Source organism: Halanaerobium sp. MA284_MarDTE_T2 (assembly GCF_003337245.1).
Taxonomy (GTDB): Bacteria; Bacillota; Halanaerobiia; order Halanaerobiales; family Halanaerobiaceae; genus QPJE01.
Map to the genome: position 1 here is coordinate 1 of NZ_QPJE01000004.1, position 115343 is coordinate 115343.

99 protein-coding genes, 1 pseudogene, 1 CRISPR repeat array and 2 riboswitches (1 of these 103 running past the window's edge) are annotated in these 115343 nt (G+C 34.0%); of the genes and pseudogenes, 76 read left to right on the forward strand and 24 right to left on the reverse strand.

The features are described from left to right. Positions 1-210: 210 nt before the first annotated feature. The 6 genes from DFR78_RS02855 (at position 211) to DFR78_RS02880 (ending at position 5813) form a co-directional block, all read left to right on the forward strand. Positions 211-528, forward strand: coding sequence for a cupin domain-containing protein (locus tag DFR78_RS02855; RefSeq protein ID WP_114457338.1), 318 nt, complete (start codon positions 211-213; stop codon positions 526-528). Between the two features lie 294 nt (positions 529-822). Continuing rightward, positions 823-2721: an SEC-C metal-binding domain-containing protein gene (locus DFR78_RS02860; protein WP_114457339.1), complete on the forward strand. Its 1899-nt coding sequence runs from the start codon at positions 823-825 to the stop codon at positions 2719-2721. Positions 2722-2892: 171 nt separating this feature from the next. Beyond that, entirely contained in the window at positions 2893-3405 is a 513-nt protein-coding gene (locus tag DFR78_RS02865; RefSeq protein WP_369834900.1) for an ECF transporter S component, read from the forward strand. Between the two features lie 128 nt (positions 3406-3533). Beyond that, on the forward strand, positions 3534-4271 hold the full coding sequence (locus DFR78_RS02870) for a hypothetical protein (protein WP_114457341.1): 738 nt from the start codon (positions 3534-3536) through the stop codon (positions 4269-4271). A gap of 6 nt (positions 4272-4277) precedes the next feature. Beyond that, the gene (locus DFR78_RS02875; protein ID WP_114457342.1) at positions 4278-4859 is read left to right on the forward strand and encodes a hypothetical protein; all 582 of its coding nucleotides are present in this window, start codon (positions 4278-4280) and stop codon (positions 4857-4859) included. Positions 4860-5090: 231 nt separating this feature from the next. Then, positions 5091-5195: riboswitch (THF riboswitch) on the forward strand. A 66-nt stretch (positions 5196-5261) separates the two neighbouring features. After that, positions 5262-5813 (forward strand): folate family ECF transporter S component, encoded by a 552-nt coding sequence (locus DFR78_RS02880; protein WP_114457343.1) that lies wholly within the window; start codon positions 5262-5264, stop codon positions 5811-5813. Between the two features lie 279 nt (positions 5814-6092). Here DFR78_RS02880 and DFR78_RS02885 read toward each other — a convergent pair whose 3' ends face one another. The 12 genes from DFR78_RS02885 to pgsB all read right to left on the reverse strand — a co-directional run bounded on the left by DFR78_RS02885 (position 6093) and on the right by pgsB (position 18760). Then, on the reverse strand, positions 6093-7730 hold the full coding sequence (locus DFR78_RS02885) for a dipeptidase (RefSeq protein ID WP_114457344.1): 1638 nt from the start codon (positions 7728-7730) through the stop codon (positions 6093-6095). A gap of 13 nt (positions 7731-7743) precedes the next feature. Further along, on the reverse strand, positions 7744-9333 hold the full coding sequence (locus tag DFR78_RS02890) for a dipeptidase (protein ID WP_114457345.1): 1590 nt from the start codon (positions 9331-9333) through the stop codon (positions 7744-7746). Positions 9334-9358: 25 nt separating this feature from the next. Then, positions 9359-10531 (reverse strand): succinylglutamate desuccinylase, encoded by a 1173-nt coding sequence (locus tag DFR78_RS02895; protein WP_114457346.1) that lies wholly within the window; start codon positions 10529-10531, stop codon positions 9359-9361. Between the two features lie 11 nt (positions 10532-10542). Further along, positions 10543-10707, reverse strand: a complete 165-nt coding sequence (locus DFR78_RS11980; protein WP_199505540.1) for a hypothetical protein — start codon at positions 10705-10707, stop codon at positions 10543-10545. A 19-nt stretch (positions 10708-10726) separates the two neighbouring features. Beyond that, positions 10727-12016, reverse strand: a complete 1290-nt coding sequence (locus DFR78_RS02900; protein WP_114457347.1) for a C4-dicarboxylate ABC transporter — start codon at positions 12014-12016, stop codon at positions 10727-10729. Positions 12017-12049: 33 nt separating this feature from the next. Then, positions 12050-12613 carry a DUF6305 family protein gene (locus tag DFR78_RS02905; protein WP_114457348.1) on the reverse strand — a complete coding sequence of 188 codons (564 nt, stop codon included), beginning with the start codon at positions 12611-12613 and terminating at the stop codon, positions 12050-12052. A 227-nt stretch (positions 12614-12840) separates the two neighbouring features. Continuing rightward, on the reverse strand, positions 12841-13461 hold the full coding sequence (locus tag DFR78_RS02910; protein WP_114457349.1) for a response regulator transcription factor: 621 nt from the start codon (positions 13459-13461) through the stop codon (positions 12841-12843). Between the two features lies 1 nt (position 13462). Further along, positions 13463-14821 carry a HAMP domain-containing sensor histidine kinase gene (locus DFR78_RS02915; RefSeq protein WP_114457350.1) on the reverse strand — a complete coding sequence of 453 codons (1359 nt, stop codon included), beginning with the start codon at positions 14819-14821 and terminating at the stop codon, positions 13463-13465. Then, positions 14812-16020 carry a DUF6305 family protein gene (locus tag DFR78_RS02920; protein WP_114457351.1) on the reverse strand — a complete coding sequence of 403 codons (1209 nt, stop codon included), beginning with the start codon at positions 16018-16020 and terminating at the stop codon, positions 14812-14814. Before DFR78_RS02920 ends, DFR78_RS02915 begins: the two co-directional genes overlap by 10 nt. After that, complete coding sequence (gene pgsW / locus DFR78_RS02925) at positions 16020-17123, reverse strand: poly-gamma-glutamate system protein (RefSeq protein ID WP_114457352.1); 1104 nt, start codon at positions 17121-17123, stop codon at positions 16020-16022. The genes DFR78_RS02920 and pgsW overlap by 1 nt, the downstream gene beginning before the upstream one ends. A gap of 12 nt (positions 17124-17135) precedes the next feature. Beyond that, positions 17136-17564 (reverse strand): poly-gamma-glutamate biosynthesis protein PgsC, encoded by a 429-nt coding sequence (pgsC, locus tag DFR78_RS02930; protein ID WP_114457353.1) that lies wholly within the window; start codon positions 17562-17564, stop codon positions 17136-17138. Continuing rightward, positions 17561-18760 carry a poly-gamma-glutamate synthase PgsB gene (gene pgsB / locus DFR78_RS02935; protein WP_114457354.1) on the reverse strand — a complete coding sequence of 400 codons (1200 nt, stop codon included), beginning with the start codon at positions 18758-18760 and terminating at the stop codon, positions 17561-17563. Before pgsB ends, pgsC begins: the two co-directional genes overlap by 4 nt. Positions 18761-19053: 293 nt before the next feature. On the opposite strand from pgsB, the gene DFR78_RS02940 reads away from it, so the two are divergent. The 3 genes from DFR78_RS02940 (at position 19054) to DFR78_RS02950 (ending at position 22006) form a co-directional block, all read left to right on the forward strand. Continuing rightward, positions 19054-19962, forward strand: a complete 909-nt coding sequence (locus tag DFR78_RS02940; RefSeq protein WP_114457355.1) for a GDP-mannose 4,6-dehydratase — start codon at positions 19054-19056, stop codon at positions 19960-19962. A 143-nt stretch (positions 19963-20105) separates the two neighbouring features. After that, positions 20106-21464, forward strand: a complete 1359-nt coding sequence (locus tag DFR78_RS02945; RefSeq protein WP_114457356.1) for a mechanosensitive ion channel family protein — start codon at positions 20106-20108, stop codon at positions 21462-21464. Next, complete coding sequence (locus DFR78_RS02950) at positions 21461-22006, forward strand: DJ-1 family glyoxalase III (protein ID WP_114457357.1); 546 nt, start codon at positions 21461-21463, stop codon at positions 22004-22006. The genes DFR78_RS02945 and DFR78_RS02950 overlap by 4 nt, the downstream gene beginning before the upstream one ends. Positions 22007-22115: 109 nt before the next feature. On the opposite strand, the gene glgP is transcribed toward DFR78_RS02950, so the two are convergent. Both glgP and DFR78_RS02960 read right to left on the reverse strand, forming a co-directional pair. Next, entirely contained in the window at positions 22116-23723 is a 1608-nt protein-coding gene (glgP, locus tag DFR78_RS02955) for an alpha-glucan family phosphorylase (RefSeq protein WP_114457358.1), read from the reverse strand. 369 nt (positions 23724-24092) lie between these two features. After that, on the reverse strand, positions 24093-24959 hold the full coding sequence (locus tag DFR78_RS02960) for a glycosyltransferase (protein WP_114457359.1): 867 nt from the start codon (positions 24957-24959) through the stop codon (positions 24093-24095). Positions 24960-25404: 445 nt separating this feature from the next. Between DFR78_RS02960 and pulA the strand changes: the two genes are divergently transcribed. Beyond that, the gene (gene pulA, locus DFR78_RS02965; RefSeq protein ID WP_233486954.1) at positions 25405-27324 is read left to right on the forward strand and encodes a type I pullulanase; all 1920 of its coding nucleotides are present in this window, start codon (positions 25405-25407) and stop codon (positions 27322-27324) included. Between the two features lies 1 nt (position 27325). Here the strand turns inward: pulA and glgD are convergent, their stop codons facing one another. From glgD to glgB, 3 genes are read right to left on the reverse strand one after another with little or no spacing between them, the layout of a single operon-like run. Further along, on the reverse strand, positions 27326-28480 hold the full coding sequence (gene glgD, locus DFR78_RS02970; RefSeq protein WP_199505541.1) for a glucose-1-phosphate adenylyltransferase subunit GlgD: 1155 nt from the start codon (positions 28478-28480) through the stop codon (positions 27326-27328). Further along, positions 28477-29658, reverse strand: a complete 1182-nt coding sequence (locus tag DFR78_RS02975) for a glucose-1-phosphate adenylyltransferase (protein ID WP_114457360.1) — start codon at positions 29656-29658, stop codon at positions 28477-28479. The genes glgD and DFR78_RS02975 overlap by 4 nt, the downstream gene beginning before the upstream one ends. 60 nt (positions 29659-29718) lie before the next feature. Beyond that, a complete protein-coding gene (glgB, locus tag DFR78_RS02980) occupies positions 29719-31614 on the reverse strand; it encodes a 1,4-alpha-glucan branching protein GlgB (RefSeq protein WP_114457361.1) in 1896 nt (631 codons plus the stop codon). A 317-nt stretch (positions 31615-31931) separates the two neighbouring features. Here glgB and glgA point away from each other — a divergent pair, with 317 nt between their 5' ends. The 17 genes from glgA to DFR78_RS03065 all read left to right on the forward strand — a co-directional run bounded on the left by glgA (position 31932) and on the right by DFR78_RS03065 (position 51424). Beyond that, positions 31932-33956, forward strand: coding sequence for a glycogen synthase GlgA (gene glgA, locus DFR78_RS02985; protein ID WP_114457362.1), 2025 nt, complete (start codon positions 31932-31934; stop codon positions 33954-33956). A gap of 218 nt (positions 33957-34174) precedes the next feature. Next, a complete protein-coding gene (locus tag DFR78_RS02990) occupies positions 34175-35398 on the forward strand; it encodes a fucose isomerase (protein ID WP_114457363.1) in 1224 nt (407 codons plus the stop codon). Between the two features lie 35 nt (positions 35399-35433). After that, positions 35434-36183 (forward strand): ABC transporter ATP-binding protein, encoded by a 750-nt coding sequence (locus DFR78_RS02995; protein WP_114457364.1) that lies wholly within the window; start codon positions 35434-35436, stop codon positions 36181-36183. Beyond that, positions 36183-37121, forward strand: coding sequence for a SufD family Fe-S cluster assembly protein (locus DFR78_RS03000; protein ID WP_114457365.1), 939 nt, complete (start codon positions 36183-36185; stop codon positions 37119-37121). The genes DFR78_RS02995 and DFR78_RS03000 overlap by 1 nt, the downstream gene beginning before the upstream one ends. Before the next feature lie 24 nt (positions 37122-37145). After that, positions 37146-38108, forward strand: coding sequence for an ABC transporter substrate-binding protein (locus DFR78_RS03005; RefSeq protein WP_233486956.1), 963 nt, complete (start codon positions 37146-37148; stop codon positions 38106-38108). Next, entirely contained in the window at positions 38089-38844 is a 756-nt protein-coding gene (locus DFR78_RS03010) for an ABC transporter permease (protein WP_114457366.1), read from the forward strand. Before DFR78_RS03005 ends, DFR78_RS03010 begins: the two co-directional genes overlap by 20 nt. After that, positions 38834-39607: an ABC transporter ATP-binding protein gene (locus DFR78_RS03015; RefSeq protein WP_114457367.1), complete on the forward strand. Its 774-nt coding sequence runs from the start codon at positions 38834-38836 to the stop codon at positions 39605-39607. Before DFR78_RS03010 ends, DFR78_RS03015 begins: the two co-directional genes overlap by 11 nt. Before the next feature lie 11 nt (positions 39608-39618). Then, positions 39619-41025 (forward strand): dihydrolipoyl dehydrogenase, encoded by a 1407-nt coding sequence (gene lpdA / locus DFR78_RS03020; RefSeq protein ID WP_114457368.1) that lies wholly within the window; start codon positions 39619-39621, stop codon positions 41023-41025. A 162-nt stretch (positions 41026-41187) separates the two neighbouring features. Beyond that, positions 41188-41553, forward strand: a complete 366-nt coding sequence (locus tag DFR78_RS03025; protein WP_114457369.1) for a ferritin-like domain-containing protein — start codon at positions 41188-41190, stop codon at positions 41551-41553. Between the two features lie 2 nt (positions 41554-41555). After that, positions 41556-42356 (forward strand): family 1 encapsulin nanocompartment shell protein, encoded by an 801-nt coding sequence (locus DFR78_RS03030; protein ID WP_114457370.1) that lies wholly within the window; start codon positions 41556-41558, stop codon positions 42354-42356. A gap of 374 nt (positions 42357-42730) precedes the next feature. Continuing rightward, positions 42731-43885: a non-hydrolyzing UDP-N-acetylglucosamine 2-epimerase gene (gene wecB / locus DFR78_RS03035; RefSeq protein WP_114457371.1), complete on the forward strand. Its 1155-nt coding sequence runs from the start codon at positions 42731-42733 to the stop codon at positions 43883-43885. 165 nt (positions 43886-44050) lie between these two features. Next, positions 44051-45724 carry a 2-oxoacid:acceptor oxidoreductase subunit alpha gene (locus DFR78_RS03040; protein WP_114457372.1) on the forward strand — a complete coding sequence of 558 codons (1674 nt, stop codon included), beginning with the start codon at positions 44051-44053 and terminating at the stop codon, positions 45722-45724. A gap of 2 nt (positions 45725-45726) precedes the next feature. Further along, positions 45727-46578: a thiamine pyrophosphate-dependent enzyme gene (locus DFR78_RS03045; RefSeq protein ID WP_114457373.1), complete on the forward strand. Its 852-nt coding sequence runs from the start codon at positions 45727-45729 to the stop codon at positions 46576-46578. Positions 46579-46684: 106 nt separating this feature from the next. Further along, on the forward strand, positions 46685-47170 hold the full coding sequence (locus DFR78_RS03050; RefSeq protein ID WP_114457374.1) for a ferritin family protein: 486 nt from the start codon (positions 46685-46687) through the stop codon (positions 47168-47170). A gap of 725 nt (positions 47171-47895) precedes the next feature. Next, on the forward strand, positions 47896-48420 hold the full coding sequence (locus DFR78_RS03055; RefSeq protein WP_114457375.1) for a DUF2179 domain-containing protein: 525 nt from the start codon (positions 47896-47898) through the stop codon (positions 48418-48420). Positions 48421-48584: 164 nt separating this feature from the next. Then, positions 48585-50249, forward strand: a complete 1665-nt coding sequence (hcp, locus tag DFR78_RS03060) for a hydroxylamine reductase (RefSeq protein WP_369834901.1) — start codon at positions 48585-48587, stop codon at positions 50247-50249. Positions 50250-50581: 332 nt separating this feature from the next. Continuing rightward, entirely contained in the window at positions 50582-51424 is an 843-nt protein-coding gene (locus tag DFR78_RS03065; RefSeq protein WP_158531699.1) for a methyl-accepting chemotaxis protein, read from the forward strand. Positions 51425-51686: 262 nt separating this feature from the next. On the opposite strand, the gene DFR78_RS03070 is transcribed toward DFR78_RS03065, so the two are convergent. Continuing rightward, positions 51687-52355, reverse strand: a complete 669-nt coding sequence (locus DFR78_RS03070; protein WP_114457378.1) for a Crp/Fnr family transcriptional regulator — start codon at positions 52353-52355, stop codon at positions 51687-51689. A 243-nt stretch (positions 52356-52598) separates the two neighbouring features. Between DFR78_RS03070 and DFR78_RS03075 the strand changes: the two genes are divergently transcribed. From DFR78_RS03075 to DFR78_RS03095, 5 genes are all read left to right on the forward strand, one after another. Continuing rightward, positions 52599-53825, forward strand: coding sequence for an ABC transporter substrate-binding protein (locus DFR78_RS03075; protein ID WP_114457379.1), 1227 nt, complete (start codon positions 52599-52601; stop codon positions 53823-53825). Beyond that, the gene (locus tag DFR78_RS03080) at positions 53822-54523 is read left to right on the forward strand and encodes a GTP-binding protein (protein WP_114457380.1); all 702 of its coding nucleotides are present in this window, start codon (positions 53822-53824) and stop codon (positions 54521-54523) included. The genes DFR78_RS03075 and DFR78_RS03080 overlap by 4 nt, the downstream gene beginning before the upstream one ends. Then, entirely contained in the window at positions 54516-55547 is a 1032-nt protein-coding gene (locus tag DFR78_RS03085) for an ATP-binding cassette domain-containing protein (RefSeq protein WP_199505542.1), read from the forward strand. Before DFR78_RS03080 ends, DFR78_RS03085 begins: the two co-directional genes overlap by 8 nt. 215 nt (positions 55548-55762) lie before the next feature. Further along, positions 55763-56980: an AraC family transcriptional regulator gene (locus DFR78_RS03090; RefSeq protein WP_114457381.1), complete on the forward strand. Its 1218-nt coding sequence runs from the start codon at positions 55763-55765 to the stop codon at positions 56978-56980. Between the two features lie 176 nt (positions 56981-57156). Then, positions 57157-58407, forward strand: a complete 1251-nt coding sequence (locus DFR78_RS03095; protein WP_114457382.1) for a Glu/Leu/Phe/Val dehydrogenase — start codon at positions 57157-57159, stop codon at positions 58405-58407. 168 nt (positions 58408-58575) lie between these two features. Here the strand turns inward: DFR78_RS03095 and DFR78_RS03100 are convergent, their stop codons facing one another. From DFR78_RS03100 to DFR78_RS03115, 4 genes are read right to left on the reverse strand one after another with little or no spacing between them, the layout of a single operon-like run. Continuing rightward, positions 58576-60318, reverse strand: coding sequence for a cyclic nucleotide-binding domain-containing protein (locus tag DFR78_RS03100; RefSeq protein ID WP_114457383.1), 1743 nt, complete (start codon positions 60316-60318; stop codon positions 58576-58578). 16 nt (positions 60319-60334) lie between these two features. After that, entirely contained in the window at positions 60335-61495 is a 1161-nt protein-coding gene (locus DFR78_RS03105) for a glycosyltransferase family 4 protein (protein WP_114457384.1), read from the reverse strand. After that, positions 61492-62682, reverse strand: coding sequence for a hypothetical protein (locus DFR78_RS03110; RefSeq protein ID WP_114457385.1), 1191 nt, complete (start codon positions 62680-62682; stop codon positions 61492-61494). The genes DFR78_RS03105 and DFR78_RS03110 overlap by 4 nt, the downstream gene beginning before the upstream one ends. 37 nt (positions 62683-62719) lie before the next feature. Further along, entirely contained in the window at positions 62720-63082 is a 363-nt protein-coding gene (locus tag DFR78_RS03115) for a CBS domain-containing protein (protein ID WP_114457386.1), read from the reverse strand. Positions 63083-63338: 256 nt separating this feature from the next. Here DFR78_RS03115 and DFR78_RS03120 point away from each other — a divergent pair, with 256 nt between their 5' ends. The 10 genes from DFR78_RS03120 (at position 63339) to cas4a (ending at position 74236) form a co-directional block, all read left to right on the forward strand. After that, a complete protein-coding gene (locus DFR78_RS03120; protein ID WP_114457387.1) occupies positions 63339-64313 on the forward strand; it encodes a YafY family protein in 975 nt (324 codons plus the stop codon). A 278-nt stretch (positions 64314-64591) separates the two neighbouring features. After that, positions 64592-66970, forward strand: coding sequence for a CRISPR-associated helicase Cas3' (gene cas3, locus DFR78_RS03125; protein ID WP_158531700.1), 2379 nt, complete (start codon positions 64592-64594; stop codon positions 66968-66970). 15 nt (positions 66971-66985) lie between these two features. Further along, complete coding sequence (locus DFR78_RS03130) at positions 66986-68857, forward strand: hypothetical protein (RefSeq protein ID WP_114457389.1); 1872 nt, start codon at positions 66986-66988, stop codon at positions 68855-68857. Then, a complete protein-coding gene (locus tag DFR78_RS03135; RefSeq protein WP_114457390.1) occupies positions 68850-69806 on the forward strand; it encodes a DevR family CRISPR-associated autoregulator in 957 nt (318 codons plus the stop codon). Before DFR78_RS03130 ends, DFR78_RS03135 begins: the two co-directional genes overlap by 8 nt. 12 nt (positions 69807-69818) lie before the next feature. After that, complete coding sequence (locus DFR78_RS03140) at positions 69819-70496, forward strand: hypothetical protein (RefSeq protein ID WP_114457391.1); 678 nt, start codon at positions 69819-69821, stop codon at positions 70494-70496. Positions 70497-70508: 12 nt separating this feature from the next. Beyond that, the gene (cas6, locus tag DFR78_RS03145; RefSeq protein ID WP_158531701.1) at positions 70509-71462 is read left to right on the forward strand and encodes a CRISPR system precrRNA processing endoribonuclease RAMP protein Cas6; all 954 of its coding nucleotides are present in this window, start codon (positions 70509-70511) and stop codon (positions 71460-71462) included. A 19-nt stretch (positions 71463-71481) separates the two neighbouring features. Continuing rightward, the gene (cas1, locus tag DFR78_RS03150) at positions 71482-72492 is read left to right on the forward strand and encodes a CRISPR-associated endonuclease Cas1 (protein ID WP_114457393.1); all 1011 of its coding nucleotides are present in this window, start codon (positions 71482-71484) and stop codon (positions 72490-72492) included. A gap of 2 nt (positions 72493-72494) precedes the next feature. Further along, positions 72495-72740, forward strand: a complete 246-nt coding sequence (gene cas2 / locus DFR78_RS03155; RefSeq protein ID WP_114457394.1) for a CRISPR-associated endonuclease Cas2 — start codon at positions 72495-72497, stop codon at positions 72738-72740. Beyond that, the gene (gene cas4, locus DFR78_RS03160) at positions 72733-73314 is read left to right on the forward strand and encodes a CRISPR-associated protein Cas4 (RefSeq protein WP_233486957.1); all 582 of its coding nucleotides are present in this window, start codon (positions 72733-72735) and stop codon (positions 73312-73314) included. The genes cas2 and cas4 overlap by 8 nt, the downstream gene beginning before the upstream one ends. Before the next feature lie 4 nt (positions 73315-73318). Further along, positions 73319-74236 (forward strand): type I-A CRISPR-associated protein Cas4/Csa1, encoded by a 918-nt coding sequence (gene cas4a / locus DFR78_RS03165; protein WP_114457395.1) that lies wholly within the window; start codon positions 73319-73321, stop codon positions 74234-74236. A 182-nt stretch (positions 74237-74418) separates the two neighbouring features. Further along, a CRISPR array of direct repeats spans positions 74419-81021; the repeat unit is 37 nt; unit sequence CTAACATTTACCTCTCCGCTTACTAGGAGACTGAAAG. 162 nt (positions 81022-81183) lie between these two features. On the opposite strand, the gene DFR78_RS03170 is transcribed toward cas4a, so the two are convergent. After that, positions 81184-81498: a hypothetical protein gene (locus tag DFR78_RS03170; protein ID WP_114457396.1), complete on the reverse strand. Its 315-nt coding sequence runs from the start codon at positions 81496-81498 to the stop codon at positions 81184-81186. A 13-nt stretch (positions 81499-81511) separates the two neighbouring features. After that, positions 81512-82663, reverse strand: a complete 1152-nt coding sequence (locus DFR78_RS03175) for a Mu transposase C-terminal domain-containing protein (protein ID WP_114457397.1) — start codon at positions 82661-82663, stop codon at positions 81512-81514. A gap of 527 nt (positions 82664-83190) precedes the next feature. Here DFR78_RS03175 and phnD point away from each other — a divergent pair. The 34 genes and pseudogenes from phnD to DFR78_RS03340 all read left to right on the forward strand — a co-directional run. Beyond that, on the forward strand, positions 83191-84147 hold the full coding sequence (gene phnD / locus DFR78_RS03180) for a phosphate/phosphite/phosphonate ABC transporter substrate-binding protein (protein WP_114457398.1): 957 nt from the start codon (positions 83191-83193) through the stop codon (positions 84145-84147). Between the two features lie 152 nt (positions 84148-84299). Then, positions 84300-85148: a phosphonate ABC transporter ATP-binding protein gene (gene phnC / locus DFR78_RS03185; RefSeq protein WP_114457464.1), complete on the forward strand. Its 849-nt coding sequence runs from the start codon at positions 84300-84302 to the stop codon at positions 85146-85148. Further along, positions 85099-85902 (forward strand): phosphonate ABC transporter, permease protein PhnE, encoded by an 804-nt coding sequence (phnE, locus tag DFR78_RS03190; protein ID WP_369834902.1) that lies wholly within the window; start codon positions 85099-85101, stop codon positions 85900-85902. The genes phnC and phnE (DFR78_RS03190) overlap by 50 nt, the downstream gene beginning before the upstream one ends. A gap of 28 nt (positions 85903-85930) precedes the next feature. After that, positions 85931-86731, forward strand: a complete 801-nt coding sequence (gene phnE, locus DFR78_RS03195; protein ID WP_114457400.1) for a phosphonate ABC transporter, permease protein PhnE — start codon at positions 85931-85933, stop codon at positions 86729-86731. 210 nt (positions 86732-86941) lie between these two features. Continuing rightward, positions 86942-87094: a hypothetical protein gene (locus DFR78_RS11900; RefSeq protein ID WP_158531702.1), complete on the forward strand. Its 153-nt coding sequence runs from the start codon at positions 86942-86944 to the stop codon at positions 87092-87094. 141 nt (positions 87095-87235) lie between these two features. Continuing rightward, on the forward strand, positions 87236-89134 hold the full coding sequence (locus DFR78_RS03200) for an LTA synthase family protein (protein ID WP_114457401.1): 1899 nt from the start codon (positions 87236-87238) through the stop codon (positions 89132-89134). After that, positions 89127-90119, forward strand: coding sequence for a glycerophosphodiester phosphodiesterase family protein (locus tag DFR78_RS03205; protein WP_233486960.1), 993 nt, complete (start codon positions 89127-89129; stop codon positions 90117-90119). Before DFR78_RS03200 ends, DFR78_RS03205 begins: the two co-directional genes overlap by 8 nt. Before the next feature lie 153 nt (positions 90120-90272). Beyond that, on the forward strand, positions 90273-91439 hold the full coding sequence (locus DFR78_RS03210) for an iron-containing alcohol dehydrogenase (RefSeq protein WP_114457402.1): 1167 nt from the start codon (positions 90273-90275) through the stop codon (positions 91437-91439). An 81-nt stretch (positions 91440-91520) separates the two neighbouring features. Then, positions 91521-92027, forward strand: coding sequence for a Na+/H+ antiporter subunit E (locus DFR78_RS03215; RefSeq protein WP_114457403.1), 507 nt, complete (start codon positions 91521-91523; stop codon positions 92025-92027). After that, positions 92024-92281 (forward strand): monovalent cation/H+ antiporter complex subunit F, encoded by a 258-nt coding sequence (locus DFR78_RS03220; RefSeq protein ID WP_114457404.1) that lies wholly within the window; start codon positions 92024-92026, stop codon positions 92279-92281. Before DFR78_RS03215 ends, DFR78_RS03220 begins: the two co-directional genes overlap by 4 nt. Then, complete coding sequence (gene mnhG, locus DFR78_RS03225) at positions 92281-92619, forward strand: monovalent cation/H(+) antiporter subunit G (RefSeq protein WP_114457405.1); 339 nt, start codon at positions 92281-92283, stop codon at positions 92617-92619. The genes DFR78_RS03220 and mnhG overlap by 1 nt, the downstream gene beginning before the upstream one ends. Positions 92620-92621: 2 nt before the next feature. Beyond that, the gene (locus DFR78_RS03230; RefSeq protein WP_114457406.1) at positions 92622-92861 is read left to right on the forward strand and encodes a hydrogenase subunit MbhD domain-containing protein; all 240 of its coding nucleotides are present in this window, start codon (positions 92622-92624) and stop codon (positions 92859-92861) included. Between the two features lie 33 nt (positions 92862-92894). Beyond that, on the forward strand, positions 92895-93614 hold the full coding sequence (gene mbhE / locus DFR78_RS03235) for a hydrogen gas-evolving membrane-bound hydrogenase subunit E (protein ID WP_114457407.1): 720 nt from the start codon (positions 92895-92897) through the stop codon (positions 93612-93614). A gap of 1 nt (position 93615) precedes the next feature. Further along, on the forward strand, positions 93616-93951 hold the full coding sequence (locus DFR78_RS03240; protein ID WP_114457408.1) for a sodium:proton antiporter: 336 nt from the start codon (positions 93616-93618) through the stop codon (positions 93949-93951). Further along, complete coding sequence (locus DFR78_RS03245; RefSeq protein WP_114457409.1) at positions 93952-95487, forward strand: complex I subunit 5 family protein; 1536 nt, start codon at positions 93952-93954, stop codon at positions 95485-95487. It abuts the gene before it with no gap. Positions 95488-95489: 2 nt separating this feature from the next. Then, on the forward strand, positions 95490-97034 hold the full coding sequence (locus tag DFR78_RS03250; RefSeq protein WP_114457410.1) for a complex I subunit 5 family protein: 1545 nt from the start codon (positions 95490-95492) through the stop codon (positions 97032-97034). 117 nt (positions 97035-97151) lie between these two features. Beyond that, positions 97152-98419 (forward strand): annotated as a pseudogene (locus DFR78_RS03255) (MFS transporter). Between the two features lie 182 nt (positions 98420-98601). Further along, a complete protein-coding gene (locus DFR78_RS03260; protein ID WP_114457411.1) occupies positions 98602-99480 on the forward strand; it encodes a zinc dependent phospholipase C family protein in 879 nt (292 codons plus the stop codon). A gap of 181 nt (positions 99481-99661) precedes the next feature. After that, complete coding sequence (locus DFR78_RS03265; RefSeq protein ID WP_199505543.1) at positions 99662-101200, forward strand: AbgT family transporter; 1539 nt, start codon at positions 99662-99664, stop codon at positions 101198-101200. Positions 101201-101299: 99 nt separating this feature from the next. Beyond that, a complete protein-coding gene (locus tag DFR78_RS03270; RefSeq protein ID WP_114457412.1) occupies positions 101300-102496 on the forward strand; it encodes a M20 family metallopeptidase in 1197 nt (398 codons plus the stop codon). Positions 102497-102502: 6 nt separating this feature from the next. Further along, complete coding sequence (locus tag DFR78_RS03275) at positions 102503-103798, forward strand: amidohydrolase (RefSeq protein WP_114457413.1); 1296 nt, start codon at positions 102503-102505, stop codon at positions 103796-103798. A 216-nt stretch (positions 103799-104014) separates the two neighbouring features. Then, positions 104015-104917, forward strand: a complete 903-nt coding sequence (locus DFR78_RS03280; RefSeq protein WP_114457414.1) for a nucleoside hydrolase — start codon at positions 104015-104017, stop codon at positions 104915-104917. A 192-nt stretch (positions 104918-105109) separates the two neighbouring features. Further along, a complete protein-coding gene (locus DFR78_RS03285) occupies positions 105110-106612 on the forward strand; it encodes an ABC transporter substrate-binding protein (protein ID WP_114457415.1) in 1503 nt (500 codons plus the stop codon). A 148-nt stretch (positions 106613-106760) separates the two neighbouring features. Next, entirely contained in the window at positions 106761-107714 is a 954-nt protein-coding gene (locus DFR78_RS03290) for an ABC transporter permease (RefSeq protein WP_114457416.1), read from the forward strand. After that, positions 107714-108532 carry an ABC transporter permease gene (locus tag DFR78_RS03295; protein WP_114457417.1) on the forward strand — a complete coding sequence of 273 codons (819 nt, stop codon included), beginning with the start codon at positions 107714-107716 and terminating at the stop codon, positions 108530-108532. Before DFR78_RS03290 ends, DFR78_RS03295 begins: the two co-directional genes overlap by 1 nt. A gap of 54 nt (positions 108533-108586) precedes the next feature. Continuing rightward, positions 108587-108865, forward strand: a complete 279-nt coding sequence (locus DFR78_RS03300; RefSeq protein ID WP_114457418.1) for a metal-sensitive transcriptional regulator — start codon at positions 108587-108589, stop codon at positions 108863-108865. A gap of 56 nt (positions 108866-108921) precedes the next feature. Further along, positions 108922-109680, forward strand: coding sequence for a YdcF family protein (locus DFR78_RS03305; protein WP_114457419.1), 759 nt, complete (start codon positions 108922-108924; stop codon positions 109678-109680). Positions 109681-109810: 130 nt separating this feature from the next. Then, positions 109811-110647: a PHP domain-containing protein gene (locus tag DFR78_RS03310; protein WP_114457420.1), complete on the forward strand. Its 837-nt coding sequence runs from the start codon at positions 109811-109813 to the stop codon at positions 110645-110647. 222 nt (positions 110648-110869) lie between these two features. Beyond that, positions 110870-110980: riboswitch (SAM riboswitch) on the forward strand. Between the two features lie 87 nt (positions 110981-111067). Beyond that, positions 111068-112090 carry a methionine ABC transporter ATP-binding protein gene (locus DFR78_RS03315; RefSeq protein WP_114457467.1) on the forward strand — a complete coding sequence of 341 codons (1023 nt, stop codon included), beginning with the start codon at positions 111068-111070 and terminating at the stop codon, positions 112088-112090. Further along, complete coding sequence (locus tag DFR78_RS03320; protein WP_114457421.1) at positions 112083-112754, forward strand: methionine ABC transporter permease; 672 nt, start codon at positions 112083-112085, stop codon at positions 112752-112754. Before DFR78_RS03315 ends, DFR78_RS03320 begins: the two co-directional genes overlap by 8 nt. Before the next feature lie 93 nt (positions 112755-112847). Continuing rightward, the gene (locus tag DFR78_RS03325; protein ID WP_114457422.1) at positions 112848-113642 is read left to right on the forward strand and encodes a MetQ/NlpA family ABC transporter substrate-binding protein; all 795 of its coding nucleotides are present in this window, start codon (positions 112848-112850) and stop codon (positions 113640-113642) included. 107 nt (positions 113643-113749) lie between these two features. Further along, complete coding sequence (locus DFR78_RS03330; RefSeq protein ID WP_114457423.1) at positions 113750-114052, forward strand: YkvA family protein; 303 nt, start codon at positions 113750-113752, stop codon at positions 114050-114052. A gap of 201 nt (positions 114053-114253) precedes the next feature. Continuing rightward, positions 114254-114838 carry a TetR/AcrR family transcriptional regulator gene (locus DFR78_RS03335; protein WP_114457424.1) on the forward strand — a complete coding sequence of 195 codons (585 nt, stop codon included), beginning with the start codon at positions 114254-114256 and terminating at the stop codon, positions 114836-114838. Position 114839: 1 nt separating this feature from the next. After that, positions 114840-115343, forward strand: the 5' end (the start) of a protein-coding gene (locus DFR78_RS03340; RefSeq protein WP_233486961.1) for a TolC family protein. Its footprint extends 825 nt past the window's final position; 504 of the gene's 1329 nt are visible here — the first part of the coding sequence; its start codon is at positions 114840-114842; the stop codon falls past the right edge of the window.

Sequence of the window (115343 nt, forward strand, 5' to 3'; positions counted from 1 at the left end):
AATACAAAAGGCAAGTTAGAGGATATACTGTTGGGCTAACAGGATTTTAAGCCTGTGGAGATGGTGGGTTACCACTTCTAAGAAGCAGGAATCCTCGTGGGCTTGCCCCGAGGAGGGTCAAATATATCATAGAAGCTAATAAACTATAGTAATATACTAAGGATAGGAAAGATCATATACAAATTATTAGCAATGAAAGGGATGGTAAATATGGAAATTATCAAATTAAGTGAATTAGAAGGAAATAAAAATAAAAGAGGTGTAATTGCTAAAGCAGTTTTAAAACATGATAATGCACAGGTTATGAATCTAATTCTTTCTGAAGGTGATATTGTTCCCACTCATCAGGTACCGGTAGATGTGTTTTTCTATGTGGTAGATGGTAAAGGAACTTTAAGAATTGGTGATGAATCAAGTGTTGTGGAAGCTGGAACTATAATTACATGTCCTCCAAATACAAAAATGGAATTAAAGGCAGATCAGGGAGATAAATTTGAAGTACTAAATGTAAAAACTCCATCTCTTTAATATATTTTAGAATTTGAAATAAGATATAAGTCCAGCTGTATTTTAGACAGCTGGTTTTTATATTCGCCAGGAATGAATGTTCATTCATTTTGAAGGGGATGTTGATCTATGAAAATAAATAAATTAACCAATATAATAATTATGGTGATTTTGACAGCTGTGATTGCTGTACCTGTAATATACAGTTTATTTGAAGACTTAAAACAAAAGGTGCAGACAGTAAATTGAAATATTGAAGTATATAAGTTATAATTGTCAGTGTAATTTAATATTAAAAAGAAAGGCAGGAAAAATATGAATACACTGACATCAGTCAAAAATATGATAAAAAATAGAAGAGAAGATAATACTGTTAAAAATTATGATATTGGGCGCAATGAGAGCTGCCCCTGTGGAAGTGGAAAAAAATATAAAAAATGCTGTTTAAATAATACTCCAGAGCTTTCCAAAGATGAATATTATCAGGCAGTAAAAGAGACAGACGATGAAAAAGATATGATTGTTCTTCTGCAGAATGCAGTTAAGGATTATCCAGAAGAGCCTGCTTTTTTACTGCCGTTAATAGTTTATAATTTGCAGAAAGGTATTTACAGAGATGCAGCTAAATATTTAAAACACGGCTGGCAGCTTATGAAAACTGATCTTGATGAAGCTTTTATTCCACCATTTGTAAGTATACTTTTGGATGAGGATAAGATTGATAAAGCAGAAGATATTGTCAGACATTTACTTGAGAAAAAAGGTGAGTCTGTTTCTCTTTTAATATCATATGCAGAAGTATATAAATATAAAGATGATTATATAAGAGTTTCGGAAATAATTGACCGGGCTGTGAAACTTGAACCAGAAAATATTCAGCTGTTAATTTTCAGATTAGAAACCCTAATGGATCTGGATGATATTTTAAGCGCTCTTTCTCTCTGGGAAAAACATTATGAAAAGCTGCAGAGCTTAAATAATATGAGGGTTGTTTCTTTTTTAAATGATTTTTTGGAAGATAAATTTAATTTAAAAGAAAATGCTAATCTCACTAAGAAAGAAGCACTCAACAAAGCAGTGGCTGTATTTTCCGGTTTCGGAAAAATAGATAATCTCAGGCTTGAGAAAGATAAGAAAAAAGCAGGAGATATACTTTTAAAACTGAAAAATATTATTCCAGATGATTCTCCAATTGTAATTGATATACTGGCCCGTATGCTGGCGGCAGAATTATATGTTGAATTTGAAAAATATATAAATGAAATTGAAAATGCAAATAAAGAAAACCCCAATTTTTATAGAATGCTCTACCTCTATAATTATAAGCAGGGTAAAATTAATGATGCCGGAAATAATATTAGGAAAGCATTTGAACTGGCTGCTGATCAAGAAAGCGGACATTTTCATTTGTGGCAGATAGCATCAGATTACCTTAAATATCTGATAGATTATGAAAATTCTAATGCACTGTTTGAATTTTTGAGGAAATTTAATAATTATATAGGGGAAAACGAAAGTTTTCTTGTAGCTGTTTTGATGCTTTTGGAAGACGGGGGCAAAGGTGAATATCAGGAGAAATTCTTAATAAAACTGCTTAAAAGTCAAAAAATTGAAGGAGTTGATTCTCTAAATACAAAAGATATTTATAGCAGTCTGCTTTTTTTAAAACTGTCTGTACTGGAAAGAGAAGAAATTTCTCTTGGTAAGGCTGAAAATAAAACTATAACAGAAATCAAAAATATTATCTCAAAACTAGAGAAAGATAAAATGGATACTCCCGCAAAAAATTATGCAAGATTGCGGCTGCTCAAGTATCAGGATAAACTTGAAGAAGAGGAAGAAGAGAGATTAATTAATAATCTTAAAGAAGCAGAAGTGAAGAGTTACTTTGATACAATAGCATATTATGAAGCTGTTCTGCGTTTTGGAGATCCGGGTAGTATATTAACTGATATACCTTATGGTGAATATCTTAATGATGATTATCTTAATTTTTATCGTCTTGTTGCTGCTTTTAAACTTTCTTATTACGAGATGGGGGCTTCATTATTTTATAAACAGATTTCTGCAGAAATAAAAAACCAGCAGTTAGGTAATTATCTTGCCCGTTTTTTGAGATATTTTTCTTCAGAAGAACTTTTAAAACATTTAAAAAATATTGAAGCAGACCAGAAAATAATAAACTTTTTGAAGCAGATGACAGGAAAAATGTAGTGGTGACATCTTTTGCTAAAAAAACTTGTTTTAGTTTTAAAAAAATATTATAATAATTTTACATACAGTAATGGGTGGTAACTTTAAATGAGGCCGCACCAGTATAAGCTGTAAATATCAATATGGTCCACCTGGATCAGAGGACCGGGATGGGAGGAAAATAAAATAAGAATTGAAACGAGAAAAATAGTTATTGCTGGTATGTTGGGGGCTATTTCTATTATATTGGGTGGTACAGGGCTGGGGCTGATTCCAGTTCCTACACCGGCAGGACATGTAACTATTCTGCACCTTCCTGTTATTTTAGGAGGTATTCTGGAAGGACCAGTTGTTGGGATAATGATCGGATTAATTTTTGGTATTTTTAGTTTTATTAGGGCTACAAATCCTATTTTTGCTGATCCGATTATCGCTGTTTTACCAAGACTTTTAATTGGTGTAGCTGCATATTACAGCTACAGAAGCTTTTTTAGATTCAACCAGAATTTGGCTTTAATTATTGCTGGGGTTGTTGGAACTGCAGTAAATACAGTAGGAGTTTTAGGACTTGCTGTATTTCAGGGTTATATTCCATTTTCAGCTGCAGTCACAGTGGCAGTTGTGCATGGAATACCAGAAGCGATTGTGGCTGCTGTATTTGTTGGTATTCTCGGAAGAATATTAATGAATTATCAAAACAAATAGAATATTTTAGAAAAGAAGTCCAGTTGGATTTTGTTTTTGACTTGATTTACTAGTTTAATATATAATATACTGTAATTAGAGAGGTGAATTAATCTCTCCGGTTAAGCCAGAGAGGAGGAGTAAATATTATGAGGGATAGAGAAAGAATTAAATATGTTCTGGATAATACAGAAATTCTTGCTGAACCAGAAGATTTAATTTCCACATCTAAGAAAACGACACTCCACTACTTTGTACTTGCTGAACCATATTATTTGGAAGAGTTTCCAGAAGAGGGCCCAGAAACAAAAGTGCGTGAAGGCAAGATAACATGGGAAAAGCCAAAATTATTGACTCCGGATTATATGATAAATATGGATGGATTTAGTAGTGAAGCTAAAAAAGCAATGCAGATGATTTCTAGAAATAATCCTGATCTTGCCGCTCTTATGTATAAGATGAATTACCGAAAAGAATCAATAAGAACTTTTACAGTTTCCAAAAATATTGAAAACTGCAGTAGAGCGATAGAAGAAAATATGAATAGTGGTGAAGACAGTATTTATGTAATTATACAGGGAGTTGATGAATTGTGGGATGTGTCCCTGATGAAATTTATTCAGGGTTTGATGATCAAAAGTGCCTATAAATCTCAGATGCCGTATTATGAAGAAAAAGGCTATTTAAGCACAGATGAAAAAGGCTATTCGGTAGTAACCCGCAATCTGGAAGGACTACCTATTGCTGCAAGTGAAGAAATTGAAAAAATGTTTCAGAAAGTTAAAAAAGGAGATGAAGATCCTTCTAGATTAAAACAGGAACTTGACAGATGGGGTGTTTTTAAATCTTATCAGGATAGATTTTTTGCTCTATTTAAGGAGGAGTGATAGGCAGTGAAAAGTGCATATGAAATTGCTTTAGAAAGAGCAGAAAAAATGTCTGATTCTGCGGAAGGGGTTAATTCTCTTGAAGTAAGAGAGGAAATAAAACCTATTTTAGCTGAATTTTTTAGAGGAGATATTGATGCGGATGATCTTTGGGAAAAACTAAAGACTAAAAATAAAGAAGAATTAATCGAAGCCCAGCTGATGTTAATCGAATCAATTGGACTTCGCAATACACCTGAACAGATTGAAAGAAGAAAAAAAGGTATAATTGCAGTGGAGAATTTAATCTCAGGAGAAAAAACTTCATTTTTAGAGCAGACATTTACACAGGCAGCAAATCTGCAGCAGCAGTATGAACAGCAGAAAAAACAGATAGAAAAACAGATTAAAGATCATATGGAAAATAGTCAGGGCCAGATGAAAGCTGTTCAGACTGCAGATGGAAGAACAGTCATGAAAGAAGAGCCAGGTATGGATAGTAAAACTAAAAATCAATTTGCACAGCAGATAGCTAATTTTCAGAAGATGTTCACACAGCGTTTTGATGAAATTATTGAAGATCTGAAATCTGAAGTGAAAAACAGATAAAAGTAATAATTCCTAAACCCTGATGATCTAGGGTTTAGGTTATTTTATATATTAAAAGCTGTTATAAGGCTAGGTTCTATGAATAAGGAATCCTCGTGGGCTTGCCCCGAGGAGCGTCAATTTCAAAATAGAAAAATTATATGCAGATTACAAAAACTTGCATAATTGTTTTGAATTTAACAGAGGATTGAAAGGAATAACTGTATAATTTTAAATATAAATATTTTTAGTGATAGAGTAGGCAAGAGGCGTAAATGTGTTCAGAGATGGGACGTTGCTCTGAAACGAAAGTTTTAGTAAGTTAAAAACTGCGTTCTCTTTGTCGCGTCCGCTGTCATCAAAGTATCCTCTTTCTTTGGTGCAGTCCTATCATGACCCAAAGAGGGGGAGGTGTGTGTAAAAATGAAAATTACAACAAAAAGAATTGCTTATTTATCTTTTTTGACAGCATTGAGTATCATATTAACCCGAATATTGAGTATTAGGATACCGATTGCTGGTGTTGAAGGAGTAAGGATTGGTTTTGGATCACTACCAATTATTTTTGCAGGTGTTGCTTTAGGTCCTCTTGCTGGAGGAATAGTAGGAGCATTAGCAGATTTTTTGGGATATTTTATTAATCCTATGGGAGCATATATGCCTCATTTTACACTTACATCATTTTTAACCGGTTTTATACCGGGAGTAATGGTTTTTTATGTATTAAAGAGGTGTAGAACATTACCAATACTGCTTATTTCTATAGCGGTTGGACAGATAATAACATCACTGTTTTTAGTTCCATATTTTATCAATATGCTTTTTGCAGTACCATTTAAAGTGATAATGCCGCCGCGGGTATTAAGTCAGCTGATAAATATTCCTCTTTACGCTTACTTTGTTAAAGTTCTATTTAATTATAATATAATTAAGGTCAGAAAGATCAGAGATATAGCCGCAGGAAATTCGTGTTAAAATAAATTTAGTAATTAAGTATTTAAACAAATTATTTTTAACTGAGCAGGAATATTTGTTTGAGAATATTATTTAAAATAATAAAAATCCGACTTACCTATTTCAGCTTTTAAGATTCTGAAAACAGGTGGTCGGATTTTATTTTTGTTGAAAAACTATATATCAATTTTAAATATTTTATTTGAAACTCCCACTATTACTATATGCTATCTTTTGAGTAAAATAAAGAGGTGAGTAAAAAACCCACCTCATACAATCATATATTTAATTTTTTAGAAATTACTCTGCTGCAGTTCCTTCTCCAAAACCTACTTCTTCCAGCCATTCTGTAGGATATCCAACAGATTCTATTTTATCTGGATGATTTATATAACCATCATTATATTTATAAATCATCTCATCAGCGAATTCCCACCATGCATCTACAACTTTTTTAGCATTATTGTAGCTGTATTCTGTTAGAAAATCTTCAGTGGTTTCTTTACCATGAATATTATAAATTTCTACAGCAGCTTTGTCAATTGCAGGCTGCATTTTAAAGAATTTACCTTCATATTTTTCCTGCATTGCTTTAATATTTTCAATCATATATGAGTATTTAAGATCTGCCCAGTTGGATACAAAATCAAATGCCCACCAGGCTGAAGATCTATCAAATTTGTCTCTTCTGCCAGAAGTAAATGATTCAGGCAGTTCTTTAGTACCACTATATACAGGCACATAACAGGTAGAATGAGGAGCATCTTCGCCGAACCAGAGTACTGATCTTACTGGAGATGGCATCCATCCTCTGGCCTGTCCAACAAAACTATAGGCACAGCGGAACATTGAGATAGCTCTTTCCCAGTCCATATCCTTTTTGCCTTCAGGTTTTACAAAAGAAGGTGTGGCATATCTGTTAGGTGTGCCAAATGGGCCAGCTGCGAGGCCTTCTGTAAGATCAAATCTTGTACCTTCATAATGGTCGCGCTTAAGTGCCATTAAGTCCTGTGCTGAAACCTTCTTGTCAGGTTTTACAGAGAAAGGATAGCGGTCTGCTTTAGGATCAAAGTTTTGGGATGGAGCAAGTTTAGAAAGGACTCTCCACTCGCGGCGCTTCTGATAATATTCTGCTCCATATGGATTTGGATTATATGCTTCACAGAACAGGAACTCTTCAGAAGGATCCCACCAGCCCATTTCTTCTGCAAATGATTTTACATTATCAGATGCCATTGCTTTATCAGGATCATCAAGGTCAAGAGTATCGATTCTACTTCTGTTAGCTACAACACTAATATGTCCGTCTGGAACTCTTTTAGCAGCCCATACAGCACCAGGTTTGCCGCTGCCGGGAGACCAGAGTGGTCCAGGACCTACAATTTCGAACATCCATGCTTCTTTACCATCGATTACAGTAAGTGATTCTCCTCCATCACCATAACCATACTTTTCTGCCAGCTTACCCATAACTTGTACTGCTTCTCTGGCAGTTTTAGCTCTCTGCAGAGCAAGTCTTTCTAATTCTTCAATCATTAAAATTGCATCTGTATTGCCGAGTTCACTTCTACCACTGAAAGTAGCTTCACCAATCATAACTCCATGTTCATTCATAAATGGATAAGCAATGTGGAAGTAAGTATATGTTTCTTCTACCTGAGGAATTTTACCTAATTCTGTTACATTATAACCAGGGATTCCATCATGACAGCGTGTTTTGTACACTGTTGTCATAGCTCCATCTTCAAATTTTTGGCCTTCAATAATTTGAATACGTGCATCATAGTTTCCATCACAGGTGTGTGTTGTCATAACTGATCCATCAGTAGAAGCATCCTTACCGACCATAATTGAAGTACAGGCATTAACAGCTGAAACACCTAAAAAGACTATAAGTAATACCGAAAGTGTAACTGAAAGTAATTTTTTATTAAACATTTAATTTGCCCCCTTAATTATTATTATTATTAATTTCGTAGTAAAGCTCATCTGCCAGTTTCCAGTAGCGATTTTCTGTCCAGTGCATTAGGGAATTAGTATGATTTGTTAAAAGTTCTTTTACAGCATCTTGATCTTCGGTAATATTTAGGATCATTGCTTTTTCTTCAATCTGATCCTGAAGTTCAAAGATATGATTCTGCATTGGATTGAGGACAGAGTCAACTTTTTCTCTTAACTCTCCATACCTTAAGTTAACAAAATCATCAACCTGAGCAAAAGCCCACCAGGCTGAATCTCTGTCAAATTTATCTCTGTTAAGAGTTTTCCAGGAAGTTGGAACATCTTCAATTCCTACATACATTGGAATAAATGGACTATTTTCTGGATTATCAAGTCCAAACCAGACTACACCACCAATTTCATCTGGCAGCCAGCTTCTTGCCTGAGAAACAAAGAAGTAGGAGCAGTAGTAGCGCGCAATAGGTCGATAATTATTTAAATCAAGTAATTCTATCATGTCACCTGCTACCTGAGGGGTTGCCAGATTGCTTTTAACTTTTTCTCCTTTACTATTCTCATAGAACCAGCCATCCTGTTCTGTAACATCATGTTTGGTATTTTTATTTGTATCTCTGAAGAGTGCGATAACATCATGTATAGAAACTTTTTTATCTGGCTTAACTGAGAAAGGATAGTTATGAGCATTTTCGAATTTCCAGTTTCCAGAAGGTGCTAATTCATTATAAACACGCCACAATCTGTTGCTGCACCCAGGTTCCCATGGGTGATTATCCATATCACCATAGACTTTGTTCCAGAAAAATTTACTTTCTGTTTCATCATATATGCCCAGTTCTACAGCAGTTTCTTTATAGTTATCAGAAACTAAAATATCTTCCATGTCTGCATGGTTTTCTGGTATTTCACCAATTCTACTTATATTTGGGACAACAGTTATATGACCATCTGGTACTTTTTTAGCTGCCCATACAGCACCAGGTTTGCCGCTATCTTTTGTCCACATTGGTCCTACACCAAAAACCTCAAAAACCCATGCTTCATTTGGATCAGTAACTGTCAGACATTCACCACGGTAACATGATTCCCTGAATCCATATTCTTCAGCAAGTTTTCCCATAAGTTTTACAGCTTCACGGGCAGTCTTACATCTCTGCAGGGCAAATACTTCCAGCTGTTCTATTGTCATAATTGCCTCATCACTATTGGCAGTTTCAGGTGCTCCAACGATAGTTGTTTCCCCTATTATTAGCTGATGTTCATTTGCATAAGGATAAGCGCCATGGAAGTATTTGTATGTATGTTCTACTTCTGGTATTTCACCAAGTTTTACTAGATCTTTGTGGTCAGCATAAACAATATTTTCATAGACAGGTGCCATAGTTCCGGCTTTATGGTCCTGAGCAGGAATAATTTGTATGCGCGAGTCATATCGTCCATCAACTGTGTGAGAAGTTATTACCGAACCATCGGTTGAAGCATTCTTGCCAACAACAATATCAGTACAGGCAAAAGTAGATCCACTAAGAACTAAAGTGATAATTAACAACAGAACTGTAGAAGTAGTAATTTTTCTTTTCATTCAGAGATCTCCCCTTTCAAATTGTTTATTCATAATAAATACGATCTGAATCCATATTAGCCGGATTTTTAAAGTAATGGCCAACCCCATTTTTTATAATTTCTGCATATTTAGGTACATTTTTAATTTTTATCTCCTTTCCGGGGTTCATTTGGTTCCAGATCTGAGCAACCATTAGTGCAGTAGAACAGTGTCTTCCAACTCGGACTTCAATTGGCCAGCCATCTTCATCAATAGTTTCATACAGCAGACCAAATTCTCCAGCTCGCTGAACAAAAGGATCTTTTCCTTCTAAAAGTAAATGTTCATCTGTTATTCCTCTAACTCGGTCTAAAAATGGTTCCGGAGTTTCAAAAAGAAGTGAGATGGCATCTGAATAATCTCCTACCTCTCGATGAGAGAGTCCATGTAAGGATTTAGGGGAAAATTCCATACTGATTGGTTTTTCAAATTCCATATCTGTCAGCATCATAGAAGCCATTGCTGCTATATTTCGGCCCGATTCGTGAGCAACGATAGTACTTATTACCGGATATTCCAATTCTGCCTCATGAAAGTCAATAAATAAATCCACTTTTTCCTGTTTGATAATCTGCATAAAAGCGTAATTTACCTGTTCTGTAAAAGAGCCGTCTTTTTTGCCGGGCCAGGTTCTATTGAAATTTCTAATATCCATATAAGCTAACATCTGTTTACTGGGATAGTGAACATATACTTCTGGATCAGGCCAGGAATCTAAAGGATTTGTCCATCTGTCACCCATTCGATATTTTTTTTCTCCCCAGTCAGTTTTTATAGTATAAAACTGTGGGTAGGCATCACCAGGCCTAGTTACTGTCGAAGCACTTCTGTTGGCTCTAATGGCAACAATCAGTTTTCCTTTTTCTAATGTAGCATTCTCAGCGAGAATTTCGGCACTGAGATTAGCAGCTGGTTCTTCGGGATGAGTTCCCCCAATCACAAAGAAGATAGCACCTGGTTTTCCGCTGTCTAATATATAGATGTTACAATCTGCGACAGTATTTTTAATAGGTTCAAAATAATCACCCAAAGTTTTAACTTCAGTTACAGATGGACCTGCAACTACTGTTTCTTTGTAATTTCTGTGAGCAAGAAAAGATCGAGCAGATATAACCAGAGCAGTAATTATCAGAACAGCAGTTAATAGTTTAATAATAATTAATTTTTTACTAGACATCTTAATTCACCTCATTTAATCCTCAATATTCTAAGAATAAAGGGGATTATTATTACTGAATAGAGTACAGCTTCCTGAGCATCTTTGGTCTTAACAATTTCTCTCAGGAGTATAAAGGCAATAAAAGCACTAATTAAATAGTAACTGAACTCTATAATTGAATTTATAATACCCATATGATAACCTCCTGATTTATTATCCTCCAACTAAAAATGACAGCTGATTGCTGAAAACGAGAAAAATGGTACATAAAGCTAAAATAAATGCCATTGGTATTAAACAGGTTTTGAGAAAATCTTTATAATATCTGCCGCTGTAATCAAGTTCTATTACAGTTGCGCGTCCTACAACTGCTGTAGGTGGCAATATATCTCCTATAGGCCACATAACTGCCATGGCTGAAAGTATTATAACTGGATTAAATCCTTTCATATTAAAGAGAAATATTAGAGGAACTCCAAGCAGTGGAGCTACAGCATACTGCAGCAGACCTTCTGAGACAGGCAGAATTATAAAGAGTGAAGCAAATAAAAACCAGACAGGAAGGGTTACCACAGCCAGTGAGATCAAACCTCTGGCACCACTTAAGGCCATAATTTGAATTAAAATTCCAACAACAATCATAATTCCAACAAGAGGAATAAGTGATCTAATTGTTTTTCCGGCAATATTTAGAATATTAAGTTTTTTAGGACTGAGAATAAACATTGCTAATGCTGAGATTAAAAACATAAGCGGCAGACCTAAAATCGGCATTTTAAATGGAAATAATCTTCCCGCAACAATTAAGACTATAAGTATAAGGAAAGGTGTGCCTACCCTAGTCCAGTTCATTTTTTCTGGAGGTACTGGAAGTTCTTTCAAAATTTTATCAAGCTCTGGATTTTCTCCTTTTGCTCCTAAAAAAAACATTGTAAATAAGGCTCCGATAACTGTTATTACCAGCAGGGGCTGCATAAATCCTACATAGGGCATATTTGCTCCAGCAGCAGCCATCATGGCCCAGAGATTAATAGGAGGGGCAGCAGCACTCATAGAAGCACAGAGAAAGATTATTGCTGCAGTTCTTGTTTCAGATATTCCCATATATATCAGTACTGTACCTACAAGTGTACCTACAGTTAATACTGTGGCAGCTCCGGCACCTGTAAGAGCTCCCGGTATCATAAGTACAAATGTTAGAAATAAAAGAGTTAAATAGCGGTGTTCATGAAATCGAATTATTATTTTTCTTACCATGAATGCAATACCACCGGACTCTTTAACCAGATTGATAAAAAGAGTTGCTGTAATAAATATCAGTGATACATCGTAATATGTAAATGCACCTTCTACAAGATGCCTTACCGGAACACCACCGGTATGATAAATAGCAGCAGCCAGAGCTGACAGAAGCATTGCCAGCTCAATTCCTAATTTGAAATATGTTCCGACAGCAAAAGTTACTGCTATTATGATGAGTACAATTCCAGCATGTAAAAACATTAAATACACCTCATTTCAGTAACAGTTAAACTTTTATTGAACATCGAACAGTTCTTTGACTGCTTCTCCCATTTCCATATTCTTATCAAAATATATGGCAGGAATATCTAATTCTTCGCTCTTTTCTGTAAAAAATCCATCTTCATTACTTGATTCTTTTATAATTAGAGCATCACTTTGCGGCATAACAATTTCTATTGATTTTGCATCATTTTCGTCAACACGCCTTGACATACCCTCAATATGAGCACCCAAAACCTTCAGGCCGTTTTCTTTAGCAGTTTTTATTAAAGCATTAATTCTTTCTGCTTCCTGATTCATATTTGTACCGGCAGCACCCATACCTTTACCACTGGTACCCATTGTGACAATCAGAGTTTTATAATTGCTTCCCTCAAGATCAGCTGCTGTAAGCAGATCTTTCTGCTCACATTCAACTCCAGCCTGCTGGCAGATCATTTTTACCATCAGTGCACCTGGACTTTGTCCACAGGTTGTAACTACAGCTGGCTGCTCAAATACAGGCAGGGCAGCAGAAGTAATAAAACTCAGAGTAAATATTGTAACTACTGTTAAAAGTAAAATCTTTTTAAACATTATCTTTCCTCCTTTTTAAATTATTTTATTCACATATATAGATTTCAACTATTATTTTATTTATCCTATTTTTTCTCTTATTTCTCTCAAAAAATTCAAAAAATTAAAAAACCATCAACTGTGAACCTGTTGTTAGTTCAGAATTGATGGTTTGGTTTTACAAAATCATGAGAAAAAACCTTTTTGTGGGAGAACCTATATATAATTTTTAATAAAAATTATTGCTGTTACTTCAGTTTGTATTTATGGATTGGTCTGCCAACTTTACCATAATCAAGTTTTACTATGGCGATGTTTTTTTCATTAAGAAAGTTTAAGTAGCGGTGGACAGTCTGGTATGCTAAATTTGTTTCATTAGAGATTTCCTGGATGGTTTTGGGACTTTGAATTTTATTTAGATAATTATATATAATCTTTAAAGTTTTTAGGCTCATTCCTTTAGGAATATCAAGGCTGTTTATATTATAAGGAAAATGATATTTGCTGTCATTATAATTTAAATGAAGATTGATTCTGGAAATTAGATCAGCAGTTCTTATCGGCTTGTTTGCAAAATCATCCGCACCTGCATTCAGAAATTTTTCAGCAAGATCAAGAGATTCATCGACAGTTAAAACAAGTATAGGTATTGAGTTATTAATTTTTCTTATTTCTTTAACTAATTTTAAACCATTTATATCAGGCATATGGTAATCAATCATTAATAAATCAAATTCTTCATTTTTTGCGTATTTTAAAGCTTCAGTTCCAAGTAAGGTTGTGGTAATATTAAATCCTGCTGCTTCAGCAACAGCTTCTAATGTAAAAAGAATATCTTTTTCGTCATCAACTGCCAGTATTTTTTTCACATTAATGCACCTCCGGTAATATTATCTCTGCTTCAGTTCCCTGGTGAAATTTGCTGTCAATATTGATTGTTCCACCATGACTTTCTATAACTTTTTTAACAAAATGCAGCCCCAGACCTGTATTTTCCATACCGGTTGTATAACCAATTTTCCAGATGTTATCTATTTTATCTTCAGGTATACCTTTTCCATTATCTCTAATAGAAATATGTATTTTGTTATTTTGTTTTCTGGCATTTATATCAATTTTTCCATTTTCGGGATCAATAGCTTTAAGAGAGTTATCTATCAAATTTATTAAAGCACGCGACAGTCTGACTTTATTTGCTTCAATATCTATATTTTTATCATAATTAAAAGATACATGATCACTAATTTCTTCCAGTGCAAGCTGAATTTTGAGAAAATCAAACAGCTCTTCTATAGAAATTTTTCTTTTTTTATCTTCATAAAGAATTTCAGATATCATTTGAGACATTTTTTCTGCTGAGCTGTTTATTTTTTCTGTATATTCGTGTATTTTTTGATCTTTTATTTTCATATCAATTACACCACTTAGACCCTGTATGGTTACCAGGGGTGTTTTTAAATCGTGAACCAAATGTTTTATCTCACTAAAATATCTGGATTTTACAGCTTCCAGCTCCAGTTCCCTTATTTTTTCTTCTTTTTTTCTACTTTCTTCAATAAGATATAAATTATTATAATAATCAACTACAACTCTGGTTAATATTAATGCATTGATCATAATTATTATTGAAAAAGTAAAACCAAAAAAGTTTATAATATATTCTGCATCGATAAATTCTGTTACTTCTCTAATAGATATAATAATTTCGCCTCTGCCAAATCCATAATTAGACAAAAAGGGTATAATGTCCAGCCAGTCAATACTGAAAAGAAATAGGGAAATAATTATTGTTTTGATAAAAATATGATGTATCTTCTTTGTTATGTAGTGTAGTATGAATATAATTATAATAGTTAAATAAGATGGCCCTGCAAAAACAAATGCTATATCGTAAATCCAGCTAATAAGCTGATATATTACAGGAATTATTATAAGGGTAATAAGAAAAGTGAAATTCCTAAATGGACCATAGTTTTCAAGACTTTCTGCAAGAATAAAAGCTCCTAAATATATAGGAAGATGTCTGAGTGTGTTGAGCATAACCAATTTTGCAGAAACAAGCAGCAGAAGTCCGCTGTCCTGGGCAGAAATACTTTTATATAGCTGTTTAATTAAATTATATTGAAGTTCTTTTGTAAATGATGGCAGTATGAGAGCTAAAATAATTATAATTATTGATGTAAAAAATTTGCTTTTATCCAATTTTTTTAGACTGAGGCTTATGGCCATTTCAGCTCAACTCCATTGATTTTTAGTAAAGTGGTTATTAAATTAAGCTGATATTCAAAGCGCTTTTTTTCTGGAAGTTTTACACAGGTTTCTAGTGTAAAAGAAGGAATTTTTAAATTTTGTCCAACAGCCCAGGTTAAACTTCCTTCAATAGGAGGGCTAATTAAAACAAACTTTTCTATTTTTTCCTTTATATCAGAATTAATAGATTCAACAGCTTCCGCTCCCTGCCAGATAGAATTTTCATCGGCATATGCTATCAGTGACTGTCCTAAATAGTTTTTATTTATAAAATTAAATTCCTGTGATTCATGTAAATCTATCAGCAGGTCAGGAGAAAACCCTTTAATTAGATTATATATTTCTGAAGCTCTTTTTTCTGCATATGTGCCATTGGGATTTCCAGGAAAAGATCGGTTTAATAATTCTCCTTTTGGGTAGTTTCTTACTCCGGCAGATATAGCTTTAGGATTTGCCCTTGGAATAATTATTATTCTTCCCCCATCAACGAAGGGTTCCAGCATTTTTACTGCAGCCAGCCGTGGAACAGTTTCATTGCCGTGAGTTCCAGCGTTTATAACTACAGTAGTTTCTGTTTGATTTCCATTGATATAATATTCTACAGTCTGAGACTGACTCTGAAAAAGATTGGCCAGGATGGGTTTTATTTGAGATAGATTTTCTGTTATTTCAAGTGGGATATTATATTTTTTTGATGCTTTAGAAAAATAATTATCAAAATTGCTGTCTTTAGAGATAATCATATAATCAGCATGTGGAGTGACAACATCTAAAAGTTTATCTGATCTATTTTCTCGGCGGCCTGTTCCACCAAGATGAGTAAGAAGAATAAATGTGCCGGTTTTTTCTGCTTTTTTAATCAGGTTTTTTGTTCTTAGAAGTTCATATTCATAATCTATTCCGGCAGCTCCAACACCCTTACAGCTGTGTCCCACTGCAATTATTAGTGTAGAATATCCCTCCATATCTTCAGCCTGAAGCAGAGGACGGTATTTGAAATTAACATTTTGATTTTCGAGCACAACTTTTATCATGATACCATCGGGATTTTGACCCGGACAGGTTATTACCACCGGCTGGGCTGGATGAATTTTTAAATCTTCTGCCTGTAAGAATGGCTTAAAAGCAAATAATAATATAATACAGAGTAAAAAAGATATAAAAAACTTGTGGTTCATTATTTAACCTCCTTTTTTAGCTTTCCAGATATTATTGAAAAAATTAGAGGTAAAGCAATCAGTAGAAGAAAAAATTTAATTAGTGTTTTATTATATTTAACAATATAATATACATCTGATTTACCAGGTTTTGGTAGAGGAACAGGGTCTACCTGTATTCCGCTTTTATGCGCCAGATTTTCAATATTGAGCAGATGTATAACAGGAATATTTTTAGATAAATAGTAAGAGATAAGACCATTTTCTGCATATTCTGTATTCAGATGTCCTGGAATAGTTAATCCATTATTAAATTTAACCGATGAAGATGTGCTGCCAAAATTTGCAGAAGCTCCTCCAATATTAATAAAACATTTAATCTTATCATTTTTGGAAAAATCAGAAAAAATATCAATTCTTTTGTGAATACTTTCTGACAGAGTATCCTCATAAATTAAAGGGATATTACTTCGATCAGCAATATCAAAAAATGTTTTTTTATCATCTATAAAAAATAAGTTATCTGCTCGATCATTATCACCACCAAAAGATAAGGCAGTTATTTCTGTACTTATAATATTGTGCTGTCTGAGGTATTTGAGCATGTCAATAAAAGTAAAGTCTGGAATATTTGCTCCATACATTGAAGCACCAATAGAATAGATGAGGGATACATCCAGCTCCATTATTTCTGCTGCTGAAAGAACGGCCAAAATAAGTCCGGGAAAAGAACCGCTGGCACCAACTGCAATTTTATCTCCTTTTTTTAAATCTAATTGATAAAAATATTTTACAATAAGGGCAGCAAAATCTGGATTTGCAGCTGTTCTTTTAGCTTTTAAATCACCTAATGTAGTTGTAATTTTAGTATATTCTTTTCCAATCAGTGCTGTTCTATTGGGATCTAGAGAACTATCAATTTGATATCCCAAAGCAGTTTTCTCTTCATAAAGAATATTTTCGGCTTTTTTCATTTTTTGGGCGGCTTTGATCTGCTTATCAAATGATGGATGTTCAGTTCTATAATTGCTGAAGGATAATATTAATAGTGCAGAAACAGCAATTAAAGAAGATATAACTATTGTTTTTATATTTATTTTACCTTTTATCCAGTTTGTGAACATATTTTAGCTCCTTTAAACAAATAACATCATTGACAACCTAACAAAAATTGAAACAACAGCTAGAGAGGATAATGTTGCAGTAATACCCTGTCTCAGCATATCATTTGCAAGCAGACCAGGTATTATGTAACCGATGACTCTTAAATCTTCGCTTACTGGAAAATATTCAATAAAAAGTGATCTATAAAACCAGCCAATCAGATAACCAATAATAACACAGGCAGTAAATCTCCTTCTGCTGTACATAATAACATAATTTGATAAAAATTTCACAAAATAATAGGTTAATAGAGATGTCAGTACAGTTGCTAAAATTCTGTATGGAGCCTGCCAGAAAAAAGCAAGATATCCGGGAACAATTATACCTCCTGTGTAAAAACCGGTTATTTCTGTAAAGATAAAACTCAGTAAAATTCCTATTCCCACTGATTCTATTATCATTTTAATTCAACTCCATATTTTTCAAAAAATTCAGAGATTATTTCTGCATCACCATGTATGTTTCCACAGCCAAATATTATTATATCTTTATCTTCTTTAACTTTACTAAAAAAAGCAGAAAGATGTCTGTATGTATAGAATGTATTAAAAAGATGCAGTTTCAAAATAGGTTTTTTTTGTTTTGTTCTTTTTTTCAATAGTCTTTTCTGGCGAAATTTTAATGCCCCACTCAAAATATACCCATCAAATCTATTTTCGACAGTTAGAAAGTCAGCAAATTCTTTAAGCCGGAATGCTCTATCACTGCGGTGGCTGATTAGAGCAAAAACCTGTGGATTATCTACAGAAAATTTCTTTATTTTTTCAGCAGTACGCTTCCATATTATTTCTGTCGAATCCCTGTCATTGGCAGCAAAAGCTTTAACAAAAACTATATTTCTCATTTTCTCTTCTAAATGATAATATTTTAAACTGCCTGGATCTTCAGATGCAGTGTACATTCCGTTTAAGGCAGTTTTCCTGTCTATTCCAAAATGCCGGGCAATTTTAAGAGCACAGGCAGCATTATCTGAAAAAACCTGTTTATCAAATTTTTTTAGTTCATCTTCAGAAAAAATAATATCTCTGGTTGAAATAAATTGATTATTGCGCATTTCAGCTTTTTCTTTAATAAAGCTGTAAAGATGATATTCTGATGATACAACATGAGCATTGTAAGGCAGACTTAAACATATGGTATCAGCAATTTCTGTTAAACTGCTGCCCATTTTGTCCAGGTGATCATTTCTAATATTAGTAATTACCATATAATCTGCATTTAAAAATAAATTTTCGCTGCTCCACTGGATTTCCGGGGAGATGGCCATACATTCTATTACAAGCACATCCACGTTTTCTTTTACCGCCAGTTGAACTATTTTTTTTTGTTCAGAAATGCTGGGTGGTCCATGTCGTATTATTTCCTGTTCACTTCCATCAGAAAAAATAATTCTGGCAGCAGAACCAGTTATTTTAGCAAGAACCTTAAATCCTGCATGTCTTAATGCGCCAGCAGTTAATCTTGTTGTAGATGATTTTCCTCGTATTCCATTAATATGTATAATATAAGGGATTTTTGAGAGATTTTTTTTATGTTTGTGTCTTTCTATTATTCCTAATACTATAAAAATTACTGCTAAAACTGATATGAATTTCATATGTTTAAACCTTTCTAAATTTTAATGTTTTTAAAATTAAAAAATAATATATTATAAATTAGAACCCACTTTCAGTTTACTATAAAGAAGAAGATATATCAATGAATTTTAAATAAATTAACTTTTATTGGAATCTATAATTTAAAAATTGAAAAAATTTATACATAAAAAATTAAAAGTATCATAAAAAGGAAAAAGCATCTGATGCTAGAAGTATATATTTAAGATAAATATATGCACAGAAGTTTTATAAAAAATACTGTGCTGGAGAGATGATATTGAGGTGGGAAATAATGGATAATATTCTTATAACAGGAGGAGCAGGTTTTATTGCTTCACATATTACGGATTTATTAATTGATAATGGATATAATGTAACAATACTTGATAATTTAAGCAGTGGAAAAAAAAGTAATATAAATTTAAAAGCTAATTTTATTAAAATCGATTTAAATGATAATCTTGAATCTGTTTTTAAAAACAGCAGTTTTGATTGTATAATTCATCATGCTGCTCAAATAGATGTACAGACTTCAATTGAAGATCCTTTTTATGATGCAAAAAATAATATTTTGGGAACTATAAATCTTCTGCAGATGGCCAAAAAATTTGCTGTAAATAAATTCATATATGCCTCTTCAGCTGCAGTATATGGAGAACCAGAATATCTTCCTATAGATGAAAAGCATCCTATAAACCCTGATTCACCATATGGGATATCCAAACATACACCAGAGCATTATATTATTAATTTCAGCAGACTTTATAATTTTCAGTATAGTATTTTAAGATATGCAAATGTTTATGGCCCAAGACAGGGAGCTGCTGGAGAGGGTGGAGTAATTGCTATTTTTGCTGACAGGATGTCACATAATAAAAAGCCTATTATCTATGGGGATGGAGAACAGACTCGTGATTTTATATATGTTAAAGATATTGCCAGAGCAAATCTATCAGCTTTAAAGTCAGACTGCAGTGGTATATTTAATATTAGTACAGAAAAGGAGATATCAATTAATAAAACTGCTGCTTTATTTAATAAAATATTAAATAAAGATTTAGAACCAGAATACAGACTGGAGCGCCCTGGAGATATTAAACAGAGTTATTTGAGCAGCAAAAAAGCATCTAAAAAATTAAACTGGTATCCAGAAACATCTTTTTCAGAAGGGATAGAAGAAACAATTAGTTTTTATCTTTAAATGTACCAGAATATAATTAGACAGCTGAAAAATTTTAGCCTTTTTATTAAAAATGTTGCAAGAAAACTCCTTTTAAATCTACACTTTAATTTAGCGGGAGAGGTTCACTTTAACTATAAATAAGATTGGATTGGATGATAATTATGTTAAATACACAACAGATCAGCAAATATTACAATCTGATTATTGACTGGATATATAATAATTTATTTGTTTTCTCTAATTTAATCGAACTGGCAGTTTTATTATTACTCAGTTCTGCTGCCTATTTTTTGAGTAAGATTTTGCGCAGGTATTTAGAATCTTTAGTAAATAAAATTAAGCCCCTAAGCAGTGTAAAAACAGAATGGATTTTTAATAAACTATCATATCCATTTACCTTAATGTTTCTTATTGGATTTTATTACATTATTACACTTGTTTTTTCATTGCCAAATTTATTTATTAGTATTGCAGGAAATCTTATCACCGCCTGGGTAATTATTAAATTTATTTCCATATTCCTGCCAAGAAAACATGAGTATAAAATATTATCAGTTTTAATCTGGGCTGTAGCAGCTTTAAAGATATTAAATATTTATGATGAAACAATATCCTTTTTAGACAGCCTTTCTTTCAGCAGTGGTAATCTGCGCATTTCATTACTGCTTATTCTTAAAGGTATAATTATTTTTACCATTCTTTTCTGGGCTGCAGGGAAGATAAGTACACTTGTTACAATGAGAGTTGATAAGACTGATGGACTAACACCTTCTGTAAAAGTTTTATTGAATAAAATTGCTAAATTTTTGATTTTCACAGCAGCAGTTTTGTTCACTTTGAGCAGTATTGGAATTGATTTAAGTGCATTTGCATTTTTAGGTGGTGCAATAGGAGTTGGGATTGGTTTTGGACTGCAAAAAATAGTTTCTAATTTTATCAGCGGTATCATTATCCTGCTCGATAAATCTATTAAGCCTGGTGATGTTGTAGAAATAAGTGATGTATATGGATGGGTAAAAAAGCTTGACACAAGATTTGTCTCTATCGTAACTAGAGCGGGAAAAGAATATTTAATTCCAAATGAAGATTTTATTACAAAAGAAGTTATTAACTGGTCTTATAGTGATGAGCTGGTTAGAGTAGATGCTCCTGTGGGTGTTTCATATGATAGTGATCTCCGACTTGTAGAAAAATTAATACTTGAAGCCACTCAGGATAAAGATAGAATCCTTAATAATCCTGAACCTGTGTGTTTATTAAAAGATTTTGGTGATAGTTCAGTTAATTTTGAAATAAGGTTTTGGATAAATGATCCCAGAAATGGTATTCAAAATATACGCAGTAAGATTCTTTTTTCCATCTGGGATAAGTTCAAAGAAAATAATATTGAAATTCCATTTCCACAGAGGGATTATCATCTCAAATCTCTGCCGGAAGATTTTTTAGACAAATTTTCTACTAATCAGTTAGATAAGTCAACTGCTGGGATTGATTCTTTAAATGAGGGGGAAGAAAAATGAAAATGGTAATTATTCCACTGGCAGAAGGTTTTGAAGAAATAGAGGCTGTGACAAGTATTGATATTCTAAGAAGGGCAGGAATTGAAGTTATTACAGTTGGGCTTGATACAGATGTTGTAAAGGGAGCACATAAATTAAAAATAGAAACAGATAAAAGATTAAAAGATGTTCTCAATTATTATTTTGATGCTGTGGTTCTTCCAGGAGGTATGCCTGGTGCGGCCAACTTGAGAGAAAGCTCTGAACTGCTGAATTTGATTAAAAATATCAATGCAAAAAAAGGGCTGATAGCAGCTATCTGTGCTGCACCTATCGTACTTGAAGCTGCAGGAGTATTGAAGGATAGAGAAGCGACAAGTTACCCGGGATATGATTCGGAAATGGAATCTGCTAATTACAGTGAAGAAAGAGTTGTTGTGGATAGAAATTTAATTACTGCAAGAGGAGCAGGTGCTGCAGCTGAATTTGCTCTTGAGATAGTTAAATATTTAGTAGGTGAAGATGAAGCTTTTAGTCTTAAAGAAGCCATGTTTATTGAGTGAGCTTAAAAAGCTCACTTTTTTGTTTGATCTGCTGACAAGGCTTTAAGCAGATATTTATAAAGGGCCAGCTGAAAAGCTGACCCTACCCTATTTTTTATATTTTATCAAATTAGTTGTACATTTCTTCATAATATCTTTTCAGCATTCTTTCAGCAGAAAATCTTTCATAAGTGGAATGTATACTCTCGTAAAGCATCTCCTGCCAGCGCTGTTTATTGTTATAATAAACATCAACTACTTCGTTAAATAAGATGCGGTGCAGAGCATAAAGATCACTTTCATCCTGACCATCTCCCATATAACCATCTCCAAACTGCCAGCCGTTAATCCCATGTTCACAGCCTTCAACCCACCAACCATCTAAAATGCTCAGATTTAGGACTCCATTCATAGCTGCTTTCATACCTGAGGTTCCACTTGCTTCCAGTGGTTTGCGGGGATTATTCAGCCAGACATCACAACCACGGGTTAGATAATGAGCTATTTCCATGTCGTAATCTTCTAAAAAGACAACACTGTTTGGAAATTCTCTCGATTTTTTAACAATATCTGCAATTATATCTTTTCCCTTATCATCCATTGGGTGAGCTTTTCCGGAAAAAATAAGCTGTATTTTTCCTTCTTCAAGATAAGGATCAATAACCTCAGGTTTACTAAAAATGAGATTTGGTCTTTTATAGGGTGCAGCCCGTCTTGCAAAACCTATTAATAAGTTTTCTGAATTAAGTTCTGCGCCTGTTTTCTTAAAAACAAAATTAATCAGTTCTTTTTTCATTTCCTGATGAACTGAAGCGAGTTTTTGTCGATTATTAATATTTTCTTTAATCCTATTATCGACCCATGTCCCGCGGTGAATACCATTTGTTATTGAGATAATATCTGATTTTCCTTTTACATTACTCCACATGGCCCTGGATGTTTGACCGTGCAATTTTGAAACACCATTTGAAATTTTTGCCAGTCTCAAACCAGCAACAGTCATGCTGAAGGGGCTGTCACCTATTGCCTTCATTTGTTCCCTGTTTAACCCATTAAAAGCACTCATTTTTTTGAGGCTGTCAAGGCTGTGTGTTTCATTACCTTCTTTAACAGGGGTATGGGTGGTAAATACAATATTTTCTTTTATTTCTTCCCATGCTTTTTTAAAATCCTTACCTGAATCCATCTTTTCTCTAATAAGTTCTGTACCTGCCAGTACAGCATGGCCTTCATTAAAATGATAAATATCAATATTTAGACCAAGTTTTCGGATAGCTCTTACACCACCAATACCCAGAATGATTTCCTGAGCAATTCTTTTATCATTAAAGCCACCATAAAGATGGTCAGTTATAGTCTGATATTTTCTGTTTTCAGGTAAATTTGCATCAAGCAGATAGAGACTGGCATTATTATATTTATCCAGCTTCCATATTTTTAATTTTACTTCCTGATCCCTTATTGTTACAGTTACCGTTTCTCCAGTATCAACAGCATGTTCGTAGATCTCTTCATTTACGGGGTAATGGTCAAAAGGCCTTCCATCCTGACCTATCAGTTGTTTAGTATAACCTTTGCGCCAGAGTATTCCGATTCCAGTAATTGGATACCCGTATTCTTTAGCTGCTTTTAAAATATCACCTGCTAAAATACCGAGTCCACCTGCATAAATTCTCATTTCTTTGTCCAGTCCGTATTCCATACAGAAATAAGCTGTATGTGGTTTATTATTGTTCATATATAAAAAATTCACTCCTTATAAGTTTTATTGTTAATATATTGGTTTTAATAACTTCTCATTTTCTTATTATATCATTTATTTTTCAAAAGTCTATATTTTAATTTCCTGGACTTTCCCCATTTTTTATATACTGCTGCAAAAAGGGGAGATGCAGGAATATTGAAATTTTTAGTCAATGAATCTTAACGAAATGAAGGAAGAAATAGGGTTGAACTACAGGATGGAGTGAGCTAATCATGAGTCAGGAGGACTCATTGATTAGTGTGCCCTATTTCACACCCGAATTGAGTTTTAGATAAATCTAAAAATTTCGTTGATGACTAAAGCCCCCTTTTTGCAGCTTGAAAATAAATTTTGGGGAAACTCCTATTTAATTTCTGATTTAAATTGCTCGAGCAGTTTCTTCTCATTATCACTGTCAGGTAAATAAAAGTATGATGGTATTTTTGCATCTTCTATATTCACTCTTTTTGAGGTACCTTTTTTTATAGCATCTAGATAAGCTGAAGCAATTTTATTGAGGGATTTAAGATCATAAATTTTGCTGCTGGATTCTGGAGGTAGTAAAGTAAATTTGCTATTGTCATCAACATCTACAATATCATTATAATATGGATGTGCATATTCTTTAAAGCGTTCCTCTTCACTGCTGACAATAATCTGGCTGCAGTATTTTAAAGCAAGTCTTTCTGCAGTTATACGACAGTGAAAATTGTTAAGCTGAATACCTTCTATAAAACTGTGTTTTTTGGATGCTAATTTGTCAATTTCCTGTGCAGCAAGAGAGTGAGCAGTAAATGAGAAAGGGGTGTTCATTTTTTCTTTTAACAGGACTCCGGCAAGTCCACCATCAGCGTAATGTGATGTAAAAAAATCTGGAAAACTTCCTTCTTCATCATAAAATTCCGAAATACAGTCTGCATATTCCTTAATATGCGGCCATAATTTTTCTTTGGGAAGAAATTTGCTGCCGCCAAAAGTGAGCCTTATTATTCTTAAATTACTGCAGTCTGAATATGAGTCATAGAGCTGAGAAAAATCTGGCCAGTTAGGGTCATTTATTTTTCTTGTAATAATATCGACATTTATTCCCATTTCTGCCAGAGCTCGGGCAATTTCTTTAACATAAACCAGCTGACCATTAAAATCAGGATGCTCTCCCCAGCAGCAGTCGCTGCTGTCAAAATTACCATGAGGATTTAAAAAAGCTACATGTTTGATAATATCTTCCATTTATAAACTCCCCCCTTTCAAATTGAGTAAATATCAGGTTATAATATAATCTTTTTTAATTACAAATCAGAACCGTTCTATTTGCTATTACTTCTACATAAAAGTTAAATAACCTGTTTTTTAGCTATAATTAATAAGTGATTTCCTTATAATAAGGTTTTCCTACAAAAAGGGTATTTGCGTCTCTAACTCATTAAGATTGATTAACGAAAAATGCCTAATGTTCCGCAAATACCATTTTTGTGGACACATGATAATAATTTTCAGTACTAAAAATTTAGAAATTTGAGAAATATTTTAATTTGCAGCTGTAATTTAAAGGAGACGGATAATTAATAGAGAATAATTAATTTAATAGCAGAAGTATTATTTTTAAAAGTTCAGCTTATGGTTTTTGCAAATCAGATAAAATTATTATTTTTCTTGTATTATAGGAGTTGATATTTTGACATATAATGTTTTTGAAGTTGATGAGGATAAAATGTTTTATTCTGGTGATGATCTGGGATTTACTTTTGATAAAGAAAATATAAATTATAGGATCTGGTCTCCACCTGCAGAGAAAGCATATATTGATATTTACTCTGATGACAGAGCTGAAGATAAAGTAGCTGAATATAAGCTGGAGCAGTCGATTAATGGTACCTGGCAGGTAAAACTTACTGCAGATATAAAAGGTAATTATTATAAAATAAGGTTAAAAAAAGAGTCAATAGAAACAAGTTTTGTCGATCCATGGGTAAAAGCTGTTGGAACCAACAGTCGGTGTGGACTGATTGTAGATCCTTCTGAAGTATTTCCACCTACCTGGTCGTATGACAAAAAAGTTGAGCTAAATAGTCCTGTTGATGCGGTTATATATGAGCTGCATGTCAAAGATTTTTCTATTTCTAAAGAAAGTGGTATCAGGCATAAGGGAAAATACACTGCTTTTACAGAGAGGCACACAACAAACAGAGAAGGTCTGCTCAGCGGACTGGCTCATCTTAAAGAGCTGGGAATTACTCATGTTCATTTATTACCTGTATTTGATTTTGCCACAGCAGATGACATGGATATTAACAGTTATAATTGGGGATATGATCCGCTCTTTTATATGGTTCCAGAAGGATCCTATGCTTCCAATCCAGCTAATGAAAGCAGAATATATGAATTTAAAAAAATGGTTAAAGTGCTGCATTCACATGATATTGGTGTAATTATGGATGTTGTTTATAACCACACATATCAAACAGAAAGTTCTCCCTTCGAGATACTGTTTCCAGATTATTTTTATCGTTTTGATAGACTTGGAAAATTTGCTAATGCATCTGGAGTTGGAAATGAAATTGCCAGTGAAAGACCTATGATGAGAAAATATATAATAGATTCTCTTTTATACTGGAGCAGAGAATATCATATTGATGGCTTTAGATTTGATTTGATGAGTGCAGTTGATAAAAAAACTATTCTTCAGGCAGCCGAAAGATTAAAAAAAGAAAATGATTCAATTATAATTTATGGTGAACCCTGGACTGCACTGCCACCTCAGCTTGAAAAACATCAGATTTTTAAAAAAGGAAGTCAGAAAGGAACAGATATTGCAGTATTTAATGATAATTTTCGCAATACAATAAAAGGAGATAATGATGGCCAGAAAAAAGGATTTATTCAGGGGAAAACAGATTTAGAGAAAGAAATATATGAGGGTGTAATTGGTTCTGTCGGATTTCCAGAAAGAAGTCTGTATGGATTTACACAAAAAGCATCAGAAACTATCAATTATGCTGACTCACATGATAATTTAACTCTTTGGGACAAATTAGCATTTTCCTGTCCGGGTGCAGATGAAAAAACAAGAAGAAAAATGCACAGGCTGGCTATGGCTGTGTTATTTACTTCTCAAGGAGTTCCCTTTATTCAGGCGGGAACAGAATTTTTGAGGACAAAATTTGGTGATAAAAACAGTTATAATTCTGGTATATTTGTAAATCAGTTAAAGTGGGAGCGAAAAACAACCTATAATGAGCATTTTAATTATATCAAAGGACTGATAAATCTGCGCAGCCACCATCCAGCCTTTAGAATGATAAACAAAGAGGAGATAAGGAAGAAAATTAAGCTTATACAATCTCCGGTTAATACTGTTGGATTTTATATTGATAACCATGCCAATGGAGATGGTTGGGAAAAAGTAGCTGTTTTTTATAATCCTAATCATAAGTGGACTCAGTTTAATTTACCACAGAAAAGGACATGGGCTATTGTAGTTGATGATAAGGAAGCAGGTACAGAACCGATAAGGATTTTCTACTCAGATGAAGTACAGGTTCCACCCCTAAGTGCAATGGTTATATATTCAGCCGCATTGCTGACAGGATGCTGAATTAAACTATAGAATTTTTTTCTAATATAACTGGATAGTTGGTGTCCCCTTTTAGTTCTTTATCGGCTGTAATAGTTACTCCTTTATCTAAAATTACATTTTCCAATTTTGCACCAGGGCCAATTTCTGATTTCTGCATTATTATTGAATTTTTTATAAAAGAATCTGGATGAATTTTAACTCCTCTAAATAGAATGCTGTTTCTGACCTCACCTTCAATAATGCAGCCATTTGCGGCCAAAATATTTCTGGCTATTGAACTTTCCTTATATTCACTTGGCGCTTCATCTTTAGGTTTAGTAAAAATAGAGCCATTTTTTAGAAATAATTCCTGCCAGACATCAGGTTTTAAAAGTTCTAAATTACTTTTATAATAACCATTTATTGAATTAATAACTGATGCATAAGAGTGAAAAGGATATCCATATACCTTTAAATTTTTAATATTACCTATAATGGCATTTTTGACGAAATCCCATTCTCCTTTTGATATACAGTTATCAATTATTTCGAGCAGAAGATCTTTTTTTATTATATATCTCTGCAGTGAAATTTTTTTGTAAAAATTTTTATCCGGGTTTACTTTCATATCTATAATCCTGTCATTATCATCTGTATTTATCACAGTGTAGGAAGTATCCCGGCGAAAAACATCCATTTCTTTATAAATAATTGTTATATCATTTTCATTTTCTATATGGTATTGAAAAGCATCACGATAGTCTATATTACAGACAATATTGGGGCTTGTTATTATAACATATTCCTGTGTACTCCGCTTTATATAGTCTATATTGCTGGAAAAATTCTGCAGATCTCCTTTGTAAGCTCTATTGTTTTGATAAATATGTGCGGGGGGAAGAATAAAGAGACCATTTCTTTTCCTGTCTAAATCCCATGCTTTTCCAAAACCTATGTGATCCATTAGTGACCGATATTTACTTTCCAGCAGAATTCCCACATTTGTTATGCCAGAGTTAACCATATTAGAAAGAGGAAAATCTATCAGTCTGTAGCGGGATCCGTATGGAACTGAAGCAAGAGACCTGTGATTTGTTAGTTTTTCCAGAAAAGTTTCATTGAGTGCATTATTAATTATACCCATTACATTGCTCATATAAGGTCCACTTTTGCTGTAAACTGGTGTCATCATCATTTTCCCACCACCGTTCCGGATTTTATACTGGAATTTTTCTTTACAGTTTCCTCATCTCCAACTACAGTTATCTTTAATTCTTCTGTTTGATTATCAGCACCTATTTTGGAATTTGCTTCTACTGTAACATTTCTGCCAATAATGGAGTTTTTGATATGACTGCCTTTCCCAATCCGGCTGTTAGGAAGAATTACAGAGTTTTCTATAATTACATCTCTTTCAACCAGAACTCCGAAAAACAGAACTGAATTTTTTATTTTTCCTAAAACCTGTGTGCCTTTATTTATTAATGAGTGGTCTACCTCTGCAGTTTCTGCTATATATTGTGGAGGTTTGTTTGGGTTAACCGAATATATAATCCAGTTTCTGTCGTGCAGATTAAGTTCAGGTGAGTCACCAAGAAGATCCATATGAGCTCTCCAGTAACTTTTAATTGTACCAACATCCTTCCAATAATCTGTAAATTTATATGCATAAATCTGTAGATCATTATTAATCATAGCAGGAATAATGTCTTTTCCAAAATCTCCATCAGAATCGTCATTTTCTGCATCTTTTAAAAGATATTTTTTTAGTGTTTCCCATTTAAAAATATAGATTCCCATTGAAGCCAGATTGTTTTTGGGATTTTCTGGTTTTTCCTGGAATTCAAATATTCGCTGTGAATTATCTGTATTCATTATCCCAAATCGATTGGCATCTTCTAAAGGAACTTCCAGAACCCCTATAGTAGCTTCTGCATTTTTTTCTTTATGATAATCCAGCATCAGAGAATAATCCATTTTGTATATATGATCACCGGAAAGTATAAGAACATATTCGGGATCATTTATATCTATAAACTCAATATTTTGATAGATTGCATCAGCTGTTCCTCTATACCAGGAGCCACCAGTTTCTTTTACATATGGGGGAAGAACAGTAACTCCACCTCTGTTTAGATCAAGATCCCAGGACCTTCCATTACCTATATAAGAATTGAGCACTAAAGGTTTGTACTGTGTGAGTACTCCAACTGTATCAATACCAGAGTTTGAACAGTTACTTAAAGGGAAATCGATTAATCTGTATTCTCCGCCAAATGGAACAGCGGGTTTGGCTATATTTTTTGTCAGTACTCCTAACCTGCTTCCTTTTCCTCCTGCCAGAATCATTGCTAGAAGTTCCGGGTTTGCCATAGCTTTACCTCCTTTTATAGCTCTTAACTATTATTTAACTTTAACTATCGCTGCTTACTTCTATTTTGGCTTATATTTAAAATATAAGCCAGCAAGTGGAGGCAGATTAATGTCCAGAGAATAATCAAATCCGTGGGAATTCTTTTTTTTGGCTTTGACTCTGGCAGAAGTTTCATAATCTGAACCTCCAAAAGCTTTTTGATCACTATTTAATATAAGTTCATATTCACCTGGCCTGGGAACTCCAATACGATAATTATCTCTGGGAACAGGTGTAAAATTACATATCACAATTATCTGCTGTTTTTCATTTTCTGACTTGCGTATATAACTTATAACACTTTGTTTATAATCATCTGCTTCAATCCACTGGAATCCATCCTGTTCATGATCCAATTCCCATAGGGATTTTTCTTTTTTATATAGATTGTTTAACTCCTGTACAAAACTTTTAATTTCTCTGTGTTTATCATAATCCAGTAGAAACCAATCCAGTTCATTTTTGAAGTTCCATTCAACAAATTGACCAAACTCGCCCCCCATAAATAAAAGATTTTTTCCGGGGTGGGAGTACATATAGGTGTATAACAGCCTTAAATTAGCAAATTTCTGCCAGTAGTCTCCAGGCATTTTATCAAGAAGGGATTTTTTCCCATGAACAACCTCATCATGAGAAAGAGGGAGAATATAATTTTCGCTATTTGTGTACATAATAGAAAAGGTCAAATTGTTGTGGCTCCATTTGCGGTATAGAGGAGGTTTTTCCATATAATCCAGTGTGTCATTCATCCAGCCCATATTCCATTTATAATTAAAACCAAGTCCACCATCGTGAACAGGAGCTGTTACCAGAGGCCAGGCACTTGACTCTTCAGCAATCATTAAAATACCGGGATAGCGGTTAAACATCTCTCTGTTTAATTCTTTAATAAATTCTATTGCATTTAAGTTTTCAAATCCACCATATTTGTTTGCTGCCCACTGGCCATCTTCCTTTTCATAGTTGAGATACAGCATATTACTTACAGCATCAACCCGCAGACCATCAATATGATAGGTGTTAAACCAGAAATCGGCGCTTGAAATTAGAAAACTCCAGACTTCATTTTGAGCAAAGTCAAAATTTAGTGTGTCCCACTGTATATTTTCAGCTCTTCTGGGATCACTGCTTTCAAATAGGTGTGTGCCATCAAAGAGGCGCAGACCGTGATCATCTTTACAAAAATGGCTGGGTACCCAGTCCATTATAACGGCCAGATTGTTTTTGTGGCATTTGTTTACAAAATACATAAAGTCTTCTGGCTTTCCATAACGGGATGTCAGTGCAAAGTAACCTGTAGTTTGATACCCCCATGAGCCAGGATAGGGATATTCTGTTAAAGGCATTAATTCAATATGAGTAAATCCCATATTTTTTACGTAAGAAATAAGTTCATCAGCTATTTCTCGGTAGTTCATAAGTTCACCATCTTTTTTCTTCCATGATCCCAGATGAACTTCATAAATAGAAATAGGCTGTTTTAACGGGTTTTTTTCTTTTCGCTGCTGAAGCCATTTATTATCATTCCAGCCGAAATTATCTAATTTATAAATTTGTGAAGCTGTACCGGGACTTTTTTCCTGTCTTAGAGCATAGGGATCTGCTTTAATTCTTTTTAGACCTCTGTAACCTCTAATCCAGTATTTATATAACATCCCAATTTTAGCTTCTTCTACAAAACCTGTCCATATTCCGGAATCTGTCAATTTATTGAGGGGATTTTTTCTTTTATCCCAGCTGTTAAAATCACCGATTACATTAACTTTTTCTGCAGATGGAGCCCAGACAGAAAAACGAACCCCATGTTTTCCATTTTCTTTAACAGGATGTGCACCTAAAAATCTATATGATTCATAATGTCTTCCCTGATGAAAAAGATAGCGATCATAATCACCTGGATATTTTTCTGAATTCATATATCTCCTCCTTTCAATAATTTCTATAACAATTCAAAAATTTTTAAACATTATATAATACTAATACCTTATTATACTATTTCTCTATTTTGAGAATTTTTCCTTTATTTTATCTAAATAAGCCGAGAAGAATACATACAAATATTTTTGTAAAATAGATAGATTTGATGTGTATTTTTATTTTTTATTATTTTGTTGACATTATTTATAAGGTTTAATAAACTAATAGTATAAGGAAACAGAAAAAAATAATTTTTGGATAGATTTATTTAAATAGATCAATAGTTTTGTTTTACCTTTACACTGGAGGTGTAAAAATGGGTAAAAAATTAAAGATTTTATTTGCAGCCTCTGAAGCCGATCCATTTGTTAAAACTGGTGGTTTAGCAGATGTTGCCGGTTCTCTTCCCCAGGCTATTAAAAAGCAGGGACATGACATGCGATTGGTAATACCAGAATACAGACAGATACCAGCTGAATATAAAGAAAAAATGGAACCAGTCTGTCATTTTCGCACTAAACTTGCCTGGAGAGATACATATGTGGGAATAAATAAATTAGAATATGATGGAATTACCGTTTATTTTGTTGATAATAAATATTATTTTGATCGTGATTCACTATACGAAAATGAAGACAATTTTGAACAATTTGCATTTTTTTCTCAGGCTGTTCTGGATATGCTGCCTGTAATTGATTTCAAGCCCGATATAATACATGCCAATGACTGGCAGACAGGCCCACTGCCGCTTCTTTTTGCAGATAGATACAGGCAGCAGGATTTTTACAGTGATATAAAGACGGTATTTACTATTCATAATTTGCGCTATCAGGGCGAGTTTGGTAGAGAACTTACTTCAGATCTTCTTTCTCTACCGCCACATCACTGGTATAGTGGTAATATCCGCCATAATGGTTTGTTAAATTATATGAAATCGGGTATAATGTATGCTGATCATATAACAACTGTAAGTAAAACTTATGCTGAAGAAATTAGAACAGAATATTTTGGTGAAGGACTGGATTATGCTTTAAGGCTGAGGGCAGATGATTTGAGTGGAATTATTAATGGAATAAGCTATGAAAAATTTAATCCTGAAGCAGATTCTGAAATATATGTTAATTACAGCAGTAGTGATATTTCTGGAAAAGATGAGAATAAAAACCGGCTTCAGCAAGAAATGGGGCTGGAAGTGAATGCAGATATACCAATTATTTCCATAATTTCTAGACTTGTAGATCAGAAGGGACTTGATCTTGTTAAAGGTGTATTTCAGGAGCTAATGGATTTAAATATTCAGATGATTATTCTTGGAACCGGAGATAAAAAATACGAAGACTTTTTTCATTCACAGTCTGAAAGATATGCCGGAAAACTTGCAGTGAATATATTTTATGATTCTGAACTTGCAAAAAAAATATATGCAGGTAGTGATATATTCTTGATGCCATCAAAATATGAGCCATGTGGTTTAAGTCAGCTGATAAGTTTTCGTTATGGTACTATTCCCATTGTTAGAGAAACCGGTGGTTTAAATGATACAGTTGATTCTTACAGTGAAGAAACCGGTGAAGGCACAGGTTTTAGCTTTAACAATTACAATGCTCATGATATGTTATATACTGTACAGAGGGCTGTGTCATTCTATCATAGAACGGATATCTGGCACAAATTAATAAGGAGGGTTATGGATATGAATTACAGTTGGGAACATTCTGCTGAAGAGTATGATGACCTCTATGCTGAGCTGTCCAGTGGGAATGACAGTGAGGAGGAAGAATCCGGTTCTGTGAAAGCTTCTGAGAAAAGTGAAGAAGGTGCTGGAGAATCAGGCATGAAAGAACCTGTTGAAGAAGACTGGTCTGATGAAGAAGAAGCTGCACCTGTTAGAGCTTCCAGGAAAAGTCATGAGAAAAGGGCTGAAACCAGAGAGAATAATAAGAAAAAAGAGATTGAATTTAACAGTGGTGCAGAGGAAGAGTCCGGAATGCGTGAATCTTTTGAACACAAAAAAGAATTGGAAGATGATGAAGCAGCTTTTGTTAAAGCACATGAAGAAAAAGAAGAAGATTTTGATGAAAAAGATGAAGCGGCATTTGTTAAATCAGCAAAAAAAAGTAAGCATAGTAAAAAAGGGAAGAAAAAAGATAAAAAAAAAATAAATATAAATAAAGCCAAAAAAGAAGAACTAAGACTTCTGCCAGGGATAGGGCCAACATTTGCAGATAGAATAATTGCACATAGAAAAAAAGAAGTATTTACAACAAAGGAAGAAATAATGAATGTTAAAGGTATTGGTCAGAAAACTTATACCCGGATTTCGGATCTGTTAGATTTGTAGCTGTTAATCTATCTAAACTGCCCCTTAGGGCAGTTTTCTTTAATGACCAGGAAATTATACCAGATGGTTTATTATGGATAAAATTTATGGATTTATAATTTCCGACATCAACAAAATTTAACCTTACTGTAATAAAGAAGTCCAAAGGATATTTTGTTCTAAAAGTCCTAAGTTAAAATATCAAGTTGTTTGTTGAGATATTAAGGAGGAGATTATTAATGAAAATAGCTTTAGTATCACTAATTTCTCCAGTTCATAATGAAGAAAAAATAAATTCTTCTTTAGAAGAAATTAGTGAAAAAATTAAAAATTCTTTTGTGGTTGAAGAGGTAAGTTCTGACAGTATTGATGAAAATACTTTTGAAAATTATGATTTTGTTTTAGTATTTGTCAAATCAGGTGGAACTGAAAATATATTTTTGGATTTTTATCAATTTCTTCCCAGACCTATATATCTGCTGAGTACAGAACTTCATAACTCACTTCCTGCTGCAATGGAGATTCTCAGTTTTATAAAAAAGCAGGGAGAAAATGGGAAAATACTGCATGGTGAACCGGAAAATATAATAGATGAGATTAAAAAACTTGCAGAATATAAAAAAATAAGAGACCAAATAGCGGCATCAAAAATGGGTGTTATTGGTTGTCCATCTGATTGGCTAATAGCAAGTGAAATTAATTATGAGCATGCTTCTCATCATTGGGGAACAGATTTTATTGATATTGATTTACATGAAGTAGAACTGCTTTATAATGATGTGGATGATTTGGAAGCTAAAAAAACGGCAAATAAATTCATAAATAAATCTGAAAAAATGGTAGAAAACAGCAGAAATGATGTTTTTTCTGCAGCTAAACTATATCTTGTTTTAAAAAAAATAGTTGATAAATATCAGCTTGATGCACTGACTTTAAGATGCTTTGATCTGGTCGAAAAACTAAATACTACCGGATGTCTGGCCCTTTCAGAGCTAAATAATGAGGATATTACAGCTGGATGTGAAGGTGATATACCGGCACTGTTTACCATGTATTTTTCCAAAATAATAACCGGGAATATACCTTTTATGGCCAATCCAGTAAAAGTTGATAAAAATAATGATGAGGTCATTTTTGCTCACTGTACAGCAGCAACAGATATGACTGAAAAATATATTTTAAGATCCCATTTTGAGACTGGAATGGGAGTCGGTATTCAGGGTATAATAAAAGAAGGCCCTGCAACGGTTCTTAAAATAGGTGGAGAAGGACTTGAACAGTATTTTATAGCAGAAGGAAAAATTACTGAAAATCTCAACAGCCCAGATGCCTGCAGAACACAGATTAAATTACATCTTCCCGGCAGTGCTGATTATCTACTTGCTGATCCGATTGGAAACCACCATATAATTATTCTAGGTCATCATGCAGATAAGATAGAGGAATTTTTAGGACTTGAATAAACTAACATTATAATTTAGAAAGTGAGAGGAACAGTATGTCAAAATTGTTGGAAGTTAAAGATATTCACCTAACTATAGATGAAGCAGAAATTTTAAAAGGAATGGAGTTTTCTATTGAACAGGGTGAGGTTTTTGCTCTGATTGGACCAAATGGATGTGGGAAATCTACACTGGCTTACACCTTAATGGGGATTAATAATTATCAACCTCAAAAAGGAGAGATAGTTTTTAAAGGTAAAAATTTAAATAAAATGAAAATTAATGAAAGAGCAAAACTGGGGCTGACTCTTGCCTGGCAGGAGCCGGCCAGATATCATGGGGTAACTGTGCGAGAATTTTTATCCCTTGGTCTAAAAAGCAGAGGTGAAGATGTATCTGAAAAAAAGATTAGAGATGCTTTAAATCAGGTAGCAATTAGGCCCGGTCAGTATCTGGATCGATTTATTGATAAAACCCTAAGTGGTGGTGAAAGAAAAAGGATAGAACTTGCCTCTCTAATTTTAATGGAGCCGGATCTTGTTATACTGGATGAACCTGATTCTGGAGTGGATGTGGTAGCTTTAAACAATATTGGTGAAGTTATCAATCATTTTCGCGAAAATGGAACTGGAATACTGCTTATCACACATTCTGAAGAAATGCTTCACTATGCAGATAGAGCTGCTTTAGTTTGTGAAGGAGAAATTATCCGTCAGGGGAAACCTGATGCAATAAGTGATTACTTTAAGTCATACTGTCTGCCCTGCCACAAAGAAGTAGAGTGTGATACGGAGGTGGCCAGCTAATGAATGATTATCAGATGATGGTAGATGCCTATAAAGATGCAGGGGGAGAGGATGTTTTTTCTGACAGTGATGTGGCTCATATAGTTTTGGAACGGGATAAAATTCTTGGTCAGCATACTGTTGAAGGTCTTAATGTTCAGGCTGAAAAGACCGCTGAAGATACTGTTAAAGTATTTGTAACAGTTGAAAGTGGTTATAAAATAAAAAATCCAGTCCACATGTGTTTTGGTGTTCTGCCAGAAGAAGGAAGACAGAAAATTGATATGAATGTACATGTAAAAGAAAATGCACATGTTGAGGTTAGAGCAGACTGCATTTTTCCCAATGCTGTTAAAGTAGAGCATATTATGGATGCTGTTATTAATATAGATCCACATGGATCTTACATCTATAAAGAACATCATTTTCATGGGGATAATGGTGGTGTGGAAGTAATTGCCAGATCAGATATAAATGTTAAGTCCGATGGGAAGCTGACAACAAAATTTGATCTTTTGAAAGGAAGGGTTGGGAAAATAGATTTTGATTATGAAGCTGAACTTGCAGATAATGCAGCTGTTGAGATGTTGGCCAGAATAAGTGGTCAGAAAGATGATTTTATCAAAATTCGGGAAGCTGGTCATTTAAACGGAAAAAATTCCAGGGGTGTACTTGATTCTAAAATTGCATTAAAAGATAGTGGTGAGGCAGAAATATATAATGAACTAACAGCAGGAGCAGCTGGAGCAATGGGACATGTTGACTGTACAGAGATTATTAAGGATAAAGCTGTAGCAAGAGCAGTTCCAATTGTAGAAGTTAGTCATCCGGAAGCTAAGGTTACTCATGAAGCAGCTATTGGAAGTGTGGACAGTACACAGCTGCAGACACTGATGGCCAGAGGACTTGACGAAAGGGAAGCATCAGAGATCATTATTCAGGGGCTGCTAAATGATTAATAGTTTTTATGGGGGTGATTAAAGTTGGAAAACATTTTATCTGCAAAAAAAATGATAATTTTTCTGCTGTTTATAATATTGATAACATCATCGTTTTTTTGCAGTGTGCAGGCAGTACAGAAGGTAACCGTTCAGTCACCTCCAATTCCAGCAGCAGTACCATTTTTGTGGATGGAAAAAGAGGATAAACTTAATGGAGTAATTGATTTAGAGTTAAATATTTCTTCAGATCACAGCAGAGGAGTTGCACTACTGGCAAAAAATGAAATAGATTTTCTTGTAACTGGTGCCAATGTTGGTGCAAAAATTTACAATCAGGGTATTGATTTAAAAATGCTAAATATTAACACATGGGGTATAGATTATCTATTAACCCGTGGATTTAAAGCAGAAAGCTGGGAAGACTTGAAAGGGAAATCAGTTGGTGTACTGCTCAAAGGAGGGCCACTTGATTTTTTGGTCCGCTATCTGCTGCAGGAAAATGGAATCAGCCTAGATGAGGTAAATCTTGTCTACAGACCACTTCCTGGTGCAGCAAAATACTTTTTGGCAGGAAATCTGGATGCAGTAGTCCTTCCTGAACCACTGGTAACAGTAACATCTGCAAAATCAGATAATATACATATTTCTCTAGATATACAAAAAGAATGGGAGAAGATACATGGTGATAGGAGAATACCTTTTGTAGGATTATTTGTAAGCGGTAAATTTGAAAGTAAAAATAAAGCAGTAACTGAAATAATTAATGAAGTTTACAGACAGGGAATTGAATGGGTTAATGAAAATCCTGGAGAAGCTGCTGAACTTGCTTCAAAATATTTTAGTATGCCGGCAGAAGTTATAGAGAAATCTTTCAGCAGAATAAATCTTAACATTTATGCTAAATCTGAAAGCAGAAAACTTACTGATCGTTATTTCCAAAAAATCCTTCAGATGTACCCTGATATGATTGGCGGAAGGATGCCAAATGAAGAATTTTATTACTAAACCTTTCTGGATTGTTCTGCTGTTGTTTTTACTGTGCTGGAATCAGCTGGCAGCACATTTTAACACCTTAATTTTACCTTCACCTGCTGAAACTCTGGCTGAACTAAATTCTATTATTCAAAATGGAGTTCTTGCAAAAAGCTTATTTATAACATTTAAAAGAACTTTTATTGGTTATCTGGCAGCAGTTATAACAGGTTTTGTACTTGCAGTGATATTAAAGAAATTTAATTTTTTGAGTAGGGCTTTAAGGCCTTTTATAACAATTATCCAGGCGGCTCCACCGGTTGTATGGATTGCACTGGCCGTAGTGTGGTTTGGAGTTGCAGAAGACCTGACACCAATATTTTTAATATTTATAGTTTCTATGCCTGTTATTTTTGTTAACATATTTCAGGGAATAGATAGTATAGATTATGGTCTTATTGAAATGGCAGAAGCTTATTCCACGCCAAAATATAAAATTTTTAGAGATATCTATCTCCCGGGGATTTTGCCTTCAACAGTTTCTGCATTGAGTATTGCATTTTCTTTTGCCTGGAAGTCATCTGTTTTTGCAGAGTTTATTGGTTCTTCCAGTGGAATTGGTTATCGGATAAGTATGGCAAACAGCAATCTTAAGACAGCTGAATTATTTGCCTGGACAGTCGTACTGGTAGTGTTTATGCTTTTTGTGGAGTATTACCTGCTGGAAAGACTAAAGCAAAAAGTCAGCAGGTGGAGATATGAAAAATAAAATATTAAAACTAAAAAATGTAAGTAAAAGTTATGATAATTATTCGGTGCTGAAAAAATTGAATATGGAATTATATGCAGGGGAAATAACATGTCTGCTCGGCCCTTCGGGAAGTGGAAAAACAACTATTTTTAGAATCGCATCAGGCTTAGAAAAAGCAGACTCTGGAGAGATTATTAAAGATAATACAATGCGGTTAGGGTATGTATTTCAGGAACCAAGGCTGCTTCCTTGGAAGACAGTATCGGGAAATCTTGCTTTTATACAGCAAAATTTTTTGCAGGAGGAAAAAGCAGCTAAACTGCGGAAAATTCTGCTTGATATGGCAGGTTTAAAGAAGTTTAAAGATAATTATCCCCACGAACTTTCAGGCGGAATGAAACAGAGGCTTGAACTAATTAGAGCATTTTCTATTATACCTGATCTGGTATTTATGGATGAACCATTTAAATCTCTCGATACAAAAACTAAATACAATCTGCGTAAGCTTATAACTGTAATACATCAGGAAAGTTCTATAAGCATTTTTTTGATAACTCACGATCCTGAGGAAGCAGTTCTTCTGGCAGATAAAATATATATTCTTGCCGGTGGAGGAAAAGGGATTAAAGAAAAAATAACAATAGATAAAGACAGGCAGGAAAGAAAACTTTCTGACCCTTATATTTATGGTATTCAGGAAAAAATTCTTAATACTTTTACAGGTCTTGTTAAAGACCTTGATTTAAAAAGAGAAGTAATTAGATCATCTTTCAAAAAATAGGAGCTGATAAAATGTCAGAAAAAAAATATGAATTAGCCGTTGTTGGTGGTGGACCTGGTGGTTATGTTGCAGCAATTAAAGCCGGTCAGATGGGAAAAGATGTTCTCTTAATAGAAAAAGAAGCTATTGGAGGCACCTGCCTCAACTGGGGTTGTATACCAACAAAAGCATTTGTTAGGTCAGCTGAAGTTTTTGCTGATATTAAAGATGCTTCCAGCTTTGGAATAAATGTAGATGGTGCTGAAGTTGATTTTCCAAAAGTTGTAGCAAGAAAAGATAAAATTGTGAGCAGGCTGGTAAAAGGTGTGGAGCATCTTCTTGAGGCCAATAATGTTGATACTGCTGAAGGAGAAGCTTCATTTGTAGATAAAAACCATCTTTCTGTTAAAAACAGTGATGGAGAAAAGATTATAGAAGCTGAGAATATTATTATTGCAACCGGTTCTCAGGCATCCAATTTACCGATTCCTGGTGCAGATCTGGATGGAATACTTGACAGCAGAACTGCACTCAGTATGGAAGAGCTTCCTGATAGTTTAATTGTTGTTGGTGGTGGAATTATTGGAATGGAATTTGCGTTTATCTTTAATAATTTTGGAGTAGATGTAACTGTATTAGAATATTTAGATCAGCTTGTGACAGGTGTTGACACTGAAATAGCAGAAGAATTAAATAAATCTGCCAGGAGAAGAAGAATAACCGTCAAAACAGGTGCAGAAGTTGAGGAAATAAAAAAATCTGACGGTGAATATGAAGTTATTTTTTCTCAGAAAGATAAAAAGAAAATGGTCTCCGGTGAAAGAGTTCTTATGGCAGTTGGAAGAAAACCCTATCATAAAGGTTTAAATCTGGACAAAGTAGGTGTTGAGACTGAGGAGAGGCGTGGTGGAATTATTGTAGATGATTATCTTAGGACAAATATAGATAATATTTATGCTATTGGAGATGTGACAGACAAAATTCTGCTTGCACATGTTGCATCACATCAGGGAATAATAGCTGTAGAAAATATCTTTGCTGAAAAACATAAGATGAATTATGATGCTGTTCCAGGAGCAATATTTACTTCACCGGAAGTGGCAACAGTGGGATTAAGTGAAGAAGAAGCAGCAGAAAAAGGAATTGATTATAAAGTTGGAAGGTTTCCATTTGCAGCCAGTGGAAAGGTTATGGCAATGGGAGAAAGAGAGGGTAAAGTTAAGATAATTGCTGAAAAAAATACAGAGAAAGTAATTGGTGCAGCTATAATAGGTATAGAGGCAACTGATTTAATTGCTGAGCTGACACTTGCAGTTAATTCCGGACTAAAAATTGAAGCACTGGCAGAAACTATTCATGCTCATCCTACCACTGCAGAAGTAATTCATGAAGCTGCACTTGATATGCTGGGTGGAGCCATACATTACAAGGCAAGATAGCAGGCGTTTTTTAAAGTAAAATTTGTAATTTAAAATTAAAAAAGTAATTACTGAAGGAGCTTAACCCTGTTATGTGCCTATTTATTTGACATTAATATGGGAAAAATATATAATGTAAATGTTAAGTGTTTAGATAAACTTATACGGAAAGGGGAGGTAAATATGAGCGGAGAATATCATGAACCACTTGAAAAATTGACACCTGAGGCAGTGGAGTATCACAGGATAATTAAAAGTGTGATCGAAGAAATGGAAGCTATAGATTGGTACAATCAACGTGCTGTAGCTACAGATGATCCAGAAGTACAGGCTATTGTTGAACACAACCGTGATGAGGAAATTGAACACGCATGTATGGGCCTGGAATGGCTGCGCCGAAATAGTCCTGTCTGGGATGAAATGTTGAGGACTTTTCTTTTTCAAACTGCAAAGATAACAGAAATTGAAGAAGATGGTGAAGTTGAAGAGGCTGAAAATGTATCAGGTGATGGTTCACTAGGTCTCGGCAATATGAGAGGAGGCGAATAGTAATGAATGTATTAAAACGTTCATTAGCTCCATTCCCTGCAGAAGCATGGGATTTTTTGGATGAAGAGGCAAAAGAAGTTCTGGAATTAAAATTAAAAGCCAGAAAAATTGTAGGTTTTAAAGGTCCTTTTGGTCTTGATCTATCTGCAATAAATACAGGTCGTTTTGCACCAATGGGAGTAGAAGATGTTGAGGGTGTTACCTATGCATCTCGCGAAGTACTGCCCCTTGTAGAAATAAAAGTTCCATTTAAAATGAAATTGACTGAAATAGAAGCTCTTGCCCGTGGTGCTGAAGATGTAGAAACTGACCCACTGCTGGAAGCAGCAAAAAAACTTGCCAAAGCTGAAAATAAGGCTGTATTTTTTGGACTTGAAAAGGCAGGAATAACCGGTATTCTGGAAGCATCAGAATATAGTGAGGTAAGTCTATCAGGTGGAGAAAAAGAAATGATTACAGGTCTGCTTAAAGCACTGTCACTATTTGAAGAAAATGGTGTTGGTGGAGATAAAAGGCTTTTATTAGGACCTGAATTATATTCTCTTCTTTATGAACTTGATGACAAAGGCTATCCACTAAAACGAAAAGTTGAGGAAATGGTGGAAAATGGTGCCCTGTTAGTACCTGATCTTGGCAATAGAGGTCTGCTTGTTTCTGAACGAGGTGGAGATTTCGAATTAACAGTTGGTCAGGATATTTCACTTGGATATACTGGATATGAAGGTGATGAAGTAGAATTGTTCTTCTTAGAAACTTTCACCTTTAGAGTCAATGGTCCTGAAGCAGCTGTAGTTTTAAAATAAATTTAAGTGTTAAAATACCGCCATATGGCGGTATTTTATTGTTGGAATAGCGAACATTTGTATACATAATAACCTATATAAAATGAAGTAGGAAAAGTTCAGGAAGCTGCAGAAAAGGTGAGGAGAGAAAACCAGAGAATAAAAGGATTGTTAAGTTTTAAAGAGAGCAGTTTAAATAGGGTTTATGTGGGAAAAATACTGGGAAAATTTGATGAAAATATCTGGAAAAAATATTAAGCAGGTTTTAGCTAATATATATAGAAATACATATAGTAATCAGTAATTAATAATAGTAATCAGTAATTAATAAAAATAAAATAAGTATAAATTTAGAGAAACTATTTTTTGTAATACAGAAGATGAGGAATGATTATATGCAGAAAAAGAAAATTATGGCTGTTTTTGGAACAAGGCCTGAGGCAATAAAGATGGCCCCGGTAATAAAAGAATTGAAAAAACAGCATGAATTTGAAGTTTTAGTTACAGCAACAGCACAGCACCGTGAAATGCTCGATCAGGTGCTTGATCTTTTTTCAATAAAAGTAGATTATGATCTGGACATTATGAAAAAAAATCAGACTTTATCTGATATTACAATACGTGTTTTATCAGAAATCGAGATTATTCTTGAACAGGAAAAACCAGATTTAATTTTGGTGCATGGTGATACTTCTTCAACATTTGTTGGGGCTCTGGCATCATTTTATCATCAGATTGAGGTGGCCCATGTTGAAGCAGGATTAAGAACTCATAATAAATATTCACCATATCCTGAAGAAATTAATAGAAGACTTACAGCTGTACTGGCAGATATACATTTTGCTCCCACCAGAACTGCAGCAAAAAATCTTCTGTTAGAAAATGTTGCAGAGGAGAAAATTTTTGTAACAGGAAATACAGTAATTGATGCACTTTATGATACTGCAGACAAAAAATATAATTTTAGTGATAAAAACTTGAATAAAATTGATTTTAAAAATAAAAAAATTTTGTTATTAACAGCACACCGCAGAGAAAATCTGGGTAAAGGAATGGAAAATATATTTAGGGCTGTTCTCCATCTAACAGAAAAATATGATAATGTAGAAGCTGTATTTCCAGTTCATTTAAATCCTTCAGTGAGGGAATTAAGCAGTTCAATACTGGAAGGCAAAAAAAATATTCACCTTATTGAACCTCTGGATTATCTGCCTTTTGTAAATTTAATGGATCGATCATACTTGATACTTACAGATTCAGGGGGCATACAGGAGGAAGCTCCATCACTTGGGAAACCGGTACTGGTTTTAAGAGATACGACAGAAAGGCCTGAAGCACTTAAAGCCAGGACAGTTATCAAAACAGGAACTGATTATTATAAAATTATGGAAACAGCATCAAAGCTAATAGAAAATGAGGATGATTATAAAAATACCTGCGAAAAAATGAATCCATATGGGGATGGAAATTCCGCAGTAAGAATAAGCGATTTTTTAAAATATTATTATGGATATTCTGATAAACTGCCTGACGAATTTGAATCTCTGTAGATGAATTTTAAAGAACTTTGATTATGTAATATATTTTCAGCAAAAACACAGTCTTAAAATATCTAAAACAAATATTTTCCAGTATAAAGCAGGATTTTCCGTTAATTTATTTAATACTATAAGTGGAGGAGTTTCGATTATAAGGAAGTAAAGGAGGTAATAAAGTTGGATTTAAATATTCTTATTGGAGGAGAAGCAGGTCAGGGGTTGAAAACTGTTGAATCCCTGCTTACCAAAACATTTTCGCGCTATGGATATTATCTTTTCAGCAGTAAAGATTATATGTCTCGTATTAGAGGTGGACACAACTTTATGCAGGTTAGAATAAGTGATGAAAAAATTGATGGGCCTGATCCAGGAATTGATTTACTCCTTGCCCTTAATGAAGAAACTGTAGAAATTCACCGAGATGATGTTAATGAAGATGGTATTATTATTTCTTCATCTGGTGAGGAAGAAGATGATATTGTAAAGATAGATGCAGCCAGTATGGCAGAAGAAATTAATCCGAAAGCAGTTAATACGGTGTTTGTTGGAACTGCTTTAAAGGTGCTGGGTTTACCCATTACTGAAGCAGAAAAAGTGCTTGAAGAGCATTTTGCTGATAAAAAAAGTGTTATTGAAGACAATAAAAAACTACTAAAGAAGGGTTATGAAGCAGGAAAACAGCTATTTAATTTAAAAGATCTGGGAACTAAAAAAGATAGAATGGTTATTGATGGAAATAGTGCGGTCGGTCTTGGAGCAGCACTTGCAGGTGTCAGTTTTTATGCTGCCTATCCAATGTCCCCATCCACAGGTATTTTAAATTACCTGGCAGGGAAACAGGAAGAACTGGGTATTGTTGTTGAACAGGCAGAAGATGAAATTGCAGCAATAAATATGGTTCTTGGAGGTTCCTATAGTGGAATGCGGTCTATGACAGGTACTTCTGGTGGAGGACTGGCCCTTATGGCCGAAGGAGTTGGACTGGCTGGAATTACAGAAACTCCAGTAGTAATTGCTGATGTACAGCGTCCTGGTCCTGCTACAGGTCTCCCCACTAGAACAGGACAGGGGGATCTGCTTTTTGCAGTTAATATTTCTCAGGATGAATTTCCCCTTATGGTTCTGGCACCTAAGGATCAGGAAGATGCAGTTTATCAGACATTTCGGGCTTTTGATATTGCAGAAAAATATCAGATACCGGTAATTATATTAAGTAATCAGTTTTTGGCAGATGCATCTAAAACAATAGACAGAATAAATCTTGATGATTTAAAAATAGAGCGCTATTTTGTAGATGAAGATCAGGTAGAAGAAGAATATAAACGTTATAAATATACAGCAGATGGTATATCACCGAGGGCATATCCGGGCCAGCTTAAAGGCCAGATTGTGCTGACCGACAGTGATGAGCACGATGAACTGGGCCATATTGTTGAAGATGGAGAAAAAAGAAATATGATGGTCAAAAAAAGAGCCAAAAAACTGCAGAAATTGAAAGATAACGACCTCTGTGAGCCAGATTATTATGGATCTGATAAGCCGGAATATATTTTTGTCGGTTGGGGTTCTACTGCTGGGCCGATAGCTGAGGCAAGAAAGATGCTTTCAGATGAATTTAAAGTGGCACAGCTTGCATTTGGAGATGTCTGGCCTTTACCAGAAAAAACCATCAGAGAAAAAGCAGAAAATGGAGCAGAACTGATTTTTGTTGAGAGTAATGCCAGTTCACAGTTTGCCAGACTTGTTAGAAGTGAAACAGGAATAAAAGCAGATTACAGTATTGTAAAATATGATGGACGTCCTTTCTCAGGTAGAGAAATCTATAGAAGATTTAAGGAAGAGGTGAAATAATAATGGCAGAACTAAAAAATTTTGAAGCAGACCGTGAAACTGCCTGGTGTCCTGGATGTGGCAACTTTCCACTCAGGACAGCGCTTTCTGAAGCTCTGACTGAAATGGATTTAAATCCGGAACAGATAACGATGTTTACCGGAATCGGTCAGGCTGCAAAGATGCCTCACTATATAAAAGTAAATGGGTTTAATGGTCTACACGGCAGATCTTTGCCTCCAGCAGTTGGTATGAAGCTGGCCAATCCAGAAATGACAGTAATTGTTGAATCAGGAGATGGATGCAGCTATGGTGAAGGTGGAAATCACATTCTGCACAATATAAGGCGGAATCTTGACATTATTCATCTTGTCCATGACAATCAGATTTATGGTCTAACAAAGGGACAGGCATCTCCCACAACTGGATATGATATTAAAACCGATGTACAGACACACGGCATTAATGCTGAACCGTTTAACCCGGTTAGGTTTGCTGTGGGAATGAAGGCCAGTTTTGTAGCCAGGAGCTTTGTTGGTGATAGAGAACACCTTAAAGAAATGATAAAAGCTGCCAGACAGCACAGAGGTTATGCTTTAATAGATATTTTTCAGCCCTGTGTATCTTTCAATAAGGTTAATACCTATCAGTGGTATAAAGAAAGAGTATATAAATTGAAAGATCATGATCCATCTGATTATGAAGCTGCAGTTAGATTAGCAGATGAATTTGGAGATAAGATTCCAATAGGGATAATTTATAAAGAAGAAAAGCCAACTTTTAGAGATAGGATACCATTTCTTGGAGATAGAGCTCTTGTCAATAGAAAAGTTGAGGTTCAGGACATGGAGTATTTGCTGGATGAATTTAAATAAAATTTAGTGTTTATTTGTTTATTAATCAGAAAAGACTTAATTTGGTTCTGTCTAAAAATCTATGAAAAAGTGATATTGAAGTTAGAAATTTCAAAGGAGGATAATAATGAATATTTATGATTTTGCTATTAATTTTGAAAGAGAGAATCGCGAATTTTACGAAAAATGTGCTGCAGAATCAGCAAGTGATAACTTAAAACAGGTTTTTTTGGATCTGGCCGAAGAAGAGAAAAAACATGAAGAAATAGTAAAACAGCTTAAAGAAGAAAAAACAGTTGATGAAGTTGAAGCAGGTATTCTGCCAAAAGCTAAAAAAGCTTTTGAAAAGATTTCAAAGGAACTTCCAGAAGGTGTACTGCCAAAAGAACAGGTTGATGTTTATAAACAGGCTAAAGACATGGAAACAAAAAGCTATGATTTTTATACAGAAAAAGCTGAAGAATCAGATCTCCCACAGGTCAAAAAAACATTTAAGAGGCTGGCCGAAGAAGAGAAAAAACACGAAAAAATTATAGAAAACATTGTTGAAATGGTAAATCGCCCCAACACATGGCTTGATGATGCAGAATGGTATCATCTGGAAGATTATTAAAAAACAGCAGCTTATATACCATTTATAAGTGTAATTATGAAGTTAAAATTTAAACTTCATAATTATATTACTTATATTACTTATTTAATCCATTCAATTAATTTATTCAATAAAATATTGGAATAAGACTATAATTTAAATCAGGAACAGAGAAAATAAATAGATAACTTTTCTCTTAATATAAGGTTATATCTATTTGTTCTCTGTTTCTGATATTTTATTGTGAAATATTTTCTGAAAATTTAATTTTTTATCATTTACATGTTTTATAATATTGATGTGTCCACAAAAATGAGTTAGAGAGCAAATAACCTTTTGATGGGAGAACCTAATATTTAAATAAAGAAAAAATTGTTAAAAAATGGGGAGAATCTTTAAAAATATCTGGACTTTCCCCATTTTTTATATACTGCTGCAAAAAGGGAAGATGCAGGAATATTGAAATTTTTAGTCAATGAATCTTAACGAAATGAAGGAAGAAATAGGGTTGAACTGCAGGATGGAGTGAGCTAATCATGAGTCAGGAGGACTCATTGATTAGTGTGCCCTATTTCACAACCGAATTGTGTTTTAGATAAATCTAAAAATTTCGTTGATGACTAAAGCCCCCTTTTTGCAGCTTGAAAATAAATTTTGGGGAAACTCCTATTAAAAATATCTATTGAACTTTTTTTTCTTTAGTGTTAAACTACTATAGATATTATATCTATAGGAGGAAATATTTTATGATTAAGATATTATTAGGTGGATTGTTAATTTTTATGGCTAGAGTTGTCGACGTATCTTTAGGTACAATGCGGGTTCTTATGATATTTAAATCTCAGAGATTATATGCAGCATTAATTGGTTTTGTTGAGGTGATAGTATATATTATTGCCTTAAATAGAGTAGTTACAACCCTTGACAATCCATTTAATTTAATTGTATATGCACTGGGTTTTGCAGTAGGTAATTTTGTTGGAAGTCTGCTTGAAGAAAAAGTTGCTATTGGGCAGGTAACTGTTAATGTAATAACATCCAATACAAGTTGTGAAATGATAGAACAAATGAGAGGAGAAGGATATGGAGTAACTGTTGTAGATGGTGAAGGGAAAAAAGGGAAGAAAAAAATACTTTTTGTAACACTGGAAAGAAAAAATTTAAGGCATTTTTTCGAAATTATTGATGATTGTGAACCTGAATCATTTGTCAATATTCTGGATTCGCGTTCTACTAGAGGGGGATATTTTAAAACTGCAAAGAAAAAATAGTGTAATATATGCTTATGTGATATAGCTCATAGAATATAATATTGACTAATATATAATTATACTTGACTGAGGTACTTGATTTTGTCTGTTTTTTTTAAATTTATGGATTAAAATTTTTTAGTCCATAATGGATTATTTTTAAAAGGGAGGAATATATTATGTCAATGTTTTGTTATCAGTGTCAGGAAACAGCTAAAAATGAAGGCTGTACAGCAAGAGGTGTCTGTGGGAAAGATGCAGATGTTGCAAATTTACAGGATTTATTGATATTTGTGCTCAAGGGTATTTCTGTTTATGCCGAAAAGGCTGAAGAAGAAGGTGTGGAGGTTTCTAAAAAAACAGCTCCATTTATTATGGAAGGTCTATTTGCAACAGTAACAAACGTAAACTTTAATCCAGAAAGATTTGAAGACTTAATTGAAGAGGCTTTTGCATTGCGAGATGAAGTTAAAGCAAAATTTGAAAAAACATATAAAGAAAATCATGGCAAAGAATTTGATGGAGATCTGCCCGAACACTGTACATGGTACAGTGATAGTGCTGAAGACTTTTACAGCAAAGGTGAAAATATAGGTGTGCTGGAAACAGAAGATGTAGATGTAAGATCTCTAAGAGAACTGGCTACATATGGACTCAAGGGTATTGCAGCTTATGGAGATCATGCCAGAATTCTGGGCAAACATAAAGAGGAAATAGATAAGTTTACACAAAAATGCCTGGCAGCCACTACTGATGACAGTTTAAGTGTAGATGATCTGGTTGGTCTGGTTATGGAAACCGGAGAAATGGCTGTAGAGACAATGGCTATACTTGATGAAGCAAATACTTCAACTTATGGACATCCGGAGCCAACAGATGTAAATATTGGAGTTAGTGATAACCCTGGTATTTTAATCAGTGGTCATGATCTAAAAGATATGGAAGAATTATTAGAGCAGACTGAGGGTACTGGTATAGATGTTTATACACATGGAGAAATGCTGCCAGCTAACTCATATCCAGCATTCAAAAAATATGATCATTTTGTAGGTAATTATGGTGGTTCATGGTGGCATCAGGATAAAGAATTTGAATCATTTAATGGTCCAATTCTTATGACAACAAACTGTATTACACCTGTTAAAGATTCTTATAAAGATAGAATATTTACAACAGGAATGGCAGGATATCCTGAGGTAACCCATATTCCTGATCGTAAAAAAGGAGAAAGCAAAGATTTTTCTGAACTGATCAAATTGGCTAAAACTTGTGATTCACCAGTTCAGTTAGAAGAAGGTACAATACCTGGTGGTTATGCCCGCAACACTGTAATGAGTGTAGCTGACAAGGTAATTGAGGCTGTAAAAAATGGAGATATAGGACGCTTTGTAGTAATGGCTGGCTGTGATGGCCGCTTTAAATCCAGAGAATACTTTACAGATGTGGCTAAAGAATTACCAGAAGATGCTGTGATTCTAACAGCTGGCTGTGCTAAGTACCGCTACAACAAGCTTGATCTGGGAGATATTGGTGGAATTCCAAGAGTATTAGATGCCGGTCAGTGTAATGACTCTTATTCCTTAGCTTATATTGCTTTACAGCTTAAAGAAGCTATGGATGTAGATGATATCAATGATTTACCAATTTCTTATGATATTGCCTGGTATGAGCAGAAAGCTGTAGCAGTATTACTTGCACTGCTATCTCTGGGGATCAAAGGAATTCGTCTAGGACCCACACTGCCAGCATTTATATCAGAGAATGTATTAAATGTACTGGTTGATAAGTTTGATATTAAGCCAACCGGTGATGTTAAAGAAGATGCTGCAGCTATTATGGCTGGTGAATAAGAATTTTAATAATGATTGACTATTTAAGGCCTGTCAGCATATTGCCGGCAGGTCTTTTTTTAGTTGATATTATTAAACATATATTTACTTATAGAAAATAGAAAAACATACCTAATTATTGTATAATAGTAAACAATAAGATCATTTAAATACCAATAAAAAGGGATGGTTTTGTTACATATTATTATATAATTTGATTTAATTGAAAAAAATCTCGGTTCAAATTATTGATTTTTTAGGTAAAAAGTTATATATTTAATAAAGAGGATAATATTGCATTAGTCTGGTAAAAATAATAAATCCAACTATAATTTGGAATGCGGAGGGGTTTTATGCTTAATATTGGAATAATTGGTGCAGGTTCTGGTGGAGTCTCTATTTTAGATACTTTTTTGAATATGGATGACATAAATATCATTGGAGTTTGTGATTCAGATTTTTCTGCTCCAGGAATTATTAAAGCAAAAGAAAATAGTATTCCTGTTTATGATGATTTTAATGATCTTTTAAATTTAAAAGGAGAAAAAGTAATTTTAGAGGTCACTGGAAATAGAAAGCTGTCAGAATTGGTGAAAGAATCAGCAGATGCAGAAACAAAGATTATTGATTCAGAAACTGCTTTAATTCTTTTTAAAATTGTTAATTCCAGAGAAGATATGATACAAAAAATGGAAGAAGAAGCAGATAAACTCAGTCGACTTGCCGGTGATATTGGGAGTACAATTGAGGAAATCAGCAGCCTCAACCAAAAAAATATAAAGGATCTGGATGAGACAGCAGAGAAATTAAGATCTGCCTCAGAAAGCAGTAAAACAAACCTTCAGAAAACAAATGATATAGTAAAATTTATTAAAACAGTTTCTGATCAGACAAAGATGCTGGGATTAAATGCCGCAATAGAAGCGGCAAGAGCAGATGTAAAAGCAAATGGATTTAATGTAGTTGCAGATGAAATAAGAAAACTAGCAGATGAGACAGGATCTTCAGTTAAGGAGATAACAGGATTTATTAATAATCTTAATGAAGCAACTGAAAATACTCGAATTAATATTAAAGTTATGAACGAGAGAGTTGTTAAATTTACAGAAAACGAAAAGATTATAACAGAAAAACTTCAAAATGCAGCAGTTGAAATGACTGATATGGCTGAAAGCCTAGCTAAAATAATTGAATAAAACTTCGAAAATTAAAATAAATGATAGGTGAAATTATATTCTGTGGAGTGGAATGAGATTTATGACAGCTGCCGGCATATTAAAAATAGAAATAGATGTAGATATAACGTTTGTAATGGAAAGATTGAGTGAATGGTTATCAACAACCTATCCGATTAAAGTTTAAATAAAAAGTAGAAGTTATATATACTGATACAAATTTTTTTGTAGAAAATGGTGAAAGAAATATAAAGGTAGAAAAACAGCCCTCGAGGGCTGTTTTTTAATGATAATTTTTCAATTCTTCCGGTTTATATATTATTATTTTTTTTCTGGAGGTTTTTATAATCCCTTCACTTTCAAACCGGCTCAGCATTCTGGAAACAGTTTCACGGCTGCTGCCGATCATACTGGCAAGTTCCTGCTGTGTAAGAGGTATATCAAGAATTATATTTCCATTTTTTTCTATACCATATTTTTGAGATAAAAAAGTCAGCAGGCTGGCCATTTTTCCAGAACTGTCTTTTAAAGCAATATCTCTTACATTTTGCTGTGCTCTGCGCAATCTGGTGCTCATTTCCTGCAGCAGTTTAATTCCAATAGCGGGATTTTCCATAATTACATTTTCTAAATCAGCCTGATTAAAAATTATCAAATCAGTTTTTTTCATTGTTACTGCACTGGCAGGATAATTTCCCCTGTCAAAAGCAACTATTTCAGCAATTATATCATTATTGGAGAAAATATTTAATATTTGTTCATCTCCATTTTCAATCATCTTTACCAGTTTGACCTGGCCGGATTTGATAACAAAGAATTTGCTGCCTGTTTCTCCTTCAAAAAAAATGTATTCACCTTTTTTATACTTTTTTTCGGATGCAATACTATTTATAACTTTCAATTCATCTTCTGATAAAAGACTAAAAAAAGGCACATTATTTTTTATCGACATTAATTTCACCTCTACTAACATATTATATTCTATATAATATGATAATCAATTTTTTTTAAAATTACAAGGAATTAGGTGACATAAGTCACAGATTAAAGTTGAGTTAAATGCTAAACTTTATATTGTAAGCAAAATTGATTGATATTGAATAATAATATTACATTTTGTGTTTAAATATATGCAGTTATATAATTGGTTTTACAGATTTTAAAATTATTTTAAAACAAAGCAGGAGTGATAAAAATGAGCAATAAATATTTTTCTCGAGATGATAATTTAGCAGAAATATGCCGACAGTATCCTGAACTGATATCAGTACTGGTAAACAGAGGTTTTGAACAGCTGGCTGATAAAGAAAAAAGGAAAAGTTTTGGTAGGATGATTACTCTTAAACAGGCGGCAGAAATAAAGCAGATCAATCTGGATAAGTTAGAAGATATTTTAATAGAAAAAATAGAAAGTGATAACTTTATAGGAAAAAAGGCTCAAAATACTGCTGATCAGATAAGAGTTGAAGGGTTATTACCCTGTCCGGTTAAAATACCTATATTTGAAGAACTGGAGAAGCTGGCTGATGATCTGAATTATCCTCTTTCGCTAAACCTAAAGTCTGCTTCTCAGGGGCTCGACTGGCTAAAAAAAGGATTATTAAAAATTGATAGTGAAGAAGAAATTTCGGATATATTTATTTCCGCTGGTTTTGATCTTTTCTTTGACAAAAATTTAATAGATAAGTATAGAAGGCAGGGAGTATTTAAAGATTTAAGTGGGATTAATGATTTAAATAAAGATTTTAAAGATAATAATATTGATCTGCTGGATCCTGAAGGGGACTATTCAGTAATAGGGGTTGTGCCTGCAGTATTTATTGTTAATATGGAAGAGCTGGGAGGTAGAGATATACCCAAAACATGGAAAGATATACTTTCTGAAGAATTTACTGATAGTGTCAGTCTTCCGGTAAGTGACTTTGATTTATTTAATGCAATTCTGCTTAATCTCTACAAAAAGTATGGTCGGGAATCTATTTTAAGATTGGGCAGATCTATGAAAAAATCTCTGCACCCAGCACAGATGGTTAAAGAAGGTGGAAGAAAAGACGAAGATCAGCCTGCAGTTACTATAATGCCGTACTTTTTTACCAGAATGGCAAAGAGATTTTCTCACATGAAATTTGTCTGGCCTGAAGATGGTGCGATTATAAGTCCAATCTTTATGCTGAGCAAAAAGAAAAATGCTGATAGAATTAAACCATTAATTGACCTTCTTTCTTCAGTAAAAATCGGCAAAATTCTTTCCGAGCAGGGTCTCTTTCCCAGTGTTCTTCCGGGAATTAATAATAATCTTCCAGAAGGTGCAGATTTTATGTGGCCGGGCTGGGATTTTCTGCGCAGCAGTGATCCCGGTCAGCTGCTTAAAGAGCTGGAAAATGAATTTACAAAAACTGCTGGAGGTGTGCTGGTAGGATGAATTTAGTAACTTTTTCTGGACCACCATCTTCTGGTAAAACTGCTGTAATTTTAAAAACAATTGAATCACTACATGACAGAGGTTTAAAGGTAGGTGTTGTTAAATTTGACTGCCTTTATACTGATGATGACTTACTTTATAAAAAAGTGGGTGTTCCTGTAAAAAAAGGTTTATCAGGTTCACTGTGTCCTGATCATTATTTTGTCAGCAATATAGAAGAAGTAGTGCAGTGGGGCTTGGATAAAGAGCTTGATTTGCTTATCACTGAAAGTGCCGGATTATGTAATCGGTGTTCCCCATATATAAAGGATGTCAAAGCAGTCTGTGTAATAGATAATTTAAGCGGAATTAATACACCACGCAAAATAGGCCCAATGCTTAAAACTGCAGATATGGTTGTTATAACTAAAGGAGATATTGTTTCACAGGCGGAAAGAGAAGTGTTTGCATCAAAGGTAAATACTGTTAACCCTGATGCACTCGTAATGCATGTAAATGGATTGACAGGCCAGGGTTCTTTTGAATTTTCAACCCTATTGTTTGATGAAGATGAAGATATCAATACGGTAAAAGGTAAAAAATTAAGATTTTCTATGCCTTCTGCTATGTGTTCTTACTGTCTGGGTGAAACTAGAATAGGAGAAGAACATCAGCTGGGTAATGTAAGAAAAATAGATTTGGGTGATAGTGGTGTATAGTAAAATAGAGATAAAAAATACAAGTATAGAAGAGATTATTAAGAAATATCCATATATCGAAAATTTTTTTAAAGAACAGGAAATTCCAATTGAGAATAAATCTCAGACATTGAATGAGATATTTAAAAACATAAGCAGTATTGAAAGGGAAGATATTGTTTATTCTGAAGATGAGACTGCTGAAAAACTGATTCAATATATAAAAAACATGCAGGAATTTTTGGGAGTAGAAGACAACACTGTAAAAAATTTATCAATTCTTCCAGGTAAAGATAAAGAAGGATATGCAGAAAAATACGAAAAATTAACTATTAAAAATGGAGAGATTATTTCAATTGTTGGACCAACAGGATCGGGGAAAAGCCGCCTGCTGGCAGATATAGAATGGACTGCCAGTGGAGATACCCCAACTGGAAGACATATTTTAATAAATGGAGAAAAAGCTGACAAAAAATGGAGATTTTCCGGAGGCAAAAAATTAGTTGCACAGCTGTCTCAAAATATGAACTTTGTTATGGATCTTTCTGTTGAAGAGTTTTTGCACCTTCATGCGGAGAGCCGATTGATAGAAAATGAAGATCAGGTAGTGGAAAGAATAATAGAAGAAGCAAATAGGCTTGCAGGTGAAAAATTCTCCCCTGGAGCTCAGATAACGGGTTTAAGTGGTGGGCAGTCCCGGGCATTAATGATAGCTGATACAGCTATTTTGAGTTCATCTCCGATAATATTAATCGATGAAATAGAAAATGCCGGAATTAATAGAGAAAAAGCACTAAAACTGCTTGTTGGAGAAGAAAAAATTGTTCTGATGGCAACTCATGACCCAATACTGGCACTGATGGGTGATAGAAGAATAATTATCAATAATGGTGGAATAGCAGATATTATCAAAACATCAGAAAAAGAAAAATCTATGTTAAAAGAACTAAAAGAGATTGATAGTTATTTAAATGAACTGCGTGAGGATCTGCGTTATGGAAGAGAATTGAAGAGAAATAACATTTTTTCTCTGTATGATGCATAATCCTATTGAAAGTATATTATAAAAAATGTATAATTAAATTAATTAAAGAGGCAGTTTAAACTGCCTCTTTACTTGTGTAAATAGGAGAGAAAATGGGAAGAAAACTATGATGAGAGAATTTTAAAAAAGACAATCTTTAACTTTTACTCATGCTCTGAAGATTTTACGGAAGTAAATGATTATGGTAAAGGAAGGAAATAAAAGGATGGATAAAAATGTATGACAGACAATTTGAAAGAGAATTATCAATAATAAATGATTTACTTTTAGGATATTCCAGTAAATTTTCGCACCTGCTGGATAATGCAGATTTGATGACATATGAACTACCTTTAAATACTGCAGTTGTATTTAAACTATCATCAGAGGCTGATTATTATAAAAAAAGTAATTTTACCAGAAGAGATGAAGAAAATGAGATTATACAAATAATAAAAAATACAGGTAGAGAAGAAAATATAGAGCTGGCTGTTTCCAATATATATCCCGGTTATTTTGTATTATTTTTCAAAAATGAGGTACTTTCACCTTCAAATGAAAGCTATCAACAAAGCCTGAACTTTGTAAGGACTATCCTGGATAGATTAAAAGCAGAAAAAGGCTGGAAATTTACATGTGGAATAGGAAGAAGCTATGAAAAAATTAAAGGACTTTTATTCTCTTACAGAGAAGCAGCAGATGTTTGTGAAACAGCTGCCTTTCAGCAGAAAGAAGTAGCTCATATTGAAGAGCTTTTTTTACCTGCCGGCAGTCGAGATGAAAAAGAAAATTTTCTGGATTTAGAAGAGGAACTATTCGAGAATATAGACAGGGGTAATGATGATTTAATTCCGGGTATTATGAAATCAATTGTTGTAAATATATGTAGAGAAAAAATTCAGCCGGACAAAATAAAGCTTACAGTAATGGAATTTATAAATGATCTGATTAAAAAATTGGAAGAAGATCTTGTTGATTCAGGTAGATTTTTGGATAATTACTATCAGTATGTAGAAAAAATTATTGGTTTGGCGACAGAGGATGAACTTTTTGTACTAATAGAAAGATTATCAACAAGAGTGATAGATATTATCAGAAGAAGTGGTAATGTACTTAAAGATCAGAAACAGATTAGGCGAGCACTGCTTTATATGGAAGATAATTATAACAGAGATCTAACTTTGGAGGAAGTAGCTGATGAAATTGGGCTGAGTTTTTATTATTTCAGCCACCTTTTTAAAGAAGAAGTTGGAGAAAATTTTATTACATATTTAAACCGCCTCAGAATAAGGAAAGCTAAAGAACTGCTTAAAGAAACAAATTTAAACATATCAGAAATAGCCTTTAAAGTTGGTTTTAATACACCAAATTATTTTACCAGAGTTTTTAAAGAATTTGTTAATATGCCGCCCAGTAAATATAGAACAGAGAACTTCGGACAAAAAGGATTTTAAATCTGCACAATTTTGTGCTAAATTTCAAATCATAATTGTATTTTTAAAATTTGAGATGTTTTTAACAAAAATAGATAGAAAAGCAAAAAAATGTGATACAGGAGATGCCTTTCAGGTGGAGAAAATATTTAACAGTAAGTTATTATTATTAATCTATTCTGGGAGGTATTTATTTTATGTCAGATGACATTAGTGTTTATGATTCGGTTGTAAAACAGCTGAATGAGGCAGCAGATCAATTGGGTTTAGATCAACAGGTACGGGAACTTTTACAGGAACCTATAAGAACTCTCAAAGTATCAATACCTGTCCGTATGGACAGTGGAAAAGTAAAAATATTTAAAGGAATGAGGTGCCAGCATAATGATGTTCTTGGCCCGACCAAGGGGGGAATTCGTTTTCATCCTCAGGTGGATGAAAATGAAGTTAAAGCACTTGCATCCTGGATGACGTTTAAATGTTCGCTTGTAGGTATTCCTTTTGGGGGTGCCAAAGGAGGAGTTGAATGTGATCCGTTGAGTATGAGTCAGGGAGAACTGGAAAGACTGAGCAGAGGCTTTATTAGAGCTATAGCTCCTCTTATTGGTCCTGATAAGGATATTCCTGCTCCTGATGTTTATACAAATCCACAGGTTATGAGCTGGTTTATGGATGAGTTTTCTCAGCTTAAAGGAGTAAACTCTCCTGGTCTTGTGACTGGTAAACCAATTGTTTTAGGAGGTTCATTTGGGCGTGACTCTGCAACTGCAAAAGGACTAATGTATGTGGCCAGAGAAATGTCTAAAGCTTTTAATATAGATTTGGATGGCGCCCGAGTTGTTGTGCAGGGGTATGGCAATGTTGGCAGTTTTACTGCTGAATTTCTGCATGACCTGGGCTGTAAGATTGTAGCAGTTAATGAGGTCTATGGTGGAGTATATAATCCAGATGGATTAGAACCCTGTCACTTAAATGAACTCAAAAAAGAAGGTAAGCAGGTTTGTGATTATGAAAACTCTCAGGTTATAGAAAATGAAGAAATTTTTTCTCTTGACTGTGATATTCTTGTTCCAGCTGCACTGGAAAATCAAATCACTCCAGAAGTCGCCAGAAAAATTAAAGCCGATTATATTATAGAAGCCGCTAATGGGCCTACAACACCTGAAGCAGATAAGATTCTCCAGGAGAGAGGAATTACTGTTATTCCTGATATACTTGCTAACTCAGGTGGTGTTACAGTTTCTTATTTTGAATGGGTGCAGAATCTTTATCACTACTACTGGACCAGAGATGAAGTTGATTCTAAATTAGAAAAGATAATGGTTGATGCGTTTTCAAAAGTGTTTAAGATGAAAGAAGAGAGAGATGTAACTATGCGTATAGCAGCCTATATTGTTGCGATAGAGCGTTTAACTGAAGCAATGAAAAGCAGAGGCTGGCTTGAGTAGAATATGTACTTGATTTAAAAAATTAAATTTGTGGAATTGAAAATTTAGCATTATTATTTTGGGAATTGTGATAAATTTTATATATAATAAAATAATGCTAATAATGACAAAAGAGTGCAGGTTAACCTGCACTCTTCTGCGCTGCATGTGGTTTCTTAAAAAATTATATTAATCACCATTTTTTATAGCAGACTGTATATCCTGTGTTTTATGCTGTGACTCTGCATAAAGGTCGGTAATTAATTTCAGATGCTCATTTAATTTTTCCATAAAATAAAGAAGCAGTTTTATACTTGATTCATGAAATGTGTTAAAAAATTCCATAAGATCTTTCCTGTTAAAGCTGATCAGTGTTACAGGTTCAACTGCTTTTATATCCATCATATAAGGGGTGTTGTTTTCTGCTATTAGAGATGTTAATCCGAAAAAGTCACCGGGATTCATTTCAGCCAGTTCTATTTCTTCATGTCCATTTTCACTGTTTTCAGAAATTTTGACTTTGCCTGATAGAATGATATAGAGTGTGTTGTTGATATCATCACTGTTAATTATTATTTCATCAGGGTTAAACTGTTTGATCTCTGAGATGTTTATCAAATACATCTCTTCTTCTTCGGAAAGTTCCTGAAAAAGATCCAGGTTTAGGCTGGTAAAATTAGTTTCTACAGCAGCATCTAAATCGTCTTTTTTGTATCTTAGTTGTGTTTTTTTGAATATTTTATTTAAAGTATAAGAATTATCTCTGGCAAAATTGAGAAGTTCACGCCAATTTTTTTGTACTTCAAGATATTTTTTAAAAACATTATATTCTGGAACAGCATCATATTTGGAAATATAAATATTTTTAATAGAAGCTTTAGCATTTTCTACCTGTTCTCTTGTGAGGTAGTCGAGAGATAAAATGAGATTTGTTTTTGTAACTTTATCTTCAAGGTCTGGTTTCATAAATTCACCTGGATAAGGGTCAAAATCTTCTGGCTCTATCTTAATCATATTGGGACGCTCTTCCTGGCCTTCTATTTTTGCTTTTTCATAGAAAAATCTGTAGATATCCTGGCGCAGCCTCTGCCAGACAGCATGGTTTTTGGCTGGGGGAAGATGTTTAATAGAAAGGGTATTGTCGAGAAAAAAGTTGAAGCCAAACATCCTTGAGTTTATTACATAATCGATATCTTCACCGCGTGTCATTTCTGGATCAAAGGGTACAATTTTAAATAGATTGCGGTGAATAACCATCAATCCTCCAAAAGCAAAGGGGGTTTTCTTCAGTCTGGGTTCACTACCTATTATTTTATCAAAAGCTTTGGTTTTACTGCCAAATCTGTTCCAGAAGGTCATCCAGGGTTCAATCTCTACATCATCATAATATTCATTTTTTTTGTTAAGATAATAACCTGCTACAGCATCAACTGTTTGACCGTAGAGCCTTCCTCCTATAAATTCAACTGCTTTATCCATAAATTCTGGGTCTTCAAATATTTCGTCATCATCTATTAATACTGCTGTATCAGCTTCCAGAATATATGCAGTATATAAGCACATATTTCTAATGTTAGAATATCCTTTTAGAGAAAGAATAGAAGTATTTATTTCACTTAATCGTCTGTATTCCCTCTTTATCTCTGACAGATGGCTGTCCCCAATTACATAAGTTTTAACCGATGGTCTGTGTTCTGATACTATTTGAGAAACTTTTTTATAAGCTTCTTCCTGCAGTTCAGGTGTTGTTACTGCTACCAGGATAATTAGTTCATAATCTTTATTTTCTATTACCTGCATACTGTCCAGGGTTCTTCCCAGTGTACCTTCCTGATCAATAGGAGTAGGGTGGTCATAAATTTCATCTCCCATCTGCCAGCCTATTTCTGAATGCCGGCCCCAATATGTTGGTATAACCATAATTGTTTTCATATATTATTATACCTCCTCAGCTGATAATGTCGTTGTAAACATCTATTAATTCATCAATAACTCTGGACCAGGAAAAATTATTTACTGCATATTCAGCTGCTTTCTGACCTTTTTTCTCTTTATCATTTTCTTTGAGAGATGCAATTATTTTTTCAGCCAGATCACTGTAATCATCCATTTTAAAAAGTCTGCCCACATCTTCATTTATAAAGTCAGGCAGTCCACCTGCTCTGGACGCTATGACTGGAGTGCCGCAGGCAAGTGCTTCTACTGCGACAAGTCCAAAAGGCTCAACTCTGGATGGTACAACAGATAGATCGGCACTGCTGTAAAGTTTGGGCAGTTCCTGCTGGGGTAAGTTACCTAAAAAATATACATTTTTAAGTTCAAGTTCATCCACCTGAGATTCCAGCTCTTTTCTCAACTCTCCATTTCCAATAATTAATGTTACTATATCTTCAAATTCCCTTTCGTATTTTTCAGCTGCTTTTATCAGCAGATCCACTCCTTTAAAGTGAGTCAACTTACCTACAAATGTAATCAGATATTGAGGTTCTTCATCGATTTTAATATATTTTTTGAGCAGCTTAAGCCTGTCAATTTTTTGGGGTTTAAATAATTTTTCATCTACACCATTTAATATTTTCTGCAGTTTTTCCTCTTTAATAAAATAATATTTTTTAACATCACTGTGTACCTGATCTGAGATGGTAATTATTTTATCTGCATGTGAGGCCCCCTGCAGAGCTATGTGGCGGTATCTTTTATCTTTTTTGTAGCCTTTAATATCTGTTCCATGTGCTGTAACAACATAGGGAATGTTTGTCTGCATAGTGGCATATGGTGCCACCCAGAGGTGCTGACAGTGAATAACATCAGGTTTAAAAGTTTCTGCTTCTTCAACCACTGTATCTATAAAACGCATCAGATAGTCGTTCATTTCCTGTCTTGTTAAATTATAGAACTGATTACTGCTTTTTGGATGTGTAGTAAAACAGGGGAAATTATAGTGCATAATTGTTCTGACAGGAAAGTTATAATTATTATTTATTTCATTATCAACAACTATTACCTTAACATCATGTCCTTTTTCAATCAGGCGAAAAGCTATATTTTTTGTATAAACACCGCTGCCTGACCCTTCTAAAGGAAAATGATTTATGAGAAGTACTTTCATTGATTTTCTCTCCTTTCTGTAATTTTTTTTATAACAGCCTGCCAGTTTTCAACTGTATTTTCATAATTTTCCACCATCTGATCTAACTGCATCCACGCACTCGAAAAAATATCAGGCAGCAGTTTAAAATTATCGTTACCAGTGTATTCTGCCAGTGCTGGTGCCCCAGCCTGAAGGGCTAATTTTTGTTCTCTGTGTCTTTTTTTAAACTCTGAAGATGAGATATATCCATATTTTTTTAGATACCAGTTTAAAAATGGATTTCTCCCCAGCCAGCCTGTACAGGCATAAAATAATCTTTCCTGAATATCTGCATCAGATATATCTGGTTCTTTTGGAAAGTTATCATAGGTATCATGAAAAATATGTGTATCTATATCTATAATTTTATGTTTTCCATCAGGTATTTCCAGACCCAGCAGTGTATCTTCTCCGCGACCTAAAAAAAGTTCTCCATTAAAATAATAGCTTGTAGAATAAAAAGGAGGAAGAATACTGCTGAATTTTAAATCTATGGCATGATTGCCTCCAAGAATTTTATTGGTTTCTCTAATATTATTCTGATAAATATCTGCTGTTGTAATATTATTTTTAGTATTTTTTATTTTTTCTAAAGCTTCTTCTTTCTGAAGGCCTTTTAAAAGTTCTTTTCTTTTTTTAAACTTAAGTGGAGGTATAATATAATAACCGGAGTAATCACTTGTTGTTACCACTACATTTTCTTTTTCCAGATATTCCAGATGCCTGCCGAAAAAGTTTATGGCTGCAAAATTTCCATTTCTGGAAGTTAAAAGACATGGTTTAACATCTGTATCAATAAAGAAAAGGTAGTCTAGCTTTGGCTCAGATATTAAACTTTGTAGGATTACTAAATTTCTACGTTTTCCATATGGTATTAGCTGGTGATAGTCAAATTCTGGTGTGCGCAGAAAAAAGTTAATTTCTTTTTTAGTTAATCCATATCTTTTGAGCTTATAATTAAATTCTGGATCATAGTTCATCTGAACAAGATCCAGTTTAATAGTCTGGCGCAGCCTTTCTACTACTTCAGATTTATAACCATGAGAATAGCAGACTATTAGTTTTTCTGGTTCATAGCCGTGAGCTCTTGCATTAGCAATAAAATCAATAAATGGATGAATGGAGTTCAAATAATTACAGATTGCCCCCACTGCAATTTTTGCCATTTTGTCCCCTCCCCCGTATTTTACCGTTTATATAAATTTATTTTTCTGCAACATAACGGTATACTATATCTTCAACTGTAATAATTCCAGCCAGATGACCTTCTTCATTTACAACAGGCATACCACTAATTTCATTTTCTTTTAAAATTCTGGCTGCTTCAGCAATAGTGTCATCTTCTTTAACTGTTATTAAATTTTCTGACATAAAATCTTTAATTGGCATATCTCTGTCGTGCTCAATCATTAGATCACCATCTGTAACAATACCAACAAGTTCATTATCTTTGACGACAAGAAGCCGCCCTATATTGTAATAGGAAAGAAGTCTTGCTGCTTCGTTTACATCACTATCTACTTCAATTATTACTGGATCTTTAGTCATTATTTCCTGTACCAGCATTTATAAAACCTCCTTAATTATCAATCTCAATATATATTTATATTCTATAATTAGTGCCAAAATCCTTTAAAAAGGAAAAAATAACTAGATTTTATTTAAAATTAGGTAGGGTAATAGAACCGGACAAATGTCCTAAATGAAAAAAGTAATTTTTAAGAAAAATCAGCATTTATTTTGATAAATAAAAGGGAATTAGATTATATTTACCGAAATATAAAAATATATGGAAACTATTATTTTTTAGGAGAGGATATTATTGACAGAAACAAACAGGGTATTTCGTATAATTAAGATGATTATGTTGCTAAGACAGCCATATGGCAGATGGGATGTTAATAAAATTACAGAGACTTTTGATATTTCTGCCCGTACTTTTCATAGAGATAAGAAAATTATGGAAGAACTCGGCATTCCAATATATTATGACAGACATTTAAAAGAGTATAAAATACTGGAGACATTTAGATTAGAAAGTCCCAATTTAAACAAAGAAGAAACCGAAGCTATTATGCTGGCAGCAAAAGAATATAAAAATAAGAATTTTCCTATGAAAAAGGAGCTGGAGTCTGCATTAGCAAAAGTTATTAATTCACTACCTGAATATATAAAAGGGAGTCTGGGTACTTACATAAATAGTTATGAGATAATTTCTGATCCATTTGTTGATTTAAAAGAACACAGGCAAAAATTTAAGCTGATAAAAAAATCTATTGAAAAACAGGAGAGCATAATAATCGATTATTATGCTCTGGGAAAAGATGAAAAAAGTACAAGAAAGATAAATCCATATAATATATTTTTTAATAATGGTGCACCATATTTAATTGCTTTTTGTAATTTGCGTGGTGAGATCAGAACTTTTAGAATTGACAGAATAAAAAACATAAAATTTACTGATGAAAGTTATACTATTCCCAATGATTATTCTCTGGATGAACAGCTGCACAATTCCTGGGGTGTTGAACAAGGAGAGGAAGAGCTGGATGTTGAAGTAAAATTTACAGGCAGAGCCGCCCGCTTTGTTCCGGAATACCAGTGGACTGATAATCAGATAATAAAGAAGTTAGCCGATAATGAAATAATATTTTCTGTAAGAACTACCAGCAGAGAAGAAATAAAAAAATGGATTTTAAGTTATGGTGCTGAAGCCGAGGTCTTAAAACCTGAAGAATTAAAACAGGAAGTTGCAGAGGTAGCAGAAAAAATGTGTAAAATTTATGAAAAAAACTGATGTTTGCGACATAGTGGTGGCAGAGGGATGTGGTAAGATAAAGTTGGAGGTGGGAAAATTTTTCATTTACAGTCATAATATTTTAATAATATTTTATTAAATTTCCTAGTAAACGGAATAATCTCTAAATATAAATAATAATGTTTCAGTCTCCTAGTTAATAGAGTAATTAATATTATATCAAATTAATTTATATATTAAAAGTTTTACAAAATATTTGACAATTTGTTTTGGTTTTATTATAATATAAATATAAATATAATTGGATTAATAAAGAGGTGATTAAAATAAACGATTTAATTCATGAGAATTATTTAAAAACCAATAGCGGAAAAACAACTACTAACTTTTCTCCATTTAAATATCAAAAGGAAGTAGCAAAGACAATATTAGGTGGTCAAAATGTAATATTACAGGCTCCAACCGGAGCTGGTAAGACTCTTGCTTCTATATTACCATTTATTATAGCAAATGAAGAAAATTATGACTTTCCTAAGAAATTAATATATTCTACTCCTAGAAGAACATTAGTTAATAGCCTGTTCAACGATATAAGTAAAGAAATTAATAAAGGTTGTTTTAATAGAGATTATAATGTCACTGTACAAACTGGAGAACATAAAGAAGATAGATATTTTACTGGTGATATAGTTTTTACAACCTTTGATCAAAGTTTATCTTCAGCTTTAAGTATGCCAATTTCTTTATCTAATAGATTGGCTAATATAAATGTCGCAGCAGTTTTATCTTCATATTTAATATTTGATGAATTTCATCTATTTGATTTAGAGGGATCATATACAACTACAGTTTTATTATTAGAAAAATTAAAAGAAATTGTACCTTTCTGTATTATGACAGCTACTCTTTCTAATAAAAGAACTAATGATCTTGCAGATAAATTAGATGCTAAAGTTATTCGAGCCGATCAGAGAGAATATTTGGAAGATATAGTTACTCAAAAAGGAAAAGAACGTAGAATTAATGTAAATAATAGAACGATGAATGCTGAAGAAATATTTGATTTACATACCCAAATAAATGGTCCATCAAAAAAATCTATAGTAATGTGTAATAGAGTAGATAATGCACAGAAAATATATTCAGATTTAAAATCTATAATTAATAAAAAAGATTACAATATTAATTTGATTTTAATTCATTCTAGGTTTTTAAATAATGATAGAAGTAATAAAGAAAAAAAAATAAAAAAATTATTTAATAAAAAAAATAGTAATAGTAATGTAATATTAGTTTCTACCCAAGTTATAGAAGTTGGAATTGATATTACCTCGGATATTATGCATACAGAAATTTCTTCTATAGATTCATTTTTACAGCGAATTGGACGCTGTGCAAGATACCAAAATGAAAAAGGGGAAATATTTGTTTATGATGTTTTAAACGATGGTAAGAAAAAATATCTTCCTTATGATGAATTGATAACTTTAAAAACCTTTAAGCATTTAGAAGATATTAATGGACAAATTTTGACATCTGAAAAATCTCAAGAAATTATTGATCAAATCTACAGTAAAGAAACAAATATTGATTTGCAGATTAAGGAAAAGACTGATTTTACACCTAATAGTTTTATTATAGAGAGCTGGAGTTTTCCAGATAAAAAGAGATATAAAGATTTAATTAGAGATGTAGTAGGATGCAATATCATAATAAAAAAATGGATAGTTGATGGTGATTCTCCATATAATTATCAAAGTTTAAGTATTTCCCCCTGGACTCTTAAATCAAAGATAAAAGGAATTGAAGAAGAGACTTCTCAGTGGTCAGTTAAACAGGTGATTGAGCAGGAAGATGACAGTGATTTTAAATATACTTATAAAAAAATAGATTCAGAAAAAATATATGCTAATGAAACTTATTTATTAAATCCAGAATTTTTTGCTTATGATAAAGAAAATGGGTTGCTTTTTAATCAAAGTGGTATAGAATTTAAAAGACTGCCCAAAAATCAGCAGGAAGATGAGTATAATAATCAAAAATATAAAGAGGAGAGCTATCTGCAGCACATTAATAGTATTAAATCTGAAGTGGATAAATATTTAGATGGAATTAAATATTTAACTAATTATTTAAAGAAACAGTTTAATTTAAATGATAGAGAATTTAAAGATATTATTGAATTAACTATTTGGGCGCATGATTTAGGAAAACTGCAAAAATCATGGCAGGAGGCACATAAAAAAAATGAATTTAAATATATAGCTCATGGAGAAAGAATTTCTAGGCCTCCTGGTCATGCTGGAGAAAGCTTTTGGATAGCTTTATGTATAATAGAAGATTTTGTGTTTGATTATATTAAAAAAAATGAAGTTATTATAGATATTATTGGAAAGTCAATTGTCTCTCATCACAGTATTAATTTAAATAAAATTAGTTCATATAGTATTTCTGAAGAAGTTATAAATTATTTTACAAAGATAAATCACAATTTCTTTAGTAATGACGAACTTGGAAAGTTTATGAACCAGAAATTAGATAAATTATTTCTTACACTAAAACCTGGTGAAGAAATCACTGATTTAGCTGACGAAATAAGAATTACGTCTACAGATGAATATTTATTTTATTTTTTATTAATTAGAATTTTAAGATTATCTGATCAGGAAGCAACAAAAAATTTAAATAAGATCTAAGAAAGGAGTGAATTAATGCGAAAGTTTTTTATTGAAAAAGTTGAAGGAGACTATAGTGACGTTTTATTGGCAAGGGGGGTTGCAGAATTAGTAAAAGAAGTTTTTAATCAAAATAATTTTGAAGGAGTTGATATTTGGATAAATAATAATGGTGCTTTTTTTGTAATAGAAAGTGAAAAAGAAATAAAAAAAGAGTATTTTAATCAATTGAATTTCAATACACTCTATCCATTAATTTATTATGATAAGATGGATGATAAACCAAATTATACAGAAAATATTATTGATTTTACTCAAGAAAAAAAATATAAAGATTGGTCGCCTAATGAAAGGAAATCTTCATTAATAAGACAGGCAACTGGGATTCCTCTTAGTAATAAGATAATGAATGATATTTATAAAATTAATGATTATTTTTCAGAATTGGTATATTTGATTTTAGAACATTATTCGAATCCTACTGAGAAATTCAATGACCTAGTTGCGAAAATCGATGATTTATTTATTAATATTCAATTAAATAATTTTAAAAGTATAGTTAAGAATAATCTTAAAGATAATGAATTATCTAGGATAGAGTCAGATTTAGATGAATTATTTAATGAGTTCGAAAATTTTCATTGGAGCAAGAGAAATAAAGTTAAAGATTTGATAAAAGACAAATTAAATGAAAGTGCAAATAATTTGGAAGAAACAAAAACTATAAAAAAATTATATAATGAAGCTAAAATTGATTTTATAACAACTCATAATGCTTTAAGTAGTTTACTTCCAAAAAGAGTTAAAGGTTTAAATAATGATGATATTTCAGCTTCTTCAAGTATTTCACCAAAAAATACTTCAGAAAATTGGTTGCGTTTATATTTGGTTTTAATTGGTTTTTATAAATCATTAATCTTACAGGGAATGCAGTCCGGGAATAGATTATACTCAGTTATTTCTCCAAATCAAGTTTCTATTAGCAGGTTTGATAATATATATGGTAGTGTAGTGAATGGTTTTCATCCTGGTAATACCTTAGAAAAACAAAATATTCTTTTCCTCAGTGATTTTATAATTAACCTTTTAGATAAATTAGAAGATTTTAATCAAAGTAAAAGAAGGAAAAGAAGAAGAACAGTACTAAAAAATTATATTGAAGGAATTAAAAATGTTTATTTAGTTGATATGGGGCAAAACCATATTATAAAAAATATTTATGATTTAAATGTTCCGAATTGGATTATTTTAGATGAAGAAAAAGATAAAGTTGGTTTTAAAAAAGTTTTTCAAGAGTTTAAAGAATTGATTACACCAATTGATGATAAAAATGAAGATGTTAAATTATTTCAGGAGTTATATAATTTTTTAACAACTGAAGAAGTTGGTTCTTTATTAAGTTATTATTATCAGCATGCTTTACTTGCAATGCAGAGGCTGGGGAATAATGAGAGTGCAAAAATGTATACAAAAAGGAGTGTTAAATTTATTATGAATAAATTAGATAATGCTGGTGGGGGCGGATATTCTAAAATTCTAGAAAATGAGGGTTTTCAAAATTTTGCTAAGGCAATTAGAAACAGTACTTTAATTCCTATTTATTTAGGTAAAAAGAAAAAAATTAAATTTGGTTTGCTGCAGGATATTAGAAGAGCTTCTTTAAATAAAGACACTTTAATTACTAAACTTTCAACTTTTATGGCAGATTATAATAATGAGAATGGACTTGATAATTTTCATAATCAAAATCCTATGAGATCAAATTTAACAACTCAAGATTTTGAAGATATTGTTGCTTTAATTGATGACCATGATTCTAAAATCATTGGTAATATGCTGCTGGCTTATGGTTTTGGTAAAGATGAAAAAGTAGAGAAAGTAAAAGGAGATGAGGATAATAATGAGTAAAAGAGTATATTCAATTTCTATTAATGGTAAAGTTGGACTTAATCTTCATGATTTAAATAATGAAAAGTCTGAGGGTAATCAGTTAACAACAAGAAATGTTACAATAACAAATGGAGCCGGTAAACTTGCAACAGTAAATGCTGTATCTGGAGATATGTTAAAACATATCCAGGCTGCTCATTTATTTAAAATAGCAGAAAATAACGATGATTTACCTTTATGCAGTGGATGCCAAAAATTTGATGCTAATAGAATCACAATTGACGATAATTTTGATGAATTTACCAAAAATGATAACACTAAATCTGAGATAGTCGATGAAATGCTTAAAATGTGTGCTGTTGATGATTTAGAAGGGATATTAATTACAAATAACAATAAAAATATTGGTCGAGATTCGACAGTTGAATTTGGCTGGTTGGTTGCTGTACCAGAAGAGTTTAATTCTGAGAACTTATTTCATGTAAAATATTCTGATTTAGAAAAAACTGAAGGCACAGGTAAAAATGAAGGACAGAATATTTTTTATCGTCCTTTAAATTCCGGCCAATATGCTGTAGTAAATAATCTTGAAATATCAAGAATAGCTTATAATGATATTTCTAAGGATTATGTATTAGATGATGATGCGATTAAAAATAGATATCAGGCTTTACTTAAATCAATTATGATGACCTATTATTCTCCAGAAGGTGCAATGAGAAATACTCAGGCGCCTCATATGACCAGCTTTGAAGGAGTAGTAAGTATCAGTTATAGTTCAGTTCCTGCTCCAACAATTAGTGCTCTTAATCCTGATTATAAAAATGAAATATCTTCTATATCTAATACATTAAACGAAATCGGAGAAGAAGTTGAATTAAAAGAATTTAAGAGTATGAGCGAATTTACTAATATAATTAAAGATCTTATTAATGATACTGTTCCTTATGGTGTAAAAAATCAATAAGGGGGAGTTATAATGTGGTTAGAAGTTGAATATATACCAACATCGTTATTTTCGTTCAAAGACATAAAAGCAACTAATACTGCTGCTACTTCATTATTATTTCCAACTCCCTTTGGAGTTAAGATGGCTTTAATATCAGAAGCAATTAAAGAATTTAATCTGGAAAAAGGTAGAGAAGTTTTTGAACTAATTAAGGGAAGAGAAATAAAATATAATTTACCAGCAGAAGCAGTTGTAAATAAAACTTTCGGTAGAATCAATGATTTAAGAAATAAGATTGGACGTTCTAAACCTGCATACAGAGAATATGTATATTTTAATGGAAGCTTAAAACTGGCGATAAATATAGACGATATAAATCAAGAAAAAATTGAATTATTAAAGTCGTTATTTTTGAGAATTAATTATTTTGGAAAAAAAGGATCTTTTATGCAGTTTAAAGAGTCAAAAATAATTGATAATCTAAATGACAATCATTTAAAATTAATGAGTAATGGCGAGATTGATTTCAAATTTAAATCAATTATTCAACAAACTGAAGATATTCCTATAGACGCTAGTTTTGAAGCTATAAACATTTATAATGAAAATGAAAGTTTATCTAGAGATAATAATGAAAGATTATATGTGGTTAATATAGAAAAAACTTTATCAGGAGATGGTTATCAATATTATAAAATTTCAAATTAAAGAGGGATAATGATGGATTTAGCAATAACAACTTTAAAATTTAATTTAATGGCGTTAGAAGATTTATATCTGCCAGAACACCCTGGTTCAACATTTCGGGGTGCTTTTGGTAGATCTTTAAGAGAAATTTCCTGTAGTTTTGATGATAAAAAATGTAAAGGATGTAATTTGAAAGATAATTGTCCCTATTCTTTGTTTTTTAATCCATTTCTAACAGAAAAAGATAAGCTTAAGACCTCTAAAAGATTTAGAAACAAATTGCGTCCTTTTATTTTCAATACAGATAATAATTATAAAAAACAGTACTCATCCGGAGAGGAATTAACATTTAAAATTAGAATTTTTGGTTATATGAAGCAGTTTATCCCTTATGTAATTGAAAGTTGGAAAAAATTACAGCAGATTGGTCTGGGTTCTGGAAGGAGTAATTTTTTATTAAAAAATATTTGGTCAGAAAATGATTTAAAAGGAAAAAAAACAAAAATCTTTGACTATAAGGATACTGAGATTAAAAACATTAATAACACAATTTATATTGATGACATAAAGAAAGAAGAATCATATTTTAATTATAAAGTTACTCTGCTGTTTAAAACTCCAACATTAATTAAAGTTAATGGGAAATATATCAAGAATAATTTAGAATTTTCTTTATTAATGCGCACTTTATTTAGACGTTTATCAACAATGGCTGCTTTTTATGGAGAGGAAATGAGTATTTATTTTAATGACTATCTAAATAAAGCTGAAAAAATAAAATTGCTTTATAAAGATTTGGAGTGGAACGACTGGTATCGCTATTCTGATAAACAGAATAAAAAAATTGAAATGCAGGGATTCACAGGGGCAGTAAGTTATGAAGGAGAAATAGCAGATTTTTTACCATATTTAATCTATGCTCAATATTTAAATTTAGGGAAAAATACTGTTTTTGGTCAGGGTAACTTTGAACTTTTAAATTATTAATAAAGATTGGAGGGCTTAAATGAAGGAAATCTATTTAAATAATTATGGACAGTTTTTGGGTAAAAAAAGTGAAAGATTGGTAGTTAAAGAAAAGGGTAAGATTAAGAGAGAAGAACCTTTTTTTAAAATTAGTCGAGTGATAATTACTTCTAAAGGTATAAGCTTATCAACTGATGCCATTGAAGAATGCATGAAAAGAGGAATTCAGATTGATTTTTTGAATTTTAAAAATGAACCATATGCAAAATTAAGCTCTCCTTTTTTACAGGGAACTGTTAAAACTAGAAGGGCTCAACTGACTGCTTTTGATGATCAAAGAGGTGTTTCTCTAGCCAAAGCATTTGTTTTAGGGAAAGTAAGTAATCAGGTTAATCTGTTAAAATATATGAGTAAATATAGAAAAAAGAGAAATCCAGAAATCTATAATTATATGTGTAAGCGAATTAAAGAAATTGAAAAAATGATAAATGAAATATCAGTTATTGAAGATGAAAAAATTGATTTTATTAGACAGGATATAATGACTTTAGAGGCACATGCAGCTAAAAAATATTGGCAGACAGTGGCAAAAATATTACCTGAAGAGGTTGGATTTACAGGTAGAGAGACCAGAGGTGCAGTTGATCTTGTAAATTCAATGCTTAATTATGGTTATGCTATTCTTTATTCACATGTTCAGGGTGCAGTTATCTTAGCTGGTTTGGATCCATTTGCTGGTTTTATGCATGTAGATCGCTCTGGTAGGGCTTCTTTAGTTTTAGATTTTGTAGAAGAATTTAGACAACAGACAGTAGATAAAACAATTTTTGCAATGATTAATCGCGGTACTAATTTGGAAGTAAAAGAAAATAGACTAACTAAAAAAACCAAAAATAAATTTAGAAAAAAATTAAAGAAAAAATTTGATAGTTATCATCAGTATGAAGGCAAAAAAGAAAAAATCAAAAATATAATTCAGAGACAAGCCAGACATATTGCAACTCATCTTAGAGGTGAAAGAGAATATGAACCTTTTGTAGGGAGCTGGTAGAAATGCATACTCTGGTTATTTATGATATTACAGAAGACAAAACAAGAAATAAAATTGCTGAAGTTTGTAAAGATTATGGTCTCAAAAGAATTCAGTGGAGTGCATTTATGGGAAAATTAAGTATCAACAGAAGAGAAGAATTACATTTGAAATTAGTTCAAACTTTAAAAGATAAATCTGGTGATATACAGCTCTATCCAATTTGTTCTAAAGACATGAATTTAAAAAAGGAAATAAAAAATGAATAAACTGATACTAAATGTGACTGATATAAAACAGTATATTTATTGTCCGCGCATAATTTATTATACTTACTGTCAGCCTGTAAGTAAGAAAAGAACATTTAAAATGGAATTTGGTAGCAAACAGCATGATATAGTTGATCAATTGGAAAAAAGAAGAACTTTAAAGAGGTATAATTTGGATAAGGGAAATAAAATATTTAAACACAAGGTATTTTCTGAAAAGTATTCTTTAAGTGGTAAATTAGATATGCTGGTAAAACAGGAAAGAGAAATAGTTCCTATTGAAATGAAGTATACTAATTCTCGACCAGGTTTAAATCATAAATATCAGCTGGCTGGTTACATGCTTTTGATCGAAGATAAATTTGAGTTACCAGTTAGAAAAGGGATTATTCATATTATACCGACTAAAGACAGTTATTTTTATAAAAATAATGATCAGTTAAGAAAAAAAGTTAAGCAATTAATATTTGAAATAAAAGAATTAATAGAAAAAGAACATTATCCTGATAAGGCTTCAGGATGGAAAAAGTGTAAAGAATGTGAGTTCAAAAATTATTGTGGAGATGTGGGGTGAAATAATGTATTTTCTTAATGAAGAAGAAAAGCTATATCTACATAAATCATTAATTCCAGAATCTAGAGATATGTATATTGATTATAATCTTAGAGGCTGGAATTGGAATCAACCGCCTTTAGAACCGATTTATGATATTAAATTGGGAGTCGCAGAAACTGCAAATAATTACTGCAGCAGCAATAGAGACTTATATCTTCAAAAAGTCATGAAAAAGAAATTCAAAGCTAATGATAAAATGCTGGAAGGATCATTATTACACAAGACACTGATGAAATTTATTACTTCTGCAAAAAAAGAATTATATATCAATGGAATTAAAGAAGTAGAATACGATAATTTGTTTAATTTGGATAGTAATATTATTAGTGAATTAATCGGCTCATATTATTTTAATAACACTTCAAAAGAAAAATTGATCAAAAAAATAGAAAAAATATGGGGATTTGAATCTCAAAGAGTCAAATTTAGGATGCAGGAAGTTTTATCTTCCCAACCATATATTGATGTTGATGCTCTAATTCATCAAGTTATTCCAATAGTAGTAGAGCAAAAATTGAACGGATCTTTTATTGGACTAAGTTCATATTTAAGTACTGATGCCATAAACTTTTCAGAGCCCATGATAGTTGACACTAAATTTGGAAAAGAAAAAGAGTTTTACAAACTCAGTGTTACTGGTTATGCTCTTGTTATGGAATCATTATTCTCTTTTCCGGTAAATTTAGGATGTCTTGTTTATCCAGGATTCAAGAACAAAAGAATATTAATTAAAAGAGATCTATTTATTATAACTGATGAATTGCGCCAAAAATTTATTGAGCAGCGCGACGAAAAAATGAGAATGATTTATGAAGATATTGATCCTGGTATTGCCAATAATTGTTATAAAATATGTCCTTTTTATGATGAGTGTAATTAAATGAAGGAATTGTTGTCTATTTAAAGAATAAATCAAGTAAGATAATATAATTAGAATTAATTTTCGCAAAAGGCAGGGGTGTTGATGCAGAAAATAATTTTTCGAGATAAGTCAATGGAATTAAAAGGATTGTCATACTGGAATACCTGTTATATAAGGGTTTGTTCTTTTTGAAAATTGCTCTAACATTTACCTCTCCGCTTACTAGGAGACTGAAAGCAGCCAGAGCCGAGTGAAGTACCTTCTCCTAATGTTGCTAACATTTACCTCTCCGCTTACTAGGAGACTGAAAGGCAGCACAAGCCAGAAGATTATTATTAGAAATAAAAACTAACATTTACCTCTCCGCTTACTAGGAGACTGAAAGTGCATCTTATTTTGCGCCTGTGTCATCCCAGATGTAACTAACATTTACCTCTCCGCTTACTAGGAGACTGAAAGGATGGATTAGAGGATAAGTGTATAGAGTTGGCTAAAGCTAACATTTACCTCTCCGCTTACTAGGAGACTGAAAGCCTTCGCTTCTTGACATCTGTTGTAATAATCTTTGACCTAACATTTACCTCTCCGCTTACTAGGAGACTGAAAGGTTTTTAATTAATTCATTTTTTATTTGTTCTATTTCCTAACATTTACCTCTCCGCTTACTAGGAGACTGAAAGTTTCTACAGCCTGAACGAACCCGTTCTCAATCATTTTTCTAACATTTACCTCTCCGCTTACTAGGAGACTGAAAGGCTGATTGAGCCACAATCTGTGCTTCTGTGGCTGACCTAACATTTACCTCTCCGCTTACTAGGAGACTGAAAGGATACATTGAGTTTTGGCACAATGGATGCAGGATTCTTCGGCTAACATTTACCTCTCCGCTTACTAGGAGACTGAAAGGCGCCCTCTATTGGTGGCAAACCTGTATCTTTGCTCTAACATTTACCTCTCCGCTTACTAGGAGACTGAAAGCTTCCTGTATTCATCATACCTTCTGTATCCTTCGTACTAACATTTACCTCTCCGCTTACTAGGAGACTGAAAGTCTGATTAAGTTGTGCCATATCTGACTTTTGGTCTTTCTAACATTTACCTCTCCGCTTACTAGGAGACTGAAAGTTACTTCACCTTCTTAAATAAAAATCCTACTTTATCGTCTAACATTTACCTCTCCGCTTACTAGGAGACTGAAAGGTGTCATAATAACCTGTCTGTCTGGCTTACCACTTGCCTAACATTTACCTCTCCGCTTACTAGGAGACTGAAAGTCTTATTAGCATCTTCTACACCTCTCAAACGCGTAATCTAACATTTACCTCTCCGCTTACTAGGAGACTGAAAGTCTACCCACAATGTAAGCCCATGGCTACAATTTTGACTAACATTTACCTCTCCGCTTACTAGGAGACTGAAAGAACTCATAGCCGTATCTGCCAAATGCTTCAGCATTGCCTCTAACATTTACCTCTCCGCTTACTAGGAGACTGAAAGATTATACACTTCCTTCATTTTGCTGTCAGTAAAATCTAACATTTACCTCTCCGCTTACTAGGAGACTGAAAGATATTAATATTATCAAAGATATTAACCATTACTTTTACTAACATTTACCTCTCCGCTTACTAGGAGACTGAAAGTTCAACTCACACTCTACCATATAGTGGGCAAGTGTACCTAACATTTACCTCTCCGCTTACTAGGAGACTGAAAGGATGACCAGCTGGAAGAGGGAGAGGCTCCACTCTCAGCTAACATTTACCTCTCCGCTTACTAGGAGACTGAAAGTTCATAGACATTACCAGCACAGTCAACCATCCCATTAACTAACATTTACCTCTCCGCTTACTAGGAGACTGAAAGCTAATATATCCCCTTCATATATTTCTTTGCCATTTTTCTAACATTTACCTCTCCGCTTACTAGGAGACTGAAAGGCTGGCTGCGTGCCTGATCTGCTCGACCTTTGGCTTTACTAACATTTACCTCTCCGCTTACTAGGAGACTGAAAGATGAAAAGATTATTCAGTCAAAATACAACGAAGATGACTAACATTTACCTCTCCGCTTACTAGGAGACTGAAAGTTAACTGTAACTGCTGCATCTTGCCTTGTTGCTGTTACTAACATTTACCTCTCCGCTTACTAGGAGACTGAAAGATTAATCAGCTATAATGACAGTGATAGAGGTTCGATCTAACATTTACCTCTCCGCTTACTAGGAGACTGAAAGAGTAAGTGCGAAAATTAGCATAGTGAGTTTCTTCAACTAACATTTACCTCTCCGCTTACTAGGAGACTGAAAGTTCCATCAAAAGAGAATTAATTTTTATCTATATTCTCTAACATTTACCTCTCCGCTTACTAGGAGACTGAAAGGTTTAAGAGTCTGGTTATCTACTCATTTAACCTATGACTAACATTTACCTCTCCGCTTACTAGGAGACTGAAAGGCAAAAATATTTGTAGTTAGTATGGGCGATCTCTTCTAACATTTACCTCTCCGCTTACTAGGAGACTGAAAGTGTAAATCACTCTCACCTAATGCTGAACCTCTCCATCTAACATTTACCTCTCCGCTTACTAGGAGACTGAAAGCCCTTTCTCTTTTCATATATCAAATTCAACCTTTAACTAACATTTACCTCTCCGCTTACTAGGAGACTGAAAGTTGTTCTTTTCCACCTTCCATTTCCGTTACTAAAGTCTAACATTTACCTCTCCGCTTACTAGGAGACTGAAAGGATGTAGTTATGAATACTAAGTGGACTCAGAAGGGCCTAACATTTACCTCTCCGCTTACTAGGAGACTGAAAGAAGATCAGGAATGTGAGGTTAGTTGATTAATGAATCTAACATTTACCTCTCCGCTTACTAGGAGACTGAAAGTTTCTGGTGATCCACTCAGTGACGCCTGTAGTATTTCTAACATTTACCTCTCCGCTTACTAGGAGACTGAAAGGGAGAGAATATCCGCTTTGACGGTGACTTGTACCAGGTACTAACATTTACCTCTCCGCTTACTAGGAGACTGAAAGTCAGGTAAATATTTGAGTCTACGCGGTATGTTAAGCACTAACATTTACCTCTCCGCTTACTAGGAGACTGAAAGGCTTAACAGCTTGTTTCCGCAACTTACTTGCTGATAACTAACATTTACCTCTCCGCTTACTAGGAGACTGAAAGGTAAGGGTAATCCTCGTGAGCTGAATGGATTGTGTCCTAACATTTACCTCTCCGCTTACTAGGAGACTGAAAGCACATTTCTGTTCCTGTTTCTATTAATGTTGTAGACTAACATTTACCTCTCCGCTTACTAGGAGACTGAAAGTTCATATTGTCTTACAGTAGCTTCAGAAGCCATTTCTCTAACATTTACCTCTCCGCTTACTAGGAGACTGAAAGTCTGTATGCTCTATTATCGTTTCCAGCCCCATGTCTACTAACATTTACCTCTCCCTTACTAGGAGACTGAAAGCTTAATAAAACACCGCCTTCAGTTTCATTTGGTTCGCTAACATTTACCTCTCCGCTTACTAGGAGACTGAAAGCATCAGAATTAGATAATAGTAATACAAAATATAATTTCTAACATTTACCTCTCCGCTTACTAGGAGACTGAAAGTCAATAGCAAACATTCCATTGAGTGCATACTTTCTCTAACATTTACCTCTCCGCTTACTAGGAGACTGAAAGGCAAAGTATTTATCTATCACCTTTTCCATATCATCAACCTAACATTTACCTCTCCGCTTACTAGGAGACTGAAAGCGATGTACCAATCTAATATTTTGAGCATTGTTTCTTTCTAACATTTACCTCTCCGCTTACTAGGAGACTGAAAGGAGTCCTTTGCTAGCAGCTTTCTTAAACTTGCTGCCGGCTAACATTTACCTCTCCGCTTACTAGGAGACTGAAAGTTTTAGCAAGGTGGTAAATTGATAAAAGTAAATCTTTCTAACATTTACCTCTCCGCTTACTAGGAGACTGAAAGAAGCTGAATCTAAACTATCCTGCATTTCTTTTACTCTAACATTTACCTCTCCGCTTACTAGGAGACTGAAAGTCATTTTCTATGCCTTCAAATTGTGGGTATGGTTCTACTAACATTTACCTCTCCGCTTACTAGGAGACTGAAAGTCAAATTTAGATTGCCTTTTATCTAATCGTGATTTGACTAACATTTACCTCTCCGCTTACTAGGAGACTGAAAGAATCCCAGCGTTCAGACGGTGCGATAGCTCAACACGCCTAACATTTACCTCTCCGCTTACTAGGAGACTGAAAGCTCCTTTTTTTTAGCTTTTTTTGCCCTCTATACTCTATCTAACATTTACCTCTCCGCTTACTAGGAGACTGAAAGAGAAAGATATGTATTAGAAGCAGAAGAAATTGTCAGCTAACATTTACCTCTCCGCTTACTAGGAGACTGAAAGACTCATTTGGGCTTTCCAGAATATACTGGACCACTGGGATTACTTGTTCTAACATTTACCTCTCCGCTTACTAGGAGACTGAAAGACTCATTTGGGCTACTGTCCAGCTTGCGAAATCATTCTAACATTTACCTCTCCGCTTACTAGGAGACTGAAAGAAGTTAACCTGCACTTTACCGCCACCGTTGTTATTAACTAACATTTACCTCTCCGCTTACTAGGAGACTGAAAGAGCTGCTCTTTCATCACAGATAAACTGCTGATTGTCTAACATTTACCTCTCCGCTTACTAGGAGACTGAAAGATAAACTGGTATTTATCATAAATACACATGTTGCTGACTAACATTTACCTCTCCGCTTACTAGGAGACTGAAAGCTGCCCGGTAACGGTGGCAAACCTACTGACTTGCTATCTAACATTTACCTCTCCGCTTACTAGGAGACTGAAAGTTAATAAAACTTTTCTGTGAACTATCAGCCTTAGCTAACATTTACCTCTCCGCTTACTAGGAGACTGAAAGTCTTCTGTTAGCTCATCATTGTGTTTAAAGTATAAATCTAACATTTACCTCTCCGCTTACTAGGAGACTGAAAGCTAAAATAAAATCACCTTCAATCATAAACATTGGTAACTAACATTTACCTCTCCGCTTACTAGGAGACTGAAAGAATATATATCGCTGATACCACACTCCTGTATATTCCTAACATTTACCTCTCCGCTTACTAGGAGACTGAAAGCTAACTACTAATTCAGCACGTTTAGTTAATTCCATCTAACATTTACCTCTCCGCTTACTAGGAGACTGAAAGGCTATTCATACTAGAGATTTTGCTGACTCTCTACTTTACCTAACATTTACCTCTCCGCTTACTAGGAGACTGAAAGTTCTGACATTGATGCCATCCGCTTATCTACCTTAGCTAACATTTACCTCTCCGCTTACTAGGAGACTGAAAGACACTGGTATGCAGTGAAGCAAGAGCTTCATCTTCCTAACATTTACCTCTCCGCTTACTAGGAGACTGAAAGTCGGAGAATTCCGACACAGAGTCTGGTGATGAATTTCTAACATTTACCTCTCCGCTTACTAGGAGACTGAAAGGCTGACTTGCTATCATCAGCCTGATATTTAGCTGTCCTAACATTTACCTCTCCGCTTACTAGGAGACTGAAAGGTGCCTTCAAGATCCCTCCCTGCATTTTCAGAAAACCCTAACATTTACCTCTCCGCTTACTAGGAGACTGAAAGGTACCTGCTCATCTGTCCTCATATCGTCTGCTCTATCTACCTAACATTTACCTCTCCGCTTACTAGGAGACTGAAAGCCATTAGTATCATTGGGGTTGTATCAGTTGTTGCGTCTAACATTTACCTCTCCGCTTACTAGGAGACTGAAAGGCTAGTAATAATAATTGTCTAGCTCTCGGTGCTAATTCTAACATTTACCTCTCCGCTTACTAGGAGACTGAAAGCTCTTTTTTCTAGCCCGGACCAGACTTTTATGATTGCTAACATTTACCTCTCCGCTTACTAGGAGACTGAAAGGAAACCTCAAGGCAACACTTTCAGCTCTTTTGTCGAATCTAACATTTACCTCTCCGCTTACTAGGAGACTGAAAGGCTTATTGTGCTACCTCCATCTTCAACAGCCTGTGATCTAACATTTACCTCTCCGCTTACTAGGAGACTGAAAGCCTCTATATTATAATAACATCTTATCCAACTCATTGCCTAACATTTACCTCTCCGCTTACTAGGAGACTGAAAGATAACAAGGTTGCCGAGAGTGAGTGGGATATGGAGATCTAACATTTACCTCTCCGCTTACTAGGAGACTGAAAGAGCAAGTATGCTGTCTAATCCGTGCTCTATAACTTCCTAACATTTACCTCTCCGCTTACTAGGAGACTGAAAGGCTGTACATTAATTGCTTCTCTTGCCATTAATTAATCTAACATTTACCTCTCCGCTTACTAGGAGACTGAAAGTCTCTGGCTAAACTTTCTTTTTGCACAAAATAACCAGTTGCTAACATTTACCTCTCCGCTTACTAGGAGACTGAAAGCTTTATCGTCATTTTGGTTACCCCACTTAGATTTGCTAACATTTACCTCTCCGCTTACTAGGAGACTGAAAGTTCATAACCTTCATTGTTTATTTTAGCTTTTATTGCTAACATTTACCTCTCCGCTTACTAGGAGACTGAAAGTCATATCTTCACCAACATCTTCTTCATATAATTTTTCTAACATTTACCTCTCCGCTTACTAGGAGACTGAAAGATATATACAGCAGAGTAATGAGCGAATAGAAAACTTTCTAACATTTACCTCTCCGCTTACTAGGAGACTGAAAGATTTACTAGGAGACTGAAAGATTTACTAGGAGACTGAAAGATGGGCCTCTGCTGATAATCTCAACATTTCTGTTATGAGACAAGAAATATTTCAGTAAGCAGGATATACTTTTCACCAGTAAATATTTAAAAGAACAGGGTATTCTCATACCCTGAAATTAATTATTGTTCATTATCAATTTTTTTATCTAAGTCTTTGAATAAAACATATAATGCTCTGGCAACTGTAATTCCATCAATTGGATTCATAACTGAAGTAAGTTTTTCTCTGTTGTAGGCTTCATTTTCAGGTTCGATTAGATGACATCCTGCTTCATAATCTGGCATACAGGCAAAAAAGCCCAGTGATGTTTTTCCGAAAATAACAGTAATACTAGAAAGGCTTTCGACTCTAATCTCAAAATAACTGCCATAATTTTTAAATTCAATTATCCTCCCCAGCCATTTCTGTTTCTGATAATAACAATTAAAAGTCATATTAAACAGCTCCCTAAGTATAGGAGATTTTTTCATTAACTTTTTTGAAAATATCGTCTGTAATAATAGATTTTTTGCTTTTGAAACTCTCAAGTAAAGCAACATAACAGGCCTGATTAATCTTTCTTGGAATTCCTGAAGTCATACTGTGAAGCACAGGATAGCATTTTTTATCAATAATTTCATTCTGTATTCCGGCAGCGTTAAAATGATATTTAACATAATCTTTAGTTTCACTGAGAGAAAGTCCACCACATTCAAGAAATAATGAAACTCTTTGTTTCATGGGGATTGTCATACTTAGGTTAAGGTTTCTGTTTAAAAGTTGAGGCAGTCCTGCCAGAATTAAAGAAAAATTAGCTCCATCATCATAAAAACTTCTCAGCTCATCAAACATTTCAATAGAAAGACTGTGAGCCTCATCAATAATAACACAGTTAAACTTACCCTGAGCATTTTCTTCATGGAAAAAATCAATAATCTGCAACCTAATATCATCAACAATATCAATCAATAAATCTCTATTAAATTCTTTAAATGTCTGCCACAGCTCATATAGTTTTCCTTTTTCTGCATAGGAAAGATTTTTAATCTCTAAAGCAGTAGAAATAATTTCAACAAATTCCTGGCGTTTTAAAGCTTGAACTTTTTCCTCAGCAGCAATATGATCTGTAGTATTAACTTCAGCAGCAGTTTTTTCTTCAGGATGGTCTCCTGCAGCCTGAAGCTGGACTTTATCTTCCAGTGGGGTATTTAGCTGTTCTTTAAGATAATCCTGATAATTGCTTTTGATATTTTTAAGATATTCTCTGCTGATGGTAGAATCAACTGCTGGATCTTCTTCAATGCCGGCCACTGATTTATGTTTTTCTTTTTTAAGATCAATAACTCGGGCTAAACCATAATATTTATCCTGATAGTAAACATGCACATTACCCAGATGGAAAGGGTTGTATCTGATTGCTATCTTTTTGTTAACCAGCCTGCCGTCGATGGCATACTGATTTCCATTAAAGGAGATAACTCCATATTTGCTGACAGTTCTTTCTGCAAAATGCATAAAAGCCTGATCTAGCTGGACTGGAGAAAAATAGCGAAGGCGGCGGCCTGATTTTAAAGAACTTTCCCACCTTTTAGCTGGAGTAGTGCCCAGAGATGAATGCACTTTATCATTGTATTCTGTTTTTAACCAGGCTGAAAATAAATCATTGAGTTCAATAATACTGCTGACTTTGTTGTTTTTTATCTCTGTTAGAAAAGAGCTCTGAACATACTGCCAGAATTTTTCAACTTTCCCTTTTTTATGTGAAGTATATGATTATGTAAAGTAAATTCTTAAACTGTTGTAACAGCTGTATAGTCTTTAAATTTACTTTACATAATTTAAGTTGATTTATTGATCAAATCTTTTCAGTCAGGATAATAAATTTTCATTATACTGCCATTGAGGTTTTTCTTCAGAAAAAACATCAGTCAGCAATTGATAGAAGAAAACGGCTCAATCGAAAAAGAAAATCAACAGCTGCATAAAATACCTGGTACAGAAGACAAAAGAAATAATTCACAAAATACTTAACATCTTCTTAACAATTAGTTGCAATTTTTTAACAATTCGGAAATAATCCTGTAACTTTGATGTGTCATTATATTAATTGCAATAGGAAAATAAAAATAACCCGGAGGTAATAATTAATGAAAAAAATTGGACAAGCTTTTACCGTACTAATTCTTTCGATTTTTCTTTTTAGTGGATTTGTAATGGCAGCCGAGATGGACTTTGGTGATTTAGGAGAAGAATTTGTTGACTATGATGGAGATTTAGTTGCCGACATACCTGCTGCTGAATCTGAATGGATCAATCCCGATACAATTATTTTTTCGTATACACCTGTAGAAGAGCCTTCAGTCTATAAGAATGCCTGGTCAGATTTTTTGGACTATTTAGCTGAGGTGACTGGTAAAGAAGTTATGTTTTATGCAGTTGAAAACTATGCTGCTCAGTTGGAAGCTTTAAGAGCAGGAAGAATTCATATTGCTGGTATCAATACTGGTAGTGTCCCCTTTGCTGTAAATACTGCCGGAGTTGTTCCTTTTGCAATGATGGCAGCTGAAGACGGAAGTTTTGGTTATGAGATGGAAATTATTACTCAAAAAGATAGTGAGCTTGAAACTTTGGAAGATTTAGAAGGTAAAACAATTGCTTTTGTATCTCAAACATCTAACTCTGGTTTCAAAGCACCATCTGCAATTTTAAAATCCGAAATGGGTTATGAAGCTGGTAAAGATTATCAGACAACATTTAGCGGCCGTCATGATAACTCAATTATGGGAGTTTATAATGGTGACTACGAAGTTGCTGCCATTGCCAATTCTGTAATGCACAGAATGGATGCCAGTGGAGCAATTGATATGTCAGAAATCAAAACAATTTATAAATCTCAGACATTCCCGACAACTGCTTACTCCTATGTAAATAACCTGCATCCTGGTCTGGCTCAAAAAATTAAAAAAGCGTTCTTTACCTTTGACTGGACAGGAACAAGTTTAGCAGCAGAATTTGAAGATGATAAGTTTATTCCAATTGATTATAAGACTTACTGGGAAGTTATTAGGACTATAGATAGAGCCAATGGAGTGGAATATAAATAGAAATTAACTGAATATAAATTGACATAGTTTTTGTATTATTGCTGGGGTGGCAGAGGTGGTTAAAAGAGCCGCTTTTGCTTTTAATAAAACAGTTACCGGGTACCTGGAAAAAATATTCAGGTACCCGGTACCTATATAGAGAGGTGAAAAAATTGCTTAAAATAAATAATTTGCATAAAGAATATCCAGGAGGAGATTTAGCTCTACAGGGAATTAATCTGGAATTAAAAAAAGGAGAAATTGCAGCAGTGATTGGTCCATCAGGAGCGGGGAAATCTACTTTAATTCGCTGTATTAACCGTCTGGTTGAGTCAACAGCAGGAGAAATAATTTTACAGAATCAGGATATTAATCATCTTAATAAAAAAGAATTAAAAAATGCCAGAAGAAAAATGGGTATGATTTTTCAGGAATATGCCCTGGTTGAAAGATTAACTGTTATGGAAAATGTTCTCTCAGGCAGACTGGGGTATTTATCTTTCTGGAGAGCCTGGCTGCGCAAGTTCCCACAAAAAGATATTAATCAGGCTTATCAGATTTTGGATAGGCTGGGCCTAAAAGATCATGTTTATAAAAGATCAGACCATCTGTCAGGTGGACAGCGACAGCGGGTTGGAATTGCAAGAGCATTGATGCAGAATCCAGATTTACTTTTAGTTGATGAGCCAACAGCCAGCCTTGATCCCAAAACCGCTCGCCAGATTATGCGTTTAATTACTGAAATGGCCAGGGAAAGAGAGCTTGCTGCTTTAATAAATATTCATGATGTACTTTTGGCGAGAGAATATGTAAGTAGAATTATTGGAATGAAAAAAGGAAAGATTGTTTTTGACGGCAGTCCAGCAGATTTAAATAAAGATACCTTAACTACAATTTACGGAGAAGAAGACTGGAATAACTTTAAGGATAAAGATCAAGAAAATTTGGCATCTGAAGGAGGTAATGACCTTGCTGACAGAGAGCAGCGGAAATTACAGCTGGCAGCGTCCACATCTAATTAAGAATAAAAACAAAAGAGCAATAATTTATTTACTTGCTGCGGCTTATATAATATTTACTTTTATTTCTCTGAAAATTGATTCCCAGCGAATTATACTTGGTCTGAGCAGAAGCCAAAAATACTTTGCTGATTTTTTAAGACCGGATTTTATCTCCCGCTGGAATTCGATTGTTGATGGGATTTTAGAAAGTCTGACGATGACTTATGTGGCAACTGTATTTGGTATAATTATTTCAATTCCTTTTGCTTTTGGAGCAGCAGAGAATATATCTCCAAAGCCGATTTATTACTTATCACGAGCAGTGATAGTTATCTCAAGGAGTTTTCAGGAAGTAGTTATTGCAATTTTTTTTGTGGTAGTTATTGGTTTTGGTCCAATGGCAGGAGTTTTAACCTTAACTTTCAGCAGTATCGGCTTTCTGTCAAAATTACTGGCAGAAGAAATTGAGGATATTGACTGGACTCAGGTGGAAGCGGTTAAAGCCACCGGAGCTTCCTGGCCGCAGCTAATGACTTATGCTATATTGCCTCAAATTTTACCCCGGTTTATTGGTCTATCGGTTTACAGACTTGATATTAACTTTAGAGCTTCGGCTGTAATCGGTGTTGTTGGTGCTGGCGGAATTGGTACAACTTTAAATGCCGCTTTTGATCGCTACGAATTTGATTCTGCTTCCGCTATTTTGATTGTGATGATTGCGATTGTACTTCTAGGAGAATTGTTTTCTTCCTTTATTAGAAAAAAGATTAAATAGTGGTTATTAAATGGAAGGGAGTTTTAAAATGTCTAAAAAAGATTATAACTGGCAGCTAAAAAGCACACTTAGAATTTTAAAAGAAATTTTGTTCTGGGCAGCGGGTATCTGGCTTTTTATTTACTGCTGGAATATTATCTCAGCTCGAACAATCTGGCCCTTTGTTTATGATGGGGCTGAACAGGGCTCAAAATTACTAATGAGGATGTTTCCTCCAAACTGGCCTTATTTTATAGATCTTTTAAGACCAATCTGGGATACAATAACTATTGCCACATTAGGAACATTGGCTGCTATATTACTTTCCCTATTTGTAGCTTTTTTGGCTGCAGAAAATACTTCACCCCATCCACTTTTAAGACAGCTGGCTCTTCTGATAATTGTAACTTCCCGCTCGGTAAGTTCTTTAATCTGGGCGATAATTTTAGTGATTATTCTGGGACCAGGAGTGCTGGCCGGAATAATTGCAATTTCTTTAAGATCAGTGGGATTTGTCTCCAAACTCCTTTATGAGAGTATAGAAGAAATTGATAGAGAACAGGTAGAAGCAGTTGAAGCTACTGGAGCCTCTAAATTTTCCGCTTTAATTTACTCTGTTGTGCCCCAGGTTTTTCCTTCATTTGTAGGGACAGCTGTATATAGATGGGATATTAATATTCGCGAATCAACAGTTGTTGGTTTAGTAGGAGCTGGTGGAATTGGGCTTCAGTTAAATGAGGCAATTTTGGGGCTTAAATGGCCTGATGCAATTATAATTTTTATGATGATTTTATCATTAGTATTATTTTCGGAATTATTTTCAGCTAAAATTAGAAAAACTCTTATTTAGTGCACTATCGTTTGTAAAACCAATTTTTGGATGGGTGACCGGCAGCCAGAAATTGGAGAAGGAAGAATAACCAGAAAGGGAGATAATTATGAGTAAAAATACTAAACGCTCACCTGAAGAAAAGATGAAAATTGTTCTTGAAGGTCTTTAAAATGATAATATCTCTGAGATCTGCCGCAAACATGGTATTTATGAGAGTCAGTTTTATCAGTGAAAAAAAGACTTATTGGTTCTGTCAGTAAAGTCTTTAGAAACAAAAAGAAAAAAGATCCTGAAAAAGAGAAACTTAAAGTGGAAGAGAAATTTATGATTTTTATGAGAAATATTATGATAAAGAAAAAGATGTGGATTATCTTGATCTGATAAATTTAAATTAACGAATAAATTTAGATTAGCGTAAAAAAATTACTTTTCATTTAGAATAATATCTGATATTCTTAAATAAATCCATTATCAACATTAGAAGTGCTGGTAGTGGATTTTCTTTCTACAGGAGGTTACTTAATGAAAAAAATAGATAAATTAAGTAAAAAAGAAAAATACTTTGCCATAATATTATTTGCAGGATTTCTTTTAAAATACAATTACCTCCTGCTTCGTATCTTTTATGTACCATCAATAACAGGAATTGTACTCAGAAATATCCTGTTTGCACTGCTTTTTGTAAAATTTTTACTGCCTCTTATCCACAGCAGAGAAGGCAGATTAAAATTATTCTTTTTCTCTTTTATCTTTACAGTTCTATTTATGTCCAATTACTGGTATAATCGCTATTTTGGTAATTATCTCAGTTTTTTTGATATTGTTTTTGGAGAAAGAACAGGTTCATTTTCTATGGTAGAGGTTCTAATAAAGCAGATAATTAAAATTTATGATCTTTTCTTTATACTTGATATTATCCTTTTGTTTGTCCTTTTATTTATGGCTGTACCGATAGAAAAAACTATTAAAAACCATAAAATTTTTAGTGAAATTAATCTGGATTTCAGCAGTATGATGATTAGTGGTTTTTTGGTGGTGGTGCTTCTTTTTTCTCAAATATTTTTAACCAATATAATTTTAGGAGGTAATAATCCGGTTGGACTTTACAGAAAAGGAACATCAGAATTTGTAAATGTTTATGGAATACTGCCGTTATATCTTTTTGAAAGCTCCAAATTTTTAAATATTGATAAAATAAAACAAAAAAAAGTAAAACCCACCTCTGATATCCCTTATTATAAAAAGCAGAAACAGCTGAGTGATGTGGATCTAATAGATAAAAATTCCAACATAATTTTTATACAGGTAGAATCACTGGATGAAAAAATGATTGGTTATACTCACAATGGAAAGGAAATAACTCCATTCTTGAACAGCCTAAAAGAAAAAAATATGTACTTTGAAAATTTTTATGCTCAAAAGGTTAATGGAAGTTTTGATGCTGATCTATCTGTTTTAACCTCTCTTTATCCTGTAAATAAAAGTTATGTTTTTAAAGAAATCGACATGGCAAATTTTTCATCTCTTCCTAAAATGTTAAAAAACAGGGGATACAGCACACTGGCATTTCATGGTAATGTCAAAACATTTTTTAATAGAAGTGAAGCTTACCCGGATTTAGGATTTGATGTTTTTTACAGTGAAGAAGATTTTGATAAAAATAATTCACTTCAGGATGGGGATGACAAAACACTTGGTATAAATGATTATGATTTTTTTGATCAGTCTGTAGATTATCTTGCAGAAGCTGAAAAACCATTTTTTGCATATTTTATCACATTAACAAGTCATACACCTTTTAATTTTTATCCTGAGGCAATGGTAAGGGATAAGTTTTCGGATATAGATAATATTTTTGTTAGAGATTATTTTCGTTCTGTAAATTTTGTTGATAAATCCCTACAAATGTTCTTTAAAAAATTAGAAAAAAATGATTTAATGGAAAACACAGTGGTTGTAATTTATGCTGATCATGAATCAGAAATTGACACATCAGAATATTATTCTGGGATAGATTTAGAAACAATTAGAAACATTAAAGCTCCCTATCACATCCCTCTTTTTATAATACATGATGATATTGGGGCTGAACTGTCATCCAAATATGGTACAACAACAGATATTGCTCCCACAGTACTTGATATAATGGGGTGGGATACTTTGCCCCAGCAGTTTGTAGGTTCTTCACTGCTGCTGGAACAGGAAAAACCGCTGCTTTTTTTACATGAAAATCCTCAAGTTTTGTATAAAGAACAGTTATTTGTAAAAAAGCAGAATGAATTTTTAAAGATTGGTTATCTTGAGGGAAGGGAAAATTCAGTGCAGCTTAAAGAAGAACAGACCGAAAATATTGCTGAGATCATTGAATTTATGCGGAAAATATTTTTGACAACAGAAACAGTAATTCCTGGAGGTGAATAATATTACTAAGTATTTTCTTTTAACACTGCTGATAATTATTATACTTATCTCTGTGTATGGAATATATTCATTTATTAAACCATCTAGACTTGGTAAGGAAATACTTAATAATTATAATTTAAATTATCCAGCTATAATTGCCCACCGAGGTGCTTCAAATGAAGCTCCTGAATCAACTGTACCCGCATTTAAAAAAGCCTTAAAAATTGGAGCTGATTATATTGAGGTGGATGTGCAGAGGACAAAAGATGGAGAGCTTATTATTTTTCATGATGAGAATTTAAAAAGGCTGTCCAATGTAGAAGAAATTTTCCCCAAAAAGGCTGATAAAAATATAGATGAATTTACTTTAAAAGAGCTCAAAAAATTGGATTTTGGATCTTGGTTTAATAATGCTTATCCAAAAAAAGCAAGCCCTGAGTATAAAAATCTTAAAATTATGAAGCTGGAAGATTTAATAAAAATGATGAAAAATAAAAGTACAAAAACTGGTCTATGTATAGAATTTAAATACCCTGAAAAATATCCCGATATCGAAAAACAGACTGTTAATTTGCTCGAAAAAACCGGCTGGCTTGAAAAACAATTAAAAAATAATATACCGAATTTACTTATATTCTCTTTTTCTGAAGAAAGTTTAAAAAAGATTAGAGATTTAAGTTCAGATTTAATAAGAATTTTACTTCTAAATGATAATATGGTCAGTATTGGCAGCTGGAAAAATTGGACTGAAAAAGCAGATGAATTTGCACATGGTCTGGCAGTTAAAGGGTTTGTCAGCTGGCCCTGGCATATTTCTTCAGCTCACCGCAGGGGTCTGTTTGTTTACTCATATGTAATTAACAAGTCCTGGCAGCTAAAAATTCTTTCTAGAGTTAAAGCAGATGGATATATAACAGATAGACCTGAATTGATAACCTCATTTTTTAATAGACTGGAAAAAATAACAGAAGAATTGACAGGAGATTTAATCGAAAAACAGTAATTTAAATGGGATTTTGTGTAAAACCGATAAAAAAAATAGAAAACTTTTTATTTGGTAAAATATTTAATAAAACACAGCAAAAAAATGTGATAAAATACAGTAAAGTGTTATTGTTGAGTAGTTTAATAAAATATTTGTGAGGAGGAAGGGTAAATGGATAATTTTGTTTTTCAAAATACAACTAAAATAGTTTTTGGAAAGAATACAGAACAGGAAGTGGGAGAATATACTTCAAAATATGGAAAAAAAGTTCTGCTTCATTATGGTGGAGGCAGTATTAAAAAATATGGTACCTATGATAAAGTTGTTAATTCTTTAGAAAAAGCAGGTATAGAATATGTAGAATTGGGTGGAGTAAAGTCCAATCCCAGAGTTGACCTTGTAAGAGAGGGTATAAAACTGGTAGAAAAAGAAAATGTAGATTTTATTCTGGCTGTTGGTGGTGGAAGTGTTATTGATTCAGCCAAAGCGATAGCAGTTGGCCGCTATTATGATGGAGATGTGTGGGATCTGTATCAGGGCCAGCTAAAAATTAAGCAGGCACTTCCTCTAGGGGTTGTACTCACCATTCCTGCTGCTGGAAGTGAATCTAGCGATGCATCTGTAATAACAAATATGGACGGTATGTACAAAAGAAGTATCCATTCAGATAAAATAAGGCCAAAATTTGCAATTATGAATCCGGAATTAACATATACCCTGCCTGATTATCAGACAGCTGCCGGTGCAGTAGATATAATGGCACATATTATGGAAAGATATTTTACCAACACACCAGATGTAGACTTTACAGATAGGCTCTGTGAGGGATCACTAAAAGCAGTGATAAGTAATGTTCCAAAAGCATTGAAAGAAAATGATAATTACCCTGCCAGAGCTGAGATAATGTGGGCCAGCACTATAGCTCATAATGGACTGCTCGGAACCGGAAGAGAAGAAGACTGGGCCTCACATCAAATAGAACATGAACTGAGTGGAATATATGATGTAGCACATGGTGCTGGGTTAGCAGTTATATTTCCAGCCTGGATGGAATATGTATACAAACATGATGTAGAAAGATTTGCTCAGTTTGCTGTACGTGTTTGGGATGTCGATCCAGATTTCAGTGATTTAAACTGGACAGCGAAAGAAGGCATCAGAAAAACAAAAGAATATTTTCACTCTATTGGTATGCCGACAACACTTAACGAATTGGATATTCCTGGGGACAGACTGGAAGAAATGGCAGAAAAATGTACCGAAAATGGATCTGTCGGCAGTTTCCTCAAATTAAACAAAACAGATGTATTAAAGATATACAGAATAGCTCAGGAGTAATTTTATAAAGATAATTACTGTCCTGTCTAAAAATGACAGGGCAGTATAATAAAAGTTCGAAAATAAACTGGAGGTGGGTAAATGCTGCAGAGAATATTTTCATTCTTTTTTCTGCTGATTGTCTGGATAATTTTTTCTGGCCGCATCTCTTTTGAAGTCCTAATAGTTGGTATGGCTGCTTCATTTTTGATAACAATATTTTTTAGTGATCTATTGTTTAGAGCCCCAGAAAAAAGGCGGCCCTGGTATTCTTATGTTCGCAAATTTTTTCTTATACTAATGTTTATTCCTGTGTTTTTCTATGAAGCACTAATGGCTTCATTAAAAGTTTCGTACCATGTTTTAGAAAAAACCCCTTCCTTTAATCCCGGGATTGTTAAAGTAAAGACAGAGCTGGAAGATATAACGGCATTAACTCTGCTTGCTAACCTTATTACTCTAACTCCGGGAACACTAACTCTCGATTATGATAAATCAGAACAGGTCTATTACATCCACTGGATAGACGTAAAAACGGTTGAAGAAGCCGAATTGAAAAAGAAAATAATTGCTCGTTTTGAAAGATGGCTGGAGGTGATTTTTGAATGATAATAGGGTTTGCTATTTTTTTCACAATACTTTCAATTATAGTTTCATATCGTGTAATAAAAGGACCAACAATTACAGACCGATTGATTGGTGCTGATACAATTGGAATATTTTTATCGATAGTTATGCTTTTAATAGCATTAGAATATGATCTTTATCTTTTAATCGATATAGTACTTGCATATGCGGTACTGCTGTTTATAGATGTTCTGATTTATGCGAAATATTTTGAGCACGGGGAGCTGTATAAATAATGAAAATAAATATAATTATTGCTTATTTTTTAATGTCAACAGGAGCTATCTTTGCAGTTATTACAGTGCTGGGACTGCTCAGATTTCCTGATGTATATACAAGAATCCACGCTGGAGCTGTTGTACTTACAATAAGTGCTGTACTGGTCACTTTAGGAACCGCCATATATGTCTGGGAGTTTTTCTTAAGCATGAAGGTGCTGTTAATTGGAGCTTTTTTTCTCTTTTCCAATCCTATGGCAACTCATGCTATTGCAAGGGCCTCTTACAGCAGAGAAATTGCACTGCCAAATGAGTATAAAATCGATGAATATTTCAGTTACCTTGGGAGAGATTAAAAATGATCATTTTAGAATGTATGCTGCTTTTTTTTCTGGTTATGTCGGCAACAATGGCTGTTATCTTTGAAAAAGAACTTATTTCTATAATTTTTCTTTCAATTTTTTCTATTATATTAACAGCTATATATCTTATTTACAGAGCTGCAGATGTCGCACTTGCTGAAGCTGTAATAGGTGCTGGCTTAAATACTGCAATTTTTATGAGTGCCATAAGTCAGATAAGGAAAGGGAAATCCTGAAAACAATTTATGTCATATTATGAAGGAGGCTTTATGAAGAAAAAACTGACACATATAGCAGTAATTACTATTTTAGCTGTTTCTGGAGCTGCTGTGTTTTTCAATCTAAAGGTAATGTCTTTATATAAGGATATACCGAGAGGTATTTCAAGATATTTTATTTCTTTTGGTCTGCAGGACACAGGTTCACTTAATCTGGTAACTGCTATTTTATATGATTATAGAGCATTTGATTCATTGGGAGAAAGTACTGTTATTTTTGGGGCAGTTAGTGGAATTGTTCTAATTTTATCCCGTAAAATGCTGCCGGTATCTTCGCATGGGCTATCATTTATTGTAAAAAGAACTCTGGGGATTATGACACCTTTTATTGCACTTTTTAGCATATATGTTATTACTCACGGCCATCTGTCACCTGGGGGAGGATTTCAGGGTGGTGTAATTCTGGCTGCTATTTCAATTATTTTTAGTATAGTATATGGTAGTGCGTTTGATTATAAAAGATATAGTCCACAGATGAAAACTACCATGGAAACAACAGGAGCACTAATGTTTATAAGTATTGGTGTGCTGGGCATATTTTTTGAGGGATTTTTTCTGGATAATCTCAATTTTTTGGGAGGAAAAGCTGGGACACTGATAAGCGCCGGCAGTATACCTATTATAAACATTGGAATTGGTTTAAAAGTAGGTGCAGGTTTGGCAATAATATTTTACAGTATGATTCAAAAAACATTTAGAGAGGAGCTCTAATATGCTGAATAATTTTATATTTGCATTTTTATTTATGTTAGGGCTTTATGCAGTAATAATAAAAACAAATTTAATTAAAATGGTAATTGGACTTAATATCATGGAAGCAGCTGTATTCTTATGGGTTATTGCTTTTGCCGATGTAGGAAAAGATGTTCCAATCTATCATCTGGGGCGTGTGGGAGAAAATTTTAATGATCCAGTACCACAGGCTTTAACTTTAACAGGTATAGTTATTGGTGCCAGTACTTCAGCACTTCTTTTGACACTTATTATAGAATTAAATAAATTTACCGATACAATTGATAGAAATAATTTAAAGGGGTTGAATGATTAAATGGATATAGAAATATTATTATTAATTGTAGTACCCCTGGCCACTGCATTTTTGATTCCTCTTATTGACCTTATAAGTACAAGATTGAGAAGAATACTTATTTTTTTCAGCTCAATAACAGAAATATATATAATTCTTTCAATTTTTATTAAAAATTATAGTTCACTTAAAGCAGGAAATTTTTTTCTAAAATATAATCTGGGCGGTTGGAGTCCGCCTTTTGGTATTAATCTTGCTATGGACAGTTTGAGCTTATTATTTTCTCTTATAGTGACCCTGGCCCTTTTTATGATTGTAATATTTTCAATTGGTTTTATTGGTCATCATGAAGGCAAATATTATGTTCTCTTTTTTTTAGTTATTGCTTCAATAGAAGGTGCACTTCTAACGGGAGATATATTTAATCTTTATGTATTTATAGAGATAATGACAATATCTACTGCCCCTCTTGTTGCTTTTAAAAGATCGCAGGAATCTACCGAAGCTTCAATTAAATATCTGTTCTATGGAATAACAGGAGGAGTGTTCTTTTTTATTGGGGTTATCTTAATCTATTTCAGTCTTGGTACTTTAAATATGGCTGAAATAGCACGAGATTTTGACTTAATAGACAGTACAATGAAGATTACCATTACAGCTGTTTTTATGCTTGGTATGTTAATTAAACTGGGAATTTTTCCCTTTCATTACTGGCTGCCAAAAGCACATAGTGCCTGTCCAGCATCTATAAGTGCTGTGCTGTCAGGTATTTTGCTGAAAGTATATCTGTACATATTTATTCGTATTTTCTGGACAATGATTAACTTTAACTTTCTTGTAGATATACATATTGCACCCTTTATTCTGGACCTTGCTTTAGTATCAAGCATTTTAGGGCATATATTTGCTCTGCAGGCAGATGATCTAAAAAGGATGCTTGCATTTTCCAGTATTGGACATATTGGCATGATACTGGCAGTTGTTATGCTTAATACAGAAGCAGGATTTTATGGAGGTTTGCTCCACATAATTAGTCATATGCTTATGAAGTCCGGTCTATTTACTGCAAGTGGCTATCTGCTTCAGTATACAATTTCCCATAATATTGATGATTTTAAGGGAGTTGGATATCGGAACCGCTTATTATTTATTTCTTTTATTATATTGTCACTTAGCATGATAGGTATGCCTCCACTGATTGGTTTTGTTAGTAAATGGTATGTTCTAATGGCATTTTTAAAGGCAAGACATTTTTTCGGTGCTTTTATAGTTATTTTCGGAAGTTTAACAGCTGTAGTTTACTATTTGCGGTATATTTCTAAAGCATATGAAGAAATAAAGCTGACAGAAGATGATCTTAAAAGAGAGATATTCAGCAGACCTCTGTTATCAGTTTTTTACAGAGAAAAAATCGTAACATCGGTAGTATATATATTTACTTTTCTGGTTATCTTCTTTGGTATCGGATTTAAATTATTTGATATGCCCATAAAAATGGCTGCTGCAGAACTGACAAACCCACAGAGATATATAGACCTTATTAATTTGGGAGGTTAGCTGTGATTTTATTAATTGATCAATTTTTAAATAGTATAATATGGGAAAGTTATTTTCCCCTGCTGGCAGGAACCGGAGTTATTTTAACTTTAATGACTGCCCTGGCAGCCTGGCACTATATTAAAACAAAAAAAATGTGGTATTATATTATAACAGCTGTATATATATTAAGCTTTTTAACTGTAATACTTACAGATAACTGGTTTTTCTTTCTGTTTGGATGGGAACTTGTAACTCTTACCACAACCTTCCTGCTGGCCTGGAGCAGCTGGAAGCTGGTCAAGCAGTATTTTGTTATACAATTTGCCGGCAGCAGTATACTGCTTTTTGCGGTCCTGACTGCAAATGCTGCTGGGTATGCTAAAATTGGTGTAATCGATTCTTTCTGGCTTCAGTTTCTGCTGATTATGGGGGTAGGAATGAAAAGCGGTTTATTTGGTTTTCACTTCTGGCTGCCTCCAATTCATTCTGAAGCACCAGCACCGGTAAGTGCCATTCTATCAGGCTGGGTAGTAAAACTGGGCTATATTTTTCTTTTAAAAATCATCCCCATAGAAACCGGTAACCCGATACTTTTCTTTTTGGGTTTTACAATGATAGTTTATGCAGGTTGGAAGGCATTTAGATCCAGTGATTTAAAAGTTATGCTGGCCTACAGTACTGTCAGCCAGCTTGGATTTATAGCACTTGCTGTTGGAATTGGTGGTAAGTATGGATTCCTGGGTGCGGTTCTCCATATTATTGCACATGGATTTGCTAAAACATCACTTTTTATTGCAAGTGGTATCTGGCAGAAAGAGTTTGGAAGCAGAGTTTTTTATGATTTTAAAGATGCAGTGCTGAGGCGGCCTGTTAGTGGTATTGTCACTATACTTGGTTTTTCATCACTCAGTGGAGTAATATTTACGGCAGGATATAACAGTAAATATCTTATTAAATCTGCTCATAGTTCAGGATTTTTAAATTATATTATTTTCTTTCTTTTAGGACTGCTGACATTTTTCTATGCAGGTCGAACGGTTTACTGGATATTTTTTAATAAAAACAATGGAGAATATTCTTCTGAAAGTCTGTTGAAAGATATCAGCAGTTATCCAATCTATAAAACTGATCTTGCAGCACTTCTGATAGGTGGAATTGCTTTAATTGTAGTTGGATTATTTCCAGAAATACCCGGCAGTCTTATACCACAGCTGGCAGATAAAGATTTTCATATACTGTCAGGAATCAGAGATACAATTATTTATCTGGCTGTTGTAATTTTTGTTTTAAAGAGAAAGTCAGGATTTGTATTTGAGGTTAGAGAAGATCTTTCACTGGAAAAATATCTTCAGTCATTTTTAAATTTTGTTTATAAAATAGGGAAAAAGAGTATTAAATTTGACACTGAAAAAATATTTGAAATATTTTTCTATAATGCTATATTTAATGGAGCAAGAAAATTATATAATTTTATCTACCAGGATTTTTCTATACAGATTCTCTGGATACCGATATTTTTGACAGTATTACTGCTCTGGAATCAGATATATTCATTTTTTAATTGAGTTTTAGATAAATCCAGACATTTTGTTGATTACAAAATATATCAAAATTGGTTTTTAATAGTTTTCTGATGGTAAAATAAAATAGAATATATAAAGAAAAGAATTGAGCCGATAATTATGCTGAACAATAAAAAGAGTGTTTATTCCTGGGTGATTTATGACTGGGCAAATTCTGCTTTTGCAGCCACAGTTCTGGCAGCAGTACTGCCGATTTTTTATAAAGATGTTGCTGCAGCTCATCTGGCACCACATATTGCGACATCATACTGGGGATATACTCAAACAGCTGCCATGATAATAATAGCTGTTCTATCTCCAGTGCTTGGAGCTGCGGCAGATTACAGTGATTCCAAAAAAAGTTTCCTCAAATTTTTTGTATTTTTAGGTACATCTGCTACTGCAGTATTGTTTTTTGTTGAGAGGGGAAATTATATTGCAGCCTCCCTTTTATTTATAACTGCCAATATCGGTTTTGCTGGAGGAAATGTATTTTACGACGGATTTTTAACAGATATTGCTTCAGATGAGAATATAGACTGTATCTCATCTCTTGGTTATGCGGCCGGTTATCTAGGTGGGGGTATTCTGTTGGCAATTAATCTCCTCATGATTTCCAGACCACAGCTATTTTGTATTTCTGATTCAATTAAAGCTGTAAGAATTTCTTTTGTAACAGTTGCTGTCTGGTGGCTGCTTTTTTCTATACCAGCCTTTGTAAATCTCCCCTCATCCAGAAATATAGTTAAGAAAATTTCTTTTCAAGAACAGGGTATAATAAGTTTTAAAAGATTAAAAAATACCTTTAGAAATATAAAAAAATACAGAGAACTGTGGAAATTTCTGCTTGCATTTTGGCTGTATAATGATGGTATTGGAACAATAATCAGAATGGCAGCTATCTATGGACGGGAAATAGGAATTGGGCAGTCTGATCTGATAGGTGCTTTACTGCTGACACAGTTTATCGGAATACCATTTGCACTTCTTTTTGGAAGAATGGGCCAGCATTTTGGAGCCAAAAAAGGTATATTTGCTGCACTGACGATTTATATTTTTGTACAGTATACGGCTTTTTTCTCAGCACAGCACTGGATTTCTGGATTCTTGCTGCTTTAGTTGGTCTGGTACAGGGAGGAGCACAGGCATTGAGCAGGTCTCTTTATGGGAGTATGATTCCCAGGGATAAATCGGCTGAATTTTTTGGATTTTTTGGAGTATCCAGCAAGTTTGCAGCAGTTTTAGGGCCAACTGTTTTTGCTGCTGTATCACAGCTGACTGGTTCAGGCAGAAATGGAATACTTGCTGTTGCCCTATTTTTTATACTGGGTATGATTATGCTGTCAGCTGTAGATGTAGAAAAAGGGAGAAGTGAGGCCAGACAGTAATTTAAACCTGCAAATAATCAGTTGAAATGATGAAATGACGTGAACCTCTCCACCCAAATTACAGATTCAGATGGATTTTTTTGGCTGTTTTAGATAAAAAATATATAAAAAGTTAAATAAATTTTTATATTGAAATTTGAAATACACTTTTTGAAATACGTATTAAAGAAAGGAAGTTTGCTATGCCAGATTTCTGGACACACATGATTTCAGGACAAAAAGTAATTAAAGAGCTTGAAAATGATAATTTTAGAAATATATTGTACAGTGAAATGAGCTGGTATAATTTCGGCTGTCAGGGTCCTGATTTTCTTTTTTTTAATAATTTTTTACCATGGGAAGAAGAAAGTAGTGGTTTAAAAGCAGCAGAAGTAATGCACCAGCAGAAAACAAAAGTAATGCTGAAAAAACTAATTGATTACTGCAAAAATATTTATAATAATGAACAAATAGGAGAGAAAACCTCAAAGAAACTGCTGGCATATACAGCAGGGTTTCTGCTGCACTATTCACTTGATATGAAGGTACATCCTTTTGTCTATGCCCATGATGGGGAAGGTGACAGACATAAAAGAATAGAGATGAGCCTTGATATTTATCTTGTAAAAAAAGAATGGGATACAGGAGCTGATTTTTTAAAGCCGACCGATTATATTGATCTTGGTGATAGGCTTCCAATTCAAATAGAAGAATTATACAGCTATCTGCTCAGCACTGTTTTTAATTATAGTGACAAAATTGATTTTCTGCAGAAATCATATCTTGATTTCAAGAAATTCCATAATATATTTTACAGCCCTTTTAAATTTAAGTATATAATTTTTAAACTGCTTAATCTTTTTGTAAAAGAAGATCTTTCTCTCTACAGCTACAGTGAAAAGTCAAATAATGAAATATTAGATGAAGAAGATTACAGAGTCTTTTATCAGCTTTTTGAAGCAGGTATCAGACAGGGAACCGAACTGCTAAATTTATTTTATCAATATCTGAACTCAGGAGTAGAATTTGAAATTTTGCAGGAAAAACTTCCAGCAATTAATTTCTTGGGAAGAAAAATATAAAAAATAAGTATAATAAAGGATTTTTAGAACATATCTTGAATAAAAAATTAATATGAGTCGACTGCTGTTATAGAATGGTTCAGGCGACAATTTTATATGCAGAGAGGGGTGAATACTAAAATTGTGCTAAAAAGCAGGGTGATAAGTAAGAAAGAAAAAATTTTTGGAGGTGTTTTTAACATTGATAGACGAGAGAGAAATGAGTAATGAGAAAGAGTCTATGTTTTATAGATTTTTAAGTTTTGTTGAGAGAATAGGAAATAAATTACCTCACCCATTTACACTATTTGTTATTTTAACTGTTCTGATGGTTTTAGTATCTTTTGTCACAGGAATAGCAGGAATACAAGTCACACATCCAACAGATGGATCTAATGTCAGCGCCAGAAATTTGCTGAGTGGTGAAGGAATAGAATATATGATACTAAATTTGATCAGCAATTTTACCGGATTTAGGCCACTGGGTCTGGTTTTAGGGATGATGCTTGGTATAGGTCTTGCTGAAAAAGCCGGACTTATGTCAGCATTTATGAAAAAGTTCATGTTAGGTGCTCCAGAAAAACTGCTTCTGGGTGCTATATTTCTTATTGGTATCTGTGGGAATATAGCCTCTGATGCAGCTGTTATTATTGTTCCTCCACTTGCGGGTGCTATATTTTATGGAACTAAAAGAAATCCTCTTGTTGGTATAGCTGCAGGATATGCGGCTGCTAGTGCTGGTTTTACCGCCAATCTCCTTATTGCAGGTACAGATGCACTGCTGGCAGGTATTACCGAAGAAGCCGCTCAGTCCATGCAGGCAGGGATAACAATTTCTCCTGCTGTTAACTATTATTTTATGGTTGTTTCTACCTTTGTACTTACAGTTGTAGGTGCATGGGTCACACAGAAGTTTGTTGAACCTCAGGCGGGAGAATATGTTGCAGAACAGGAGATTGAAGATGATGGAGATTTAAGTGTTTCAGATCAGCAGAGTAAAGGACTTAAAAATGCTGGAATTGTAACAGTTTTGTACTGGGCTTTAGTTGTTGCAGCTATAATACCACAGGGATCTCCCCTTAGAGGGCCTGGTGGAAGTTTAATCCCGTCCACCTTTCTCAGCGGAATAGTACCATTTATTTTATTCTGGTTTATAGCAATCGGTATTGCTTATGGTAAAACAGTTGGAACAATAAAATCGGAAGCAGATGTACCCAGGTTGATGGGAGAAGCCATAAAAGACATGGCAGGATATATAGTGCTTGTTTTTATTATTGCTCAGTTTGTAAGTTACTTTAACTGGACAAATCTTGGTATGATCCTTGCCGTAAAAATGGCAGATCTGCTTGAAATCTTCAACTTTACTGGATTCCCGATGGTGGTAGGAGTAATAGCAGTTAGTATGTTTATTAACTTATTTATCGGCAGTGGTTCTGCAAAATGGGCCCTGCTGTCACCGGTTTTTGTGCCGATGTTTATGATGCTCGATCATTCACCGGCATTTGCTCAGCTTGCTTACAGAATTGGAGATTCTACCACAAATGCAATAACACCACTGTTTCCATATTTCCCGATAGTGCTTGGATTTATGAAAAGATATGATGAAGATAGTGGAATTGGTACAGTGATATCCTATATTATGCCATATACTATAGCATTTGGGGTTGTCTGGATTATACTGCTGGCCATCTGGTATTTCGCAGATCTACCTATTGGTCCAGGAGCAGGTATTTTTCTTTAATTATTAGTATAAAGGCAGGGATTTATTTCCCTGCCTGTTTTAAGTAATCAAGGTGAATTTTAACTGTCTTTATTTTTTCAAAAAAAGGAGGTAGATTTTTTGTCTGCTAAAGAACTTAATGAGATGATTGTAGAAAAAGTAAACTCTTTGGAAAATTGGATGATTGAAATAAGAAGAGATATACACCGGCACCCAGAGCCAAGCCGCAGTGAGTTCAGAACTTCTAAAAAGGTAGAAGATATACTAAAAGATCTTGGTGTTGAAGTTAAAACTGGATTTTATAATACAGGTTTAACAGGTCTTATCAGAGGAAAGAAAAAAGGGAGGACACTTGCTTTTAGATTTGACATGGATGCACTTGAGATGGATGAAGAAACAGGGCTGGATTTTGCTTCTAAAAATGAAGGTGTTATGCATGCCTGTGGTCATGATGGTCATACTGCAGTGGGGCTGGCCTTGGCAAAAATTCTGGTGGATTTCAAAGAGGAGATAAATGGGAATATTAAACTGATCTTTCAGCCAGCCGAAGAAGATGCACCACACGGTGGAGGAGCTAAATATATGATTCAGGAAGGTGTGCTCAAAGATCCGGATGTTTCTGCTGCTGTTGGAATTCACCTCTGGCCTGCACTGAAGCTGGGAGAAATCGGAGCAAAAACAGGGCCAATGATGGCAGCTTCAGATCCCATAACAGTTGAAGTAACCGGAAAAGGTGCCCATGCATCACTTCCCAATCTGGGTATTGACCCAGTTGTGGCTGCTGCACAGATCGTTAATAATCTCCAGACAATTGTCAGCAGAAATGTAGATCCTTTTGAACAGGCTGTGGTTACAATTGGTAAATTTATTGGTGGTACACGTTATAATACAATTCCGGGAAGAGTCAACTTAGAAGGAACTGTGCGGACATTTAACGAAGAGGTCAGAGATAAGGTAGAAAAAAGAATTAAACAAATTTGCGAAAAAACTGCTGAAGCAATGGGAGCATCAGCTGAGGTTGATTACAGCAGAGGCTATCCACCTACAGTAAATGATGAAAAAATGGTGAATCTGGCCGCCCGTTCTGCCAGAGATATTCTTGGGGAAGATGCTTTTGTGGATATAGATAGACCGGCTCCAGGTGGAGAAGATTTTGCATATTTCACAAAAGAAATTCCTTCAGTATATATGTGGCTTGGCTATTCGGAGGAAGATAAAGAAATATTTCCACCTCACAGTCCTAAATATAATTTTAACGAAAAAGCACTTTCTTATGGTGTTAGAGTGCTGAGCAGAATTGCATTAAATTGGAGATGATATCTTATGTATGATAATCAGGCTAAGTGGGAAGAACTGGAAAAGAAAATCATAAAATACAGGCGTGATTTTCATAAATATGCTGAAACAGGATGGACTGAATTTAGAACTGCATCCCGTGCTGCTGCCTATTTAGATAAACTCGGTTATGATATTAAATATGGAAGAGAAGTTTTTGGCGAGAAGAGCAGAATGGGGCTGCCTGGCGAAGAAGATTTGGAAAAACACTATCAGAGAGCTATCAAACAGGGAGCAGAAGAAGAATATGTTCAGGCTATGAAGGGTGGTTTTACAGGTGTTGTTGCTGAACTGGATAATGGTGCTGGCCCGGTAACAGCATTTCGATTTGACATGGATGCTGTAGATATAACAGAGAGTACTAATGAAGACCACTTACCTTTTAAAGAAGGTTTTGCTTCTGTAAACGAAAATGCCATGCATGCCTGTGGACATGACGGCCACACTTCTATTGGACTTGGACTGGCTGAAGTTTTGATGAACAATAGAGAAAAATTTTCCGGCAAGATAAAACTTATATTTCAGCCTGCAGAAGAAGGTGTTAGAGGAGCAAAATCAATGGCTGAATCTGGTATTGTTGATGATGTAGATTTTATTTTTGGTCTGCATCTTGGACTTGAAGCTGATTCGGGGGGAGAACTTTACCCTGGCAGTGAAGGATTTCTTGCTACTTCGAAATTTGATGCATTTTTTTCTGGAAGACCGGCTCATGCAGGGGCAAAACCGGAAGAAGGAAAAAATGCTTTACTTGCTGCAGCAAATGCAGCTTTGAACCTTCATGCCATTTCCCGCAGTAGTAAAGGAGTAACAAGAATTAATGTTGGCAAAATGAAAGCAGGATCAGGGAGAAATGTTATAGCATCTGATGCTCATCTTGTTATAGAAAGCAGGGGAGCAAGTTCTGAACTGAATAATTATATTTATGATAATGCGATAAGGATTTTAGAATCATCGGCGCATATGTATGATCTTCAAATTGAAGTTAAAGCAATGGGTGGTGCGGAAAGTGGAGAAAGTGATGAGGAATTAATAAAAGCAGTTAAAAATGCAGCCTTAAATATAAAAGTCTTCGAAAAAGTACATAATGAGAAAATGAATCTGGGAGGGAGTGAGGATTTCACTTATTTCCTTAAAAGGGTTGAACAGAGAGGTGGGAAAGGCTGCTATATTGCTCTTGGTACAGATCTTAAGGGAGGGCACCACACCAGGAAATTTGATATTGGTGAACAGGACTTGATTAACGGAGTTAAACTTCTTTCAGCTTTAATTCTGGAACTAACTTAAAATATATCTCCTTATTATACATTTTGCAGGCAGATTTGCCACTTAATAATAGATAAAAAATAAGTATAATAAATTAAAGGTAAACTAATTTGAAATATATTTTGATATATATGATGAAGGGATTTTTTGTTTTCTGTTGAACATTATTAATAAATGCGGAAATTTAAAAGAATATTAAATATACACGGAAATAAATAGATCTAAGAGGAGGATAAAATGAAAAAGGTTATATTTGATTGTGATAACACACTGGGACTAAAAAAGAAAGAAGTTGATGACGGACTGGCTTTTCTTTTTCTCCTCGGCAGAAAGGACATAGATCTGATGGGTATCAGCAGTGTTTTTGGCAATAGTTCTCTAAACAGAACTTTTGAAGTCACTGAAAAAATGCTTCAGGATTTTTCTTTAAAAGGCAGAATTCCGCATTTGAAGGGAGCAGAAGGACCAGGAGATTTTGATACAGAAGCAGCTGATTTTATGGCTGAAAAAGCAGCTGAAAACAAAGGAGAAATAACAATTATTGCAGCAGGCGCACTTACAAATTTGTATACTGCCTGGAAAAAAGACAGCAATTTTTTTAAAAATGTAAAAGAAATTATTGTTATGGGTGGTACAACAGATCCTCTCAATATTAGCAGTGAGATAATTCCCGAATTAAACCTGTCCTGTGACCCTGAGGCAGCCGAAAAAGTTTTGCAAGCAGATGTACCGGTTGCACTGATGACCGGTAATCTCTGTCTGGCGGCAAGATTTGGGGAAAAATCATGGCACCGAGTTGGTCGTTCACAGAATAAGCCTGTGCGTGCATATATAAAAGATAAAATTTCAGACTGGTACCAGTATTCGTCAGAAATAATTGGTCTGTCTGGATTTTATATGTGGGATGTTGTACCTGCAGTTTATATGATAGCCCCAGAACTGTTTTTGTATAATAAGTGTAAGTTGGTCTCTACAGCGGAAGATCTTAAAAATGGCAGGATCAAAACAGAAAAAACAGATGGTAAGCTTGCAGATGCTGCGGTTATAAACCTTCCGTCAACAATAATTGATACAAAAAGATTTAAAGATATTATTTTTGCAGCCTGGGATAATATAGAAATTGTTCCAGAGGGTTATTAAAAAGAGTCGGGATTCCGGCTCTTTTTTCTTTACGTTAATTTCAATTTCTGTTATACTTAAAAATAAAATAAAAAAATCATGGGGGTGAAAAAACTAATAAACAATTAAAATAGTGTCTGGTTGAGGGAAAAGAAAGGCAAATTTAGCAGGATATTTATAAAATTAAAATGAGAAGTTAGGAGTGAGTAATTGATGAAAAAGTTAATAATTTTATTAATTGTTTTAAGTATCAGTTTTTCTCTGACTGCAGCAGCACCACAGAATGGGGGTACACTGATTGTTGGACTTGATGATGACCCACCAATGCTGGATCCACACATGTCAACAACCAGAGTGGACAGACAGGTTTTTATGAGTTTATATGACAGCCTGCTGAAACTTGATCCTGAACTAAATATTAAACCAGGACTGGCAGAAGATTGGGAAATAAGTGAGGATGGTACAAAATATATTTTTTATCTTCGCGATAATGTGGTTTTTCATGACGGAACAGATTTTGACGCAGAAGCAGTTAAATTTAATTTTGAAAGAATGCTTGATCCAGAACTTGGTTCTCCACGTAAAAGTGATCTGGATTTAATTGAAGAAATAGAGGTGGTTGACGAATATACAATCAGCCTTAAACTTTCTAAAGCATATGTCCCATTTTTGAGTACACTAACTGATAGAGCAGGAATGATGATTTCTCCAGCGGCTCTGGAAAAATATGGAGAAAACTTTCCGTCCCATCCTGTTGGCACAGGTCCTTTTAAATTTGTAGAAAGAGAAATGCAGGACAGGATAGTTTTAGAAAAAAATGAAAATTACTGGCAGGAAGGCCTTCCCTATCTGGATAAAGTTATTTATAAACCATTTACTGATGGTAATGTGAGGCTTGTAAATTTAACTTCAGGAGAGCTGGATTTGATAGATGAAGTTCCACCCAAAGATATAGAAAAATTAGCCGAAGATGACAGTATAAAAGTCAGCACAGTTAGTGGACTTGGATTTCAGGGAATCTGGATCAATAAAGCTGTAGAACCTTTCAGCAGTGATGCACTGACACAGGCACTAAATTACAGTATTAACCGTGATGCAATAGTGAATGTTGTTTTTGGAGAAGCAGCATTTCCGGCCCACAGCCCCTTTCCTCCTGGAACATCAGTACATGATGAGAGCAGAGAAGTGGTTCAGGTTAACACTGAAAAAGCAAAAGAACTGCTTAAAGAAGCTGGAAAAGCAGATGGATATGAATTTAATATGCTTGTATCACCAGAACCTACTGCAAAACAGACTGCACAGCTGATTCAGTCTATGGCTTCACAGGTAAGAATAAAAGTTAATATTGAACTGCTGGAATTTGGTACTCTGATAGACCGCCTTATGGCTACAAACTATCAGGCTGTTTTAGTTGGCTGGAGTGGAAGAGTAGATCCTGATGGAAACACCTATAGATTTTTCCACAGTGAAGGTTCAATGAATCAGAGCAATTATTCCAATCCAGAGGTAGATAAACTGCTTGATGCTGCCAGAATAGAAAGTGATCCAGCAAAAAGAAAAGAATTATATGGAAAGGTAGTAGAATATCTGGATAAAGAACTTCCATATATATTTGTATATCACCCTAAAGAACTAAAAGCACACAAAAATAGAGTAAATGGATTTACACCATATCCTGACGGTCTTATGAGGCTGCATGAAGTTTGGGTAGATTAACTGAGATTGTTTTGCTTAAAAATAAAGTGATATAAAAACAGAGTAAAACTGGATTTGCAGGCTATATTTAGTATTTGTCAATAATAAACCGAGTTAAATAAACCGAGTTATGTATAAACTAAATTAAGTTGAGTATAGGAGTAGATTTATGAGTAGATATTTAATACAGAGAATAATAATGATGATACCTGTTTTATTACTTGTTACAGTACTGATTTTTTCGCTAATACACTTAACTCCAGGAGATCCTGCCCTGATGATGCTGGGGCAGGAGGCCTCTCCTGAGGCACTGGAGGCACTGCGTGCCAGAATGGGACTTGACCGCCCTCTGGTTGTTCAGTATTTCAGCTGGCTAAAAAATGTGGTCAAAGGTGATCTTGGAACTTCTATCAGAGACAACCGCAGTGTAGCAGAAGCAATATTTAAAAAAATACCCATCACTTTAGAACTTGCACTTTTAGGTATTTTAATATCCATTGTGATTGCTATACCGGCAGGTATTATTTCTGCCGTAAAAAAAGGTACGGTTTTTGATTATTCCAGTACCCTGATAGCACTTGGAGGTATATCTATGCCCAGTTTTTGGGTGGGCATTTTGCTAATATATCTTTTTGCTGTTCAATTTAAAATTCTACCACCATCTGGTTATATTTCTCCATTTGAAGATTTATCACAGAATTTAAAACTGATGATTATGCCTTCACTTTCTCTCGGCATAAGAATGGCTGCTGTGACAATGAGAATGATGCGCTCCAGCCTGCTGAATGTGCTTCAGTCAGATTATGTTAGAACTGCAGCGGCCAAAGGACTTCCCGAATTTGTTGTTATATTAAAACATGCTGTCAGAAATTCACTTATTTCTGTAGTAACGGTTATTGGCCTGCAGATGTCAGCTTTTTTAGGTGGAGCTGTAATTACAGAGCAGATTTTTGCTATACCTGGATTTGGCAGGCTGGTTGTTCAGTCTATCTTTAATCGTGATTTCCCGATGCTGCAGGGTTCAATTTTAATAATGGCGATAATGGTTATTTTTGTTAATTTGGCAGTTGATATAACTTATTCCTTCCTTGATCCAAGAATATCTATTGGAGGTGGGGAATAATGTGGAATAAATTTAAAAGAAACAAACTTGCTTTAATTGCAGCAGCTGTCATATTTTTGGAAGTACTGCTGGCTATATTTGCTCCACTTATTGCACCATATGATCCGCGTGAGCCAGATTATGTAAATTTTCTTAAAGGTCCGGGAGAAAATCACCTGCTGGGTACCGATGATTTAGGCAGAGATGTGTTCAGCAGACTTATTTATGGGATTCGTGTTTCTCTGTCTGCAGGATTAATTTCTGTCTTGATTGCTCTAGCGGTTGGTATTCCCATCGGCTTAATTGCTGGTTATTACAGGGGATTTCTAGATGAATTTGTGATTATGAGATTTACAGATGCAATGATGTCTCTTCCTTCACTTGTTCTGGCCCTGGCTCTGAGTGCCATTATGGGAGCAGGTTTAAAAAATGCAATGATAGCTATTGGTATCATATTTACACCTAGGTATATAAGACTTGTAAGAGGGGAAGTTCTTTCTATTAAAGAAGCACAGTTTGTTGAGGCAGCAAAATCACTGGGTATGTCAGATATCAGAATTTTATTTAAGCATATTTTACCCAATATTATGAGTCCAATTCTGGTTCAGGCAACTCTGAGTATTGCATCAGGTATAATTGTAGAAGCAAGCCTGAGTTATCTGGGGCTGGGTACACAGCCGCCTATTCCAAGCTGGGGAACTATGCTGAGTACCGGACAGGGCTATCTGGATCAGGCACCGTGGATTGCACTTTCTTCCGGTATGGCAATCTTTATTTCAGTACTTGCCTTTAATTTGATGGGAGATGGATTAAGAGATATGCTGGACCCCAAAATATAATTTAATTATCATATATTATTTAAGGTAACGAAAAAACCCAAAAGAGGTGTTAGTATGAATTCATTATCAGAAGAAGATAAGAAAAACTTAGATTTGCGCCTGCGGAGAATAGAAGGCCAGGTAAGAGGATTGCAGAGGATGATAAAAGAAGATAAATACTGTGTGGATATTTTAACACAGATAAACGCATCCAGGGGTGCTTTAAAAAAAGTAGCACTCAAAGTACTGGATAAACATATAAATGGATGTGTGAAAAATGCTATTTCAGATAAAAAAGGAGAACAGGAGATTATTGATGAGCTGCTCGATGTTATAGATAAATTTACCGATTAATATAACAGCCCTTTTGTGTTAAGTCTCATTAAATTTAAAGGTGGGGTGAAAATTTAATGCTTGCACTAGAGAAAATAATTGCTTCATTTGTAATGCCGCCCGGACTATTTATTGTACTGCTGTTTATTCTGACAGTTTATCTTATTATTAAGGGAAAAAGTGGAATTATAAAAATTATCTCTGTAATTTTTCTGCTAATTATGATAGTATTATCAAGTGGAATTGGTATAAAAATACTGGTTATTCCACTTGAAGATTATGCAGACAGTATAAGTGTTGAACCACTAACCCCACATCCGGTGGCTGTTCTTGGTGGTGGAATATATTACAGAGAAGGGAGAGGAGCTTATCCCGGTCTCTACAGCCTGCAGAGAATTATTAAGGCATATAAAATACACAATCTGCACAGGACAGAGATTATATATAGTGGAGGGGTAGCTTTGGGTTATTCGGAAACATCTGAAGCTGAAGTAGCTGCAGATGTACTGGAAAATCTGGGGATGGAAATGGAAAATTTTATAGAAGAAGATAGGGCCAGAACTACATTCGAAAATGCTGAACATATAAAACAGTGGATGAATGATAATGATTATGATAAAATTTATCTTGTCACTTCGGCCATACATATGGCCAGATCAGCTGCTGTTTTTAAAAGTCAGAATATAGATTTTTTACCGGTTCATTCGGGATATATCTTCAGCCATAGGCTGGGATATTTAGAATATTTACCTAATCGGGGAGCTCTAACAGCAAACTTAAATGCCCTGCATGAGTGGGTGGGGCTTTTCTGGTATTATCTAACAGACAGAATTTAGATACAGAAAAAGTAGTTTAAATTAGAGTCTGTTAAATAAAATGTTAATTAATCTTATGATGTGGGAAAATCATCTTATTGATTTCTTAAGAAAAACAACAATATAAGTCATATAAGAAAGGAAGTTGAATATGAAGATCGATTTACACATGCACAGTACATATTCTGATGGAACTCTCAATCCTGAAGAACTTGTAAAAAAATCTGCTGAGAGGGGATTGGAAGCTATTTCTCTGACAGATCACGATACAACAGCAGGAACAGCTGAAGCTGCTCAAGTGGCGAAAGATTGCGGTATAGAATTTGTACCGGGAATAGAAATATCAACCTATCATGGTGAAGCAGAATACCATATTTTAGGTTATTTTATTGACATTGAAAATCAAGAATTAAAAAAATTGAGTGATGAAATTATTCAGTCCAGAATTGACAGGACAAAAAAGATTCTCAGTAATTTGAATGAAATGGGATATCAGCTGGATTATGAAGATATAGAAGAATATGCATCCGGTGTCAGTATTGGCCGCCCACATATTGCAAGAGCACTGGTAAAAAAAGGTTATGCAGAAACAATAGCCGATGCTTTTACTGATAAGCTGATAGGTGGAGGAAGTCCTGCTTATGTTGAAAAGAAAAAAGTCAGGCCGGAAACAGTAGTAAAAACTATTTTGAAGTCAGGTGGAATTCCTGTAATTGCACATCCATTTTTGATAAATCATGGAGATCCCTTAGAAAAAAAGGATATCGAAAAATTAAAGCAGGCCGGACTTAAAGGAATAGAAGTTTATCAGAGTAAACATGATGAAGTTAATACTTTAAGATATAAAAAAATTGCTGAAGAGCTGAATCTCTTAATAACAGGGGGTTCTGATTATCATGGAGATAATTCGCCTGGAATCATGCCTGGAGAATGGGGAATAGATTATGATGATTACCAAAAATTAAAAATTGCAGCAAATACAGATTAAGATTAATTATCATTATAAGGAGAATTCTAATAATATACTATTGAGTCACTTAAATATACATGAGTTACTTAAATATACAGCTGAGAAAAGCAGCAGAATTTTTGAGTCAAACAGTGAGCCAAACAGGATAAATAGAAAATTTTTTATAAAAAACTTGACAAAGACTGAAAGCAGTGATAAACTTTTAAATAACTTAAATTTAAATAAATTAAAAATAAATATGAATCATCTAGAGTGGCGGAGGGACTGGCCCTGTGATGCCCGGCAACCTACCTGAAATATAGGTAAGGTGCTAATTCCTGCATTTCCTTGAATGGAGATGAAAGATGAGGGGTAATTTAATCCTCTCATAGAGGATTTTTTTAATGCAGGCCGCTCTAAATAGGAGCGGTTTATTATTTTGTGAAGGGTGATCTGACAGTGATAAAAATAGAAAATTTAAGAAAAAGTTATCAATCAACACAGGGAGATATAGAAGCAATATCCGGGCTTGATCTGGATATAAACACAGGTGAGATATTTGGTATTATTGGCCCAAGTGGTGCCGGGAAAAGTACTTTGATACGAATGCTTAATCTGCTGGAAAAACCAACAGCAGGATCTATTAATATAAATGATGTTGACCTGACAGAGCTCAGTTCTAAAGACTTAAGACAGGCAAGGCAGAAAATAGGCATGATTTTTCAGCATTTTAATCTGCTGACTTCGCGCACTGTTAGGAGTAATGTAACTTTTCCTCTGGAAATAGCAGGAGTAGGGAAAAAGCAGAGAGAAAAGAGAGCAGATGAGCTGATAGAGCTTGTAGGACTGACAGATAGAGCTGATCACTATCCGGCTCAGCTTTCTGGAGGGCAGAAACAGAGGGTTGGTATAGCCAGGGCACTTGCCAATGAACCGGATCTTCTCCTTTCTGATGAGGCAACATCTTCACTGGATCCAGAAAGCACCAAATCTATTCTGGATCTTTTAGGTAAAATTAGAGAGGAAATGAATTTAACGATAATTCTCATTACACATGAGATGGGTGTAATTAAAGAAATATGTGACAAAGTTGCAGTAATTGAAGAGGGAAAGGTTATAGAAGAAGGAAAAGTGCTCGATATATTTGCCAGACCGCAAAAAGCTCTTACTAAAAAGTTTATAAGTTCTGTGGTAGACTTCGATCTGCCGCCAAAAGTTATAAAATTAATTAAAGAAAAGCGTCCGGGCCAGCTAATTAGAGTTTCATTTATTGGAGAAAAAACCCACAGGCCGCTGATATCCTATCTGGTAAAACAGTATAATATAGATGCCAATATACTTTATGGTAATATAGATGAGATTCAGACAGTACCTTTTGGAACCCTTATTCTGGATTTAGAAGGTAATCCGGAAAGTATAGAAAAATCAATAAATTTTTTGATAAATGAAGGATTAAGAGTGGAGGTGTTAGAGAATGTTTGAGGCTTTATCAGGACTGGCCCGGTATAATGATTTAATGTGGTCAGGACTTTTGGAAACATTATATATGGTGGGGCTTTCACTTTTTGTGGCAGTTTTGGGTGGTATTCCCCTTGGTGTAATAACTACAATTACCAGAGAAGGGCATATTCTTCCCAATAAATCACTAAATACAGTTTTGGATGGAATGATTAATATTGGCAGATCAATCCCATTTATTATTTTAATGGTGGCAGTAATTCCATTTACCAGAATGATAGTGGGAACTTCCATCGGAACAACAGCCGCTGTAGTACCGCTTTCTCTGGCTGCTATACCATTTATGGCGAGGATAACTGATAATGCTCTGCTGGAAGTTGATCCAGGAGTTATAGAGTCTGCCCACTCAATGGGAGCTACTCCCTGGCAGATAGTATATAAAGTTCTGCTGCCAGAATCACTGCCTGCTATAGTGCTTGGTATTACTTTAACTGCTGTAAGTTTAATTAGTTATTCTGCAATGGCAGGAGCAGTTGGAGGGGGTGGTCTCGGCGATATCGCTATCCGTTATGGATATCAGCGGTTTAAGCTGGGTATTATGCTGGAGACCATTGTTATACTGGTTTTGCTGGTGCAGATAATTCAGTGGCTCGGCAATAAAGCTGCCGGTGCTTTTGATCATAGATAAAATTATTGAATATAGATGCTGGTTATGTTTATATAGAGACTTTTTTAGAAAAATTAGATTTGACGTAACAAATTTGAAAAGGAGAGGATAATAGTGAAAAAAAAATTAATTGTATTAATTGGAGTATTGTCTATTTTACTGGCAGGAACTGTGGGAGTATTTGCAGCCGATTCTGTTCTGAAGGTTGGTGCAACTCCTGTTCCACATGCTGAAATATTAAACCAGGTTAAAGATGATCTTGCAGAAGCCGGTATTAAGCTGGAAATCGTTGAGTTTACAGATTATGTAACACCAAATATTGCTCTTTCTGACGGCAGTATTGATGCAAACTTTTTTCAGCATGTACCGTACCTTAATAATTTTAGTAAAGACAGAGGTTTAGAACTTTCTGCATTAGATCCGATTCATGTAGAGCCGATGGGATTGTATTCTGATAAATACACTGATGTAGAAGAACTGCCGGAAGGTGCAGCAATAGCAGTTTCTAATGACCCATCAAATGAAGGTAGAGCACTGCTTCTGCTGCAGGAAAATGGATTAATAAAACTTGAAAATCCTGAAGATCTTAATGCAACTCCATTTGATATAATAGAAAACCCCAAAAACCTGAAGTTTGAAGAACTGGAAGCAGCACAGCTGCCGAGAATTCTGCCTGATGTAGCTGCAGCGGTAATTAATACTAATTATGCACTGGAAGCAGGTCTTAATCCAATGGAGGATGCACTTCTTATAGAAGGAAGTAATTCTCCCTATGCAAATGTTGTAGCTGTAAGAAGTGGGGATGAAGATAGAGAAGATATAAAGAAGCTGATGGAAGTACTCCAGACTCAGGAAGTTAAAGATTTTATTCTAAAAGAATATGAAGGATCAGTTGTTCCGGTATTTTAATTTAAACGGTAAAATTTATTTACCTGGAGGTGTCAATTAGGCACCTCCATTTTCTTTTTCAGCTGATTTGTTGTATAATATAGTTACTGAAAAAGAGGTGAAAACTTATGAAAAAAAGTTTATTCAGCTTATATAGAATATTTAAGTTTATGAAGGATTCTGATATTAAATTAAGTAAAAAAATGCTTTTTTTAGTTCCTGTTATATATTTGATAATTCCCTTTGATTTTATCGGGGATTTTTTCCCACTAGCAGGTCAGCTGGATGATATAGCTGTATTTGTTTTAATGTGGCCCATACTTAAAAATCTACTCAGTAAATATGATAAAGGAGAAAGAGATTTAAATAAAAGTCGGAAAAAAGACCCTGATACAGTAGATATCTCCAGAGAAGATTATACTGTAGAATGATAGAAGACTGAAAAAAATAATATTTTTTTAATCAGCCGATAATTTTATCGGCTGTTTTTTGTGTAGAAGATGGATTGTCAGTCCTTTCTGCAGCTTTAAAAATAAAGTTAGAGAATTTTTTTAGATATAATTTGACATAATGAAATTTTTTTTATATAATTAATGGCTGACCGGTCAGTATAATAATACAGGGGGTTTAGAATGAGTAAAAATAGAGATACAAAAGAGGAGATATTAAAGTCTGCAGTGAAACTGTTTTCAAAAAATAATTACCATACAGTATCAATGCTGGAAATTGCTGAAGGTGCAGAGGTCAGCAAAGGTACGGTTTACTGGTATTTTGACAGCAAAAAAGAACTTTTTCGAGAAATCATTATACAGGGCCAGGACTATTTTAAGGAACATTTTAAAAAAATAGCAGAATCTAATAAAAATACTGAAGATAAAATTTGTGAAATTATAAGAACTGTCCTGGAAACTTTAAATGAACACCTGAATTTGCTAACAGTTTTTAGAAATAATATGGAATTAATTAATAAAGAAATTCAAAACAAACTGGAAAAAAAACATGATGAAATTATAAGAATTTTTTCTGAAATTATTAAAGAAGGTATGGATAATGGAATAATTAAGAAAGAAAATCCTGTTCATATTTCAACTATGATATTATCAGTTTTGTTTACCCCACATACACAGGATATAATAATAAATATAGATGGAATAGATAATCAGGTAGAGTTTATTTATAATTTTATAATGAATGGAATACGCAGAAAGGAGCAGTAGTATGCACAAAAAAATACAAAATAAAACAGCAATTATATTTGCTCTAATTTTGATCATTTTATCTGTCAGTACAGCAGTTCAGGCTGCAGAAGAGTTAGAGTTAAAAAAAGCAGTAAAGATTCTTTTTGAACAAAACAGAACATTAAAAAATGCCAGAAAAGATATAGAAAATGCTGAAAAAGATATTCAGCTAACAGTCAGGTCGTATTTTCCCACACTGAATCTGCAGAGTTCATATACAAAGATGGATGAAGGCCAGCCTCAAATATCATCTTTTGGTCCTGTTGAAGGTCCTGATGAAAATTACAGTACTTCTGTAAATCTCACACAGCCGCTCTGGCTGGGAGGGAAGATTGGTATACAGAAGGAAATAGCCGGTTATAATCTGGAAATAGCCAGAAGCAATTATGAAAAGGTACTGGAGGAACAGCTGTTTAATCTGATTCAGTCCTATTATGGTGTTCTACAGGCTGAAGGAATGGTAGAAATAAGAAAAGAAGCTCTC

Excerpts from the sequence above, each read along its gene's own strand:
- DFR78_RS02855 (WP_114457338.1), top strand. The coding sequence starts at position 211 with ATGGAAATTATCAAATTAAGTGAATTAGAAGGAAATAAAAATAAAAGA.
- DFR78_RS02860 (WP_114457339.1), top strand. The coding sequence starts at position 823 with ATGAATACACTGACATCAGTCAAAAATATGATAAAAAATAGAAGAGAA.
- DFR78_RS02870 (WP_114457341.1), top strand. The coding sequence starts at position 3,534 with ATGAGGGATAGAGAAAGAATTAAATATGTTCTGGATAATACAGAAATT.
- DFR78_RS02880 (WP_114457343.1), top strand. The coding sequence starts at position 5,262 with ATGAAAATTACAACAAAAAGAATTGCTTATTTATCTTTTTTGACAGCA.
- DFR78_RS02885 (WP_114457344.1), bottom strand. The coding sequence starts at position 7,730 with ATGTTTAATAAAAAATTACTTTCAGTTACACTTTCGGTATTACTTATA.
- DFR78_RS02890 (WP_114457345.1), bottom strand. The coding sequence starts at position 9,333 with ATGAAAAGAAAAATTACTACTTCTACAGTTCTGTTGTTAATTATCACT.
- DFR78_RS02895 (WP_114457346.1), bottom strand. The coding sequence starts at position 10,531 with ATGTCTAGTAAAAAATTAATTATTATTAAACTATTAACTGCTGTTCTG.
- DFR78_RS11980 (WP_199505540.1), bottom strand. The coding sequence starts at position 10,707 with ATGGGTATTATAAATTCAATTATAGAGTTCAGTTACTATTTAATTAGT.
- DFR78_RS02900 (WP_114457347.1), bottom strand. The coding sequence starts at position 12,016 with ATGTTTTTACATGCTGGAATTGTACTCATCATAATAGCAGTAACTTTT.
- DFR78_RS02905 (WP_114457348.1), bottom strand. The coding sequence starts at position 12,613 with ATGTTTAAAAAGATTTTACTTTTAACAGTAGTTACAATATTTACTCTG.
- DFR78_RS02915 (WP_114457350.1), bottom strand. The coding sequence starts at position 14,821 with ATGGCCATAAGCCTCAGTCTAAAAAAATTGGATAAAAGCAAATTTTTT.
- DFR78_RS02920 (WP_114457351.1), bottom strand. The coding sequence starts at position 16,020 with ATGAACCACAAGTTTTTTATATCTTTTTTACTCTGTATTATATTATTA.
- pgsW (WP_114457352.1), bottom strand. The coding sequence starts at position 17,123 with ATGTTCACAAACTGGATAAAAGGTAAAATAAATATAAAAACAATAGTT.
- pgsC (WP_114457353.1), bottom strand. The coding sequence starts at position 17,564 with ATGATAATAGAATCAGTGGGAATAGGAATTTTACTGAGTTTTATCTTT.
- pgsB (WP_114457354.1), bottom strand. The coding sequence starts at position 18,760 with ATGAAATTCATATCAGTTTTAGCAGTAATTTTTATAGTATTAGGAATA.
- DFR78_RS02940 (WP_114457355.1), top strand. The coding sequence starts at position 19,054 with ATGGATAATATTCTTATAACAGGAGGAGCAGGTTTTATTGCTTCACAT.
- DFR78_RS02945 (WP_114457356.1), top strand. The coding sequence starts at position 20,106 with ATGTTAAATACACAACAGATCAGCAAATATTACAATCTGATTATTGAC.
- DFR78_RS02950 (WP_114457357.1), top strand. The coding sequence starts at position 21,461 with ATGAAAATGGTAATTATTCCACTGGCAGAAGGTTTTGAAGAAATAGAG.
- glgP (WP_114457358.1), bottom strand. The coding sequence starts at position 23,723 with ATGAACAATAATAAACCACATACAGCTTATTTCTGTATGGAATACGGA.
- DFR78_RS02960 (WP_114457359.1), bottom strand. The coding sequence starts at position 24,959 with ATGGAAGATATTATCAAACATGTAGCTTTTTTAAATCCTCATGGTAAT.
- glgD (WP_199505541.1), bottom strand. The coding sequence starts at position 28,480 with ATGATGATGACACCAGTTTACAGCAAAAGTGGACCTTATATGAGCAAT.
- DFR78_RS02975 (WP_114457360.1), bottom strand. The coding sequence starts at position 29,658 with ATGGCAAACCCGGAACTTCTAGCAATGATTCTGGCAGGAGGAAAAGGA.
- glgB (WP_114457361.1), bottom strand. The coding sequence starts at position 31,614 with ATGAATTCAGAAAAATATCCAGGTGATTATGATCGCTATCTTTTTCAT.
- glgA (WP_114457362.1), top strand. The coding sequence starts at position 31,932 with ATGGGTAAAAAATTAAAGATTTTATTTGCAGCCTCTGAAGCCGATCCA.
- DFR78_RS02990 (WP_114457363.1), top strand. The coding sequence starts at position 34,175 with ATGAAAATAGCTTTAGTATCACTAATTTCTCCAGTTCATAATGAAGAA.
- DFR78_RS02995 (WP_114457364.1), top strand. The coding sequence starts at position 35,434 with ATGTCAAAATTGTTGGAAGTTAAAGATATTCACCTAACTATAGATGAA.
- DFR78_RS03000 (WP_114457365.1), top strand. The coding sequence starts at position 36,183 with ATGAATGATTATCAGATGATGGTAGATGCCTATAAAGATGCAGGGGGA.
- DFR78_RS03010 (WP_114457366.1), top strand. The coding sequence starts at position 38,089 with ATGAAGAATTTTATTACTAAACCTTTCTGGATTGTTCTGCTGTTGTTT.
- DFR78_RS03015 (WP_114457367.1), top strand. The coding sequence starts at position 38,834 with ATGAAAAATAAAATATTAAAACTAAAAAATGTAAGTAAAAGTTATGAT.
- lpdA (WP_114457368.1), top strand. The coding sequence starts at position 39,619 with ATGTCAGAAAAAAAATATGAATTAGCCGTTGTTGGTGGTGGACCTGGT.
- DFR78_RS03025 (WP_114457369.1), top strand. The coding sequence starts at position 41,188 with ATGAGCGGAGAATATCATGAACCACTTGAAAAATTGACACCTGAGGCA.
- DFR78_RS03030 (WP_114457370.1), top strand. The coding sequence starts at position 41,556 with ATGAATGTATTAAAACGTTCATTAGCTCCATTCCCTGCAGAAGCATGG.
- wecB (WP_114457371.1), top strand. The coding sequence starts at position 42,731 with ATGCAGAAAAAGAAAATTATGGCTGTTTTTGGAACAAGGCCTGAGGCA.
- DFR78_RS03045 (WP_114457373.1), top strand. The coding sequence starts at position 45,727 with ATGGCAGAACTAAAAAATTTTGAAGCAGACCGTGAAACTGCCTGGTGT.
- DFR78_RS03050 (WP_114457374.1), top strand. The coding sequence starts at position 46,685 with ATGAATATTTATGATTTTGCTATTAATTTTGAAAGAGAGAATCGCGAA.
- DFR78_RS03055 (WP_114457375.1), top strand. The coding sequence starts at position 47,896 with ATGATTAAGATATTATTAGGTGGATTGTTAATTTTTATGGCTAGAGTT.
- hcp (WP_369834901.1), top strand. The coding sequence starts at position 48,585 with ATGTTTTGTTATCAGTGTCAGGAAACAGCTAAAAATGAAGGCTGTACA.
- DFR78_RS03065 (WP_158531699.1), top strand. The coding sequence starts at position 50,582 with ATGCTTAATATTGGAATAATTGGTGCAGGTTCTGGTGGAGTCTCTATT.
- DFR78_RS03070 (WP_114457378.1), bottom strand. The coding sequence starts at position 52,355 with ATGTCGATAAAAAATAATGTGCCTTTTTTTAGTCTTTTATCAGAAGAT.
- DFR78_RS03075 (WP_114457379.1), top strand. The coding sequence starts at position 52,599 with ATGAGCAATAAATATTTTTCTCGAGATGATAATTTAGCAGAAATATGC.
- DFR78_RS03080 (WP_114457380.1), top strand. The coding sequence starts at position 53,822 with ATGAATTTAGTAACTTTTTCTGGACCACCATCTTCTGGTAAAACTGCT.
- DFR78_RS03090 (WP_114457381.1), top strand. The coding sequence starts at position 55,763 with ATGTATGACAGACAATTTGAAAGAGAATTATCAATAATAAATGATTTA.
- DFR78_RS03095 (WP_114457382.1), top strand. The coding sequence starts at position 57,157 with ATGTCAGATGACATTAGTGTTTATGATTCGGTTGTAAAACAGCTGAAT.
- DFR78_RS03100 (WP_114457383.1), bottom strand. The coding sequence starts at position 60,318 with ATGAAAACAATTATGGTTATACCAACATATTGGGGCCGGCATTCAGAA.
- DFR78_RS03105 (WP_114457384.1), bottom strand. The coding sequence starts at position 61,495 with ATGAAAGTACTTCTCATAAATCATTTTCCTTTAGAAGGGTCAGGCAGC.
- DFR78_RS03110 (WP_114457385.1), bottom strand. The coding sequence starts at position 62,682 with ATGGCAAAAATTGCAGTGGGGGCAATCTGTAATTATTTGAACTCCATT.
- DFR78_RS03115 (WP_114457386.1), bottom strand. The coding sequence starts at position 63,082 with ATGCTGGTACAGGAAATAATGACTAAAGATCCAGTAATAATTGAAGTA.
- DFR78_RS03130 (WP_114457389.1), top strand. The coding sequence starts at position 66,986 with ATGCGAAAGTTTTTTATTGAAAAAGTTGAAGGAGACTATAGTGACGTT.
- DFR78_RS03135 (WP_114457390.1), top strand. The coding sequence starts at position 68,850 with ATGAGTAAAAGAGTATATTCAATTTCTATTAATGGTAAAGTTGGACTT.
- DFR78_RS03140 (WP_114457391.1), top strand. The coding sequence starts at position 69,819 with ATGTGGTTAGAAGTTGAATATATACCAACATCGTTATTTTCGTTCAAA.
- cas6 (WP_158531701.1), top strand. The coding sequence starts at position 70,509 with ATGGATTTAGCAATAACAACTTTAAAATTTAATTTAATGGCGTTAGAA.
- cas1 (WP_114457393.1), top strand. The coding sequence starts at position 71,482 with ATGAAGGAAATCTATTTAAATAATTATGGACAGTTTTTGGGTAAAAAA.
- cas2 (WP_114457394.1), top strand. The coding sequence starts at position 72,495 with ATGCATACTCTGGTTATTTATGATATTACAGAAGACAAAACAAGAAAT.
- cas4 (WP_233486957.1), top strand. The coding sequence starts at position 72,733 with ATGAATAAACTGATACTAAATGTGACTGATATAAAACAGTATATTTAT.
- cas4a (WP_114457395.1), top strand. The coding sequence starts at position 73,319 with ATGTATTTTCTTAATGAAGAAGAAAAGCTATATCTACATAAATCATTA.
- DFR78_RS03170 (WP_114457396.1), bottom strand. The coding sequence starts at position 81,498 with ATGACTTTTAATTGTTATTATCAGAAACAGAAATGGCTGGGGAGGATA.
- phnD (WP_114457398.1), top strand. The coding sequence starts at position 83,191 with ATGAAAAAAATTGGACAAGCTTTTACCGTACTAATTCTTTCGATTTTT.
- phnE (WP_114457400.1), top strand. The coding sequence starts at position 85,931 with ATGTCTAAAAAAGATTATAACTGGCAGCTAAAAAGCACACTTAGAATT.
- DFR78_RS03200 (WP_114457401.1), top strand. The coding sequence starts at position 87,236 with ATGAAAAAAATAGATAAATTAAGTAAAAAAGAAAAATACTTTGCCATA.
- DFR78_RS03210 (WP_114457402.1), top strand. The coding sequence starts at position 90,273 with ATGGATAATTTTGTTTTTCAAAATACAACTAAAATAGTTTTTGGAAAG.
- DFR78_RS03215 (WP_114457403.1), top strand. The coding sequence starts at position 91,521 with ATGCTGCAGAGAATATTTTCATTCTTTTTTCTGCTGATTGTCTGGATA.
- DFR78_RS03220 (WP_114457404.1), top strand. The coding sequence starts at position 92,024 with ATGATAATAGGGTTTGCTATTTTTTTCACAATACTTTCAATTATAGTT.
- mnhG (WP_114457405.1), top strand. The coding sequence starts at position 92,281 with ATGAAAATAAATATAATTATTGCTTATTTTTTAATGTCAACAGGAGCT.
- DFR78_RS03230 (WP_114457406.1), top strand. The coding sequence starts at position 92,622 with ATGATCATTTTAGAATGTATGCTGCTTTTTTTTCTGGTTATGTCGGCA.
- mbhE (WP_114457407.1), top strand. The coding sequence starts at position 92,895 with ATGAAGAAAAAACTGACACATATAGCAGTAATTACTATTTTAGCTGTT.
- DFR78_RS03240 (WP_114457408.1), top strand. The coding sequence starts at position 93,616 with ATGCTGAATAATTTTATATTTGCATTTTTATTTATGTTAGGGCTTTAT.
- DFR78_RS03245 (WP_114457409.1), top strand. The coding sequence starts at position 93,952 with ATGGATATAGAAATATTATTATTAATTGTAGTACCCCTGGCCACTGCA.
- DFR78_RS03260 (WP_114457411.1), top strand. The coding sequence starts at position 98,602 with ATGCCAGATTTCTGGACACACATGATTTCAGGACAAAAAGTAATTAAA.
- DFR78_RS03275 (WP_114457413.1), top strand. The coding sequence starts at position 102,503 with ATGTATGATAATCAGGCTAAGTGGGAAGAACTGGAAAAGAAAATCATA.
- DFR78_RS03280 (WP_114457414.1), top strand. The coding sequence starts at position 104,015 with ATGAAAAAGGTTATATTTGATTGTGATAACACACTGGGACTAAAAAAG.
- DFR78_RS03285 (WP_114457415.1), top strand. The coding sequence starts at position 105,110 with ATGAAAAAGTTAATAATTTTATTAATTGTTTTAAGTATCAGTTTTTCT.
- DFR78_RS03290 (WP_114457416.1), top strand. The coding sequence starts at position 106,761 with ATGAGTAGATATTTAATACAGAGAATAATAATGATGATACCTGTTTTA.
- DFR78_RS03295 (WP_114457417.1), top strand. The coding sequence starts at position 107,714 with ATGTGGAATAAATTTAAAAGAAACAAACTTGCTTTAATTGCAGCAGCT.
- DFR78_RS03300 (WP_114457418.1), top strand. The coding sequence starts at position 108,587 with ATGAATTCATTATCAGAAGAAGATAAGAAAAACTTAGATTTGCGCCTG.
- DFR78_RS03305 (WP_114457419.1), top strand. The coding sequence starts at position 108,922 with ATGCTTGCACTAGAGAAAATAATTGCTTCATTTGTAATGCCGCCCGGA.
- DFR78_RS03310 (WP_114457420.1), top strand. The coding sequence starts at position 109,811 with ATGAAGATCGATTTACACATGCACAGTACATATTCTGATGGAACTCTC.
- DFR78_RS03320 (WP_114457421.1), top strand. The coding sequence starts at position 112,083 with ATGTTTGAGGCTTTATCAGGACTGGCCCGGTATAATGATTTAATGTGG.
- DFR78_RS03330 (WP_114457423.1), top strand. The coding sequence starts at position 113,750 with ATGAAAAAAAGTTTATTCAGCTTATATAGAATATTTAAGTTTATGAAG.
- DFR78_RS03335 (WP_114457424.1), top strand. The coding sequence starts at position 114,254 with ATGAGTAAAAATAGAGATACAAAAGAGGAGATATTAAAGTCTGCAGTG.